The sequence below is a fragment of the Fusibacter ferrireducens genome (assembly GCF_015352425.1).
Taxonomy (GTDB): domain Bacteria; phylum Bacillota; class Clostridia; order Peptostreptococcales; family Acidaminobacteraceae; genus Fusibacter_A; species Fusibacter_A ferrireducens.
The window spans coordinates 1-115,343 of the sequence record NZ_JADKNH010000006.1; the positions used below are offsets into that span (position 1 = coordinate 1).

General features: G+C 37.5%; 101 protein-coding genes, 1 riboswitch and 1 other annotated feature (1 of these 103 running past the window's edge). Of the genes, 26 read left to right on the plus strand and 75 right to left on the minus strand.

Annotated elements, in window-relative coordinates:
- The first annotated feature begins 270 nt into the window (after window positions 1-270).
- The 4 genes from ISU02_RS10380 to ISU02_RS10395 all read left to right on the plus strand — a co-directional run bounded on the left by ISU02_RS10380 (window position 271) and on the right by ISU02_RS10395 (window position 3,826).
- Window positions 271-999: a response regulator transcription factor gene (locus tag ISU02_RS10380; protein WP_194701775.1), complete on the plus strand. Its 729-nt coding sequence runs from the start codon at window positions 271-273 to the stop codon at window positions 997-999.
- On the plus strand, window positions 996-1,931 hold the full coding sequence (locus ISU02_RS10385) for a sensor histidine kinase (RefSeq protein WP_194701776.1): 936 nt from the start codon (window positions 996-998) through the stop codon (window positions 1,929-1,931). The genes ISU02_RS10380 and ISU02_RS10385 overlap by 4 nt, the downstream gene beginning before the upstream one ends.
- A gap of 289 nt (window positions 1,932-2,220) precedes the next feature.
- Window positions 2,221-3,144: an ABC transporter ATP-binding protein gene (locus ISU02_RS10390; RefSeq protein ID WP_194701777.1), complete on the plus strand. Its 924-nt coding sequence runs from the start codon at window positions 2,221-2,223 to the stop codon at window positions 3,142-3,144.
- Window positions 3,137-3,826, plus strand: a complete 690-nt coding sequence (locus tag ISU02_RS10395) for an ABC transporter permease (RefSeq protein ID WP_194701778.1) — start codon at window positions 3,137-3,139, stop codon at window positions 3,824-3,826. Before ISU02_RS10390 ends, ISU02_RS10395 begins: the two co-directional genes overlap by 8 nt.
- Before the next feature lie 116 nt (window positions 3,827-3,942).
- Here the strand turns inward: ISU02_RS10395 and ISU02_RS10400 are convergent, their stop codons facing one another.
- Window positions 3,943-4,524 (minus strand): beta-class carbonic anhydrase, encoded by a 582-nt coding sequence (locus tag ISU02_RS10400; protein ID WP_194701779.1) that lies wholly within the window; start codon window positions 4,522-4,524, stop codon window positions 3,943-3,945.
- 96 nt (window positions 4,525-4,620) lie between these two features.
- Entirely contained in the window at window positions 4,621-5,622 is a 1,002-nt protein-coding gene (locus ISU02_RS10405) for a GGDEF domain-containing protein (protein WP_194701780.1), read from the minus strand.
- Window positions 5,623-5,885: 263 nt separating this feature from the next.
- Between ISU02_RS10405 and ISU02_RS10410 the strand changes: the two genes are divergently transcribed.
- Window positions 5,886-7,067, plus strand: coding sequence for an NAD(P)/FAD-dependent oxidoreductase (locus ISU02_RS10410; protein WP_194701781.1), 1,182 nt, complete (start codon window positions 5,886-5,888; stop codon window positions 7,065-7,067).
- Window positions 7,068-7,303: 236 nt separating this feature from the next.
- On the opposite strand, the gene ISU02_RS10415 is transcribed toward ISU02_RS10410, so the two are convergent.
- From ISU02_RS10415 to ISU02_RS10450, 8 genes are all read right to left on the minus strand, one after another.
- On the minus strand, window positions 7,304-8,017 hold the full coding sequence (locus ISU02_RS10415) for a B3/B4 domain-containing protein (RefSeq protein ID WP_194701782.1): 714 nt from the start codon (window positions 8,015-8,017) through the stop codon (window positions 7,304-7,306).
- Window positions 8,018-8,156: 139 nt separating this feature from the next.
- Window positions 8,157-9,590: an aminotransferase-like domain-containing protein gene (locus ISU02_RS10420; protein WP_194701783.1), complete on the minus strand. Its 1,434-nt coding sequence runs from the start codon at window positions 9,588-9,590 to the stop codon at window positions 8,157-8,159.
- Window positions 9,591-9,592: 2 nt separating this feature from the next.
- A complete protein-coding gene (locus ISU02_RS10425) occupies window positions 9,593-11,062 on the minus strand; it encodes a methyl-accepting chemotaxis protein (RefSeq protein WP_194701784.1) in 1,470 nt (489 codons plus the stop codon).
- 225 nt (window positions 11,063-11,287) lie between these two features.
- Window positions 11,288-12,496, minus strand: a complete 1,209-nt coding sequence (locus tag ISU02_RS10430) for a molybdopterin molybdotransferase MoeA (RefSeq protein ID WP_194701785.1) — start codon at window positions 12,494-12,496, stop codon at window positions 11,288-11,290.
- 18 nt (window positions 12,497-12,514) lie between these two features.
- Window positions 12,515-13,129, minus strand: coding sequence for a nucleotidyltransferase family protein (locus tag ISU02_RS10435; protein ID WP_194701786.1), 615 nt, complete (start codon window positions 13,127-13,129; stop codon window positions 12,515-12,517).
- The gene (yqeC, locus tag ISU02_RS10440; RefSeq protein WP_194701787.1) at window positions 13,126-14,007 is read right to left on the minus strand and encodes a selenium cofactor biosynthesis protein YqeC; all 882 of its coding nucleotides are present in this window, start codon (window positions 14,005-14,007) and stop codon (window positions 13,126-13,128) included. The genes ISU02_RS10435 and yqeC overlap by 4 nt, the downstream gene beginning before the upstream one ends.
- Before the next feature lie 10 nt (window positions 14,008-14,017).
- Window positions 14,018-14,812, minus strand: coding sequence for a selenium-dependent molybdenum cofactor biosynthesis protein YqeB (gene yqeB / locus ISU02_RS10445; RefSeq protein WP_194701788.1), 795 nt, complete (start codon window positions 14,810-14,812; stop codon window positions 14,018-14,020).
- A gap of 1 nt (window position 14,813) precedes the next feature.
- A complete protein-coding gene (locus ISU02_RS10450; protein ID WP_194701789.1) occupies window positions 14,814-15,635 on the minus strand; it encodes an XdhC family protein in 822 nt (273 codons plus the stop codon).
- 297 nt (window positions 15,636-15,932) lie between these two features.
- Between ISU02_RS10450 and ISU02_RS10455 the strand changes: the two genes are divergently transcribed.
- From ISU02_RS10455 to ISU02_RS10465, 3 genes are all read left to right on the plus strand, one after another.
- The gene (locus tag ISU02_RS10455) at window positions 15,933-17,273 is read left to right on the plus strand and encodes a hypothetical protein (RefSeq protein ID WP_194701790.1); all 1,341 of its coding nucleotides are present in this window, start codon (window positions 15,933-15,935) and stop codon (window positions 17,271-17,273) included.
- A 13-nt stretch (window positions 17,274-17,286) separates the two neighbouring features.
- The gene (locus ISU02_RS10460; RefSeq protein ID WP_194701791.1) at window positions 17,287-18,204 is read left to right on the plus strand and encodes an AEC family transporter; all 918 of its coding nucleotides are present in this window, start codon (window positions 17,287-17,289) and stop codon (window positions 18,202-18,204) included.
- A 135-nt stretch (window positions 18,205-18,339) separates the two neighbouring features.
- A complete protein-coding gene (locus ISU02_RS10465) occupies window positions 18,340-19,677 on the plus strand; it encodes a hypothetical protein (protein WP_194701792.1) in 1,338 nt (445 codons plus the stop codon).
- A 171-nt stretch (window positions 19,678-19,848) separates the two neighbouring features.
- Here the strand turns inward: ISU02_RS10465 and ISU02_RS10470 are convergent, their stop codons facing one another.
- A complete protein-coding gene (locus ISU02_RS10470) occupies window positions 19,849-21,024 on the minus strand; it encodes a M20 family metallopeptidase (protein ID WP_207736259.1) in 1,176 nt (391 codons plus the stop codon).
- Between the two features lie 270 nt (window positions 21,025-21,294).
- Here ISU02_RS10470 and ISU02_RS10475 point away from each other — a divergent pair, with 270 nt between their 5' ends.
- The 3 genes from ISU02_RS10475 to ISU02_RS10485 all read left to right on the plus strand — a co-directional run bounded on the left by ISU02_RS10475 (window position 21,295) and on the right by ISU02_RS10485 (window position 25,755).
- Entirely contained in the window at window positions 21,295-22,677 is a 1,383-nt protein-coding gene (locus tag ISU02_RS10475) for a YfcC family protein (protein ID WP_194701794.1), read from the plus strand.
- 144 nt (window positions 22,678-22,821) lie between these two features.
- Entirely contained in the window at window positions 22,822-24,009 is a 1,188-nt protein-coding gene (locus tag ISU02_RS10480; protein WP_194701795.1) for a CaiB/BaiF CoA transferase family protein, read from the plus strand.
- 183 nt (window positions 24,010-24,192) lie between these two features.
- Window positions 24,193-25,755, plus strand: coding sequence for an HD domain-containing phosphohydrolase (locus ISU02_RS10485; protein WP_194701796.1), 1,563 nt, complete (start codon window positions 24,193-24,195; stop codon window positions 25,753-25,755).
- A gap of 152 nt (window positions 25,756-25,907) precedes the next feature.
- Here ISU02_RS10485 and ISU02_RS10490 read toward each other — a convergent pair whose 3' ends face one another.
- The 5 genes from ISU02_RS10490 to ybaK all read right to left on the minus strand — a co-directional run bounded on the left by ISU02_RS10490 (window position 25,908) and on the right by ybaK (window position 33,655).
- A complete protein-coding gene (locus tag ISU02_RS10490; RefSeq protein WP_194701797.1) occupies window positions 25,908-27,830 on the minus strand; it encodes a sensor histidine kinase in 1,923 nt (640 codons plus the stop codon).
- A gap of 58 nt (window positions 27,831-27,888) precedes the next feature.
- Window positions 27,889-28,974 (minus strand): alanine/ornithine racemase family PLP-dependent enzyme, encoded by a 1,086-nt coding sequence (locus ISU02_RS10495; RefSeq protein ID WP_194701798.1) that lies wholly within the window; start codon window positions 28,972-28,974, stop codon window positions 27,889-27,891.
- A 171-nt stretch (window positions 28,975-29,145) separates the two neighbouring features.
- A complete protein-coding gene (locus tag ISU02_RS10500; protein WP_194701799.1) occupies window positions 29,146-30,861 on the minus strand; it encodes a methyl-accepting chemotaxis protein in 1,716 nt (571 codons plus the stop codon).
- Window positions 30,862-30,985: 124 nt separating this feature from the next.
- On the minus strand, window positions 30,986-32,584 hold the full coding sequence (gene lysS / locus ISU02_RS10505) for a lysine--tRNA ligase (protein ID WP_194701800.1): 1,599 nt from the start codon (window positions 32,582-32,584) through the stop codon (window positions 30,986-30,988).
- A 219-nt stretch (window positions 32,585-32,803) separates the two neighbouring features.
- Window positions 32,804-33,059 (minus strand) — a binding site (T-box leader).
- A gap of 125 nt (window positions 33,060-33,184) precedes the next feature.
- The gene (gene ybaK / locus ISU02_RS10510) at window positions 33,185-33,655 is read right to left on the minus strand and encodes a Cys-tRNA(Pro) deacylase (protein WP_194701801.1); all 471 of its coding nucleotides are present in this window, start codon (window positions 33,653-33,655) and stop codon (window positions 33,185-33,187) included.
- Between the two features lie 249 nt (window positions 33,656-33,904).
- On the opposite strand from ybaK, the gene ISU02_RS10515 reads away from it, so the two are divergent.
- The gene (locus ISU02_RS10515) at window positions 33,905-35,530 is read left to right on the plus strand and encodes a M23 family metallopeptidase (protein WP_207736261.1); all 1,626 of its coding nucleotides are present in this window, start codon (window positions 33,905-33,907) and stop codon (window positions 35,528-35,530) included.
- A gap of 71 nt (window positions 35,531-35,601) precedes the next feature.
- On the opposite strand, the gene ISU02_RS10520 is transcribed toward ISU02_RS10515, so the two are convergent.
- From ISU02_RS10520 to ISU02_RS10560, 9 genes are all read right to left on the minus strand, one after another.
- Window positions 35,602-36,729 carry an HD-GYP domain-containing protein gene (locus tag ISU02_RS10520; RefSeq protein ID WP_194701802.1) on the minus strand — a complete coding sequence of 376 codons (1,128 nt, stop codon included), beginning with the start codon at window positions 36,727-36,729 and terminating at the stop codon, window positions 35,602-35,604.
- Window positions 36,730-37,037: 308 nt separating this feature from the next.
- Complete coding sequence (locus tag ISU02_RS10525) at window positions 37,038-37,874, minus strand: metallophosphoesterase (protein ID WP_194701803.1); 837 nt, start codon at window positions 37,872-37,874, stop codon at window positions 37,038-37,040.
- Window positions 37,875-38,576, minus strand: coding sequence for a deoxynucleoside kinase (locus ISU02_RS10530; protein WP_194701804.1), 702 nt, complete (start codon window positions 38,574-38,576; stop codon window positions 37,875-37,877).
- Window positions 38,577-38,590: 14 nt separating this feature from the next.
- Window positions 38,591-39,703: a DUF2225 domain-containing protein gene (locus ISU02_RS10535; protein WP_194701805.1), complete on the minus strand. Its 1,113-nt coding sequence runs from the start codon at window positions 39,701-39,703 to the stop codon at window positions 38,591-38,593.
- A gap of 1 nt (window position 39,704) precedes the next feature.
- Window positions 39,705-40,088 carry a Crp/Fnr family transcriptional regulator gene (locus ISU02_RS10540; RefSeq protein WP_194701806.1) on the minus strand — a complete coding sequence of 128 codons (384 nt, stop codon included), beginning with the start codon at window positions 40,086-40,088 and terminating at the stop codon, window positions 39,705-39,707.
- Window positions 40,081-41,301 (minus strand): MFS transporter, encoded by a 1,221-nt coding sequence (locus tag ISU02_RS10545; RefSeq protein WP_194701807.1) that lies wholly within the window; start codon window positions 41,299-41,301, stop codon window positions 40,081-40,083. The genes ISU02_RS10540 and ISU02_RS10545 overlap by 8 nt, the downstream gene beginning before the upstream one ends.
- A gap of 33 nt (window positions 41,302-41,334) precedes the next feature.
- Window positions 41,335-42,438, minus strand: coding sequence for a tRNA 2-thiouridine(34) synthase MnmA (gene mnmA, locus ISU02_RS10550; RefSeq protein WP_194701808.1), 1,104 nt, complete (start codon window positions 42,436-42,438; stop codon window positions 41,335-41,337).
- A 20-nt stretch (window positions 42,439-42,458) separates the two neighbouring features.
- Window positions 42,459-43,565, minus strand: coding sequence for a cysteine desulfurase family protein (locus tag ISU02_RS10555; protein WP_194701809.1), 1,107 nt, complete (start codon window positions 43,563-43,565; stop codon window positions 42,459-42,461).
- A gap of 312 nt (window positions 43,566-43,877) precedes the next feature.
- A complete protein-coding gene (locus tag ISU02_RS10560) occupies window positions 43,878-44,408 on the minus strand; it encodes a 2'-5' RNA ligase family protein (RefSeq protein ID WP_194701810.1) in 531 nt (176 codons plus the stop codon).
- A gap of 130 nt (window positions 44,409-44,538) precedes the next feature.
- Here ISU02_RS10560 and ISU02_RS10565 point away from each other — a divergent pair, with 130 nt between their 5' ends.
- Together ISU02_RS10565 and ISU02_RS10570 are read left to right on the plus strand one after the other, a co-directional pair.
- Window positions 44,539-44,925 (plus strand): response regulator, encoded by a 387-nt coding sequence (locus tag ISU02_RS10565; RefSeq protein WP_194701811.1) that lies wholly within the window; start codon window positions 44,539-44,541, stop codon window positions 44,923-44,925.
- A 24-nt stretch (window positions 44,926-44,949) separates the two neighbouring features.
- Window positions 44,950-47,340: a methyl-accepting chemotaxis protein gene (locus tag ISU02_RS10570; protein WP_194701812.1), complete on the plus strand. Its 2,391-nt coding sequence runs from the start codon at window positions 44,950-44,952 to the stop codon at window positions 47,338-47,340.
- A gap of 211 nt (window positions 47,341-47,551) precedes the next feature.
- On the opposite strand, the gene ISU02_RS10575 is transcribed toward ISU02_RS10570, so the two are convergent.
- A complete protein-coding gene (locus ISU02_RS10575; RefSeq protein ID WP_194701813.1) occupies window positions 47,552-48,136 on the minus strand; it encodes a DUF5052 family protein in 585 nt (194 codons plus the stop codon).
- Between the two features lie 192 nt (window positions 48,137-48,328).
- Between ISU02_RS10575 and ISU02_RS10580 the strand changes: the two genes are divergently transcribed.
- A complete protein-coding gene (locus tag ISU02_RS10580; protein WP_194701814.1) occupies window positions 48,329-49,519 on the plus strand; it encodes a hypothetical protein in 1,191 nt (396 codons plus the stop codon).
- A 48-nt stretch (window positions 49,520-49,567) separates the two neighbouring features.
- Here ISU02_RS10580 and ISU02_RS10585 read toward each other — a convergent pair whose 3' ends face one another.
- Together ISU02_RS10585 and ISU02_RS10590 are read right to left on the minus strand one after the other, a co-directional pair.
- Window positions 49,568-50,332 carry a hypothetical protein gene (locus ISU02_RS10585; RefSeq protein WP_194701815.1) on the minus strand — a complete coding sequence of 255 codons (765 nt, stop codon included), beginning with the start codon at window positions 50,330-50,332 and terminating at the stop codon, window positions 49,568-49,570.
- Window positions 50,319-51,209, minus strand: coding sequence for a mechanosensitive ion channel family protein (locus ISU02_RS10590; protein WP_194701816.1), 891 nt, complete (start codon window positions 51,207-51,209; stop codon window positions 50,319-50,321). Before ISU02_RS10590 ends, ISU02_RS10585 begins: the two co-directional genes overlap by 14 nt.
- Before the next feature lie 138 nt (window positions 51,210-51,347).
- Between ISU02_RS10590 and ISU02_RS10595 the strand changes: the two genes are divergently transcribed.
- The gene (locus ISU02_RS10595; RefSeq protein ID WP_194701817.1) at window positions 51,348-51,644 is read left to right on the plus strand and encodes a hypothetical protein; all 297 of its coding nucleotides are present in this window, start codon (window positions 51,348-51,350) and stop codon (window positions 51,642-51,644) included.
- 146 nt (window positions 51,645-51,790) lie between these two features.
- Here the strand turns inward: ISU02_RS10595 and ISU02_RS10600 are convergent, their stop codons facing one another.
- Window positions 51,791-52,339: a TetR/AcrR family transcriptional regulator gene (locus ISU02_RS10600; RefSeq protein ID WP_194701818.1), complete on the minus strand. Its 549-nt coding sequence runs from the start codon at window positions 52,337-52,339 to the stop codon at window positions 51,791-51,793.
- Between the two features lie 381 nt (window positions 52,340-52,720).
- Between ISU02_RS10600 and ISU02_RS10605 the strand changes: the two genes are divergently transcribed.
- Window positions 52,721-53,620: an LCP family protein gene (locus ISU02_RS10605; protein ID WP_194701819.1), complete on the plus strand. Its 900-nt coding sequence runs from the start codon at window positions 52,721-52,723 to the stop codon at window positions 53,618-53,620.
- Between the two features lie 58 nt (window positions 53,621-53,678).
- On the opposite strand, the gene ISU02_RS10610 is transcribed toward ISU02_RS10605, so the two are convergent.
- On the minus strand, window positions 53,679-54,563 hold the full coding sequence (locus ISU02_RS10610) for a GGDEF domain-containing protein (RefSeq protein ID WP_194701820.1): 885 nt from the start codon (window positions 54,561-54,563) through the stop codon (window positions 53,679-53,681).
- 166 nt (window positions 54,564-54,729) lie between these two features.
- The gene (locus ISU02_RS10615; protein ID WP_194701821.1) at window positions 54,730-55,188 is read right to left on the minus strand and encodes a DUF6557 family protein; all 459 of its coding nucleotides are present in this window, start codon (window positions 55,186-55,188) and stop codon (window positions 54,730-54,732) included.
- 134 nt (window positions 55,189-55,322) lie between these two features.
- Here ISU02_RS10615 and proC point away from each other — a divergent pair, with 134 nt between their 5' ends.
- Both proC and ISU02_RS10625 read left to right on the plus strand, forming a co-directional pair.
- Window positions 55,323-56,135 (plus strand): pyrroline-5-carboxylate reductase, encoded by an 813-nt coding sequence (gene proC, locus ISU02_RS10620; protein WP_194701822.1) that lies wholly within the window; start codon window positions 55,323-55,325, stop codon window positions 56,133-56,135.
- Between the two features lie 10 nt (window positions 56,136-56,145).
- Window positions 56,146-57,102, plus strand: coding sequence for a DegV family protein (locus ISU02_RS10625; RefSeq protein ID WP_194701823.1), 957 nt, complete (start codon window positions 56,146-56,148; stop codon window positions 57,100-57,102).
- A 172-nt stretch (window positions 57,103-57,274) separates the two neighbouring features.
- Here the strand turns inward: ISU02_RS10625 and ISU02_RS10630 are convergent, their stop codons facing one another.
- Window positions 57,275-57,715, minus strand: coding sequence for a MarR family winged helix-turn-helix transcriptional regulator (locus ISU02_RS10630; protein WP_194701824.1), 441 nt, complete (start codon window positions 57,713-57,715; stop codon window positions 57,275-57,277).
- 136 nt (window positions 57,716-57,851) lie between these two features.
- Here ISU02_RS10630 and ISU02_RS10635 point away from each other — a divergent pair, with 136 nt between their 5' ends.
- From ISU02_RS10635 to ISU02_RS10645, 3 genes are all read left to right on the plus strand, one after another.
- Window positions 57,852-58,841 (plus strand): YhdH/YhfP family quinone oxidoreductase, encoded by a 990-nt coding sequence (locus tag ISU02_RS10635; RefSeq protein ID WP_194701825.1) that lies wholly within the window; start codon window positions 57,852-57,854, stop codon window positions 58,839-58,841.
- A 182-nt stretch (window positions 58,842-59,023) separates the two neighbouring features.
- The gene (locus ISU02_RS10640) at window positions 59,024-59,647 is read left to right on the plus strand and encodes a hypothetical protein (RefSeq protein WP_194701826.1); all 624 of its coding nucleotides are present in this window, start codon (window positions 59,024-59,026) and stop codon (window positions 59,645-59,647) included.
- Between the two features lie 11 nt (window positions 59,648-59,658).
- Complete coding sequence (locus ISU02_RS10645) at window positions 59,659-59,865, plus strand: helix-turn-helix domain-containing protein (RefSeq protein WP_194701827.1); 207 nt, start codon at window positions 59,659-59,661, stop codon at window positions 59,863-59,865.
- A 105-nt stretch (window positions 59,866-59,970) separates the two neighbouring features.
- On the opposite strand, the gene ISU02_RS10650 is transcribed toward ISU02_RS10645, so the two are convergent.
- Together ISU02_RS10650 and ISU02_RS10655 are read right to left on the minus strand one after the other, a co-directional pair.
- Window positions 59,971-60,696 (minus strand): YkgJ family cysteine cluster protein, encoded by a 726-nt coding sequence (locus ISU02_RS10650; protein ID WP_194701828.1) that lies wholly within the window; start codon window positions 60,694-60,696, stop codon window positions 59,971-59,973.
- 16 nt (window positions 60,697-60,712) lie between these two features.
- Window positions 60,713-61,573, minus strand: a complete 861-nt coding sequence (locus tag ISU02_RS10655; RefSeq protein ID WP_194701829.1) for a phosphatase PAP2 family protein — start codon at window positions 61,571-61,573, stop codon at window positions 60,713-60,715.
- A 410-nt stretch (window positions 61,574-61,983) separates the two neighbouring features.
- Here ISU02_RS10655 and ISU02_RS10660 point away from each other — a divergent pair, with 410 nt between their 5' ends.
- Window positions 61,984-62,211: a hypothetical protein gene (locus tag ISU02_RS10660; protein WP_194701830.1), complete on the plus strand. Its 228-nt coding sequence runs from the start codon at window positions 61,984-61,986 to the stop codon at window positions 62,209-62,211.
- Window positions 62,212-62,456: 245 nt separating this feature from the next.
- Here ISU02_RS10660 and ISU02_RS10665 read toward each other — a convergent pair whose 3' ends face one another.
- Window positions 62,457-63,113 (minus strand): HAD family hydrolase, encoded by a 657-nt coding sequence (locus ISU02_RS10665; RefSeq protein ID WP_194701831.1) that lies wholly within the window; start codon window positions 63,111-63,113, stop codon window positions 62,457-62,459.
- Between the two features lie 13 nt (window positions 63,114-63,126).
- Window positions 63,127-63,819, minus strand: a complete 693-nt coding sequence (locus tag ISU02_RS10670) for a class II D-tagatose-bisphosphate aldolase non-catalytic subunit (protein WP_194701832.1) — start codon at window positions 63,817-63,819, stop codon at window positions 63,127-63,129.
- A gap of 89 nt (window positions 63,820-63,908) precedes the next feature.
- On the opposite strand from ISU02_RS10670, the gene ISU02_RS10675 reads away from it, so the two are divergent.
- Window positions 63,909-64,313 (plus strand): twitching motility protein PilT, encoded by a 405-nt coding sequence (locus tag ISU02_RS10675; RefSeq protein ID WP_194701833.1) that lies wholly within the window; start codon window positions 63,909-63,911, stop codon window positions 64,311-64,313.
- A 170-nt stretch (window positions 64,314-64,483) separates the two neighbouring features.
- Here the strand turns inward: ISU02_RS10675 and ISU02_RS10680 are convergent, their stop codons facing one another.
- The 9 genes from ISU02_RS10680 to ISU02_RS10720 form a co-directional block, all read right to left on the minus strand.
- The gene (locus ISU02_RS10680) at window positions 64,484-64,945 is read right to left on the minus strand and encodes a GNAT family N-acetyltransferase (RefSeq protein ID WP_194701834.1); all 462 of its coding nucleotides are present in this window, start codon (window positions 64,943-64,945) and stop codon (window positions 64,484-64,486) included.
- 142 nt (window positions 64,946-65,087) lie between these two features.
- Complete coding sequence (gene namA, locus ISU02_RS10685; RefSeq protein WP_194701835.1) at window positions 65,088-66,107, minus strand: NADPH dehydrogenase NamA; 1,020 nt, start codon at window positions 66,105-66,107, stop codon at window positions 65,088-65,090.
- A 73-nt stretch (window positions 66,108-66,180) separates the two neighbouring features.
- A complete protein-coding gene (locus ISU02_RS10690; protein WP_194701836.1) occupies window positions 66,181-67,185 on the minus strand; it encodes an anti-sigma factor domain-containing protein in 1,005 nt (334 codons plus the stop codon).
- Window positions 67,158-67,859 carry an RNA polymerase subunit sigma gene (locus ISU02_RS10695; RefSeq protein ID WP_194701837.1) on the minus strand — a complete coding sequence of 234 codons (702 nt, stop codon included), beginning with the start codon at window positions 67,857-67,859 and terminating at the stop codon, window positions 67,158-67,160. The genes ISU02_RS10690 and ISU02_RS10695 overlap by 28 nt, the downstream gene beginning before the upstream one ends.
- Window positions 67,860-67,937: 78 nt before the next feature.
- On the minus strand, window positions 67,938-68,648 hold the full coding sequence (locus tag ISU02_RS10700) for a hypothetical protein (protein ID WP_194701838.1): 711 nt from the start codon (window positions 68,646-68,648) through the stop codon (window positions 67,938-67,940).
- A gap of 105 nt (window positions 68,649-68,753) precedes the next feature.
- Window positions 68,754-70,337, minus strand: coding sequence for a histidine kinase N-terminal 7TM domain-containing diguanylate cyclase (locus tag ISU02_RS10705; RefSeq protein ID WP_194701839.1), 1,584 nt, complete (start codon window positions 70,335-70,337; stop codon window positions 68,754-68,756).
- Window positions 70,338-70,473: 136 nt separating this feature from the next.
- Complete coding sequence (locus tag ISU02_RS10710; protein WP_194701840.1) at window positions 70,474-71,274, minus strand: flavodoxin family protein; 801 nt, start codon at window positions 71,272-71,274, stop codon at window positions 70,474-70,476.
- 132 nt (window positions 71,275-71,406) lie between these two features.
- The gene (locus ISU02_RS10715; RefSeq protein ID WP_194701841.1) at window positions 71,407-72,009 is read right to left on the minus strand and encodes a PadR family transcriptional regulator; all 603 of its coding nucleotides are present in this window, start codon (window positions 72,007-72,009) and stop codon (window positions 71,407-71,409) included.
- Window positions 72,010-72,164: 155 nt separating this feature from the next.
- Entirely contained in the window at window positions 72,165-73,259 is a 1,095-nt protein-coding gene (locus ISU02_RS10720; RefSeq protein ID WP_194701842.1) for a hypothetical protein, read from the minus strand.
- Between the two features lie 372 nt (window positions 73,260-73,631).
- Here ISU02_RS10720 and ISU02_RS10725 point away from each other — a divergent pair, with 372 nt between their 5' ends.
- Complete coding sequence (locus ISU02_RS10725) at window positions 73,632-75,578, plus strand: 5'-nucleotidase C-terminal domain-containing protein (protein WP_194701843.1); 1,947 nt, start codon at window positions 73,632-73,634, stop codon at window positions 75,576-75,578.
- Between the two features lie 197 nt (window positions 75,579-75,775).
- Here ISU02_RS10725 and ISU02_RS10730 read toward each other — a convergent pair whose 3' ends face one another.
- From ISU02_RS10730 to ISU02_RS10760, 6 genes are all read right to left on the minus strand, one after another.
- Complete coding sequence (locus ISU02_RS10730) at window positions 75,776-77,299, minus strand: HD-GYP domain-containing protein (RefSeq protein ID WP_194701844.1); 1,524 nt, start codon at window positions 77,297-77,299, stop codon at window positions 75,776-75,778.
- A 14-nt stretch (window positions 77,300-77,313) separates the two neighbouring features.
- On the minus strand, window positions 77,314-78,168 hold the full coding sequence (locus ISU02_RS10735) for an MBL fold metallo-hydrolase (RefSeq protein WP_194701845.1): 855 nt from the start codon (window positions 78,166-78,168) through the stop codon (window positions 77,314-77,316).
- Window positions 78,143-79,957 carry a CHASE2 domain-containing protein gene (locus ISU02_RS10740; protein WP_194701846.1) on the minus strand — a complete coding sequence of 605 codons (1,815 nt, stop codon included), beginning with the start codon at window positions 79,955-79,957 and terminating at the stop codon, window positions 78,143-78,145. Before ISU02_RS10740 ends, ISU02_RS10735 begins: the two co-directional genes overlap by 26 nt.
- 553 nt (window positions 79,958-80,510) lie before the next feature.
- Window positions 80,511-83,495: an N-acetylmuramoyl-L-alanine amidase gene (locus tag ISU02_RS10750; protein ID WP_194701848.1), complete on the minus strand. Its 2,985-nt coding sequence runs from the start codon at window positions 83,493-83,495 to the stop codon at window positions 80,511-80,513.
- Window positions 83,496-83,806: 311 nt separating this feature from the next.
- Window positions 83,807-84,046 carry a TIGR03905 family TSCPD domain-containing protein gene (locus ISU02_RS10755; protein ID WP_194701849.1) on the minus strand — a complete coding sequence of 80 codons (240 nt, stop codon included), beginning with the start codon at window positions 84,044-84,046 and terminating at the stop codon, window positions 83,807-83,809.
- Window positions 84,047-84,143: 97 nt separating this feature from the next.
- Window positions 84,144-86,279 carry a sensor domain-containing diguanylate cyclase gene (locus ISU02_RS10760; protein WP_194701850.1) on the minus strand — a complete coding sequence of 712 codons (2,136 nt, stop codon included), beginning with the start codon at window positions 86,277-86,279 and terminating at the stop codon, window positions 84,144-84,146.
- A 111-nt stretch (window positions 86,280-86,390) separates the two neighbouring features.
- On the opposite strand from ISU02_RS10760, the gene ISU02_RS10765 reads away from it, so the two are divergent.
- Window positions 86,391-87,647, plus strand: coding sequence for a DUF401 family protein (locus tag ISU02_RS10765; RefSeq protein ID WP_194701851.1), 1,257 nt, complete (start codon window positions 86,391-86,393; stop codon window positions 87,645-87,647).
- 66 nt (window positions 87,648-87,713) lie between these two features.
- Here the strand turns inward: ISU02_RS10765 and ISU02_RS10770 are convergent, their stop codons facing one another.
- The 24 genes from ISU02_RS10770 to ISU02_RS10885 all read right to left on the minus strand — a co-directional run.
- Window positions 87,714-90,155, minus strand: coding sequence for a right-handed parallel beta-helix repeat-containing protein (locus tag ISU02_RS10770; RefSeq protein WP_194701852.1), 2,442 nt, complete (start codon window positions 90,153-90,155; stop codon window positions 87,714-87,716).
- Window positions 90,156-90,406: 251 nt separating this feature from the next.
- A complete protein-coding gene (locus ISU02_RS10775; protein ID WP_194701853.1) occupies window positions 90,407-91,189 on the minus strand; it encodes a hypothetical protein in 783 nt (260 codons plus the stop codon).
- Window positions 91,182-91,883 (minus strand): ABC transporter ATP-binding protein, encoded by a 702-nt coding sequence (locus ISU02_RS10780; RefSeq protein WP_194701854.1) that lies wholly within the window; start codon window positions 91,881-91,883, stop codon window positions 91,182-91,184. Before ISU02_RS10780 ends, ISU02_RS10775 begins: the two co-directional genes overlap by 8 nt.
- Window positions 91,867-92,250 (minus strand): GntR family transcriptional regulator, encoded by a 384-nt coding sequence (locus tag ISU02_RS10785; protein WP_194701855.1) that lies wholly within the window; start codon window positions 92,248-92,250, stop codon window positions 91,867-91,869. The genes ISU02_RS10780 and ISU02_RS10785 overlap by 17 nt, the downstream gene beginning before the upstream one ends.
- A gap of 186 nt (window positions 92,251-92,436) precedes the next feature.
- Window positions 92,437-92,811 (minus strand): DUF1667 domain-containing protein, encoded by a 375-nt coding sequence (locus tag ISU02_RS10790; RefSeq protein WP_194701856.1) that lies wholly within the window; start codon window positions 92,809-92,811, stop codon window positions 92,437-92,439.
- 78 nt (window positions 92,812-92,889) lie between these two features.
- Window positions 92,890-93,594 carry a radical SAM protein gene (locus ISU02_RS10795; protein ID WP_194701857.1) on the minus strand — a complete coding sequence of 235 codons (705 nt, stop codon included), beginning with the start codon at window positions 93,592-93,594 and terminating at the stop codon, window positions 92,890-92,892.
- Window positions 93,595-93,605: 11 nt separating this feature from the next.
- Entirely contained in the window at window positions 93,606-95,864 is a 2,259-nt protein-coding gene (gene pflB / locus ISU02_RS10800; protein ID WP_194701858.1) for a formate C-acetyltransferase, read from the minus strand.
- A gap of 84 nt (window positions 95,865-95,948) precedes the next feature.
- Window positions 95,949-96,036, minus strand: a riboswitch (ZMP/ZTP riboswitch).
- Between the two features lie 33 nt (window positions 96,037-96,069).
- On the minus strand, window positions 96,070-98,037 hold the full coding sequence (gene tkt / locus ISU02_RS10805) for a transketolase (RefSeq protein ID WP_194701859.1): 1,968 nt from the start codon (window positions 98,035-98,037) through the stop codon (window positions 96,070-96,072).
- A gap of 196 nt (window positions 98,038-98,233) precedes the next feature.
- On the minus strand, window positions 98,234-98,455 hold the full coding sequence (gene hfq, locus ISU02_RS10810) for an RNA chaperone Hfq (RefSeq protein ID WP_194701860.1): 222 nt from the start codon (window positions 98,453-98,455) through the stop codon (window positions 98,234-98,236).
- Between the two features lie 26 nt (window positions 98,456-98,481).
- Entirely contained in the window at window positions 98,482-99,399 is a 918-nt protein-coding gene (gene miaA, locus ISU02_RS10815; RefSeq protein ID WP_194701861.1) for a tRNA (adenosine(37)-N6)-dimethylallyltransferase MiaA, read from the minus strand.
- 132 nt (window positions 99,400-99,531) lie between these two features.
- Window positions 99,532-101,739 (minus strand): DNA mismatch repair endonuclease MutL, encoded by a 2,208-nt coding sequence (gene mutL, locus ISU02_RS10820; protein WP_194701862.1) that lies wholly within the window; start codon window positions 101,737-101,739, stop codon window positions 99,532-99,534.
- Window positions 101,740-101,743: 4 nt separating this feature from the next.
- Window positions 101,744-104,431 carry a DNA mismatch repair protein MutS gene (gene mutS, locus ISU02_RS10825; protein WP_228727792.1) on the minus strand — a complete coding sequence of 896 codons (2,688 nt, stop codon included), beginning with the start codon at window positions 104,429-104,431 and terminating at the stop codon, window positions 101,744-101,746.
- A gap of 49 nt (window positions 104,432-104,480) precedes the next feature.
- Window positions 104,481-105,926 carry a tRNA (N6-isopentenyl adenosine(37)-C2)-methylthiotransferase MiaB gene (gene miaB, locus ISU02_RS10830; protein WP_194701863.1) on the minus strand — a complete coding sequence of 482 codons (1,446 nt, stop codon included), beginning with the start codon at window positions 105,924-105,926 and terminating at the stop codon, window positions 104,481-104,483.
- Between the two features lie 288 nt (window positions 105,927-106,214).
- The gene (locus tag ISU02_RS10835) at window positions 106,215-106,937 is read right to left on the minus strand and encodes a hypothetical protein (protein ID WP_194701864.1); all 723 of its coding nucleotides are present in this window, start codon (window positions 106,935-106,937) and stop codon (window positions 106,215-106,217) included.
- An 11-nt stretch (window positions 106,938-106,948) separates the two neighbouring features.
- On the minus strand, window positions 106,949-107,866 hold the full coding sequence (locus ISU02_RS10840; protein WP_194701865.1) for a hypothetical protein: 918 nt from the start codon (window positions 107,864-107,866) through the stop codon (window positions 106,949-106,951).
- Window positions 107,867-108,483: 617 nt separating this feature from the next.
- A complete protein-coding gene (locus ISU02_RS10845; RefSeq protein WP_194701866.1) occupies window positions 108,484-109,206 on the minus strand; it encodes a hypothetical protein in 723 nt (240 codons plus the stop codon).
- Between the two features lie 143 nt (window positions 109,207-109,349).
- A complete protein-coding gene (locus ISU02_RS10850; protein ID WP_194701867.1) occupies window positions 109,350-109,664 on the minus strand; it encodes a hypothetical protein in 315 nt (104 codons plus the stop codon).
- Window position 109,665: 1 nt separating this feature from the next.
- Window positions 109,666-110,463 (minus strand): peptidoglycan recognition protein family protein, encoded by a 798-nt coding sequence (locus tag ISU02_RS10855; protein ID WP_194701868.1) that lies wholly within the window; start codon window positions 110,461-110,463, stop codon window positions 109,666-109,668.
- 15 nt (window positions 110,464-110,478) lie between these two features.
- Entirely contained in the window at window positions 110,479-110,781 is a 303-nt protein-coding gene (locus ISU02_RS10860; RefSeq protein WP_194701869.1) for a hypothetical protein, read from the minus strand.
- A 9-nt stretch (window positions 110,782-110,790) separates the two neighbouring features.
- A complete protein-coding gene (locus ISU02_RS10865; RefSeq protein ID WP_194701870.1) occupies window positions 110,791-111,141 on the minus strand; it encodes a putative ABC transporter permease in 351 nt (116 codons plus the stop codon).
- Window positions 111,125-111,682, minus strand: a complete 558-nt coding sequence (locus ISU02_RS10870; protein ID WP_194701871.1) for a DUF4376 domain-containing protein — start codon at window positions 111,680-111,682, stop codon at window positions 111,125-111,127. Before ISU02_RS10870 ends, ISU02_RS10865 begins: the two co-directional genes overlap by 17 nt.
- A gap of 3 nt (window positions 111,683-111,685) precedes the next feature.
- The gene (locus tag ISU02_RS10875) at window positions 111,686-113,836 is read right to left on the minus strand and encodes a hypothetical protein (RefSeq protein WP_194701872.1); all 2,151 of its coding nucleotides are present in this window, start codon (window positions 113,834-113,836) and stop codon (window positions 111,686-111,688) included.
- A complete protein-coding gene (locus ISU02_RS10880; protein ID WP_194701873.1) occupies window positions 113,833-114,000 on the minus strand; it encodes a hypothetical protein in 168 nt (55 codons plus the stop codon). Before ISU02_RS10880 ends, ISU02_RS10875 begins: the two co-directional genes overlap by 4 nt.
- A 686-nt stretch (window positions 114,001-114,686) precedes the next feature.
- Window positions 114,687-115,343, minus strand: the 3' portion of a protein-coding gene (locus ISU02_RS10885; protein ID WP_194701874.1) for an MBL fold metallo-hydrolase. Its footprint extends 150 nt past the window's final position; the window shows 657 of its 807 coding nt (coding positions 151-807); the start codon falls outside the window, past its right edge — the gene reads right to left on this strand; its stop codon occupies window positions 114,687-114,689.

A 115,343-nucleotide genomic window follows, 5' to 3' on the forward strand; every position in this document is an offset into this window, starting at 1 on the left:
TCATCGCCTTATCAAGTTTCTGTACGTAGGCTCAAGAACTTTGCTACACCACTTCCTTCATCCATACCATTACTGATACCAACTTGTGGTTCGCTACGCTTGGCGGTAAATACCCGCGACTGGACTTACACCAGCTAGATTAGTGCCATGCTTGGCACACCATCAAAAAAAGGAGCGTTTACGCTCCTTTTAATCATTAAATCGTGTTTTCTCTCATCAAAAATGTTAAACTTATGATGTTCCAAATTTTACTACGAGAGGTTCTTAAATATGCATCCCTATAAAATACTCCTTATTGAGGATAATCCAGATATATGCGAAATGCTCAGCCAATATCTTATCCGAGAAGGCTATACCGTTGATCTTGCCATGGATGGCGAACTCGGTCTACATAAAGCACTACATATGCATTATGATTTATTGCTTCTAGACCTGACACTTCCCAAATTATCGGGCATGGAAGTCCTCAAGCAACTGAGGATGAAAACACAAATACCTGTCCTCATCATCTCCGCGAAAGATAAAGATGTGGACAAAGCGTTAGGGTTGGGCTTTGGCGCAGATGATTACATTGCCAAACCCTTCTCCCTAATTGAAGTCTCTGCCAGAGTGAGTGCCGCAATCCGGCGCGCAACACATTACAGCACATTAAATACCGTCTCAGAACTTCAATCGAACACCTCCGAAAATGCCAAGTTGACTCAAATAGGGGCTTTAAAAATGGACTTTGAGAATTATGCCGTCTATAAAAATGATCAATTTATTAAGCTTACCAACAAGGAGTTTGGCATTTTGAGACTTTTGGCCACAAATCCAAAGCGCGTCTACTCAAAAGCTCAACTTTATGAGCAGATTTGGGAAGAAAACTATTACGGAGATGAAAATGTAATCAACGTCCAAATGCGCAGACTTCGAGAAAAAATTGAAGACAATCCCTCTGACCCCAAATACATTGTCACCATTTGGGGCATTGGCTACAAATTTGGTGACTTCTCATGATGACCGCATTGATCCTTCTATCCGTTTTAACGCTTACATTGTTCATTATTGCACTCAGACAATACAGCCTGAGAAAGTCCATAGAAGAAGACCTCATGCAAATCACTTCTGAATTAGAGAACCTTGTTGAAGGCAATGAAATCATTCGACTCTTTACAGACAACGACAAAGTCATTGCACTTCAAAAGCAAATCAATCAAACTCTGGAAGTCATACGACGCATTAGAGCCAATAGAAATCATGACGAAGCCAATATGAAGCGCATGCTCTCCAATATTTCTCATGACCTCAAAACACCTTTAACCGTTATTTCTGGGTATCTTGAAATGCTTTTAGAAGATGGGCCTCTTGAAAATGCCGAACAAAGACGCATTCTGGAACGCGTTCATTCTAAATCCAATGAAATCATTCATATTGTCAACTACTTCTTTGATTTGTCCAAAATAGAGTCAGAAGACTATCCCATTCCGCTCTCACGCGTTGACATTCATGAAATTTGCAAACAGAACATCTTGGAATTCTACACTTTACTCCAAAAAAAACAACTTGAAGTCTCCATTGACATCCCTGAGACCCCTCATTTTATCATCTCAAATAAAGATGCCTTAAATCGTATTTTAAACAATCTGATTTCCAATGCCATTCGTTACGGTTATGAAGGTGGCATTATAGGCATTGAGGTTAAAACAGAGGCCTCCTTTGTAACCATCACGATTTGGGACAAGGGAAAGGGCATTGAAGAACACGCCTTAGATCAAGTATTTGAACGCCTCTACACCCTAGAAGATTCTAGAAATAAGGACTACCAGAAAAGCGGCATTGGCCTTACCATTACAAAGCGTCTGGTGGAGCGCATAGGTGGCGAAATCACACTTACAAGTGACCCCTATCAATTGACTCGATTCAGTGTTAAACTCAAGACGTCAAATTAGGCTCGGAAGCTTATTGCGTCAGCTTAATGCCACGATTTGTTATCCATCTTAAAATTCTGTTTGATCCTAGGACATTTACCGAGTCAATGCACCGATTTAGAGTGCTTTTGAGATGTAAGAAAAAAGTAAGAACTGCGTAAGAAAAATGAATGAACTGTATTGTATCATTATCATTAATAACACTCAATCATTAATAACACTCATGACACACATCAGATCACACAAAAATGAATGCTCTATGTTTTATCACGATGAGTGCACACACAACACAAATTAAGTGAGGTTACAAATGGATACGATTCTTAAAACACACAACTTAACCAAAGCCTTTAATGGGGTTGAAGTCATTTCAAATGTGAATATGACCATTCGAAAAGGTGAAATTTATGGTTTTCTAGGCCCTAATGGCGCTGGTAAAACCACACTTATGAAATTGATCCTGAATTTGATTAAGCCCACTTCAGGGCAAATTGAACTCTTTGATGAAGCACTGACTTACAGCTCTTATGAGTTTCTCAATCGAATTGGCAGCATCATTGAAACAGCTGTTTTTTATGATCGACTTACAGGATATGAAAACTTAGAATTGCATTGTGAGTACATGGGATACCATGAGGACCAAGCCATTGAAAAAGCCCTGCAAATGGTGGATTTAGCCCATATTGGGAAGAAAAAAGTAAAAGAATACTCCTTGGGGATGAAACAAAGGCTTGCATTGGCACGTGCCATTATCACAAAACCTGAACTCCTCATATTGGATGAACCCATAAATGGTCTCGATCCTGTGGGCATTAAGGACATGCGCAATCTTTTAAAAAAATTAAACAAGGAGTACGGCGTCACCATATTGATTTCAAGCCATATTATTTCTGAAATCGAACAGATTGCAGATAAAATTGGCATTATCAAGAATGGTCACCTGATACAAGAAATTAAACTTGAAGATACGCGTATGGAGATGAAGACATGCTTTGAAATCGTCGTCAACGACAGCAAAAAAGCAGCTCTAATTTTATTGAACACATTGAATCTCGAAAACTTTAAAGTCATCGACGACACCACAATACGACTCTATGATTTTAAGCACCCGCAAACTGAAATCATGAATGCACTGATCCAAAATGGCATCCAGATCGATGCCTTCCTCAAGAAAAAGGACTCTCTTGAAGATTACTTCTTAAAAAATGTCATTGGAGGTGAAACAAGTGCATAAACTCATGAAACTCGAATCGAAAAAATACAATTTTAAACGCTATATTTTCAAAGCCATTAGCATTACCTTGATCCTCATCACCTTTCTCCTCTTGATATTTTTCGCGGACCAAGAAATAAGTGGCAAAACCTTTATGGATATCCACCAGATCTACATGCTTTCAAAAACATTGGTGAATATTTCGTTCCTTATTTTAGCCTCGGTGATGTTGGGGAGAATCGTCATAGGCGAGTACGATAAGCAGACCATATCGATTTTATTTTCTTATCCCATAAGTCGAAAGAAGTTGATATTGTCAAAACTTTTACTCATTTGTTCATTTATCTTTATCGCCATCATATGCGCCACGACTTTGTTGACATCTACCTTGTATGTGGTAAGCCATATTTACTATGACACCCCATTTGACATAACGCCTCAAGGCTACTGGTCATTATTGGTCAACCTGCTCATCAACAGCCTTGCATATACTTGCTTGAGCACCACATCACTCTATTTTGGTCTCAAAAAAAAATCAAGCACTAGAACGATCATTGCAGGTGTCATCATCGCCTTGTTTTTGGGATCAAACATCGGAGATTTTTCACTTGCAAATATCATTTTAGTGCCTATCGTTTTCGCTGTTGTTGGCATCTTCTTCACGAGTATGGTCATAAAAAATCTCGAACAAACCGACATTTAGAACAACTCATAAATTGACACCTTATTTTAGACATAAATTACACACATGCCTGTTCACGTGAGTTCATATGCCACAGGACAAAAGTCCATCTGCTAAAAGTCCGTCTGCTCTCTGGGTTATAACGTCCCTTTATCTATGAAAGAGTCCAACGCCACCACATCTAGTGCACCTGTTTCAGGGTGCATTAGCATGCCGTGGATTCTCACATCCTTGGGCATAAGCGGGTGATTGCGCAACTGATTAATACTTTCGTGAATGGCATCTTCAGGGGATTCAAACCCCTTTAGCCATTGATCAACATCGATCCCTGAATATTTGAGCATCTCAAGCGTTGAAGCTTCAAGACCGCGATCCATTGCCTTATCCAAAAGTGATTTGCCATCCAAGTGACACATGCCGCACCCGTAATGTCCTATAATCAAAACATCTTCCACGCCAAACTCATATACTGCAACAATAATACTTCTCGCAATACTTCCAAAAGGATGCATAATGGTTGCCCCTGCATTTTTGATGAGCTTCGCATCCCCATTTTTTATATTCAAGGCCCTTGGCAAGAGTTCTGTAAGACGTGTGTCCATACAAGACAAGATTACAACCTTCTTCTCAGGAATGCCAGAAGTGACCAACGCTTTATAATCCTCATTTAAGACAAACTGTTTATTGAAGGCTAGGATTTCTTCAACTCTGTTTACCATGATCTCACATCCTTTTGTATCATTATTTTATATAGATATTCTGCATAAATATTTATAAACAATTATACAAATTCACAGAAAAAAGTCAATATCTATTTAAAAATCCGATACGATGTGCACTTGATCTCTGCCCTTTTTTTTGGACTCATATAAAAGCGCATCCACTCGTGTATAAATGGTTTCAATATCTTTAGGTTTTTCCGTAATCAATGCACCGATGGAAATTTTAGAGTCAATACCTAAAAACATTTTAATCGTGTGACTGTATTTTTTTGTAAGTGTTTCGAATTTATAAAAAAGCCCTTCTATGGTGTGTACATTCACCTTGCCAGTCACCGCGAACTCATCACCACCTAATCGGTAAACTTTATCATCATCTCTAAAGGCATTCTTTAGCCATGTCCCTGCAATTTTGAGAACTTCATCCCCCTTTTGATGACCATAAGTATCGTTGAGCACTTTAAAGTTATCAATATCGATAAAAATGATAAAAAAGGGATCACCGGAACTGACAATTGATTCCAAATTGGAATTCCACGAACTTCTATTCAGTAAAGTGGTTAAGGGATCCGTTTCGATCAATTCATACATCTTTTCACGCATGAGCACAATGTTGATTAAAACATCGTTGACAATCATAAAATTCTTCACAAATTCAAGCGCTTCATCGGTTACAAATTTAGAAGGATAGACCAATATGATATTGTGGATCAAAAATTCACTGGAAATCATCTGTGAAACGGAAACAGGATATACCACCACAGTATGATTGGCAATCAAATCATAATCCACAAAGAGCGTTTCATGATTGAGCAAGCGTTCCTTATTCATTGAAATCAACTTGTATATAGGATGATCGGAATCCAAATTAGTTATGGTCCGATCTAAATAATACATAAAAGAATAGAGGCAACCTGTGCACCCCACAATGATATCGTTGAGCATCTCCAGATTAATCGTTTTATCAAAATGCACAAATTTAAGCAATTCAAAGCTCTGTCTTGACTCTGCCAATTGTCTTGTCAGTTTTCTATTTTCCTCTGATATATTATCTTTAACGGACTCCGTTGTCCGCTGATACTTATCAAACATATTCATATTGCCACTCCTCAAAGGTGATGTAAAAAAATAAATCACCATATCATTTTAGCACACTATGATACTGAATTTGTCAACATTTTATAAAAAGAAAGTAAATTTTTCACGGATGCATTGCGCTCAATGTTTGAAATTGTAAACATGGTGTTCATAGAACAGCATAATCATTCTATTACTATAGTAATTTTAACAAAATTAATCTATTATTTTTTAAAAAAAGGGTATATACTGTGTGAAACCAGACTTAACCAAGGAGGCAAATCATGAAAATAATTGTTATTGGAAATGGCGCTGCCGGTATTTCAGCAGTAGAAAGCATACTGGAAAATCAAGTTGACAACGCTTATGAAATAAAAATCATCACAAGTGAAGAGGCATCCATCTATTATAGACCTATGTTATCCGATTATATTTCACAATCCGCACTGCCGAATCGATTTTTTCTGCATCCCTATGCTTGGTATGAAGAAAATAATATTGAGCTCATCTGCGGCATGACTGTCACTGAAATTCTAAAGGCGCAAAACCAAGTAAAACTTAAAGATAACCGCCTATTATCATATGACAAACTCATTCTTGCAACAGGCAGTTATAATTTCATCCCACCATTAGAAGGCGTACACCTACCGGAAGTCAAATCGCTTAGAACCCTTAAGGATGCAGAACACATAAAAAAGATGGTTCAGCCTTCAAAACATGCGGTTGTCGTTGGCGGCGGTTTGCTTGGCCTTGAACTGGGTTGGCAAATGATTCAACTTGGTCTTAAAGTAACCGTTGTAGAGATGATGGAAAGACTCTTGCCAAAACAACTAGACCCTGAAGCTTCAGCCCTATTTTTAGAGAAAGTCAAAGAGACGGGGATGCATATTGTGACAGGTCTCGGCACCAATTCTATTTTAGGCACTGAGCATGTTGAAGGGGTCAAACTTTCAAATGACGAGATCATTCCTTGCGATTATGTCCTATTTTCCATTGGTATTCGTGCCGATGTTGCCCTAGCGCAACAGGCAGGGCTCGATATTGACAAGGGCATTATTGTCAACGATCAAATGCAAACCAGTGTGGAAAACATCTATGCGGCTGGAGATTGTGCTGAGTATCTGGGCATTAACTACGCCATATGGCCTGAAGCTGTATCACAAGGCAAGACAGCTGGCCTCAATGCGATTGGTCAGAAAGCATCATATGATGTCCTCGTGCCGTTCCACATCTATCACGGTATGAATATGCGACTCTTTTCAATTGGAGATGTGGGCCGCCTAGGTGAGACCGCATATGATATCGTTCGTTTTAAAAAGGATGACCATTTTGAAAAATTCTTCTTTAAAGAGGGCATTATCACAGGAGGTATCTTAATGGGTAACATCTCAAAATCTGCAAAACTTAAAAATGCACTTGCTCATAAACTGACTAAAGAGGCTTTCCTCGAATCCATTAAAGGGTAACCCCCCCCCCACAGAATACAAAATTTAAGCCATCTCTCGATGGCTCAAAACGATTTTCATTATTTTTAAAGGGCATTCAGTTGAATCAACTCATGCCCTTTTTTACGTGCCAATACACATTTTTATACAGACCGACGCGCACCATTGCACGTTCAAATCACATTCAAATTGACTTAAAAAGTTACTGCTCCTTCTCAATCACTGGTCCTCAATCACTAGCTCTTAATCACTAGCCCTCAATCACTGGCATCCAGTTGCAATTCTCTTTTAAACAAATCCAAAACTGCCACTTCTATTTGAGCATCCATATGATGCTTAAGCAGATCCGAAAGCCTTTCAATCGCATCGTTCAAATGAGCATGTTTATGAGATGAAATGGACTCTATGACCAATATTGCTGAATTTGTTTGCTCTGTGATTTTAGTGCGATCGGCCTCTCGCCAATTCCAATTTCTACAAATGCACCCCGCGTCATCTTTGTATATAATCTCATGTTGCACTGGATACTGCATCGTATCGCTTCCGATTTCATAAAAGGGTTCATCCCCATTTGCAAAGGTCAGTCTTATATTGCCCTTTATGCGATGCAGATCTTCACCGCCACAAGGCATGGCATATTTTAAAGAAATGGCATTATAAAAGTCCACCAGGGGGTTAATCGTTGGCAAGGGTTTGCCCTTTAAAGTTCTCGCATAGAGAGATTCAATGGAGGATCTATACTTCTTATTGGCATTAAACTTTTTATAAGCTTCACGCCATCTCTTAATCTCATCAATTTCCGCCAAGGTCTTGCCACTGTATTTGTTTTGAATAGAAGATGCCGTCTCGCTTAAAAAAGAAGTCGTCACTCTAGAATCCATTTTATTAGTCAAATGTCTTACGACAATTACACCAATTTTCGTCTCTGGAAAAAGTTTAAAAATAGCATCGTCAACAATCAATTTTTTCATGGTATCCTCCGTAAGTTGTTTTCAATACTATACCAAACCCTTAAAAGATTGTAACCAACCAAAAAGCTTTTTTATTACCCAGCCAAACTCATCCATAAAAACGCCGTCTTATCTGAGCATCAATGGCACCTTAATCATTTCAAAGTGCCTGAATTAATCGAGATATAATTTCAATCCCTTGGTCTATTTCTGACTTTGATGCATAAGCATAGGACAGCCTCAACGCGTGATTTTCCTTAAAATCATATATATGTCCCATATTCAACAGGATATTATTTTTAAGCGCCCGTTCAAAGAGAACTGAACTATTGATTTTTTTGTTGAGCACAAACCAGATATAAAATCCACCTGTTGGAACCTCCCACTTTCCATAAGGCGACATGTGACGCTTTAACGCCGCCACCATATGATTTCTTCGATCCAATAATTTAGCTCTCAAATCAGCACCGTAAAGCTCATGATAACCATGCTCAAACCATTTGAGTGCCACAAATTGCGACAGAGAACTCGTCCCATAATCCAATTGCATCTTCAAGTCCCCCAACCGCTCAATAACCGTCTGGGGCCCCGTCACCCACCCTACTCTTATGCCTGGTGCAAAGGTCTTTGAAAGCGTCCCAACATAGATGATATGTCCATTGGGATCAAGACTTTTAAGCGGATTTGCAGGTGGTGTATCCAACCAGAGTGCCCTGTATGCATCATCCTCAATCACTGGAATCTGGTATGCATTTACAAGTTCCATTAATTTTAAGCGATTTTCATCTGACATCACAATTCCAGTTGGATTGTGAAAAGTGGGCATCGTATAGAGCAAATTACCCTCTTTGCGCTTGTAAATTGATCTGAGCTGGTCCACATCCAACCCCTCATTTCCCATTGGAATCCCCTGTAACCGCATACCTGCAGATTGAAAAGTATACAGGGATTTCAAATAAGAGGGCGATTCCACATACACGTTTGAACCGAACTGCAAAAGTCCTATTGAAATCAAATGTAACGCTTGAAGCGCCCCTGAAGTGATGAGAATTTGATCAGGTGACGCTTTTATATTCAACGTTGTTAGATGCTGACTGATGGCCTCACGAAGTTTAAGTTGTCCCAAATTTTCCTCGTAACCAAGCGCCAAAACACTTTCAGAAGCTTCAATAAGCAGAGCCTTCATGATATCTTTTGGAAAAAGATCGGGGGACAGTTCGCCTGTTCCAAGCCGAATGATGCCCTCTTGGAATTCATATTTATTGATTTGTTGAATCATTTTATGATTCGGCTTATACAAACTGCTCTCAATATGGCGGTTCCAATCTGGTTGTTGCATCAAAGACCATGTATTATTGAAAACATATGTCCCTTTACTGCCATATGAAGCCATGATCCCTCGGGCTTTGAGTTCATCCAATACATGCGATATTGTGCTTCTATTGACTTCAAATTGCTCAGCGAGTTTGCGTTCCGAGGGCAATCTGGTGCCCACTGGCCAACTGCCACTCGATATTTTTGCTTTAAAATATTGTATAATTTGATCCTGTATATAGTCACTTTTTGACTTATCAGGCTTCCACTGAATCTGCATATCTATACCGTTTTGAAGTATGAAGTACTCTTGATACGTTCAGAAATTTGATGCATAATCTCAATAATTTGATGGCTTACGCCGTCTGCTTCTTCATAGAGTGCTATTGCCTTTGAGCGTTCGTTTCGCTCTATTAAATCCACAATTTTGCCTCCAGTTTCATGCAATTTATGATGTAGGGCATCTATGGTCTGCCAATCGCTTACAATTCTCGAATCATCCACAATGACAGAATGATAAAAATGACCGAACGCGCATTTTTTATCATTGATTTGAAGGGGAAGCAACGTCTTCTTTTGAACGATATCGTTTAAAGTGCTCATCCAATTTTGATGCGCTATGATCGCTTTATCCACTTCTTCGGAAACTCGAGTTAACTTGATGGCATTCTTGCCGCCATGTAGAGCGCCAAGAGAATCTTTGACCACTTTTGAGAGTTCATCATCGATCTTTGAGATATTGCGCGCTAAACTTTCACTGTTGGATGCATCTTCCAAAATAGATTTGGTCATCACACTGAGGCTTTCAGCATCTTGGCTTGAAGTTTCCATAGCTTGCGTGATTTCATCAGCAGAACTTCTGATACTCCGCACGGAGTCATGTACGATATTTACTGTATTAATTGTCGTTTCAAGCATTGAGATATTGGTGTCCATAGTCTTTGAGATCACATCAATTTGCTGACTCATGTCATTGGTGGATCTCAAAGTGTTGTTCATACTCTCAATGCCTTCATTGGCATTGACCTTAATGGCATCCACAAACCCGCGCATGCTCCCTAGACTCTCTTTTGTGGTTTCTGCAAGTTTTCGAATTTCTTCTGCAACCACTGCAAAACCTCTACCGTGTTCTCCAGCACGCGCCGCTTCAATCGAAGCATTGAGAGCCAAAAGGTTGGTTTGAGCTGCAATATTGTCCACATCTGCAACAATATTATTGATTTGATTGGTCATCTCAACCAATTGCTCAATTTGAATTTTCATCTGATTGGCATCGCTCATGACTTCTTCCTTGAGTTCAACCACATTGTTAATCTGTACAACGCCTTGCTGATTGCTTTCTTGAAGCGCTTTGGACTGTTCACTCAAGTAATCCAATTTATCTGTGACATCAGAAATGGTTTCATTGACCGTGATCATACTTGCCGTGGTTTCTTCCACAATGGCAAGGTTGGATTCACTCACATTTGAAAGCTCTGATGCAAACACTTTTAATTTTTTAGAGGAATGTGACATATTGACATCGAATCCACTGATTTCAGTTGTAATACTCAATAGTTTTTGAGCATTGTCACTAAAGGCTTTTTCGTTTTGGAATAACTTTTTAAAAGAAGTCATCAAATCTTTATGAATAGAGTATTCTATTTTAGGCTCTTCTACAGCGTTGCCCTCCATATACTGATCCACATATTCTATAATGCATACGGCTTCTTCACAAGGTTTTTTCTTAAACAATCTCAGTTTCTTTGACATACTGCCTCCTCTTTCCAACATCAATTTTATGATTTGATTTGTTACACGTTCTAAAGTTGATACAAGTATACCTTATTTAGAGTTATCCCAACAATATCTTTTGGGACTAAAACTATTTTTTTACGTCTATTTTACAAACAACCTTTAGGACACCGCTTAGTACCCCAAAACGATTTTCGCTGACGCTGTTTAGCTTGAACATGCTGAAATACGATCCATCCAAAGTCAATCCAAGTAATAGCCTTCAACAACCATCTCCTTTTTTATGACCCCAGGCGATCTGGGAATGATGACATAGCCATCTGATTGCGAAAGCAATGTGATCATGCCCGATTTTCCAGACGTTGGATGAGCCAAAATGCCTTCTGCGGTTTCTTCAAAGGACATCATTTGGTAAGTATCTCGTCCTTCAGCTGCATAGATGTCTTTTGTAAGCTTAACCATGACCTTATGGTCTTTTTTAACTTCATGACCCCAAGTCTTCATAATTTCACCAACGATGAGCTTAAAGACCACAATCGCCGAAACAGGATGCCCTGGCAATCCAATAATGGGTTTGTTCAAATGTTTTGCCACAAGAGTTGGTTTCCCAGGTTTTATCGCCATACCGCTGATGAGCACACCCTCTGATGCTGTTTCACAGAGCAAATCATACGTATAGTCCTTTTCGCCCACTGAACTCCCACCTGATATGACCACCAAATCTGCCATTTTAAGTGCCAATTCAATTTCAGCTTTAATGAGGGCATAATCATCTTTTAACACACATCTATTAACCACTTCAAGCCCCATTTCTTCTGCAATTGCAGTCAATGTGTACCCATTAATTTCCCTACTCTGTCCATAGGATAATCTTTCATCCAATGTGATCAGTTCATCTCCTGTGGATATTAAACAGATTTTAGGCTTTTTAAGGACCTGAACCCTTTGTTTTCCCAAGGAAGCCAATACGCCTATATGCTGAGGTTTAAGACGTGTGCCTTTTTTTAGAACCAACTGTCCCGGCTTCATATCATCACCAATTTCTATAATGAATGCCCTGTGATCCGCACCTTTATTGAATTGAACAACTGTAGGCGTCAACATACAGGTGTCCTCTATCATCACCATGGTATCTGCGCCTTTGGGAATGACACCTCCAGTTGGCACGTAGACACAGGTGTTCTCTTTCAACTCTATATCCAAAGCTTCGCCCATATCCACTTTTCCCACTAGAGTACACTGGCAGGGCTTTTTATTAAACTTAACCGCATAACCATCCACAGTAGATTTTGGGAACTCAGGCACAAACGCATCACTGATGAGATCATCCGCCAAAATGCGGTTTGAAGCCTCTTCCAAGCCAATACATGCCGTGCCGCAGACATTATTATCAAATGCCGTTCGTACGACAGACAAAACATGATCAATTGGGTTCAAGTCTATTTTTTTCATAAAATACATCCTCAACTACTATTTTTTTTGATCCATTTCATTTAATACACGTTGATACATCATTTCATCATCAATATCCCAAAAAAAACTTGATCTTTCAATAAAATGTGAAATCACATGAGATTTCGCTTTAAAGATGACACTGCGCCCACCTTGATCTCCCTTGACTTCCCTTAAAGCATTAAACCATGCAGCGCCAAAGAGTACAGGCGCACCTCTCCCCTCATGTCCAACAGGTGTTACAATGGTCTTTGGACTTCCACTCTGTTCAAAAGAATGGATCATTTGATCGATATGCTCTACATCAATCAAGGGTTGATCGCCCATAAAAAAGAAACAGCCTTCAGCGCCTGTTGCCATTTCCGATAGACCCTTGATCATAGAGGTGCTTTGCCCCACCAGATAGGCTTTATTTTCAATACATTTGACGGGATAAGAAGCCATTAATTCAGACAGCGCATCGTAATCTCTTCCCCCTATGACGATCACTTCCGAAAGTGTCGTTTTCAACATCGTCTTGACGATGGTTTCAATTACCGTACACCCATTCAGCGGCAATAATATTTTATTTTTTTGCATTCTTGTGGATGCGCCAGCCGCTAAGACGACGCCAGATATATGCGTTTTTTTCATCCTTGATCACCATCTGATTTGCCCAAATAAGCGGCATAAGTCCACTTTTTATCCAATGAGACCACCAAGAAATGCTTGATCTTTGAATTCATGCGAAATAGCTTTTGAGATAAATCCAAAAAGTCATATGTTTGCGTTAAACAATCTGCCTGATTGAAGAGTGCGACCACCTCACATCCCTCTGGCACCGATTTTAAGAAACTCTCTTCGCCACTGAAGAGTGTCAATAAATCTTCAAAGTGAAGAGCATCTCCAGCTTTTTTCCCCGTTAACGCCGAAAATTGATCTAATCTGTGAACGGTCTCTTCAGAAACAGGTTGATTAAGACCTCTTAGCCCCATGACGACAATGACTAAGTCAGAACACTGCGGCAACACGGGTTCATGAGTGCCATAGGCTTTTAAGGGGCGACGCCTGGAACCATCTGCTTCGATTAAGATCAAATCATATAAATTCGCCTTTGCAATTTGATCCACAAGCGTTTGATCCACCCCTTTTAATTTGATCACTTGACTGCCATCAATATCCAGACCCGCTCCAACTTCGTTTAAAAATAATCCAGTCACTTGGTTTGACGTGGTTAAAGGTGCCAATAGCATCAGCTTTTCTAAAAGAGCGCGCTCCTGAAGGCCTTGCTGATAAATCGTATGATCTAGCCCAACATCGGGTTTGAACATCATAGTGGTTGTCGTCACTAAAATTCTAAATTCCGATTTTAATTGATTCGCAAGATGGTAAATCAAACTGGTTTTACCGCCAGCGCCTACCACAGAAACAACGAGACTTTTGCCCTGCCTTATGGCAGTCTCTCGTTTGCTTTTAATCACCGCTTCGATAGATAAATTTGAAATACTATTGAGTTCATTTACAGCATACATATTGCACTTCCTATCTGGAGTTTAAACCAATTAATATAGCCTCTAATACGCCGCCAGCAAGATTTCGCCCCTTATCACTGATGGTAAAACAATGCTGTACATTGCCTCTGGGATCAATATCTCCTATTTTAAGACCTTCTGTGATTTTTACAGACTCATGAATTAAGCCTCTGATCACACCATCTAACTTGGCCATAACAGGCACCCCACCGACGGTCATCACCACTTCCCCAACACGTACGAAATCGCCTATTTTTTTTTCACATCTCATGTGCCCTGCACAGGGCGCGCGTAAAACGCGTTCATGCGTGTATCCGCCAATGTCGCCTGGCACATGCGTATTCTCTTTTGCAAAACCACTGAAGATCAATCGACCTAAATCATGACCTCTACTCGTTTCAATCACTGTATGTGCATCGACACCAGCTCTTATATTAGGCCCTAATCCAATGACGACTTTTGCATATGATTTTTTATAATGGACCTTCTTTTTAGACAAGGTCGCATCCACAAAGACATCGGGTTTAAAAAAGTCATAAATTTCAGATTCTGGAAGGGTCAACACAGGAATTTTACCCTGTTCCTGTGTTATTTCAATTTCATCTACAGAATTGATCCAAACGGCTTCAATCCCCTCTACCACATATGAACTTTCATAAATGGCATTTGAAAAAGAAACTGTCCGCCTGATCATTCTCGGGGTTTCAAGCTCAGAAACAACCACCTTATAGCCACTTCTATATAACTTTTGAATCACGGCAGATGCCAAATCGCCACCGCCTCTAATCAGTACTTTGGTGGTCATTCTATACACCTTCCCTTTTCATTTGATTCATGAAAGGCCCGGGCTTTCCAAATTGAACAGCCTGAATTTCTGCCATTATGGAAAGTGCAATTTCCGAAGGCGTTTCTCCACCAATATCGAGCCCAATCGGGGCGTGAACCGCACTGATTTTTTCTTCTGATACGCCCTCTGCCCTAAGGGTTTCAAAACAATAATTCACTTTATTTTTACTGCCAATCATGCCCACATAGTCCACTTTTTGTCTCAAAATTGCTCTTAAAATTTCTAAATCGTGCGTATGACCATGTGTTACAATCACCACACTGGTATTCGACTTAATCTCAATTTCTTCCAATAAAGTCTGAACTTCACCTGACAAGATCACATCCGCAGATTCAAAACGTTCCTTAGTGGCATACTCGCTACGCGCGTCCACAATGGTCACATGATACTCTAAAAGTTTCGCCATTTTCGAAAGCGCCATGCCTATATGCCCTGCGCCAAAAATAATCAAAGCCTTCCCAGCTGGAAACACCTTTATGAAGACATCTACTTTGCCGCCACAGGCCATGCCAAGTGCGTTTTCAGAGTCGCTAAGCGTCAGTTCATAAGAAAATGCAGAAGAGGCTTGCGTTTCAAGACATACAACGGCATCTTGCCTTGCCTTTTCTTCCACACCGCCCCCGCCTATGGTACCTGCAAGAAGCTTTCCCCCACGCCCCACAAGCATCATGCTTCCTTTATCACGTGGCCCACTGCCAACTTTATGAGTTACCATCACAAGTGCCACAGCTTCCCTGTGATCTATACCCTCTAATAATCTTTTTACAACTGTTGATTCCATTTTAGCCTCCTGTATTTATATCCAAAGTGAATGCGATCTCTATTCAAAGGGAATGCCATCGTCATTCAAATGAGCAACACTGCCTTCCATTAGTTACACTAATATGAGTCGTACTAAATTATGTAATAATCATAACCTTATAAGGCGCTATCTTCAACCAATTGTTTGCTTTTTAATGGACAAAATTTGAACCTCATAAAGGCGGATGATTGCGATTATGCCAAAGTTGATATATAATTTATAAACAAATAATATTTTTTAAAAGAAGAAATCTATGCTTATGGAAAGGAGTGGCCCATGAAAATCGGTTTTCTGGGATCAAAGATCCGAGTAAATGATATGAAAAAAATATTTAGTACACTTTTTACGAATATTACGCCTATATTTATTATAGATAATTTTGTTCATTACCAAGAACATGTTGAACAAGAAATTAAAGCAATAAAAGCCACCCTGGATGGTTTTATATTTTTAGGGGAACTCCAATATGAACATTACAGCTATATCTTGTCACCAGACATCCCCTGTGTCTATTTAAAGAAAGATTGGTCTTCACTTCAAATTGCATTTTTAAAAGTTTCCATCAGAGACATAGATTTTAGGAATGTCAGTATTGACAGCTATACCAGCTCTGAACTTCAACATCTATTCTCCGATTTAGACATTTCCGACTCAGAAAACAATACACATTTTATCACGCGCAGACGTTTCGATAAAACCTACGTCTCCAAAGTATTTGAAGAGCATCTCTTGCTTTATAAATCCAATACTGTACGTGGATGCGTTACAGCATTGCATCCAGTCTATGATTTGTTAAAAGGCGCTGACATTCCCTGTATTTATGTAAAACCTAGTGCTGAAGCCATTATAAAGACCGTTAATGCCGTCGTTGAACAAATTAATACGCGCAAAAATACCATTGGGCATACCGCTATTTTAATCATAAAGATCATCCCCAAAAAAGAGTATTCTTATGTGCGTAAAGACGAATACCTGTACATGCATGAAAAAATAAAAGTAGCTGAAGAAATTTACTATTTTGCCCGAAATACTAAAGCAGCGGTTGTGAGTGAATCCAATGATAAATTCATCATTTTGATGAATAAGTCCGATCTATTTGAATACACCCAAGGCTTCCAATGCTTCTATCTTGTACATTCCATCAATGCCAACACCAACTGCGATGTCAATATTGGCATTGGATACGGTTTTGACCCAAGTGAAGCAAAACACAACGCCAATATCGCCATAGATCGTCTGAGTGACTCAATTCCAAATCTCATCTACATCGTGCCTTATGAGAACTCGGTAATTGGTCCATTAGAATTCTTGCATGCTGAATTCTCCACTGAGAAAAGGGTCGAAGAAAAATTGATCCTTGAGATTTCCAGCAAAACGGGGATATCTCAGACACTGCTTTACGATCTCTACATCCTCATGGAAAAGCAAAAGAAAAACAGCTTCACGTCACCAGAACTCTCAAAGAATTTAGGCATTTCGCAGCGTAGCTCAAATCGACTTTTATTAAAACTTGAAGAATCCAACTATGCGGTTCATGCAGGCAAGCAATTGACAGGAAAATCTGGCCGCCCAAGTGATATATACGAAATTACGTTAACCAAGACCATTACATCATAATAAGGAGCCTGCATTGAGTTATTCAAAAATTATATCAGAAATCTTCATACTCATCATCTATGTCATCATCGGTTTTTATGCAAAAAAAAGAAAGTTCTTGACGGACTCGGGAATAGAAGATATCAGTAAGATCGTCGTCAACATCGCCATGCCCATGTTGGTGGTCTCCGCCATGAATATCGATTATGAAACGGAGTACGTTCATAATATGATCACACTTGCCATTTGTGCTTTTTTCTACTTGTCCACGGTTTCCTTGCTCAGCAGAAAACTCGCAACATCCATCACACACAGAGAAGACCATGTCAAATCCATTAGGTATGCTCTCATTTTTGGCAATACTTCTTTTCTGGGGTATCCCATCAGTTATGCGCTCTTTGGAGAACTTGGCATGCTCTACACTTCTGTCTTTGTTGCCATGCAAAATATATTCCAGTGGACAGTGGGTGTCCACATTTTTAAACAGGATAAGTTTGAATTCAAATCACTTAAAAGACTTTTGAATCCAGGTTTAATTGCCATTTTTTTTGGTATGACACTGTTCTTTTTGGGGATTAAGACACCCCCTTATTTACAGAGAGTCATTAAAAATCTCGGTGCCATCTCTGTCCCACTTGCACTGATGGTCATCGGTGCCACACTTGCCGAATACGAACTCAAAAAAATTATTAGAGATCGTGAAGCACAAGTGGTTTCCGCTATAAAATCACTTGCCTTTCCAACTCTTTTTCTCGGAGTGCTTCTGCTTCTGCCCATACCCTCTATGCTCAAAGCTATTTTGATCATACAGACAGCGGCACCTGTCCAAGCATCGGCTGCCTTATTTGCAAAAAACTTTGGTGGTGAATCGGGCATCGTTGCAAAGTGTGTTGCCATTACGACGCTTTTATGCACCATTACCATACCACTTTTTTTAATGTTTGTTCAGTAAATTTTAGAGCACCATAAAAGGTGTCTCTCATTGCTCTCCTCATCATGGCAGTTCATATATAGTCGTTTACAAAAGTGACCCAAATCATTCACTTGGTGTTTTGATAATCTTGTATGTTATCGAAAGGGGAATCTCATGAAAATTGGTTTTTTTGGAACAAAGGTGAGAATAGCAGCTATCCAAAATGTATTTCGTACATTTTTTGAAAATATTACACCTGTATATGTTGTAAATAATCTGAGCTACTATCAGGAGCAAGTGGAAGCAGAACTTAAAGCGATAAAGCCCACTCTGGATGGTTTTATATTTTTGGGTGAACTCCAATATGAACATTACAGTTATATCTTGTCGCCAGACATCCCCTGTATCTATTTGAAGAAGGATTGGTCTTCACTTCAAAGTGCATTTTTAAAAGTTTCTCTCCAAAATATAGATTTTAGAAATGTCAGCATCGACAGTTATACCAGTTCCGAACTTCAGCACCTGTTCTCCAATTTAGACATTTCAGACTCGGAAAATAATACGCATTTTATCACGCGCAGACGTTTCGATAAAACCTACGTCTCCAAAGTATATAATGAACATCTTTTACTCTATAGAACAAATGTTGTGAAGGCCTGTGTTACAGCATTGTTGCCCGTCTACGAATTATTAAAGAGTGCTGAAATCCCCTGTATTTATGTAAAGCCAAGTGCTGAATCCATCATTAATGCAGTGAATACCATTATAGACCAAATTAATACGCGTAAAAATACTATTGGACATACCGCCATTTTGATCATAAAGTTATTTCCTAAAAAAGAGTATTCATATATGCGCAAAGACGAGTACTCGTACATGCACGAAAAAATAAAAGTAGCTGAAGAAATTTACTATTTTGCCCGAAACACTAAAGCAGCGGTTGTAAGTGAATCACAGGATAAGTTTATCATCTTGATGAACAAATCAGATCTATTTGAATACACACAGGGTTTCAAAAGTTTCTATCTTGTAAATGCCATCAATGCCAATACCAACTGTGATGTCAATATTGGCATCGGATATGGTTTTGATCCCAGTGAAGCAAAATATAATGCCAATATCGCCATAGAGAAACTTGAGGATTCCGTTCCAAATCGCGTCTATATTGTCCCTTACGGAAACTCAGTCATTGGACCCTTAGAATTTTTACAGGCCGAATTCTCTCATGAAAAGAGCATAGAAGAAAAATTGATCCTTGAGATTTCCAGTAAGACAAGTATATCTCAGACGTTGCTTTATGACCTCCACACACTCATGGAAAAGCAAAAGAAAAACAGTTTCACATCGCCTGAAATCTCAAAGGCACTAGGCATTTCGCAGCGCAGTTCAAATCGACTTCTATTAAAACTTATGGCCTCCAACTATGCTGTTTATGCAGGTAAGCAAGTGACGGGAAATTCAGGTCGCCCGAGTGATATATATGAAATCACACTTCATACGGCAACCTCATGATTCAAAAATGACATTGGCAGTCTTCAACTATTTAGATCATCGACGCCTATACTGAAATTTGCTCATACTAAAGGCAGCCACTTTCCAAGCATTGGCTGCCTTATTTTTAAAGATCAGATGCCCCCACTTATGAGGTCATCTGAAAAATGATATGCTTTAATATCCTACGTTCTAATCTAAAAATGATTTCACATTTTCAGACTCTAGAATAGCATCTGTAATGAGCACTATGCGCTCGATTGCGGAATCCACAAGTGCATATTCTCTATTCGTATGATTCCATTCACCTTTGACACCCATACTACAAAGACATGGCACACCTGCTATCGTTATAAAAGCGGCATCTGATGAGCCACCAATGTGAATAGGCTCCGTTTCACCAAATCCATTTTTTACCGATATGCCATTTACAAATTCATACGCTTTTTGATTGATCTTATTAGAAAATGGAGGGAAACCACCATCTATAAATACTTCGCCAGTTGTTCCTTCAACTTTACAGGTCTCAGCGATTTGTCTGAGGTCTTCAACGATGTCCTCTTTCATGTCCACGTCATTATATCTGACATCGATTTCAATTTCAGCATAATCAGGCACTGCATTTGCCACAGTTCCCCCTTTAATCGTACCCACTGAGAAAGTGACCTCTTCATACTTCTCGTTTAAAGCTTGTATACTCAAAATCTTATGTGCCATTTCTTGGATTGCATTGATACCATCGCTAAAGTTAGCGCCTGCATGCGCTGATTTACCTCTCGTAGCAACTCTGCAAGCAATTCTGCCCTTTCTTGCAACAGTAATTGAATTGCCTACGATTCCAGTCTCCATATTGAAAGCCAGTTTGCAGCCCTTGCTCTCATCTGTCATCAATTGACCTTGATTAGAATGCTCATGACCATGCTCCTCATCGCCACTGATTATGACTTTGATTGGTTTTTTATAATCTAGAGCTTTGAGCAACTTTATGATATAAAAAATGAGATTGACGCCACCTTTCATATCTAGCACGCCAGGACCAAATACCTTGCCGTCTTCTACTCTAAAAGGATTATCTTGGATAAAGCCATCTTTAAAAACAGTGTCCATATGACCTGTTAATAAAATGCATTCATCTGGATTGCCCGTACCACATTCTCCAATGAGTAGAGGACCTGCCTTGTCATATTCATAAACCTTAGTGCTCATGCCTAATTTCTCCAACTCTTGTCTTACAAAATCACACACTGCATTGACGCCTTCACGATTATGAGTAAAGCTTTCAATTTCAACGATTTCTTTCCATGTCTTCAGGATAGCTTCTCTATTGACGTTGCATGATTTCATTGCTTCTAAAATAGTAGGATTCATTCTGACACCTCTTTCTTCATATTTTAACCACATTATATTAACAATTAGAATGACATAATAGTGACTAAAATCTGTCTGTAATATAAATACTCATTTCACGAAGTACTCAAATTTCAACTAAAAACAATTTTAGACACATTATAGCTCATTTTAAGTCTTTCATTTATCTGTTAATATTTCGTTAACAATTATCGACGATTTGTTAATATGACTTGGGGGTTTTGTTAACAGTTATGAATTGTGGATAAAAATAAAAAAAGGAGTGATATTATGACGAGTTCTACTCAAAAATCAAAAAGAAAATTTAAAATGCCTGATACGTATGTTTTATTGGTATTTTTTATTCTCGGTGCGGCTCTGTTAAGTTACATTTTGCCCGCAGGAACTTATGAAACGATCGGTGATACAAAGACAATTGATCCGAATTCATTTCACTTTATCGAACGAACACCTGTAAATCCTTTTCAGGCTATTTTATCCATTTCAAAGGGGATGGTCAAAGCAAGCTCCATCATTTTTACAGTGTTTTTAGTATCAGGGGCATTTAAGGTTATTAATGACACAGGCTCAATTGATTCTGCAATTGACTCACTATCAAATCGTTTAAAATCAAAAGTCATTATTTTAATTCCTATCATTATGATTTGTATGTCTGTACTCGGTTATCTTGGTATTATTGTCAATCAGACTATTGTTTTTATTCCTATCGGTTTGATCATTGCTAGAAAACTGAAGATGGACCCTATTGTTGGTTTATCCATGATGTACCTTGCAACTTATTCTGGTTTTATCGGATCTGGTTTGTGCCCATTCACGGTTCTCGTTGCACAAAAAATTGCTGGGCTACCACTTTTATCTGGTATTGAATTCAGAACTGTTGTCTTTTTATTCCTCTTAGTATCTGCAATCATTTATTTAATGCGATATGCCAAAAAAGTTTTGGATGATCCTTCAAAATCTATATTGGGAACGGATTACGAATGGGCAGTTGAAGCACACAAAACTGCTGAATTTAGTGCAAAACACAAAATTGTTCTCGTTGCACTCTTTATAACTTTTGGCATTTACATTTACGGTGCTCAAAAATTAAGCTGGGGTATGAACGAACTCAACACAGTTTGTATTTTACTTGCAATCTTTAGTGGTGTTATTGGTGGCATGTCTCTTGATGATATGAGTAAATCATTTGTAGCAGGTTGTAAAATGGCTGTGTTCTCAGCACTTTTAATTGGATTTGCAACAGCGATCTCAGTTGTGCTTTCACAAGGTAACATTATTCACACAATTATCTACTATGCTTCAATGCCTTTAGGACATTTGTCTTCGTACCTATCTGCACTCTTTATGTTCTTCTTCAACTGGGGCTTTAACTTCTTCGTGCCATCAGGTAGTGGACAAGCGGCTGTTGTTATGCCAATTTTAGCACCACTTAGTGATGTTATCGGCTTATCTAAACAAGTTACTGTATCTGCATACAAATACGGTGACGGTATCACAAACTTAATCATTCCAACATCAGGCACATTGATGGGCTTCATCGGTCTAGCAAAAATACCTTATGAAAAATGGTTAAAATTCATATTGCCTCTAATCGGTATTTGGACTGCAATTGCAGCAGCGTCATTACTAATCGGTGTTGCTATAGGATTCTAAGCACTACAACAAGTTGATTACAACAAATCACACACCCATATAAATTATTTAAGGATATGACTGTGCCCGTTGAGAGCACAGTCATATCTCTTTGTCAAATAAGAAAAGGCATTTAAGACACAAAAGCATTTAAGGAGGTTTTTTATGGAACAGGCACTAAAAGGCATTAAAGTATTGGATTTAACACGTGTTTTAGCGGGACCCTATTGCACCATGATTCTCGCAGATATGGGCGCAGATGTCATCAAAGTGGAAGCCCCAATCAAAGGCGATGATTCAAGACAATTCGGCCCTTACGTCAACGGTGAAAGCGCTTACTTTATGAGCATCAATCGCAATAAAAGAAGCATCACAATGAATTTGAAAAATCCAGAAGCAAAAAAAGAATTTTTCAAGCTCATTAAATCCGTAGATGTCGTCACTGAAAACTTCAAACCAGGAACCATGGAAAAATTAGGCCTTGGCTATGATGTGCTCAAAGAAATAAACCCTCAGATCATTTATGCCGCAACTTCAGGTTTTGGTCATACAGGACCCTATAGTGCACGTCCTGCCTATGATGGTGTCGTTCAAGCTATGGGAGGCATTATGAGCATCACAGGCCAAAAGGGCGGCAAACCTACACGTGTGGGCCCATCTGTTGGCGATATTATGGCTGGCATGTTTACGGCAATTGGCATCTTAGGTGCACTACACTACAGAACCGAACACGGCATAGGTCAAAAGATTGATGTGAGCATGTTGGATTGTCAAGTAGCTGTGCTTGAAAATGCCATCTCAAGATACATGGCAACGGGTGTCTCACCAAAACCTGAAGGCAATCGTCATGCTTCAATTGTACCATTTGAACCCTTTGATACTTCAGATGGTGAAATTATGATTGCAGTTGGGAACGACTCTATTTGGCAAAAATTCTGTACTCAGATTCAAAGAGAAGATTTAATTTCAGATACATTATTCGCCACAAATCCATTGCGTTCAGAGAATTACGAACATCTCCGTCCTATTCTGGGAGACATCATAAAAACCAAAACAACTTCTGAATGGCAAGCTATTTTCGATGCAAATGGCATTCCAAATGGTCCTATAAACAATATTGAAAGCGTTGTCAACGACCCACAAGTGAACCACAGAGAAATGATCGTGGAAATGGATCACCCTATTGCCAATAAAATAAAGATTCCAGGCGTCCCTATTAAAATGAGTGTGACGCAAGGCACTGTCCATAAAGCTTCTCCAATTCTCGGCGAAGATACAGCGGATATTTTAAAAACCATGAACGGGCTCACCGACTCTGAAATAGAAAACTTAAAAAAGATCGGTGCTATCTAAATGCTTCCGTAAGTTCCATTTGAAAAACTGTCTCTCCATAAGACTTATAATGTGAGAGACAGTTTTTTTATATCTATTTTATATTTGTATTTTTGAAATCATTGCTATTTTGCACTTAATTTTTTTATTTAATTATTGTAATTAGGGGTATTATTAGAGTAATATAATTCAAAGGAGATAGCCATGACACATAAATCGCCCACGATGAATCATCACAAATTTGACTTAGATTTTCTCTCTAAAGAAGACAAACCCGCTATGCCTCTTAAAAAAACATACAAAATCATCATAGCAGATGATGATGAGGACGTGCATGTTTTAACTGAACTCTTATTAAAGGATTTTGTCTTTGAGGGCGAAGGCCTCATCTTCATTCACACTTATTCCGCTGTGGACACAATAAGATGTATAGACCGAAATCCAGATGCTGCAGTTATTTTATTGGACGTGGTTATGGAAGAAATGAATTCGGGCTTAAAAGTTGTGGACTATATTAGAAAGGTTCAAAAAAATAGACTGGTCCGAATTGTTCTCAGAACTGGCCAACCCGGCTATGCGCCTGAAGAGAATTTGATCAGGGATTATGACATCAATGACTACAAATTGAAAACCGAATTGACTAAACAAAAAATGTATACAACACTTTATGCCTGCCTAAGATCCTATAGAGACCTCATTCATATTGAACGCAATAAAAGTTCACTGGAAGAACTCGTCAAGATCAGCGGCGACTTATTTAAAAAGAGTTCTCTCTTTGATTTTCTAGAATCTATTTTCATGCAAATTTCAATTTTTCAAAAGTATTCGCACCACTTGCCTCTGAGTTCAAAAGTAGAAAAAAACGGTTTGATCTTCAAGGCGGATGGCATCATTTTAGTTGGCATGGGTAAATACAAGATTTATGAAGATCATAAAATTGATGAAATAAAGCATCTCATTGGTCTAGAAGATTTGCTCACAACATTGCCAGAGACAGACGAGAACATCATTTACCTAAAACAGGGGTTGCTTTTTTATAATAAGGGCCTTTCTGCCCTGAGAGATTATGTCTATATTGAACTGAATAAAGATCTCTACGATAAAGCTTTGATTGAATTGCTCATTAACAATTATGCTTTGGCACTGGAGAACTATCAGCTCAACGAACTTCTTATCAAGAGTCATGAGGATGTCATCTTTACACTGACAGAAACCATAGAAAGACATTCAAATGAAACTTCAAATCATGTAAAGCGCGTTTCTATGTTTATGAAATTACTGGCAGAGCATTATGACACCCCAGAATCGGAATGGGACTTGCTCAGAATATCAAGTGTCCTTCACGATATTGGCAAAATAGGCATCCCCGATTCCATACTGAAAAAACCCGGCAGACTGACTTTTGAAGAATTTGAAATCATCAAAACACATACTGAAATTGGCTATAGAATTTTGGGAACCAATAATCATCCCATCTTTGAAAAAGCAGCGGATATTGCCTATTATCATCACGAAAAATTTGATGGCACCGGTTATCCACTAGGTCTGTCCGGCACTGATATCCCCCTTTATGCGAGAATGATGGCCATAATTGATGTATTTGATGCATTGGTCAGTAAAAGGTGCTACAAAGAGGCAATCCCCATTGATGAAGTCTTTAAGATCATGGCATCAGAATCCGGAAAACATTTTGATCCCATTCTGCTGGAACTCTTCCTAAATGATAGAGCTGCAATAGAAAAAGTACTTACAACATATAATGATTAAGCAAGACAAGAGCGATAGCCCAATGCGTTTTTCTCACGAGGCTATCGCTCATTTCATGCGATTCAATCCGATGTGTCACATCACGTGTATTACAGTCAGGCATGCATCCATCACAGTCAAGTAGAGCTCTCCTGACGATGCCCCTACCCTACTCATTTGACCGGCACCTCAATGATAAACCGAGTGTAACGATTGACTTCGCTTTCAAGTACAATTTTTCCTAAAAGCGTTTGTGTAATAATATTGTAGACAACATTCATCCCGAGACCACTGTTGCCATTTTTTCGATTTGTCGTAAAGAATGGCTCAAATATTTTTTTCATGTGCTCAGGGTCAATGCCCCTGCCATTGTCTTCATAGACCAGAACCAGTACATCAGACTGCAACTGACATTCAATTCGTATAATGCCATTCATTCGATCTCTAAAGCCATGTTCAATAGAATTCATAATGAGATTGGTAATGATTTGAGAATAAGCCCCTGGAAAACTATCCAATTCTATCGCAGAATCACAATTGAGTTGAATCTGATGCTGTTGCCTTTTATATTCTCCTCTTAAACTCAAAATAACATCTTCTATTGTCTCTTTTAAATTAAATTTAACACGGACTTCACTGCTTTGATTCACAGCAATCTTCTTAAAACTCTTCACGAGACCTGCTGCACGATTTAAATTATTGGTTAGGAGATGCGTGGCTTCTCCAATTCCTTCAAAGTATTCAATCAAGTCTGCCTTCGTCATTTTGCCCTGTTCGATGAGCTCTAAGTTTTTTTGATTCAATAACTCAATATGTGATGTTGTCGATATGCTCACGCCAAGAGGCGTGTTGATTTCGTGTGCAACGCCTGCAACCAAGTTTCCAAGAGAAGCCGCTTTTTCCGTTTCAATGATATATTGATATTGCAATTCTAGCTCTTTGTTTTTTTGGCTGATTTTCTCTTCCAATACCACGTTTTCATTCCTAAATGTCGTTATGATACTTTGAAACGAATTGCAAATCATGCCCATCTCGTCTGCTCTGCTCAAATGACTTTCAGGAATATTTTTGGAGTAATCTCCTGAGGCAATATCATCTGCAAATGAAACCAGCAGCTCATAAGGTTTTGTATGTCTTCTGACCATTAGGTGAATCGTGCCAACTGCCAATATAAAAGCAATCACCATAAAGAAAACAATCCAAAAATAGATGCCATATATAGACTTATTGATACTTTCTCTATCCAACAGGGTAATCACGTGCCATTTGTTATTGTCTATGCTATAACTCATCAGATAATACGGTTTTCCCTGATAGTCAATGCTGACGAGTTCTGGCTTTGGCGAAAATATCGCATGGATGTATGGCTTCAAGGGGTCTTCTGAGTCATATATTGAGGCATTCATCACTTTGTCAGAATCTTCATGGTAGATGTATTTACCATCATCCGTTACCAAAAAGGATTTGTCATATTCGGACAACGCCGTATCTTTAAAGATCTCTGGTATGGCATCCAGCATGATATCCACAACAACAAATCCATAAATCTCATTGTTTTCTCTAAGTGCGAGAATCGAGGAGATCACTGTTTTACGCGTATCCCATTCCACATAGGGCGGCGTAAACGCCACTGTGTCTGAATGAGTTGCCACCGCGTACCAAGGCCGTTTTGTAACTTCATAATCGACGTCAGGCACCGTGTTGAAATTATCCAGATAAAAGTTGGCCTGTTCGTTTGCCACCCAGGCTAAAAAATGAACGGGATTGCTTTCCTTTATTTTGACCAAATAATCATAGACATTAGGATAATAGGGACTGCTCTTTACATCCTCCCGCGTTTTAACCGTTTTCAGATAATCTAATATGTCATGATTTAATGCCATCTGCCTCGTATAGAGTTGAGCATTTTCAAATATATTGGCAACATCTTTTGAAATGGATTCAGATTGAATGTACGTTTTTTCAAGCAAATCCATTTTAACTCTTTGGGTCATAAATTTAAAACTGCTCAATCCAATCGCACTAAAGACAATCAATAAAATCCCAGCAATCAGAAAAGAAAGCGTATTGGCCAAACTTCTTCTAATCCACTTCATTTGATTCCTCCCATTTCGTTCGCCATTAGATACATACCCGTCACAGAGTGCTTCCTTTCTATTCAAATAAAATAGGCATCTCCTGATTCAAAAAAGCTTGAAGCATGGCCTGATAAAACATGTCAAAGCTCATGACATCCCCCACTTGATAAGGCTCTTTTGAATCGGTTATATCGACGATCAAATGATCACTGCTACTGCCGTAGATAAAGACCTCAGGGTCCATTGGCATCAATTTTTCATGATCTGAAATATCTTGACGCCCAAGTGCCAGTATAGCACGTTTTCTGATGCCTCGATCCTCATAAACAGGCGTATTTCCAAAGGCATCCACAGAAATAACACCATAGGGATAGGTTGGCTTTTCTTTAATCTCTATAATCTCAGCTTTAATGCGCATGGTATCCTCATAGAGTGTGTCCAGTTTCATATTGTGATATAGAGGCAGGTCTTTGTTAATCAATAGGCTTTCGCCCAATCTTAAATGGTTAATCCGTTCAGGCATCGTATCTTTAAAAATAAGCGGCAGAGAACTGGTTGCACTGCCTGAAATATACTTTAGTTTTCTACCAATTTGTCGCTCCACTTTTTCAGCAATCTCTATCAGAGCATGCATCTTCTCCACAGTTGGTCTGATGGAGCCGTAGCACCCCAAATTGGTTCCAACCCCTATAAGTTGTAAAGTGGTCCATTGAGATTCAATTTTATCCACCATTTCCTCTAATTTTACCTGATCAAAAATACCTTCTCTAAGATCTCCCATTTCGATCATCAAGACGACTTGGTGATTTTTTTTATGCATCTTACATGCAGTATGAATAGCTTCAAGTACACTTTCTTCAGAGTTCAAGCTGACATCTACATATTTGACAAGCTCGTTGACCTCTGAAATCATAGGCGTTCTAACCAACCATGTATCGCATTCAAAAGCAGCTCTCTTCAGAGCCTTCAAATGTGTAATTCTAGAACTTCCAAGGCTTTCACAACCACTCTCAAGCATGAGCTTTGCAATTTCCTCATGCCCATTACAACCTTTTATAATGCCCGTCACCTTCACGTGACTTCTTGTGCACCTTGTCAAAATTTCATGCATATTGTGCGATAAGTGCTTTTTATTTATACTGATATGTGGATATGAATTCATAGGGAATCCTCCTTCTATTTCAATCATTATAATGTATATATAATAAATTTTAAATAAATATTCTTCAAAAACTCCATAATGATCACAAATCATCAAAATAGCTACATTTCATAAGCAGCAAACTCATAAAATGTAGCTAAAATAAGTGGTTGAATCGACGTTGATTCCAATTTAGAATTTGAACTTGTTAATCATTTCATCTAGATTTTCAATCAACTTAATATTAGATCTTAAAATTTCATTTACAGACTCCGTTTTATGAGAAACCTCTTTGGAAATATTCAAGATGTTCTCAACCTCATCCGCCTCTTGCTCCGTTGCAATTTGAACCTCTTTAACATTCTCAGCAATGGTTTCCATGGAACTTGTGAGCTGTTCTGATATGGCACTGAGTTCCATCATAATGCTGTTAAATTCTGAGGCATCGTTGCTGTATTGATCGCCAATTTTATTGAGTTTATCATAATCCAACAAGACCGTTTTATCAATAAAGCTGAGCATTTCACTGGAGTCATCAATTAAAGTGCCAACTGATTTTTGTATGAAGTCAACGGTCACTTTAATATTTGAAACTAAATTTGCAGATGCTTCCGCCAATTTGCCCACTTCACCAGCAACCACTGCAAATCCCTTACCAGCATCTCCAGCTCTGGCCGCTTCAATGGAAGCGTTCAATGCCAACATATTGGTCTGAGCCGTTATCTTGAGAATACTTTCGAGCAACTCATTGATTTTATTAACTTCTTTTGCATTGATCATAGCCTCTTCTATTCGCGCCTTAACTGAAGAGTACATTTCAGAAGCATTTGTACTTGCCTTTTTAGAGTCATTTTTAATGATATTGGCACGTTTATTGATTTCATTCACACGCTCTGCACCTTCAGTCGCTTTTATAGCCACAACCTCAATGGCATCCTTTGCTTCTTCAAGCGTATCACTCACATGCTCCGTTGCCGCTGACGTTTGTCTGATCACAGCGGAAATATCCGTTGTGGATTGAAGTGCTGAACCGGAAGTCCCCTTCAGATAATTCATATTTTCCGATATGACCGCAGAGTCACCGCTGATTTCTTTCGACGTTCTGATCATGCTGCTCAGAAGGTCTTTTAATCCTTGACTGACCTTGTCAAAGGCTTCACCGATTTCACCAAATTCATCCTTTGTGTGAATATTCATTTTTTCAGAGAAATTAAGTGTTTTATATTCATCCGTTCTCAGAACGATGGTCCTTAAAGTCTTATTGATCGGAATGACAATTATGGTTACAATCAAAACTGAGAATAGAATTATGATTATGGAAATAATGACAACTTGTAGATAAATAGAGCGCTGAATGGCAACTAAATCATCCACATAAATACCCGTTCCTACAATCCATCCCCATTGAGTATACTGTTTTACAAAAGATATTTTAGGTTGAGGGACATCAACGCCTGGTTTTGGCCACTGATATCTTACAACACCTTCACCATCTGTTTTTGCAACAGCAACCATTTCTTGAAATAAATACTTGCCATCTGGATCTTGAATACCTGAAATATCTGTATGATTGAGTTCAGTTTTAATCGGATGCATGAGCATCGTATTATTCAAATCATTCACCCAGAAGTATTCCACTTCATCGTAACGCATATTTTCAATCGCTGTCAAAGCAGTTTCTTGAGCTTCTGCTTCAGTGACTTCCCCAGCTTCAAAACGCTTGTGTTGAAACTCGATCTCAGACAACGGTAAATCCACTAAATCACTTAACTTAGCGATTGTACGCTCTTCGATGATGGCATTTGTCTTAGGTAAAATATACAACAAGATCAATGCCGTAAAAATGAGAATGATAAATGCTGCCAGCGTTATAATCTTGTATTTGAGTTTCATATTTTTTAAGAACATAACATCGCCTCCCTTAATGGATAAATACCCAAAAAAGACGATTTAAACAACTAAAGCTTTTGCATATAAGAATTATTTTAATAAATTTCATATATTTCCCTCTATCCAAGCATATATCAATGCTCTACGAAACTCTCATATGGCTTGATTCAACATAGGTGATTTTCTTGGGGACCAACAGGTGACGCAATCTATGTACCCCTACCACTTCCACTAGAATCGCAATATTGGGGCCAGATTTCTGCCCTAAAACCAGCTGATAGATCACTTCAAAAAATCGCTTTTGCATTTTTTTGCGTTCATTTGCAGTATTGGCCTGAACAATTTCATAAATCTCACCAATCAATGCTTCATCAGAACCTTTAAATGAAACGATCAATTCGACAAAAGCTTTGACCCATTTCTTCTCAGGTGCATTTAAACTCGAATAAAAGGCTGCATTAAATTTTTCGTTGATCTGGATTGCCCGCTCTTGATGCCAGTTTCGAATCCAATACGTCGCCTTTGCACATTTAACTTTAAAAGTTTCCATGTCCTGATCTATGGTTCTAGAGAATAAGCGATAAAGCACATTTATATTGAAATTCACAAGCGGCAAAGTTGAAGCAATTAATGAAAACTTAGGTTCTCTATCCAGAGTGGACTGTTCTGCACTTGAAAGCATCATGATGGTCCTGAGCCGTTCATCATCTATTTTATGCTCTTTAAATCTTTTTAAATGTCTCTCGAATTCTGTGTATAGGCGAATCACATCATCGTCTAATCCAATGTCAAAGGCATCCGTATTTTTATATTTCGCAAAGAGATATAAGATGATCTCCTTTGGATATACTTTTAAAAGCTCATCAGGTGTTATTACGAGCCCTGTGCTACTGGACATCTTCGTCTTATTGCCTTTAAGGCCAATAAATTCATAAGGCATATAATGAGGAGGCTTGTAATTAAAAATTTGATTTGAGATTTTGGATGCAACGGTGAAGCTCCCATTGCGTGAAGAATGATCCCGGCCACCAGGTTCAAACACGACACACTCTTTGCGCCATCTCATCGACCAATCTATTTTCCAATTCAATTTAATTCGATTAAAAGATTCGAGTTCAGTTATTTCATGATGACCACAAGAACAGTGGTACTCCAAGGTATCATAAGTGTCATCATACACCATTCTGAGCACATCATCCTTGCCGCAGTTTCTGCAATATAGCGTAATCGGATAAGAACGCTCTCTTGAAACTTCATTCCATGTCTGTGTCTTAAATTGCATCTGAATATCGTATATTTCACGTCTTTTGATCAATGCCTCTCTGATGTCTTCCAAATATCGTCCGCGTTGGTAGGCTTCACTTTGATATATGAATTCTGGCGTTATGCCAAAAGCCTTTAAAGTGGTTTCAAATTGTGCCTCATAGTGTGCTGCATAAGATTCATGACAGCCGAATGGATCGGGAACTTCCGAATAAGGTTTCCCAATGTGTTCAGAAAAAGACTCCAGCACATCTTCCGGGACTTTTCTAAAGCGATCATAATCATCCCACGAAAAGATAAATCGTGTCTTCTTACCCAAACTTTCTAAAGATTTTATGACAAAATATGTGGTCAATATCTCCCTGAAATTGCCGATGTGTACCTGCCCAGATGGACTGATTCCAGATGCGCAAACAAAGGTTTCTAAATTTGGATTTTCTTCAATAAGTCTTTTTGCGGTTTCCATTGCCCAATGCATAAATATACCTCCTTATTGTATATTGTTGGCTTAACAGCTGATTTATATTTCACTTAATAACATACTTATTTTGAATGATTTTCAGCAACATTTGTGTCATCTCCGATGCCCCAAACCGATTTTCGCTGACGCTGCTTGAGGGTGAACATGCCTCAGCGCAACTTTCGACTCAAATCTTGTTGTTTTAAATAAAAAAACTCCCATCCTCAAGACTTAAGTCTTGAGGACGAGAGTTAAACTTCGTGGTACCACCTCAATTTATCGTATAAAAAAAACGACCTTTCAAGTACGGCAAAATTGCGTATACTCAATCTCTATAACGGGAGCAACCGTTGCATCATCCCCTGTCAACTGTCCAACAGGTTCCATACACAGCTCTGAGGCTTTATTCACCAAATTAAACATTTCTCCTTCTCAGCACACGGAGTTCTCTGTAAAACTTCAATTTGACTACTCTTCTCTTCACAGCTTTTGAATTATGAATTAAATGTATTATATACGAAACCCATGCATAACGTCAACCCCTAAATCAATTTTTGGGGAACTTATTTTCAATTATTTCATCCAAGTACGCCTATCCCATCACAAAAGTTTAATCATTCAAATCACAATATCTGCCACTTCATAGGATAACATCTCACTAAAGTCTACAATACTCATATTGAGTTGCATGCCAATTTTCCCTGCACTAAACGTAATTTCATCTAGCAAGATAATCGTCTCGTCCACAATTGTTGGATAGCTCTTTTTCATGCCTATGGGAGAACAGCCCCCTTTTACATAACCCGTCAATTTTAAAATATTTTTAACGGGAATCATCTCAACCGCCTTTTCTGAAACCGCTTTTGAGGCCTTTTTAAGGTCAAGCGTCTTGTCCACTGGAATCATAAAAACATAATGCTGTCCACTTCTCCCCACAGTCACAAGCGTCTTAAAAACACTTTCATAGGGCTTGCCAATTTTTTCCGCCACTGTGATGCCATCTAAAAAAACGCCACCTTCACCATAAGTAAAAATAGAAAACTCAATGCCCTTTGCCTCACATAATCGAACTGCATTTGTCTTTTCCACGTGATCACCTCTCTACAAACAAGTACCAGCACTTCATCCAATCTTTCTCAATCAGATCTCTTCCGCATATGACTCTATCATAGACCAATTGATCGGCTCTTTCAACATTTCAGCCGATATTTAATACGTCGTTTTATATTTATGTACGCTCTCATTATCTCCTTTTCAACTGTTAAAGATCACTTTGAAATGATATAATGATGGGGATTTACTTTTTACTCTAATCCAATACGATTCTCCGGAGGCAATATGAAAAATAAGAGAGAAAAGCAATACATTATAGGATTACTCATCATTATTCTTGCTATTTTAGGATTCCTCTATGTATCTTACACCACATTTACGGCTCGCTCCATAGTGCATATTCAAATCATAGACAACTCACAGTCTGTTCTCGATCAATTTGATTTTGATAAAACAACACCATTTACAGCCTTTGATAGGCGTGTTGAACCCCCACAAGATAAAGAGACGCCATCTGCTATAGAAAAGCCGCTTTTTTTACGTTTTGTAAATTCACTCAAGAACAAAGTCACCTACGAAATCATAGATATTGATTCAAGCGGATTTTTACTTAAAAATGTTAAAGATTCAAGTTATATACTCTTACCACATGCGAACATGATTTCAAGTTCAGAGGCTTTATCTGCATATTACGCAGAACTTATGCCAAGTCGTCTCACTTTAAATCAAACCCCTATTGGACCCACTGCATCCATTGATCAGAATAAGTGGTCTTATCTCTCACATGACAATAAATGGGTTGCCCTCACAGATGATGCATGGCACATGTCAAGCGCGAATCTCACAGACATCGTCAACGTACAGGGTGAAGCTATTCAGTTGCACCTTCAATCTGAGAAACCTTTTACCCTCGGCATGCTCTGCGTTACGGACACCAGTGACAACCAGATCATCTACGAGGGCACTCTGAACAGCGAGTACTTGTTTCTACCCGAATATGATGGCACATTCCGTTATCATCTTCAACTCATTTACACCGATAACAAAACCTATAAAGGAGATCTCACCACAGAGTTGACGATTCAAATAGATCGACCAATAAAAGTCAGCTTAGAAAAAGATCAAATTGAACAAGGCGGTTACAATACTCTTTTAGTCCAATATGCCTCAGAAACAGATGCTTTCGTCGCTGAACAACTGCCTTATGACATTCAGTTCTTCAAAGACGAAAACAACCTAAAAGCAATACTCTATGCAGACTACAGAACTCAAGTTGGCAACTATCCATTCGTGATTAAAGCCTCCTCTGACGACCGTATTTTCCCCTTAGAGTTTAAAGTTAAATCTCGCAAATTTCATATCCAGCAACTTATTATTGATGAAACCGTTGCTGCAACCACAAAAAATGACACAGCCAATGCAGAATTCTCCCAAAAATATTCGCCTTTGAGAATGCAATCTTCTGATGCAGATCTCACCGACGGCGACTATATATTGCCCACCAAAGGAAGGTTGTCCACTGAATATGGCGAAACCAGATATGTCAACGGCTCACCAACTTTCTATAGACATTCGGGTCTCGATATTGCCGCACCTAGGGGGACTCCTGTATACGCCACCAACTCTGGCAAGGTTCTTTTGGCTGCGCCACTCATATTGACAGGCAATACCATTTTGATCGATCATGGGCAAGGCTTCTTTAGCACTTATTTTCATCTTGACACACTTACGGCTAAAGAGGGCACACTGGTGTCAAAAGGCGATTTGATTGGCGAAGTAGGCACCACAGGTTTTTCCACAGGACCTCATCTTCATTTTATCATTTCGTATTATGAACATAATCTCGAACCAGGTTACTTTTTAGTTGGTGAACCCATCACCTATAAAAACTATAAAAACTTTTTAAAATAATGCTTTTACTTTTAAATAAAATTAAGCATAAAAAAATGCCTTGGATTGCTTTTGAGGATCATGTCAAAAGTTTAATCCGTGGCATTTTTACTGATTTGATGGAATAAATCTATATCCCAAGTATCTACAATAAACAGAGTGCGATTATACTCAAGATTGATTTCTTCAACATCTAAAAAACTATTTTTATCATTGAGATTAAGAACTTTAACACTTGGCCTGCTCGGACTTGCGTGTCTAAAATGTGTGACGACACCGATTCGACCATCAGACAGAACCACGCCTGAACCCGGTGGGAAAATACATATATTGTTGGTCAACGTCCGGTAGATTTTAGGATCAATTTTAAAGACAGATTCTGTCATCAAAATTTCCAAGGCTTTGTAGATCGGCATTTTAGACCGATAAATTCTATTGGTCGTCATAGCATCATACATATCACAAACGGTTACAATCTTCACATACTCTGGGATCTCAATGCCCTTTAATCCCAATGGATAACCAGATCCATCCAATTTTTCATGATGGAGTCTGATAATCTGCTTGGATAAAAAAGGAATCTGAGAAACCGTTTCCGTAATCTCATAACCAAATTGCGCATGTTTTTCCACTTCAATGCGTTCTTCTAAAGTCAGTGAGCTCGGTTTATTGATCAGCATTGGACTGACCTTCATTTTACCAATATCATGTAGTAATGCCCCAAGAGCAATATGCTTAATGTCCTCTTTTTTATAACCCAGTGCCTTTGAAGTTAAAATCGACAAAATGGCAACATTCACATTGTGCTTGTAAGTATAGCCATCAGATTGAAGCAAGTCCACCACAGTATATAAAATCTGATCTGCCTTTTCCAGAGTTTCAATCAAGAGTTCTAAAACTTCTTCCACAAGCTTCAAATTCTCTATTGGAATGACGGCCTTAATACCTTGCTTTTCTTGATACATGACATCATCAAAAACCTTTTTTATACTTGCAACAGATTTTTGCATCTCTGGCTCAGATAAGAGCGTTTCCTCTTTAATGTCCTTTTTAAGCGCGTTAAGGACATAAACAACATCGACATTATGACTCAATAATTTTGACAGGACATCATTGTTGATAATGGTCCCTTTTTTAATGAGCATTGTGCCATGTTCCGAATAGATGTGTTTGCTAATTTCATTTCCGAGTAAAGAAGCATTTACTTGGGTTGTCTGCATGATTCGCTCCAATAAGATATTTGATGATTTTACTATATCCTGTAAAAAGTGATATGTATAACAATACATGTGGTATGAATTCTATTTTTTGTTCTTTTGAGCGCCATCCCTTAATTATATCGGCACAACATAAATATTCTTTAGAGTATTCACGACTTTTTTTCAAATTTTCTATTCTTATTTTGAACTCTTTTGCTTTACAAATAAAATGCCCTCTCCTATGCAAACCGTTTGCTCTTTTAACGGTCTACACAGAAGGGCGCATATTTTCTTGTGCCATGACATCATATTCTATTGTAAAAAAGATATCACTCTATCGTAAAAACTGTTATTTTGGGAATATTTCCAAATCTGTACTTCATCTTTGTGTTGCCCAATCCTGTATTGACATACAAAAGTGATTGCCTCTCATTATCTATTTCGTAATAACCATTTGTGTAGATTTTAGACAGTGGCGGTGTAATAATTGGTCCCCAAAATGGCAATTTAATTTGCCCACCATGACTGTGCCCCGAGAGGATCAGGTCAAAGGGTTCACCCTTTGCATATTCGTAAAGGTCTGGCTCATGCAGAAGCAACACATTGTAATGCAATGCATCTATGTCATTTTCAATAAATTCAAAACTGGGGTCACCGAGCATGCCATCATCAATCCCATAAAAATCATAAACTCTGCCATTTGCCTCATAAGAGATCCTCTCATTGATTAAGACCACAAAACCTGCTTCAGACATGAAATCTTCATAAATTGCCTTTCCCCCACCTCCGAAATCATGATTTCCAAAGATGGCGATTTTTAAAGCAGATTTATTCAGTTGCTTAAGTATTTTAGATGCCTCGTCTTTGGAATCATAAGCATTGGGAACATCAAAGAGATCTCCAGTAAAGACAATGACATCTGGGTTTTCACCATTAATGCGATCCACAACTTTCTGGAATTGTTCTAAAGTATAAAAAGGGCCTAACTGCGTATCTGTAAATTGAACTATTTTCAAATCCGATGATGATAAATTTTCTGAAGCATATAAATCTCGTTTGTACTCAAGCGTCTTTCTTTCGGTAATCAGTAATTTTGCCTCAATTGAAGTCGCATATAAAAGGAGCAAACCAAAGAGTAAAAGCACTAAAATAAAGGCTTTTCTCATCTATATCCCCCTTTTCAAATAAGGCTCTAGAGCCTTTAGCAAATTTACCCGAACTTCTTCTTTGACAATGCCATCATCACCAAGAACACTTTCATTTAAATCTAGTCTTATCTTAGGGCACAAATCAAAAGCCTCAAACCATGCTTCATAATTTTTCTGCAAATCCACAAGATAATCTCTTGGTATGAGATCTCCTTCAGTAGATCGTCCTCTAAAATTGATTCTATGAAGTGCAGTATCCACACTGACATCAATATAGATGAGCACTTCTGGCACTTTAATGTGTTCAAGCATATTATGAAGCACGTTCTTATAAATCATGTACTCATCATTTGTCATTTGACCTCTATCATGAATGGTCTTTGCGAAGATCTCGTCACCATAAATAGAACGATCTAGAATTGCACGATTTCCCATTGCCTCAATACGCTTAATATCTTTGAATCGATCATTGAGAAACATCACTTGAATGATGGCACTCCACCTGGACGGCTCTTCATAAAACAAGTCGAGCATTCTCTGTGCTAAACTATCCTTGCCATCCGATTTTAATTCTTCAAAAATGGGCAAATCTAAAGATTCACTCAAAAACTTTCCCACTGTACTCTTACCCGCACCTATGATGCCATCAATTACTATTGCCATGTTTTTATTATTGCCTCCGTTTTTATATTGATCTTTGATCACAGATGTAAATTCCATTTGGACGCCTCTCTTTAACCCTTTTTGATCTCATACATCAAATCTTGTGCACGCTGTTTTAAACTCTTGTTGCTTGTTTTCACTCTGACGCCCTGAAGAATATAGTCACGGGCATTCTTTATATTGCCAAATTCATAACTCAACATTGCCAATTTTAGAGCAAGCTTAATTTCATCATCAGGATCAAGTGATGACGTTGAATTATACCATGCATCTTCTAGGTAATTCAAGAGGATTTCTCTTGCATGTTTTGCCGTTTCATAATCGTTCACGTCTTCCAGTAACCATGCATAAGATTGCCAAAGTCTAGCTTTTACAAAACTTGACTTCGTAACCCTTTCCAAGATAACGTTCATTTGATAAATGTCCGCAAAAACTTGTTGAATATTGCTTTTCACGAGCACTAACTCATGATTCATCTTATACCTTGGCAGAGATATTTTAAGTTCATTCCGCACCAAATTATTGATTTTAAAAAATTCAGAACCAAAGTTTGTATAATGACAATAAGGACAACGCCAGAGCTGATACCAAAGCTCATCAATATCCTTATAGATATGCCTGAAATCCCGAGTTTCATGATCCAATTCCAACTGAGAAAATCTAATTTGATTGACTTTGAAATTAATGCCGCAAACAGGACAAACGATATCTTTATCAAAGAGGTATTTGTGATGTTCTGCTGGTAAAACCTTACGATAGCTCCTCTCTGATTTTATTTCCACATGGTCTTCATTTTTTAAAATTTGAACGCCCTTTTTAGCATTATAAAATTGATCCTTTTGGTTTTGACTCAACAGCTTATCATTTATGGCTTCGAGTTCTTCTGTCAGTAAGGATAGCATTTCAATGGTTTGAAGCGGATGCTCTTTTACATAGACATCCAAATACCGCAGTGGGACATAGAGGATTTCTGTCTTGGTATTACATATTGCATCAAACTCAAATGGCAGTTGATTTATAATCTTCTCAAGTTCCAAATAGCCGCCATCTCGAACTTGTTTATAAATGAGAGATCCGTCTTTTGACAAACTCACTGAACCCGTCTTCACCATGAAAATCCCCTCTGCTAAAAGACCTTTGCTGTAGATCATCTCAGATTCTTTAAAATGCATGGTCTCAAACATATTAACATCCCTTCTCAGCACAGCGCGATCGCGTACATTTAATTCTACCTGCTAACGTTTTTAACATGTTAATCGCATATTTAGGTTCTAGCATTATAAATTGTCCAAAGTTTTCTTTATCAATTCTAAGCGTCAATATGGGTTCTTGGGCAATTATTGTGGCAGATCTCTTGTGATCATGTATCACTGCCATCTCTCCAAAAACAGCTCCCGTCTTCAGCTTGGCCAACACAATCATCCGACCATCAATATCACTAGTCCTACAGGCGATTACAGAACCACTCAAAAGGATATAAATCGCATCTCCGGGTTCACCTTCAAAAAAAATAATATCATCTTGATTAAATTTCATAATACTGCCTATTTTGCGCAAAGCATCATTCATAATTGGTCCTCGCATTTTTATATTTGATTATTGAAATCACTAAAAAATTGATAATAAGCATCACAAAGCCAATCCATAAGATGTTTTTAATGCCGACATAGATAGAAATATATGTACCAATTGCAGGTGATACCATCCATCCCAGACTGCCCACCAAACCCTGTAGACCAAAGAGTGAGCCGCGATATTCTGGTGCTGTTAACCCCGCAGTCATAGATGTAATTAAAGGCTCTATCCCGCCAATCAATAAAAACAATACCCCATATAATCCAATAAACGCATAAAGTGAATGGCTCAGATTTAAGATCAAAGAAACGCCTATGGCAAGTCCCAGCAATAGCGCAATCAAATTAAATTTATTATAACGATCTCCTAATCGACTGATGAAAAGTGCCGCAATGGTTGTCATTACCCCTACAAATCCATTGACCAACCCTGTCATTGCAGCAGTACCCTCTTGGGTATGCATCAGCTCTTGGATATACAATGGGATAAAAGGCGTGAACACAGACCTTATAATCCTGTGAAAAAAGAGCATTAGAAGCATTAAGGCAATACTCATTGTTAAAATTTTTCTATAGGTCAACTCACGTTTTTCACCGCTGGCAGCAGATTTGACCCTTTGACTCAGCTCTTTGAGTGACGACTTGTCTTCAACCAGCCAAAATGTAATGAAAAAGGCACCGACCAACATCAATATGGCCCCTAAAAAAAAGCTGACTCTGTATCCAAAATACTCTGCAACGAATCCACCTATAAGTGGTCCCAAAGAGTAACCGATAAAAGTTGAAGAAGACAGAAATCCAAGTGCGTAAGAGAGCTTATTATCCGGCGTATTAGCGGCAACGAATGTAGAGGAAGCAGTGACCGTTCCAGTAAAAAAGCCCTGTAAAAGTCTCAGAATTAAAAGCTGCCACACCTGACCAACCATCCCCATAAGCCCTATGATAAAGAAAGCTGTAAACATGGCCCTTTGTATCATCAGTTTTCGACCATATCGATCTGATAAAATGCCCCATACAGGGGCCATAATCGCCATCGTTACCGCTGGTGCTGCACTGAGAAGTCCCGTATATAATTTGAGTGTGGTCGGGTCAGTCACCCCAAGATCCTGTATATAAAAAGGCATAAAAGGCAGGCCAAATCCAAAGCTTGTCAAAGATATAATTTGAGAAATCCATAAGATATATAGATTTGATTTCCATTGTTCCATTTTGTCACTCCAATCAGCTGAATAAATAGTCGCTTACTTAATCGTGCCCCCACCAACAAGTTTTTTGCCTTCATAAAAGACAACCGCTTGTCCAGGCGTAATCGCTCTTTGAGGCATATCAAACACAACTTTAACTTCATTATTTGGCAGAGGATAAAGCGTGCATTTTGCTGGTTTTGCACTGTATCTGATCTTCGCTTCGCACGCATAAGGCCCCTCTAACTGGTCAAATAATATAAAGTTAACTTTATCGGCAATCAAATGATCGCTAAAAACGGCGTCCCCTTCTCCGAGCACCACTTGATTTTGATCGGCATCTATAGCCACCACGTACATGGGTTTTCCAAAGGTGACACCAAGACCTTTACGCTGCCCCACTGTAAAATTGACGATCCCTAAATGCGTTCCCAAGACATTACCTTCCGAATCAATAAAGTTGCCCTGCTTGTCCTCAATGTCGCTATTGCGCTTTAAAAAGCCCACATAATCTTGATCCGGTATGAAACAGATCTCTTGGCTGTCCGATTTCTCAGATATTTGAACATCAAACCTCGACGCGATTTGTCTGACGGCTTCTTTGGATTCAAATTCACCAAGTGGCATCAAAATATGTTTCAATTGATCTTGAGTCAAATTATAAATGGCATAGGTCTGGTCTTTTAGAATCGCATTGGATTGCTCAACCAGATAGCGATCTGTCAAATCATCGTGATAGATTTTCGCATAATGCCCTGTTGCCACATAATAGGCCCCTAACTGATGCGCTTTCTCGAGTAAAGCATCAAATTTAACATACTTGTTGCAAGCGATACATGGGTTTGGCGTCCGTCCATGCTTGTATTCGTCAATAAAATAATCCACAACCGTCTCTTTAAAAACGGTTTTAAAATCCAGTGCGTAGAAGGGAATGCCAATTTGCATGCAAACTCGCCTTGCATCCTCCACCGATGAGAGACTACAACATCCTCCATCGTTCATAAAATGCGATTCGCTTAGAAAATCATCCTGCCATAATCTCATATTGACACCGATGACCTCATAACCCATTGCCTTAAGCTGATATGCCGCCACAGTGCTATCCACACCGCCACTCATGCCAACCACAACCTTATTTTTATCCAAATTATAATGATTCATATAGTAAATCCTCTCCTATTTCAAACAAGCACTCTCAGAGCGCTTATAAATTCATCAATGTCCTCTTCTGTTGTAAAATGTCCAAGAGATATTCTAAGACAACGCTTTGCTTCTTTTTCTTTGAGACCAATTGCCATTAAGACATGCGATGCCGAAATTGCCCCAGAACTACATGCTGAGCCCGTGGATACGGCAAAACCCATCATATCGAGATTAATCATAGCACTATCGGCATCCATTTTAGGCAACATAAAATTAACTATGCCTGGATGATTATCCGAGTTCATCGCATTGATTTGGATGTCAGCATTTAAATTTTCAATAGCTTGAATCAAGTATTGTTTTAGGGTCCTTAAATGTTTTATATGAGTCTCCCGATCCTCAAATGCAAGCGCACAAGCACTCCCAAATCCAATGAGATATGGTGTATTTTCTGAAAAAACAAAGGCCTTTGAACGAGTGCTGTATGGCAAACAAGCAATCAAGTCGCGCTTTATCGACTCTGCTTTTGGTGCAACATACAATCCGCCCATACCTTTTGGCCCATAGAGTTTATGCGCAGAAAAACTCATGGCATCTATCGGTAGTTCAGAAACCTTAAAACTTTCATTATAAACTGCTTGAACGCCATCCACATGGAAAAAAATTTGGCGTGCTCTTAAATAACTGCCCATGATCTCAATGGGTTGCCGCGTACCAATCTCATTGTTGTAAAACATCGTTGAAACAAATCCAGTCTTCTCATTCACACATCTATAAAATGCATCCAAATTGATGACACCATTGGCGTCTACCTTTAAATAACTCACCTTGAATCCATCACGTTCCAATTGCTTAAAGACATTTAGCACAGAGGGATGTTCAATCTCAGAAGTTATAATGTGGTTTTTATCTTGAGGCAAACTCCTGACAATCGTTTTAATGAGCACATTATTACTCTCGGAACCACAGTTCGTAATGCATATGTCATTATCATCACACCCCATTAAGGTAGCAATCTTTGTTTTTGCCACTTGTATTTCATGCCATACCGTTTCTATATCTCTATAGGCACCTATGATCACATCAGCAACCTCAGCTCTAACAGGCGTTGTTGCCGCATAATCCAGAAAAATTCTCTTTTTCATCTTACCCTCTTAAGTCATCCTCTATTTTATACAATTAACCGCTTCACAATTAACTTCACTTATCATTATACACTAAAATACACAATGAAAAAACAGGTGCTGGCGAGACACCTGTTTTTTCTGTGAGGTATTTAAATAAAGTTTACGTTTAAGGTTCCCATTACTTGGGAGGTAAAAAAAACTGAACAGGAAAAGTATAAGTTGACTATAAGGATGTTTATGTTTGATAATGATTATCATTATCTGTAACATTATATTACCACAGCATTTCGCTTTTGTAAACCCTCTAATTGAAAATAATTCTCATTTATTTCATGGATGCAAATGGTATTGCTTCTCAACAATCCATTGTTGCTCATCTTCTGACCACCTCAGCAGAGTAAGATTATCTATGTAGCTGTTAAATAATTTTTGTTCATTTTCAAGATAATTAGAAATCATATCAAATTTTTTACTAATTCTTCTACTGACAAGTGTACAGTGGAAGACGTGAGGTGTTGTCAATTGTGCCCTACTTTCAAAATGGGTTTGTGCTTTTTCTATGTACTGTATTAAAGTTTGCTCGGCTTCCTGAGTCATTTGAATTTTCAGATAGACGACATTGTCTCTAAAAGAGCCTATCCCCCCCACAATTACGGGCATTCTCTTGTGTGTTTTGGCGTATAACTCTGTATATCTGACCAACGCCAAAATATCTTCGCACTCAAATGGTGGTATTAAAGTCATATGAGCGCCGATTTTTTGTGGCTGAACAGAAAAATGCTCCTTCAGCGCACTGACCAATTCGCTATGATGTTTTTTTACTGGATCACTAAAGAGATTAACGATTAAATATCTACTCATAAAGACCTCCGCATATTTTATTATATTATAGCATAATGTATGTAATTTGAATAAAATATGCGGACTAGGGTATAAAGTTGCAAAGAGAAATACTTTAAAAATACAATTAATACATAAAGAGGTGTACATCATGAATATTTTAATTGTTGAAGATAATAAATACCAACTGGAAAATTTAAAAAAAATGGTGATGGAAGGCTTAGGAGATCATGCTGGTAACATCTACTGCGCTTCTAACATCTCCGCAGCAAAACGTATTTTTGAAGAGGACCCTATCGATTTTTTTATGCTTGATATTTCTTTAGGCTACGAAAGCGGCTTGGACCTCGCCGATATGATTCACAACACAAAGACATATGAAGATGCTTGCATCGCCATAATCTCAGCACATAAAAAATATGAAAACCGAGCAACTGAAGACTCTAAATGTCATGTTTTCATTGAAAAGCCCTACCGAAAAGAAGAGATTTTAGAATTAGTAAACCGTGCACTAATTCACCATTTAGAAAAAATATAATTTGAATAAAGGAGGGGCATTTTATTGAAGAATTTGAAAATACGCTATAAGCTATTGCTACTTGTTTTAGGTGTTGTCTTTATTTTTTCGCTATTGATAGCAACTTACCTCATTCCGACATCCATACACACAATTGATGAACGAACGGAAGATAAACTTAAAAATTTAGTAGATGTGCCTTATAGCATTATTGAGGCCAACTATGAGCTCTACAAGGCAGGCGTTATTTCAGAGCAAGAAGCTCAAACTCAGTCCATGGAAACCATTCGAAAAATGAGTTTTTCTGTCGATGACTACTTTTGGATTAACGACTATGACGCCTACATGCTGATGCACCCTGTAAGCCCTGCTCTGGAAGGTCAAGATTTAAGCCAGCTTGAAGATACCAATGGCTTTCAGTTTGTCAGCAAGTTCGTCGATATTGTAACGAGTTCAGGAGAAGGTGCTCTGGAGTACTGGTGGAATAAACCGGGTGAAGAAAAACCTCAACCTAAGCTTGCGTATGTAAAGGGTTTTGAAAATTGGCATTGGATCGTGGGCGTCGGCATTTATGTGGATGATATACAAGCTGTAAAATCCGCTTTTCTATTTAAAGTCATTCTCATCTCTACTCTAATCATTTTATTAGCTCTAATCTTGACATTTTATTTTTCAAATCATATTGCTACCTCCATTGTCAAACTGACACAATTTGCAAAATCAGTATCTCTCGGCAAATGGGATACTGAGATCAAAAAAACAAGTAATGATGAAATTGGAGAACTCACAGACGCCTTTAACTTAATCATTGAAACCATACAAAGTTCACTTGAACAAATACATGTTGCCAATGAAAAAATACAATATGGGCATTTAGATACTCAAATTGATGCAACCTCTGTTAGCGGCAACTGGAGGCAGCTCCTAGAGAGTTTTAATGCATTGGCGAGTACTCTAGAAGGGCATATCCGAAATGTACCCGCACTTCTAATGACAATTGATCCAGATTTCAACATTTTATATATGAATCGGTCTGCACTGGCATTACTCGATACTGATCTTGAAACCGTCCGAAAGTCGCACTGCTATGATCTTTTTAAAACCGAAGATTGTAGGACTGAAAACTGTGCATGTTCTCGTGCCATTCAACTTCAGAAAAATGTAATTTCAGAAACCATTGCAAGACCTAACGGGGGCGTGCTGGACATAAGATATGAGGGCATTCCTATTTTAAATAGTCAAAATAAAGTGGTGGGAGCATTTGAAATGATCATTGATCAAACCGCTGCCAAAGCCTCTGAGAAAATGCAAAATGAGCAGATTAGAATTGAGGCAGAGCGCGCTAAAATTCAAAGTGAGCGTGCAGAGTATCAAAAAAATGAAGTCACTAAATTGATTGCTCAGTTAAAACACGTTTCTGAAGGCCATCTCCAAGTGAACACACAGATTGAATCACCTTCAGTGAACACACAGGAAATCTATGATGATTTCAATGAAATTTACGCTCACTTGACATTTACCGTGGATAGTATTAGATCTTATATCAAAGAGTTATCTACCATACTGGGGAGCATGTCTCAAAAAAACATGAACGTTGGCATTGATCGTGAATATTTAGGTGACTTTGATGAAATCAAAGCCTCCATCAATCATATTATCCAAGTATTTAATGAAGTGCTCTCAGAAATCAGCAATTCTGCCAAGGAAGTCTCTATTGGTTCAGAACAAGTGGCTCAGTCGTCACAAGAGATTTCCCAAGGGGCTTATGAACAATCTCAATCCATTGATGAAATCATGACTTTTATGAGCAAAATTGCAAAACAAACTTCAGTCTCTGCCGAAAATGCATCTCAAGCAAATACTTTTTCAGTTGCCATCCAAAAGGATGCTCTACTTGGCAATCAGCAGATGGAAGAGATGGTAATTGCCATGAAAGAGATCAACGCAGCCTCTTCAGGCATTGCAAACATTATTAAAGTCATAGATGAAATCGCTTTTCAAACCAATCTACTTGCTCTCAATGCGGCAGTTGAAGCTGCCCGAGCTGGCGAACATGGGAAAGGATTTGCCATCGTTGCCGATGAAGTCCGCAATCTTTCTGGACGTACTTCCACAGCGGCAAAAGAAACAGAAGCGCTTATTGAAAACAGTTTAGCCAAAGTAAAGGCAGGTTCCGACATTGCGAAATCTACATCCACTGCACTTGTAAATATCGTTTCTGGTATTTCCAGTGCTGCAGAAATTATTGCGAGTATTGCAACACTAACCAATGAACAAGCCACAAATATTACCCAAATCAACGCTGAACTCAGCCAAATCTCTCAGGTGACTCAACGCAACTCTGCAACAAGTGAGGAAGGTGCCGCCGCAAGTGAGGAAATGGCTTCACAGGCAGAAATTTTATTAGAAATGGTCAATCAATTTGAACTCAAGTAACCATCGTATTAAAGAGTCAATCGTTGGAGTGGGGATTTATCGAATCCCTACTCCTTATTTTGTCTTTGAGCTATTTTTCAATACCTCAAACTCGTTTTCGCTGATGTCGTTTGAGGTGGGGCGCTCCTCACCACAGCTTTCGCCCCAAATCTTGTGGTTAAAAAAGAGCAGTTGCATATCTAATGCCTTAGATGTGCACTGCCCCTCTATTTCACTGAATCATCTCCGCCTCAAAGATTTCAAAATCACATCTGTAGATGGTCATCCGCTTATTGTCTATGAGAATCTTCGTGGATGAAGGCAAACCGCTCTTTTCCACTAAAACATTATCGCCTTCATACACAGCAATGATAACACCTGATTGATTTTTGACAACAATGACACGTTTGAGACCACTAAACTCCGATTTGAAATTGTTAATGGATCTATCAAGAGATGTAAATCCGCCATTGCCCTCTTTGGAAGTATCTATGGCCTGAGAGAGTTCATAAGTTTCAACCAAGTTTTCCAGTCCATTTTCAACGGCGATCATGGATGAGCCAACATGTTGCCATGAGTAGCCATCAATCGTAATTAAAATAACATTTTCAACCTCAGAAGGTTGCATATCCGTGCTCTTGCCACTTACAGTCATGGTCTGATTGCCAAAATCATCGTAGACATTAAAAGTTCTGGCAATGCCAAAGGTCTCTGCTTTTAAATCCTTAATACTGCTCTGAAATTTAGTACAGCCACTTGTCGATAGTAAAATGATCAATAATAATAAAAATGAGATTCGCTTTTTCACTGAGTACATACAGCCTCCATACATTTAGATTAAGACATGCCATGCCGCTTCATAACAAAACAGCAATCCCACTTTGTCTTGGATTCATAAGCTTCTAATCAATTAGGATTATTTTAACAAAAGAAACTTATATGATCAATAGATTGTTTAATCTCCTATTTTCTTTTATAATAAACTAAAGATAGATTGGGAGGTGGAAAAATGGAACCAATTATAACTCAATTAAAGCAATGGCTCATTCTATCCTTTTCTGATCTTTTGAAAATCAAAAAATACATTGCACAAAAATACATAAAATCTTCCCAAAAAGAACGCGCCAGAATCCTTTCGAATACAGTGCATCAAGTGCTTGATAAACATTTAGACGGCATTGATCAAGAACACAAGACGGCGCTTAAATACAACGTTTTATCGCATACAATTACTCAAAGTGACTGTGATATTTCAAAATATGATATTTTCAAATCTATCTTTGAACTGGACTTATCCCCTTCTGACCAAATTATGCTCGCCTCCGATTGGATTGACAAAAGTACAGATCTCAATTTGGATGCCAGTGATATTTTAGAATTTGTCGTGGCCTACTCAGAGGCGCATGATCAGCAATATACCCCTGAAAGGCTTCCAGATATTCATCGAGCATTACCACAAAGACCCTATTCTAAAGCTCCAAAACATCACCCATTTGGGGATTTTATCAATCATTACCTTCTCAATGCCGAATTTATAATCACGCTCTTTATTGTCGCGATTATTGCAACGACACTCGGATCTGCAATTGTACTTTCAAAGCCTGAACCTCAAGAAATTAAAACTGAAATTCAAATCACGCGTGCATTAACCACAATACACAATCCCTTTTTAGCACAATCCCTGTTCTTAATGAAAACCGTCCGCGTTAAAAATTTGCCACATGCATTTGAAGTTTTCATTGAATATGAAAAAACAGAAAAAAAAGTAGAGCATTATCACTATAGACCCTTTGATTTTATGGCTTTAAAGAGTTATCTTGTCAATGTCAGACACAGCCTCATAGGTGAATCGCCTTACTTAAACCAAGTGATCTATATCTCAAAGTTGAACAATATAGATCCCCTTCTGCTCATTGCGATCATTGGGCAAGAACAAAATTTCATTCCCATTGAAAATGCAAATAGAGCTCAGATTGTCAATAATCCCTATAATGTTTTTTACAGTTGGAAATCATACAATACGACACTTTCAGACAGCACGCAAATTGCTATAAATACCATTAAAAACAGTTTCGATAAAAAAGACCGTGAAGATATGGATGACATAGAATGGCTCAATCAAACGTATGCAGAAGATCTCAATTGGCATAAAGGTGTCAAGGAGATTTACAGCTTCCTTGATGATCTCTGTAGGCAATGACTTTACTCTAGTCAGTATCTTTATGGATTCCAGTTAAAGAGATTGATTTCAGTTAAAGAATGCTTTTGAGAGTAAACTTTCGTCGGTTTCTTCAAGCAGCTTCGAATTCGCGGCAATGATATAAAGCACTACGGTGTAAGTGGGCTTGACGCGTTTAAAGTACAGTCTCCCCTTTAAGTCTACCACACTAAAATTTGTGCCGCCTGAATCTGCCTTTGGAATGCCAAACTGGATATAGTGATTTAAAAATCGATCTTTTTGATGCCAAAGTCCATGTGTTTGAATGTTGATGTCCACTTTCTCCCAACCTTCAGAATCCAAGTACTTCACATCCTTTTGAGTCCCTTGGATTTCATAAGAAAATGCACCTTTGTATTCTGGATCTCCCAGATCCTTTAAAATAAGGTGCTCATAATCATAAGTTGGAACCAAAGCGAGTTCATCAAGCGTTTGAGGAAATGAGGCGTCTTCAATCACATATGCCCCATAAAAGGAAGAATAATAAGGCGAATTTCGATCAAAAATACTGGATGTGCCCTGATTAAAATCACCATAGCTATAGAGTATTGTAAGCGATAAGTCCGTGTGGTTAACGTCATTAAAGCCCTCAGAGGCATCAAACCAATTCATATTTGAAAACCACGCCATGCCCGTCGGTATGTCAAATTCGAATTTAGAATGTGCCCTTGCCTTTTCAAGGGTGGTTAACCCACCCATTATAATTCTAGCTCTCGTATAGGGCACGAGCATTAAAGTTGTCAAGAGCATTAAAATTGCCAACGTGCCAATACCGATGCTCTTATTCCATTTCATGAATTGATCCATTCTTTTTAGAATCCAATGTCATCCTCATGGTTGGATAAGCCAAAGAAATGGTTTTGGATTCATTGATGATATTTAGAATATCTTCCCAAATCGCTTCTTTGGTACTCCGTCTTTGTTGAGGGGCGCAGAGATATCGAATGGTTAACTGCACACCACTTTCTTTCACATCGGTGTACACAATTGGCGTCAAATTTTTATAGAGAATCATATACTTCTTTGAAGCCACTCTAATTTTTTTTTCAATTTCTTGACTCAAATGCAAGGTATGCTTCTCTGCGACATCTAAGAAGGTGCGCTTAGCCGTTTTCCAGTCACTTTCAAAGGTAAGTAAAATGCTGATCTCATTCCAAATATATTCAAATCCAATCGTATAATTGGCCAAATGATCCGTGAACACTTTATAGTTTGGCATGTGAATAATTCGACCTGTGCTTTGATCTTCTTGAATCCAGTTCCCAATTTCCATAACTGAAAACTGGAATAATCTTTGATCGATGACATCCCCTTTCACACCTGCAATTTCTATTCTATCCCCCACTGTAAAAGGGCGTTTTGTCATGATAAAAATCCAAGCTGCCATATTTACCACTAAGTCTTTAAGCGCCACCGCAAGGCCTGCTGAAATCAATCCAAAGTAAGTTGAAAAGCTCTGTCCAAATTTTAGCCAGATGCCGCCAATTAATAATGCTGAAATGGCGAACACGACGTAATTGATGATCCTTCTCACTCTATAAAAACTTGTACTATCTGTAATTCTTTGATGAAGGACTTTTAACAATACCTTTTTGATAAAATAGGCAACGATTATAATTGCAATTGTCATTAAAATCTCACCTGTGTACTTCCCATCCAAAGTAAAAATCATTTTATCCCTCCTCGTATTTTTATTTTACCACATCCTCACGGCCTGCATATATTGTTAATTTAAATACTTCTGATTTATCGAATAATTTCTACAATTTGGGGTATGAAACTATCATTATATTTAAGGAGTGTGATGTCAATGCCTTATAGAGGTACAAATGCTAAACGACAAGTGGTTCATGCAAAGAGTAAGAATACTCTAAGAGATGGCGCAAAGAATCATTACCATTCTGAAAAAAAAGAGCTTGAACATGAACTCTCACAAAACAAAACTGAAATACTAAAGTTGCTCAATGATGGCTACCGGTACGAAAGAACCTCAAAAGAAGGGTTTCGAACCATTGTCCACTTTATCAATAATGATCAGCACCGAATTGAAATCCAATTTGACTTCTTCGATAATTTCAAAGCCTTAGAAGATTTATATCTCAATTAGAATTTCTAGCATGACTCGCAGTACGTTCATAAGTTCCCAAAATTTCAATATGGATTTTTTATACTGAAAAAGGACATTATACGCTTTTGATCAATGTCCTTTTTTCGTGTGAAAATCACCCTCACTATGCCATTTTTTTCTTAACTTTATTTGACCACCAATAATTTTTCAAGTACTTTCTCAAAGAGTTCGTATTCATAGATCTGATAGGATGCCATTTGAACATGAGTATTGATGATAAAATTGGCAACTTCATCAGCAGATATTACCGTATCGAACACACAAGTTTCAATTAATCGATCCGAGAGCATCTTGCTCACCCTGCTGATCAGGGCATTTTTATCTGGATTCATGCACCGCTGAGTAGTCGCATGAGCGCGATTTACTGAAAACAGCTCTAAAAATTGTCCTAAATGCACTTTCAGGGTCTCATAACAATCGTTTATCTGATTTAATATAGACGCATCACTGTCCAAAATAATCTTCACATTTTCTTCGTATCCCTTCCAAAAGAAAAGCATCACTTTGTAATCAAGTGCACTTTTATCTGAAAAATAATTGTAAAAAGTGCCAATGGACACCCCACTTTTTTTAGAAATCGCTCTGATATTCATAGCAGAATAACCCTTTTCCTGAATAAGTTCTCTGGCAACTGATAAGATGAGCCGTTCTGGATCCTGTATGATTTTGGGCATAATATCATCCTTTCATAAAATCTCATTTCCATTTTACGCCTCTATGACCAAACCGTCAAACCCTCTTTTTTTCATGACAAAAGACCATCAGATGGGCTAATCATAATGGTCTTTTGTCTGAGATTTTCATGTAGGATGTTTACCACTTTAGTGGATCATCTAGAGTATACCAATGCAACATCAAATACATGCTAAATATTTGTTAAATCTATGTTTTTTGATGTTAAAACAATTTTTTTATTCACAATACATTCATATTTTTGTCATCACATTGATTTATTATATTCGTGATATAGCCGTTGACAAAGTTTATAAAAGTCTTATACTAGCTATGGATGACTCCCGCGTCATATCTTTATATAAAGACAAGAAGGCTTAATTATGAAAAAAGGCATCAAAATATTAATTCTATTAGTCATCCTGATCAGTGCCGTTTTTATTGGATTCAGTGCACTCTATCAGGACCGTATCAATGTACTTGTATTCGGCGTTGAAGGTATGAGAACGGATACCATGATTCTATTATCCATCGATACTGCAACAAACGATGTCAGTGCCGTCTCTATTCCACGTGATACCTATTGCCCAACGGAAGGGCATAACAAATTAGGTCAAAAAAAATTAAATGCCCGATATGGTTTCAAAGATGATGGTGGTGTTAAAGGCTTAACCACTGCCATTGAACAACTCATGGGAATCAAAATTGATCACTACATCAAAGTGGATTATGACGGTGTTGCCGCTGTTGTGGATTTAATTGGCGACGTTGAAGTCGATGTGCCCATTCAAATGCAGTATGATGATCCCTATGCCACACCACCGCTTCACATAGATTTCGAACCTGGACTTCAAAAAATATCTGGTGAAAATGCCTTGGGTTATCTCAGATTCAGAAAATCTAATGATGGGAAAATTAGAGAGGGTGATATTCAAAGAATTGCACGTCAACAGGCCTTTCTAAAAAGTGCTGCAAAGAAAGCACTCACCCTGAAACTGCCTTATATTGCAACCAAAGCACTGGATTATGTGGAAACCGATTTAGCGCCCAAAGAGGTCATATTATATACAGCTTCGCTAATGGGCACGTCCATAGATCATGTGCATTTCTATACATTGCCCATGAAATCCACTGGAACTGGCAAGGACGGTCTAAGTTATTTTTATCATGATCCAACGGCCACATTCGAACTCATGAAAGGCATTTACGATGGATCACTTGCTGAACAAGAGGCTCTTGATCTCAAAAACCAAGAATCTTTAAGCAAGGAAACTCAAAATTAAAAAAAAGCGTAAAATCTATCCCCAACTCATGCTTGGGCTATCGGTTTTACGCTTTTCTTTATTTGTGAACAAACTCTACGATGCATTGATTTCTACCATTATTTTTAGCTTTATACAAGTTCTCATCTGCTCTTGAAATCAAATCCTCAAAATGACACTTAGTACTCGGATGAATCCCAACACCGCCTATACTAATCGTCACATTAAATTCTTGATCTGAGAACTTCATTTTTGTGGCTTCAACTTCTTTCCGAATTCTCTCGCAAATGACTCTAAATATTTTTTCATCTTCTCCTTTAATGACGATGATGAATTCTTCACCGCCATATCGTGCAATCCAATCTCTTTCAGAACGGATACTTGCCTTGAGAATTGTACCGATTTTTGTCAATACCTTATCCCCCACTAAATGCCCGTAACTGTCATTTATATTTTTGAAATGATCAATATCCGCAATGCCAATAAAAATATTCTTATCCGAATACGAGATCATTTTTATATCATAAGGGAGATGTTCTTCAACATATCTTTTATTATACAGACCTGTGAGATCATCAGTAATTACAGCTTGATTGAGGCGTGCAATCAAATCACTATAGTCTGTTGTCTTATTCTGATCGATCGCTTCAACGAAATTTGTATGCGTAATATCTTTTATAAGCTCCAAAGCACATACTTTGCCATTGACTTCATACGGTGATGCCATCACAAGATAGAGTTTGCCGCTCTCTATTTCAAACTTAACTAAGGTTTTATTTGCTTTAATTGCACTCATGCTGATGCAATTATCACAAATTTTGTTTTGTTTCCAAAAGTCAAAACATTTGTTTTGCGTAATCACAGGAAATTCTTCTGGTCTAAAGGTATACTTAATTGCCTTATCGGAAGGATCAACCACTCTAACATAGTCAAAAAGTGTTCTCAAAAATTCAATTTTGTCCATTTTATCTTCCCCTATAATTTCTTAACCCCTATAATACTTATACCACAATGTCGATATTCAAACCAGCGTAATGTATTGTAATAAAAACAAAAAAAGTGAAAAGGCATTTGCCATCTCCACTCTTCATCTTTACCCGATATCGGAAATACATCTTTTAAGCGTTAATTCAATGAAACATATCGCTTGACAGACCATTCTCAAGATCTCTAAGCTCGTTTTCAATGGATGCTTCATCAAAACCATAAAAAGTCATTTCATAAAGACAAATGGCTATGATGCTCTCGTCTGTAATCTGAAGTGTCTGGTCTACATCTAGAGTTGCATTTACCCACTCTTCCCACTTCGCAAATCCAAGTGCAAACTGTAAATTCTGTTTCTTGTCATATCCAGAAACAACCACATAGGCTTCTTCATCGAGATCCGCCTCATGTCCCTCTGACTGACTTGGATCAACAAGTCCTATCTTTATAACAAATTCATCAAAAGGAATTATTCTTAAAGTCTCCAGCAAATCATAAACGGCACTATAAGCTTCTATCTCATTATCCGTTTCAGGATAAAGAATTAAAAGTTCATTTAAAACCGCATCCTTATTTGTATTCATCATCAATGTTTTTAAATTCATATCTGCCTTCCTTTGTATACATTAACTCACTCCCTTCATTATCATTTATTTTCCGAGGGTTTGTCAATGAAAATCATAAAAATATCATCATTCTGTGATACAATATGTTTAGTATAAAGACACCGGAGGTTACCATGAAATACAAAATTGGATTTATTGGCGCAGGCAATATGGCCAAGGCAATCATTAAGGGCCTTTTAAGCGCTTCTATTGTAAAAGAAGATGAGATTTTAGCCAGTGCTTCTTCACAAAATAGTATTGATCAAACAAAGGCATCTCTAAAAATTCAGACGACTTTGGACAACACTCAAGTCGCTAGAGAATGTGAATATGTCATTCTTGCTATAAAGCCTTACATGGTGGAGACCATCCTTCAAGAAATTAGTGATTACCTTTCGCCAGATCAGGTTGTCATCTCAATTGCAGCGGGAATAACGCTGGACCAACTGGCTGAATGGACAGACCACAAAGTACGGTTGTATCGGGCAATGCCTAACACACCTGCCCATGTAAATGCAGGGATGACTTCATTGTGCACGAAAATATCCTCAGAGGATCCCTCGTATTCATATGTGATTTCACTCTTTGAAGCCATTGGGAAATGTGAGGTGATTAAAGAATCTCTTATCCATGCGGCAATTGCCATTCATGGTTCTTCGCCAGCCTATGTCTACATGATGCTTGAAGCCATGGGAGATGCAGGTGTACTTCTGGGATTGCCAAGGGATCAAGCTTATAAAATGGCTGCTCAAAGTCTCTACGGCGCTGCGCTGATGAGTCTTGAAACTGGCCTACATCCTGGCGTTCTAAAAGATCAAGTTACTTCTCCAGGAGGAACGACCATCGAAGCTGTTGCTTCACTTGAAAAATCTGGTTTTAGATCCGATTTAATAGAGGCCATGGTATCCTGTGCTTCAAAATCTATTCAAATGTCAACAAAAAAATGAGAGGTATGATGTGATTAAACTAATAGCAGACTCAACCTGTGATCTTTCAGAGGAGATATGTGTTCAACTGGATATTGGTATTGCCCCACTTAGTATTACGATTGACGGTAAAACCTATAAAGATAGAATTGACATTGACGCCGATACTTTTTTTTCAAAAATTGCGGAGTATAAGATGCCACCTACTACGGCTATGCCTTCACCAGCAGTTTTTTTACGGCTCTTTGATGAAGCTTATGCACAAGGCAAAAAAGAAATTCTATGTATTTGTATGTCTCGAAAAACCAGTGGTTCCTATCAATCTGCGCTCATTGCGAAAGATTATTTTCTAGATGCTCATGAGGTCAAGGACTATAAAATACACATTGTGGATTCTACATCTATGAGTCACGGTAGCGGCTGGCTTGTCATAAAGTCAGCACGTTTGATCAATGCAGGTAAATCTTTTGAAGAAATCGTTGACTTTGTGGAAACTTATAAGAGGAATGTGAAACATTTTCTATCTGTGGACGATCTAGACAACCTTGTAAGAAGTGGTCGCCTGAGATCGACGAGTGCGTTTATTGGTAAAATGCTAAAAGTTAAACCCATTATGTCTATGCGAGATGGTGAGGGCGCAATTGTCGGCAAGGAAAGAGGTCGAAAAAAAGTACTTCAGCACTATATCGATGCCTTTAAAGAGCGTGTCAATTGGGAGCTAACTGACTTTGTAATCGTAGGGTATACTTCTGATAGAATCTATGCCGAAAATCTAGTACACCTCATAAAATCAGAAACCGCTTTCCAAGGAGACATTTTCTTACTGCAAATGGGCGTTGCAGTGGGGACACATGTCGGTCTTGGTGGATTGTCATTCTATTTTCTCGAAAAAGCGCATATTCACGATGGCTTATTTGTAAATAACTTTAAGCATCTTAAAGACCACGTTGAAGAGTCTACACATAAATTATTGAACAAGAAAAAATAGAAATGCGTTTTATTTTTAATACCACACTTTAAAGTCACAACTCAAAAGATTATCTAAATCTTATGAATTGTGCCTTTTTAAATTGCATATTTTTAACTGCATATTTTTAACTTATATCTTTTCAAATTTAATTTTTTCGATTTGCTCAATACTTATCGTTTACATTTATAGTTTACTCGATATGCCGTCCAAAATTATTATTCATCCTTTTTAATAATTTCAGAAACACTTCTTTTTCCCCCTCTTCAAAGCCTTCAAAGGCAACTGCATTAATCTCAGCAGAGATCTCTTTGTATACGGATTCAAAAGCACGCCCTTTTTCAGTTAAAACAATATAGACAACGCGCCGGTCTTCTTTAGAAAATTCCTTCTGAATATATTTTCTTTCAATGAGTTTATTGACCAAGACTGTGATTGTAGATTTGTCCTTATTCACTAGAGAGCTCAATTCACTCATCTTGAGCCTGCCTCCATGCTCGTAAAGTGCTGTGAAAATATTGCCATAAGAAGGTACCAAATCATCAATTTGATTTTCTTTCAATTGCATTTCAATAAATTTTTGCATTTTCTTCTTCGTTTTACTTATAAAATAGACAATGTACTTATCATTCATAGATATAGCCCTCCATACTCCATTATACGTGATCTCCTTTTAACTTTCAATTTGTTTGACATGAAACTAATTTGATGATATATTAAATTCATAATAGTTTTATATAAAACTAAATTCGATTACTTTGGAGGTTCACATGTCATACAGAGCACTCGTTATATCAGAAGCCAACAATATGTTCATAAAAGAAATCAAGCAGATAGAGTTTCAAGAACTCAAACCAGACTGCGTCAGAATCAAAGTTCTTTATTCTTCTTTGAATTATAAGGATGCTTTATCTTCATCTGGTAATAAAGGGGTAACACGTAGTTATCCACATGTTCCAGGCATTGATGCGGCTGGCATTATCGAAGAAAGTCACTCGAATTTATTCAAGAAAGGCGATGAAGTCATTGTAACAGGTTATGACCTCGGTATGGACACCGATGGCGGATTTGGTGAATTCATCGACATCCCTGCCAATTGGGTTGTCAAAAAGCCATCAAGCTTGTCTTTTAAAAATGCAATGCTCTACGGTACAGCAGGATTCACTGCAGCGCTTTCCGTTAAAAGAATGGTCGATCATGGCATAAAACCTGAAGATGGAAAAATTCTAGTCACAGGTGCCACTGGTGGTGTTGGCAGTATTGCCATGAGCATATTGAGCCATTTGGGCTATCATGTTGTTGCAGTCACTGGAAAGACCCATTTGAAGGAACAACTGCTCCTAAATGGTGCATCTGAAGTCATCGATAGAAGTGATTTGACACAACTCGGCACAAAGATGCTCGCCAAACCTGTCTGGGCTGCTGCAATTGATACCGTTGGCGGAGAATATCTTTCCTCAGCAGTAAAATCCACTGCCTATAACGGTTGTGTCACCTGTTGCGGCAATGTGGCCTCTCCTGATTTTGAACTCAATGTGTACCCATTTATTTTAAGGGGTGTAACCCTTTATGGCATTGATTCCGTCCAGTGTACAATGCCGCTGCGCACTAAAATATGGGATCTATTATCGGACGGCTGGTCCATCGTAGAAAGCTTTAAGACTATTCAGACCGTCAGTCTATCCGAAATTGAAACACAGATCGACTTGATGCTCAAAGGTAAACACTCAGGACGTACCATTTTAGAACACCATCACTAAAAAATAAAAAATCATAACCTAAATCAAAATCACATGTTTTTGGCAGAAGGCTTTATTCATCCAAAAACATGTGATTTTTAATGTTTTTCATTAAAAATATAACGTTTATCATTAATTTTATATTGACTTTTAGATTTTTTATTTATATACTTATCCATAGAAATTCAACTGGAGGTGTATTTATGAAATCTAAACCAACTTACGACAACATCAAGAATCTACATAGTGTACTTAAGTTTTTCTATTATGGAACGCTCCTTATTGCTTTTATCAATCTCATAATCACCCTTGCGATTCCATCACTACCCGATTCAGCCATTACATTTGAAAGAGGGATTCGAGAATGGGCTTATTCTGTAGACTTCCCTCTTGGCATTGGCAGTATGTCATTTACGCTCTTTCATACCATTCCAACAACGATACTCCAATTTCTACCGGTTAAATACATCAATGTTCAAGCAGCTATTATGATTGATTCCATTATAAGCTTATTTTGCCTTATAATACTTATCAATTTAGGCCTCAAAAAACTGGTTAACTTGACACAAGATATCTTGAATAATGAAAGTCCATTTCAACTCAAACATATCAAGTCTTTTCGAATATTTGCTTTTATAGTCATGCTCTATTCAACATTAGGCAATACGGTCTTATGCATTTTATTCAGCATATTCGTGACGGGGTTCATGAGTGTAACTTTTGATTTTATGTGGTCAGGCGTGTTTTTTGGAATTCTAGGCTATATATTTTCTGATATTGCTGAATACGGCTTATTCCTACAAGATGAATATGATACAACACTCTAAGGAGGTTACTCATGGCAATAATCATGCGCTTAGACAAGGTTTTAGCTGAAAATAAGATGAAATTAAATGAGCTGGCTGACTTGATTGGTATTTCCCCAGTAAATCTTTCAAACATCAAAACGGGCAAAATAAAAGCCATACGATTTACAACTTTAGATGCAATCTGTAAGCATTTAAATTGTCAACCTGGCGATATTATAGAGTATACAAGAGATTAACCGATTTCTGTAATTAAATTATTGAGCATTATCATCGGCCATCCAACCGCTTAGAGCAGGTCAAATACACCTGCTTCCAGCTGGACGAAAACTAATGCTCTTCACTTAGGCGGGTTCATTAGAATGGTTCATGGGAAGACTTCTTACAAGATCTAATCTGATCTCTTGCAAGAACTCACTTGTAACGACTTCATAGGCTTTATCCAGCAATACATATTCTATAAAAAAACCTACTAAATGCTGATTCATCATCATTTCGCCCATGAAACCACTAAAGAAGAGTTTACCATCTAAATTGATGAGCAAGTCATAAAGTTCATTGACCTCAACTTCATCGAGCACGCGTGCTCTTTGATAATTTTCACAATACTCAATGGTTCGATTGACAACGCTTTGGGGCAATTTAAGCTGTAACTCTGTAAAAAGTGTTTTTGCCACACGTTTGTTTTGCCTTTGAATGCGTTTCAAGTTTTGATCAAAAGCGTCACGAAATCGATTGCCAAATATGCGGCAAGGCAAAGGCCTTGCTTCATAAATACTACAAAGATGCGCCTCATTCAGAAACGGACACTTTCTGGGCATAACCCATTCACTAAAATAGTATTTTAGCAAGTTCTTTTCTATAGGATCAGGGATCTCAATTTGACCATTTTCCATTTCATAATATCGATGCACTATATGGAGCGCTTCAACCATGGATATGTTAACAGACTCATGGCAACAATTTGTACAGCCCTGACATGTGCCAGAGGGTACCGCATTATAGATTTCATTTAGTTGATCCCATAGTTTATGGTCTGTACAGTACTTAATGCCTTCATTTATCTTCATCTCTTTTTCTCTCTTCTTAAAAAATTCTGTGCTTAGACAGTCGCAACACTACAAATAGAGCAGGCGCTCCGGCTGTGGCCCATAATAATGTCATAAAGTATCTCATAAAAATCATACTTGGTGTATCAGGCAGTACGATTTTTAGGCCTATAAATGTCAGCAATAAACCCGTCATACCGATGATATATTTTATAATTTGCCGATCTAAGGCACCTCTGGCGTCAAAATTTACAAAATTCTCCTCTATCCAATAACCTACAATATAGCCCAATAAAATGGCAACACCTTTATAGTAACTCTCTGTTTTGAAAATAAAAAGGGTGACCACAGCAATTGCCAATATTATAAAGTAAGATAAAAAATCACTATAGCGATAAGCGCGATCGTGCATCCACTCAGCAACTTTCACGATAACCAAAGCAATAAGGATTGCTGCAATGACATCTTTCGGCCAATGTACACCTAAATACAATCTAGAAGTTGCAACTGCTATAATCAAAAAAAATCCCAACACATTAATGATCTTGTTCTTACAAATTATTATTATCGAAAAAATAAATGTCGCTATGGTCTGTGTATGCCCACTTGGAAACGATGCGCCTGTGGCGGTTTGTGTACGCAAACTTCTTATACCTTCAACACCAATGGGTCTCACTGCATTGAAAATTTCTTTCAATATGCCATTCAATGCAACTGAAAGTGTCATTGCCAGCAATATGCGTCTGGAATTGGTCTTGTCCACGCACCAGTACAGTAAGCTCAATAAAAAGATATATGTATAAGCTTCTCCCAATATGGTTATCACTTCGAATACACGATCCAAAAATGGTGAGCTAAAACGTTGTAACCACATTATAAAATCTATCTCAATCGGCATGTCCTTCTCCTCACTTAATCTTTAGTATAGCCATCTATAGGTTTCATCTATAGGTTTCATCTATATGGGCATTCAGATGTATTTATCAATATATTTATTGTACCAAATACGCCACAACATAACAACCAAGTACAGTGTCCATTAAAATCACCACATAATTTTAAACTTTCTTAATATATGTGATTTTGAGGACGTTTCATGGTATATTATCTTAAACCCAATGTGCTAAGTCTCTATCGATATTTTAGAAGGTGGCACATAGGCATCAAGCTCCAGCATTTGCTTGATTCTATTTCCAACTGCATTTATCGTTTCTCTAAATGTAATTAGAATAAAAGTCATATCCATACACATATAAAAGAATCTAGAGAAATCTAATTTTATTGCGAGTCCAAAGGAGGGGTAGCCCTATGAAAATGATTCGGAAATACATTGAAAGCACTTCACGTTTTAAAAAAATTTCAGATGCACTCTTCATTTTAGCCTTGTCCATAAGTTCGTACACACTTTGGAAGACTTATACGACCAAGGCTTCGAATGTATGCCCTATAAACGCTAATCAAGACATGTACTATCTTTCAATAGGCTTGTTAATTGCCGCTTTTTTTATCACTTTCTTTGAGAAAAAAACAAAATAGAACAACAACATTTAAAACAATATTTGAGCCACCGTTCGATGTCTCAAAACGATTTTCGCTGACGCTGTTTGAGGTTAAACACTCCTCATCGCAGCTTTTGGCTCAAATCTTGTTGCATAAAACAACATTTGAGCCACCGTTCGATGTCTCAAAACGATTTTCGCTGACGCTGTTTGAGGTTAAACACTCCTCATCACAGCTTTTGGCTCAAATCTTGTTGTTTTAAAAAACCTTCTATCCATAATTTATAGATAGAAGGTTTTTGTTATTTGATTAAAATTCAGTTCTGAAAATTCATGAATACTTAAATCTGCTTTTGAATGATCTTGATTGCCACTTTGAAATCCCAGACAGTGCATACCCGCATTTTTAGCAGCTGCTATGCCATTTTGAGAATCTTCAATAACCAGGCACTCAGAAGGTTCTGTATCACAAAGCGCTGCTGCCTTTAAAAAGATCTCTGGATTGGGTTTACCATGGACTACACGATCACCCGAAACGAACTGCTGAAAATAGGCCTTAAGTTTAAATCGATTGAGCACAATCTCAATGATTTCTCCTCGCGAGGACGAGGCCAATACCAGATTAAGACCTCTCTCTTTAAACTTTGACAGCCAAGTTTCAACCCCAGGCATCGTAGTCATTTGCTCTTCATGTGTTAATCTCTGAATGTATTTTTTTGTGTGAAGGTCTATCGCTGCTTCTATACTTAAATCTTTGAACTCATACCGATCTATAAAGTAAGACCAAAAGTCAAATGCTGTCCGACCAACGAATCTTTCAACTTCAGCTTCAATATAAGGCACTTTATATTCACTGAAGATTTCTTTCTCAACCGCCATAAACAATCTCTCAGAATCTATAATCACACCATCCATATCAAATATAACCGTTTTAATCATTTTGAATCCTTTCTCAATCCAGACTTGGATAAGTCGCAAAGTAATAATGATCTAACTCAGTTATGATGCCATCTATTAAGATCTCATAAGCATCATTTTTGAGAGTACCCTTTCTAATCTTTTGATATTGAACGGGTACATATTGACTGAGTAATGTCAAAGGCATGGATACATTCGAAAGATTCGAAAGCAACGTTTCTATGGATTTTTCAACTGTTTCAGTCGCAAAATAGTACCGAACGCGATCCGAAAAGCTGTAATGCTTTGCAAGATTAACTTCCTCATCACTTCCATGATAGTGATGCATCCAATTTTCTGGATGTTCGCTCATGGCCTTTTCAAGACTATCTCTAAACCCTGACACCTCTTTACCATATATCGGCATGACTTCCGATTCTATTAGCGCCAAAGCAAAAAGCATCTCTCTGAGTGCAAAAATCATGGCAGGGCCCACTTTTAAAATGGCGATCCCATCTTCCACCATTGCCTTCAAGCATTTCACTGTCTGATAGTCTGTAGAATGGCCTTCAAAAACTAAATTTGGAAAATCAACCATAGCACTTGTCAATGGTAATGCCTCAGATCGATTGTATTCATGAATTTGTGCATCTTCAAATTCAACACCCGGTTGAACAACAACGGCTATGACTTGATCCCATTCCGATTGGAGACCCTTTTTTATAAAAGCTTGTTCAAAACAGCTCACGGTCTTTCTGAAAATTAATGATGTGATTATTGTAAAATCATGTTAAAATTAAGTATGAACCTAAAATACAGAACTTACAGGGGGCTTATATGATTAAATTGATTATTGGACAACCAGGTATGGGCAAGACAAAAGAGATGATTGATCATGCGAATGCAGCTGTTAAGACTTCAAAGGGCAGTATTGTTTTTATCGGCGAATCAGATGAATGTATTCTAGAAATTCATCACAATATCAGGCATATTAATGTTTCAGAGTTCCCTATTAACTCATCTGATGAGTTCATTGCATTTTTACACGGTTTGATGAGTACGAATTATGATATTGAAAGCATTTATTTAGACGGTATTTTAAATATTTTCATTTTGACGCCAGAGGAAATATGTGGGTGGCTTGAAAAAGTTAAAATGATTGCAGACCGCTTCAATATTCACTTTGAGATCAGTTTAAGTATGAATGGAAGTATTCCAGATTGCTTTTCACCTTACATGTAGGGCTGAATGTTTTCAGCTTATAACTGTGTCTATATTCAAAAAAATAAAAGGCTGTTGCAAAAACTAAGAATTAGTTGAGCAACAGCTCTTTTTTTTCGAAAATAATAGTTCATCTTGTACAACAGTCTGTTATATATCGCTGTCCTTTATGAAACTCGATTGTGAAGCACTCAACGCTGCAAATCAAATGCGTATATTCTTGAATGTTCACCCCAAGGATGGTAGCCCTCTGCAAGATAGTAAAATCCGAATTTTTCATAATAGCCTCTATGATCTGTACATAAATACAAATTGGAAAAACCAGCTTCACTTGCATCTTCTTTTGCCTTATCCAGCAAAAGTTTACCATAGGCATTGCCCCTATGTTCTTTTTCAATATATAAAGCACAGACCCACGGGTACAAATCCATTCTACTGATAAAATCATTCGTGATAAGTCCAGCACCACCTACAATTTCCTCTCGATCATTCAACAGTAAATACCATTGAGGTAACGGTCTTTGTGCGAAAATACTATTAGAGATACAATCCTCATAAATTTTCATAGTGGCTTCATTGGCCCATCTCTTTTGAAAATATTGAATTGCAATATCTTTGTATGATGGCTTTTCCCTTATAGATATGATTTTCATATGACATTTTCCTCCTAGATTAGACTTCACTACCAGATTAGAGTTCGCTACTCTTTATTATATCACTTAAAAGAGATCCACCCACTATCTTTAGTAAAAATCCATCTATCTAAAAAACTGTCTATAAAAGTGCTTTTTCGGTTTACCTACTTCTCTGATATGGCTTAGGCCAGTCTATATCTGCTTGAAGTTCATTTGATGCCTGTAATGCCCAATAGGGATTTCTCAATAATTCGCGTCCTAAAAAAAACAGATCCACTCTATTGTTTTGAAGCATTTCTTCAGCCATCAGCGCACTCGTCAGCAAACCACCGCCAATAACGGGTAAATTCGTATTTGCCTTAATCGTCTCAGCAAATTTGATTTGATAGCCGGGATATGCATTTATTGGAGCCTGAACCACACCGCCGGAACTGACATTAATGATATCAATACCTTCATGCTTAACCCTATTGATGAGTTCTGCAACCTCTTCAGGGTGGTTGCCACCTTCAGCGTATTCCTCAGCAGAAACTCTCAAAATCATCCCCTTTTCCTTGGGCCATACCGTTCTAATGGCCCTGACCACTTCTTTTAAAAATCGAGATCGATTCTCTAAATTGCCCCCGTATTGATCCGTTCTTTTATTGGTTAATGGGGACATAAATGTGTTGATCAGATACCCATGTGCACCATGCAACTCGAGAAAATCAAAACCAGCTTTTAATGCCCTTTCAGCGGCTTTTTTATAGGCCTCTATGACCGTTGCAATATCATCTAGATTCATTTCATTTGGCGTCTGATACGCATGGCTAAATGCAATTGAACTGGGTGCAATGATATTTTCTGCTGTCACTTCACATTTTCGGCCTGCATGTCCCAGTTGAATGCCCATTTGAGTACCATGCGGCTTGCAAGCATCCACAATTTTTTTAAGCCCTGCAACATGATTATCATCCCATATGCCCAAATCCTTAGATGAAATTCTGCCACGCTTTTCAACAGCGGTAGCCTCCATTATGATCAGTCCCACGCCACCAATTGCACGTGTGGCATAATGAATATAATGCCATGAAGTTGGATTGCCTTCTTCATCCGCACTATACATACACATGGGAGGCATTACAATTCTATTTTTAATGACTTTATCCTTGATTTTATACTGTGAAAAAATTTTTGACATACACAACTCCTTTGCTTGTAATGTAAACAATCCATCGATTATCTTTGATACCCCTAAATATCATTCTGAACCACTATTCATCATGATCAGAATATCTGTGTTCATCTCTGTGCTCGTCCTTGTGCTCGTCTCTGTATTCATTCACAGTATTATCTTTTGTGTTCGTCTGTTCCTTCACATCTATTTCTTTTCCCATATCTTGCTCAATGTAATCATTGGGGGATTCAAATTCATGATCTTTTACTTCAGACCCATGTTCATCTTTTTCAGATTCGTGTTCATCACTCTCGTGTTCATCACTCTCGTGTTCGTCACGCTCATGCTCTATGCGCTCAAACAAGTCGTGAATTTCTAGATGTTTAATATCGTCCTCATCATAATCTGGATGTTCCTCTGAAATGAGATGACGGCCTAACGAAATCCCTTCAGATTTGGTCTTTTCATAACTTTGATAATCTCCAATGAGCACTTCTGCGTTAAGGCGTTCAATATAAACTGACATACTTTTTTCGATGTCTTTAACCAGCTGTTCTAAATTGCTCTGTGTGGGAGCAACTGCTATAAGAACACTTTTTTGATCAATATTGTAACCCGATAAAACCGCCTGATCTAAAATTTGGATCACCGCAGTTTCATAAGACTGCCCTTTCAGTTGTAATATGGATACCAGTTGTTTAGCCTCTTCGTTCAAAGGCCTCACCTTGATCACTTCACCTGCCTTATTGAGTTCAAGTTCAAGGCTTGGATTGATATCCACACTCATTACGGCATAGGTTACATTCAAAAATTGACTGTTGATCAAAAAGACGATCATCAAAATGGCTGCTATTGTGCTTAGATATCTGATCACTCTTAGTTTGCTTATTTTATTGTCAGAGTCCCTATCCATGCGAATATCAATGCGATCTTCATCTAAAAAGTATATTTGTTCTCCCACGCTATGATTTGCTTTATAATTTATCTTCACATGCTCACAGCGGTCGCTTAGAACATGTAAGTACTCCGCATTGATTTCTAGAATAATACCTCTATGCAATTTTTCAGAAGTTTCTACTTGTGGCCATCTCTCATGATCCATCTTTTAATCGCCCCTAACTCTTTCACAAAAATAATGATAACTGACGTGATAAACATTCGATTTTTTTCCAGTACTTTGACACTCGCTTTCAGTTCAACGTGTATCCTTTGAATCGGTAAGCGGTATTTGTCAAACATCACTGAAACGATTGGTTTATGTGCGCTCACTTGTTTTGCTATTTTTATCGTACGCTCTCTTGAATCTTTATGTTTGGGGGTTTTTTCAAGCAAGTCCTTGAAAGTAATTCTAAATTTCAGCAATTCATCTTTCCAAACAGCAATTTCATCTTCAAGTACATTCTCTTGTTGAAATTTATTAAGTATATCATCAGATTGTAAATGGTCCAAATCTTGAATCTCCATGGGTGAGGCATCAGTGTTCTGCTTTGCCATTTGTGTTTTGAGCCTGCTTGTGATCACTAATTTTGCATACGGCAAAAAGAGACCCTTTTGAATATCGTATCGGTCAATGGCTTCATTAAAAGCCATTAAACCAACACTGAGTTCATCTGAGTCGCCAATGCTTACATATCTGCCAGTGAAATCACTTACACACTTCACGATAAAGGGCATATACCTTTGAATCATAGCATTTCTTGCCCCTTGATCAGATTTTGCATCTGAAAGTTCAGTGATAATGGCTTCAGTTGTGCCCTTTTTCTTATCATAACCCATTGCTACCATCCTGAAAGTCAAAACGTATATCTTAAAATTTTAGTTTTTTATTACATCTCGATAAGGATACAATTTTAATTATTTGTGGTGAATCTCATTTTCATGGTGATTGCGATCATAGATATGTTCAAAATCATAGTCGTGATCATAGTCATAATCATGGTTGTAGTCGTGGTCATAATCATGGTCATAATCGTGGTCGTAGTCGTAGTCATGGTCATAGTCATGGTCGTAATCGTGGTCGTAGTCATAGCTGTGATCATAATCCTGGTCATAGTTGTGATCCGTATACATATGATAATGACCCAATAAATTTGTAAATGCCTTGCCTTGGATAACAAATTGATAAGGTTCATCGATTATGGCTTGAGTTTGAAACGCTGATAAAAATTGATCTAACGTTTCACCTACATATGGCTTAAAGGCTTGATTTGAAGTGCCATCCATATTTTCAACCCCAAGCAATACCAGTTGTTCATCAAAATTGAGCCTATAATCCACTTTAGAATCGATCAAAATTGTAAATACTGTAGGATTCACCGCTACATTAACGGGGATTACAGATGTCGTTGTGGGTGGCGCAACTACAGCGGATTTAGGTGCTGATGCTTTTGGTGTTGATGCTTTTGGAATTGGCGCGCTCACTGTACTAGTTTTGTCCTGAATCGTTGCAGAAGTCACCGCGTCCACTGATGCACCTTGTGCAACAGAAAAGGTACCAATACTCAATGTCACTAACATGAAACTCAATCCTAAAATCACTCGTTTTTTAATATGACTATTTTTCATTTCATAATCCTCCTTATGTTTATCTGCTATAGAATACAAATTCGAATTGCATTTTAGGGGGGATTTTAAAAATAATCTATTCTTTTTCTATTTTTTCCTTAACCGTCAAATTTCACAAAATGCATCGTATCTTTGCAAGGTATATTGATTTCTACCGTTTTGCTTTGAACGATAAAGCAGTTGATCTGCCAACGGATAAACTTGATCAAATTTCACTGTATCTAAAGTTATCTGAGTTATACCACCTAAGCTTACAGTTACTTTTATATTCTTTTTCATTTGTTCATAGGGAATCGCTTGAATTCTTTCCACAATCTCTTCTGCAATGTTCTCACAGACCTCATGTTCCGTCAAAGTCAACATAATTCCAAATTCATCTCCGCCTAATCGCCCTAAGATCGCTTTATCGCCAACCGCACGCTTAATTATGTCAACAATATGCTTCAAAACTTCATCCCCTGTGGGATGTCCAAATTGATCATTGATGTGTTTAAAATGATCAATATCTACAATGTAGAGCGCCCCTACCGCCGCAAGCGATTGATTGAAGCGATTTATAAAGCCTCTACTGTTATAAATGTCCATTTGCATATCCATTTCAGCTTTTATAATAAGTTCATTCTTTTCCATTTCTCTAGAACTGACATTTCTAATTACCATGACTGCACCGATTTTATTATTTTGACCGTCCTTTAAATAATGCATTTGAAATTCGTAATACTTCATTTCATTATTGACCAGCCATTTTTTTTGAAAAGTACTGTCTTTTTCCTCGTAAATAGAGTGATTTGCTGCTAATACCTGACTGTAAATCATACTGAAAAGATCAAATGGATTATTACACTCCAATGAAACGCGTTCCTTTAAAGGTATTGCTGACAATCTCTCCAAAAAGAATGATTGAGCTGACGGATTGACTTCAACAATTTTTCCGGATTTTGAAAAAACAACAATACCTTCGTCCAAAGAATTGATGATCCATTCTTTTGCAAGTGGCGTGATCTTTAAAAACTGAAATTTGAAAATACTAATTGCAATAAAAGTGTAGAGCATAATAAAGCTTAAAGACATTGGCAACAAATCCGTGTTGCACGATAACCAATAGTGCTTGATCACTAAGAAAAGAACCGTGACGAGCATTCCCATCCCCAGTGTGATCACTTGAGTCTTCATCTGCTCGAAAATTTTAATTTGAAATCTAAACAGAAAAAATATGACCATAAAAATTAAAAGGAATCTAAAAGTAACATGACCGTTACCTAAAAAAGTAGGCTCTATAATTAAATTGTAATAGCCATTTTCAATGACATAGTTGACAGATTTCCTGATCAAATGATGCTGTCCATCCGTAAAAGTTAGGGGTAATATAATACAATTTGAGATAAACGAAAAGATAACAACCCCCTTAAGTATTTTGCCCTTATAGCTTATATATTCCATCACAAAAATCAAACTAAAGACAGGCATAAACGCCATTCCAATCTGCGTCATATTTCTCCAAAATAAAGCGTGCTCCATTGATGTCGAGATGAGTTCAAATGAAGTTGATGATGCCCAGATCAACAGGCAAGCTAAGGCGATAAAAAAAGATCTAGCACCTTTTTCTTTTCGATTTCTGTAAATAAGAGCCATTAAAAAAAGAAGTATTAAAATAGACACTGAATTTAAAATGAAATATATAAAATTCATATTATACACCTGACCAATCCTCTTCAAATTGTAATGCTGAAACTTATTCTATTTTAACATAGATTTGCATACAAAATTAGAAATTCTTAGGCCAGATCTATACTCAATTTTATAAGGTTCATATGCCTGACACAATTCACTCTAAATATGATTTCCCAAGTCTGTGAATGAGTGATTTCATAAGATGTCCAAAATTTTTTTTGAGTGGATTTAACTTGACTTCATAAAAGTAATCCGAATTCATCCAACCCTTTTTCAGCCAAAAATTATAGTCTAATTTGGAAGTGTACGTTTTGCTTCTAAGACAATTGAACATGAAAATCTCATAGAATGACGGGATTTTCCCTTCATTTTGATTTAATTTTTTTTGGAATAGACTTGTGACTCTACGCAGTGCTCTCATTTTTTTTTCAAAATAGACAGCATTATATCCATATGCATGCGTCTTTACACGATCGTCAAAATACATTGGCGAACAAATTTGAAGATTGCCTATGAGATTCAATCCCCAACCCGAAACCGTCATTTTGAGATATTTGTAAACTTGTTTACTACCGCCACCATCTGTAGTGATTACGATTAATGTTGGTTTGCCCACCATTTCTTGTCGATGAAACAGATATGAGAGTCTATCGATAACCCGCTTGAGTTGTGCAGTGATCTGATACGCATAGACTGGGCTCGCAATAATAACGCCATCTGCCAAAATAAGTTTATTCTTTATTGTACTGAGATCATCTCCTCCGCAAGGACATTTTTCTTCTCCACTTTGAAAACAAAGTGCACATCCCCTGCAATCTTGAACTTCATAGTTCTTTAAAAAAATATACTCAAAGACGACTTGTTCATCCAAAGCACAGAACTCTGCTTCAATTGCCTTACAAATATTATAACTGTCTCCTATTCTAGGACTCCCCATCAAAACTGCTATTTTCATTTTACCTCCTCATAGTATCCAACGTTGGATACAAGCCTATTTTTTAATGTCATTCTCATCAGACAATGACATTTAATCTCAATTACATGCTATGTGTCATAATTCTAAATAAGTATCTCATTTCATCTCAAATCAAATATGTTCAAAATAGTCATCTGAAATGGAAAAATCCACTTTTTTTATAAGCCTTGAAATCTCTAAAGACTTTAAGCACGTTTCATCAATATGCTCTGATAATACACGATGCCATTCTATTTGGTTCTCCACAGTGCTTTCCATAAGCTTAAAAGTGGCTTTTTCAACCTCTCCTGCCTTGTCTTGCTTTTGCTCAGACCACATCCTAATATCCGCCAATGATTTTTGAAGCATAGAGATATGTGCCTCAATAGCTGAAACAATAATTGGCTTGCTGAGATTTGCCACAATCGGATAAATTAAAAACTTTTCTGCTGTAATAGCCCCTAATGGTTTTTCAAGTTCTTGTAAAGCCATTTGTGCTAAATGACTACGTCCTTTATCCGTGATTTCGTAAATTTTTCTTGATTTTTCATGATGTCCTACCTTTTCAACAAGGTCAATCATGCCCTCTTTTTGAAGCTTACTCATTGCATAATAAATCGAACCTGAGTGTATGTTATTCCATTCCTCCATGTGATTTAATTGAATAAATTTTTGAATTTCATAGCCATGCGTTGTCTTTAGACTTAAATAGTATAAGATTAATAGTTGAACCATTCTCATCCTCCAAATGCTTTCGATCTACTTCCCTATTATATATCCAACGTTGGATAATGTAAAGCAAAAACAATGGTGTCCTCCTTAAAAAGACACCATTGCCTATTATATGCCCACAATAAGCCCTCTAGTTTGAGCCTCTAATACATCATTTTCTAATACATCATTTCTATTTTTTGATTTAAATCATCTACGATTGCTTGTGATAGTGGAAACAACAATTCAATCTTCTCCTCTGAGCCAAATACATCTTCTCTTTTTTCTTCAATAACTTTCAAAATTCTAGAAACAGCCTCTGTTGTAATTGGGTACTGATCTTCCTTTACGATAGACTGATAAAAATCCACAAGTTCCTGAGTTGGATAGTAATCCATTCCCAATAAGCCATTAAATAAACTTGGATTGACAACATGCCAGATGCTCACAGAAAATTGACTTCGTATAGTCTCAAACATTGCAGGTTGAGCACTTTTAATTTGCTTGCCAAAATTCTGCAAATAAGTTTCATAAGCATACATTTTCGTCTTTAGAGTGTCCAGATCAACTGCCAAGTATTCACCCATCATCAAAGGTTGCTTGAGCTCATCAGACATAATAACTAAAAATTGAGTATATGGATCTGATAATTTGTCTTCATACATAGATAATAATTCTAAATAATCCAGTTGAGGATAATAGCTCCCTTCACCAAAAGAAAGTGCATAGCCAGATTCCAACGTTTTTTGAACTAAAGCTTTATAGGATTCCGTTTGCATTTTATCAACTAATTGCAATTTATCATTGCCATAGACATTATAATGTGCTTGATCAGAAAGTGCATTTGTAATTTCCACATACATTCCTGACATATCATCCTTATAGTATAAATCTATTTCTGCTGCTAAGTGTTCCTCTAAATAGGTATAGTGGGTTAAAAAGAGTGAATCTATTTCACTTTGGTCAAAATCATTAATATAATTTGGCAGAACCATTTTATATTCCGCCATTCTCCCCTCTTGCAATAGAGCTACAAGTGCTTCTTTTTCACGTGCCAAGTCAATGGTACTTGCCTCAACATTTTCAGTGTTTTCCATGTTATCAGCATTGTTCGTATTTTCAATAGTCTTCCCAACGGATTCTTGATCTATTTCAGAAATCACCCCTTGCGCCTCTGCGGGTTCAATGTTGTGCTCTTCATTATTTGCCTTTGGTTGACAACCTGTCATTAAAAGTGTAAAAACAGTAACGCCGATAATCCATTTTCTCTTCATTCACTTATATCAGGCCATTTATTGACCTATCCTCCTTTTTTATCATAATACTCAACCAGTATAAAACTAAAATATGTCTAAGTTGTGTCCGTATACTTCTAATTTCATTAAAATGCGTTAAAAATTACTTTACAATTGATCTATTTTGTAGTTTATCTACAAAGTATTTCTCCATTTAAAGATAATGATTCGTCTCCAAAACGGATTCAAGATCACTCTAAACATTATGTAAACCTATAATTCAAATGTCTTGTAAAATTCTAATAAAATAGTGATTAAATTTACTAAATAAACCTATAAATTTGATATAATAAAATTCATCCTTAGTATGGATTTTTTAGGGCTATTATTAAAAATTATGGGAGGCGTAACATGAAAAAAAAATTGTCGATTTTATTGACACTGATCTTAATGCTGAGTACATTGCCATTTTCAGCTTTTGCCGCAAATGATGATGTCATCAACATTACGATTTTGGGCACTAGTGATTTGCATGGTCGTATTTATCCTTACGAGTATGCAACGGATTCAGCTGACTCAGATGCAGGTCTTGCTAAAGTTGCAACTGTTGTCAAAACACTTAAAGCGGAAAACCCAAATTCTATTCTGTTTGACTGTGGCGATACGGTGCAAGATAACAGTGCAGAATTATTCAACGATCTACCTGTACACCCAATGATCCAAGCGATGAATATGATCGGCTATGATGCTTGGGTACTTGGTAATCATGAATTCAATTTTAGTATGGATTTCTTAAACAAAAATATAGCAGGCTTTAACGGCAAAGTCTTAGCCGCTAATATTTATAAAAAGGACACTCAAGAACGATTTGTTGCACCTTATGAAATTTTCGATATTCAAGGTGTTAAAGTGGCTGTCGTCGGTATGATGCCACCTAACGTACCTATTTGGGAAGCAAGTGCACCAGAACATTTTGCAGGACTAGAGTTTACAGATGTTTTGGATGAAACAGGCAAAGCTCTCAAAGAACTCGAAGGTAAATATGATGTTCTCGTTGGCGCATACCATATTGGTCCAGAAGGCGAACATGGCTATGACGGCATTGAAGTTGTCGCAGAAAAATACCCTCAATTTGACGTCATTTTTGGTGGACATGCCCATAGTCAATATACAAATGAAATCAATGGCGTACAATTAATTGAACCGGGCAAATATGGCTGGTCCGTAGGTAAATCTGATATCAGTCTTGCTAAAGAAAATGGCAAATGGGTTGTAAAAACTGTGGCTGTTGAAAACGTAAACACTGCTAAAGCAGAGGCAGATCCAGAGATTTTAAATGCTTTTAAATTTGTAGACGATCGTTCATTAGAAGAAGCAAATAAAGTCGTAGGTCAAATATCAGCAGATTTTATCCAAAGTCCTGACTATTATACTGGCGAGAGCGACGTGACAACACTCCCAACTGCTCAAATTATGGATACATCTGTCATTGATTTGATCAACGAAGTTCAATTGTATTATTCAAAGGCAGATATCAGTAGTGCTGCACTCTTCAATTTTGGTTCTAATCTCAAACAAGGCGTGTTCAAGAAAAAAGATGTTGCCTTTATCTACAAGTATGATAACACTCTAATGGGTGTCAATATCACAGGTAAAAATTTACTCAAATATATGGAATGGTCAGCTGATTATTTCAACACATATAAAGATGGCGATTTAACCATCAGCTTCAACCCTAAAGTCAGAGGTTACAATTACGATATGTTCAGTGGCATTTCGTACGATATCGACATTTCTAAACCGTCAGGTTCAAGAATCGTCAATGCAAAGATTAATGGCGCACCTATCGATTTAAATAAAGTCTACAAGCTTGCTGTCAACAACTACCGCTTTGGTACATTGATCAGTCTAGACCTTGTCAAAATGGAAGATAAATACTATGACTCTTACGAGGCTATGCAAGACAAAGGCCGTGTTAGAGATCTTATCATCGCTTACACACAAAATGTAAAAAATGGCCAATTAGTCCCAACTACAGATAACAACTGGAAAATCATTGGTACCAATATAGATCAATCCCCTTACCTCGGTATGGTCAAAGAGTTACTTAAAAACGGAACGCTTACCTTACCAGCTTCTGAAGATGGCAGAACACTCAATGTCAAAGCCATCACAGTACAAGACTTGATGAATAAGGGCTTGATCAAGGGCAATGTTTATAAAGTGCAATCTGGTGATGTTCTTTGGAAAATCGCTCAAAAATACCATACTACATGGCAAGCACTTCAAGAACTCAATCAACTTAAAAATCCTAACTTGATTATGCCAGGTCAAATGTTGAACGTGCCTGCAAATTAAGGAAGTCATTCTAATGCGTTAATATGTCACTATTTAGAATTTTTTAAGCGCACGATTTATATAAAAAGCTGAGATTGCAATTGCAATCTCAGCCTTTTTTAAAATAACAAGATTTGAGTCAAAAGCTGTGATGAGGAGTGTTTAACCTCAAGCAGCGTCAGCGAAAATCGTTTTGAGACATCGGTATAAGAGATAAATTAATTCTTAAAATGCCAAGCCTCACTGTGTTCAAAAATAGACAGTAAATCGCCATCAAGTTTGCCCTCTTCCACCATTTTCCCGAGTATGAAGAACGCCTTTTCTGCAGGCATGCCCTTTTTATAAGGCCTATCTGTAGCGGTTAAGGCATCATAAATATCAATAATCGTCAAAATCCTAATCTCTATAGAAATTTCATCCTGTTTCAATCCCCTTGGATAACCAGAACCGTCCAACATTTCATGATGATTGACGGCCCAATAGGGTACATCTTTAAGATCTTTAGGAAATTTGATTTTTGAAAGCATCTTCTCAGTGGTCACCACGTGATTTTCCATAACTTCACGTTCTTTATCCGTTAGTGTTCCCTTTTGAACCATCAAAAATTCAAACTCCTTCTGATTCAATATGCTCTCTTCAATCCCTTCAAATTTATATTCATAAATTTCAACAATTTTACTTTGCATCTTTTCATCCATAAAAGTATTGGGTTCATTAGCCTTTAATATGGTTGCAGTCGCCGCTTCAATAAATTGACTTTCAGATATCCAGAGCACTTCATTGGCGTGTTTCTCCGTATCTGTAAGATCACAATTTGCCAAAGTTTTATAATACCTTTGATCCACCAAGGCCTTGATCAACTTTAACCTGTTCTCCACAAACTCAATATCTGTCGATAGACGCGTCGGCTTATTCATCACACTTTCAGGTACAGTTACTTTACCTATGTCGTGAAGCCATGCCGCCATAACCAGTGTACGTATGTGCTCTTCTTCGAAGGTAAAATCACCATAGGGTCCTTCTTTTTGTGCATTGATCGCCCTTGCAAATCGCTCTGTGAAAATAGCAACATTTCTAGAGTGATTGGCATTATAAGGTGTCCTTTCATCAATTGCAGTTACCAAAACCGCAACGAAAGAGTCAAAGAGGGCTCTGATCTCATCCACATACTGCATATTTTCAAGCGCAATACTCGCTTGAGAAGAAAGTGTCATGACAATTTCTTCGACATCTTGGCTAAAGGGTATCAGTTCCCCATGGTCCATTGCATTTATGAGCTGAACAACACCGATGACATCATCATCGCGATTGATCAAGGGCACCACTAACATGGACTTTGTGATGTATCCAACAGCTTTGTCAAATTCCTTAGGACCTTTAAAATCAAATAATTCCGTATGATAAACATCTGGAATATTGACAGGTCTTTTATGAATGGCAGTATAAGGTGCAATATGAGTCTCCACAAGTTCAAGCGGCTTGAAGTTAATGGGCTCACCTTTTCCCCCTAAAAATATTTTCAGAGTGTGATTCTGCATGATTTTATGATGAAGTTTCCCATCGTCTATTATATAGAGTGTGCCACCATCTGCCTTTGCAATTTTGCGCATTTCATTTAAAATGAGCTCGAGCAGTTTGTTATAATCTTTCTCTGCAGTGAGCGCTTTGCCAACTTTGAGCAATTTCTCATAGTTTTCTTTAAGTATAATCTCCTTTGGCTTAATATCTGTCGCTAAATTCATCTCATCTTGCTCCTTTAGAGGCTTTTTAATAACAAGGATTCATCTTCTCTTGCCAAAAATACCGTGGGATACTTTTCTCTGATTTCTTTTTCAAGAGCATCATTTTGCTGATCCTCTCGATAAGGTAAATAATGTGTTATATAGGTCTTCTTTACCCCTGCATCTTCGGATAAGTGAATACATTCTTCCATAGTGCTATGTCCCCAACCAATTTTATTGCTCCCCACTGCACCATAGTACTCTTCATTGGTAAGTGCCGCATCCATAACCAGTATGTCTGCGCCTTGAACAAACTTTAAGAGCTTTTCTCTTTCCAATTTATATGAAGAAAATTCTTTGCTCAGTTCTATGTCCGTTAAAAGCACGATAGACATGCCTTCATAACTTATTTTGTAGCCAAGTGCACCTCCTGGGTGCATGAGCAATATCGTGTCCACTCTGATGTTCTTAATATAAAAAGTACTCTGTTCAGGAATTTCTTCTATATGCAACTTGTCCTGAACTTTTGACCACATAATCGGACAAAAAGGTGGGTTGAACAACAGAGCCAGTACTTCTTTTAAGGAATAGTATTCCGGTTTCATGCCTTTTACATGTACCTTGTCTTTCTTGGTATAAAGCGTTGAGAAAAAGGGCAACCCTAAAACATGATCCCAATGATAATGCGTAAACAGAATATGAATATCAAAATCATTAAAGGGCTTTTCAACTTTGGTGATACCGCTTCCAGCATCCAAAAAAATAATCTGATCCTCAATGACAATCTGAATACAACTCGTGTTGCCGCCATATTTAACGCTCTGAGTATTAGAGAGATTATAGGACCCTCTAACCCCTAGAAATTTAACTTCCATTTGTTTTTCTATCATCGCCTACAATCCCCTCCACTTGATATATTTGAATCAAAGTTTCTTTGCCTTTAACTTTAATGCCGCCCAGTGCAGTTGCCACAATCTGATCTTTTACATGCTCATAGGTGCTTTCGCTGATCAAAATCTGACCCGCTTTAGCATTGGCCTCTAATCGTGCCGAAGTATTCACAGTATCTCCAATAGCAGTATAATCCATACGTTTTTTGGAACCAATATTACCCACAACTGCATAACCCGTATTCACGCCAATACCAAAGTCAACGATCTTGCCATATCTATCGAATAACTCCTGTTTCAATTTTTGTGCACCCAACTTCATATCCCAAGCCGTTTTAACGGCGCGAAGTGCATGATCTTCAAGTTCAAGAGGCGCATTGTAAATCGCCATTGTAGCATCTCCAATAAACTTATCTAAAGTACCGTCATTTTTAAAGATCGATTGTTCACAAAGTTCTAAATAACTGTTTAAAATCTCCACAATCTGCTCAGGCTCAGCTTTTTCCGAAAGAGGCGTAAATCCTCTAATATCCACAAAGAGCACAGAAATATAACGTCTTTCGCCGCCCAGATTGATGTTATCTGAATCCTCGAGTATCTTGTCAACCACTTGTGGCGCTACGTATCGTCCAAAAATATTTCTGATTTTCTTCTTTTCATAAAGTTGTTCTAGATAATGATAAGCAAGCGCCGAAACATACATGATCATCATTGCCAGAATCGGATAGAATACTTTTAAGATGAACCCCTTTCGATAGGCTTGGTAACACAATATCAAATAGCCAATGACCACAAGTACGTTTAAAATAAGGCCTTTAGCAGGTGTTAACTTATTGGAGAGAAAATAAGCTAAAATGCCCATGAAGATGATCATCAAGACGTTGACAATACTTAGAACAGGTCTTTTAAAGCTATCTTCCATTAGATTTTGAAGAATATTGGCATGTATTTCAATTCCGAACATGGGTTGCTCTTTTACGACAGGGGTTACATATTCATCCTGAAGACCATTGGCATAAGGTCCTATTAAGACAATTTTGTCTTCAAAGTAACTTGCAGGAAAACCCTCGCTGTAAATTAAAAAGTATGGAATGCTATCGTATTTTCTAGGAATCCCCTTGTAATCGATATAGAGATCTTCTGTATCATGGTTGTATTTTTGGAGGACACGGTCTATATTTTGCTGCGTCACATCATCCAAATCTGCATTTTGACCATATAGTTTTAAGAGTTCGTATGCAAAATTGGGTTCTTCTTCGTAGGATTCCGTTTCGAGAACAAATCGTTTTGCGAACATGTTAATTTTACGCACAACGCGATCCTCATCTAAAAAAGTATTGATGTGCCCTTGATTGGATACCCCAAGAAATTCATCGATTGGACTGATGACGGTATCACTGCCCTGCTTGTAGCCATTGATTTTAGGTGTATATTTAATCTCTTTTGCCAACACGACATTTCCAGCATCCTCTATTGCACGTGCAAGTTCGTGATCAGATGCCTCATTGGAATAGGAATCAAACATGAGGTCCACACCTATTGCCGCTGGATTGCCCTGAGATATAAAATCAATGAGTTCTGCATGAATTGAACGATCAAAAGGCCATTGACCCAAAGCGTTTATTGTGGCATCATCTATCGCTATGATGACAATATTGTCGTTGGTTTCTTGTGGTTTTTGATAAAAAGTGTCGTAGATGCTATTTTCGTAATTATCAAAAAATTGAAACCCATAACTCAATAGAACTACTGCAATTATACTAGCGATTAATATAATTTTCCGCTTCATAGTGCCTCCAAACTTTTTATTAAATTACCGTTATATTTATTATAGCACCTATACCCAAAATTGTGAGCAGTTCTTCATAAAACAGCTGCGTGCAAATAGAAAGAATTTTCGCTGACACTGCTTGAGGTTGGACACTCCTCAGCGCAGCTTTCGACTCAAATCTTGTTGCATAGAACAACTTTTGTGTCATCGCTCGATGACTCAAATCGATTTTCGCTGACACTGCTTGAGGTTGGACACCCCTCAGCGCAGCTTTCGGCTCAAATCTTGTTGCATAGAACAACTTTTGTGTCATCGCTCGATGACTCAAATCGATTTTCGCTGACACTGCTTGAGGTTGGACACCCCTCAGCGCAGCTTTTGGCTCAAATCTTGTTGCATAGAACAACTTTTGTGTCATCGCTCGATGACTCAAATCGATTTTCGCTGACACTGCTTGAGGTTGGACACTCCTCAGCGCAGCTTTCGGCTCAAATCTTGTTGTTTAAATAAAAGAGTTCTGCCATGTTGTTTTAGACATGAGCAGAACTCTTAATGCTTCTACTTGATTATTCTATTGTGCAGTTCGGTCAAAGTAATTGACAATGCCACGTGCTAAGCTCTCCACCAGTAGGGATTGTGATTTGGAATCCATTAACCACTCATATTCCATAGGATTGCAGACAAAACCTGTTTCAATTAAAGCAGAGGGAGCCCAAGTTCCACGCGTTACATAGAAATTTTTCACATTAACGCCACGGTCTTTTCGACCCAAGTCAAATAGAATTTGGTTTAATAAGCTATCTGCCAGTGGTTTGGCCACAGGATCTTTATAAAAAACTGAGAAGCCAAATACATCTGTAAGATCTCTTGTATCCTCTACGCTATCCGCATGTATGGATAGAAAGAGGTCAGGTTTTACCTTTAAGGAAAACGCCAAACGTTCTTTAAGAGACATATCCGTATCCGATTCTCTAGTCATCTTGACTACAGCACCTAAGGATTCTAACTTGGCTTTGAGCAAGATAGCTGTATTCAAGTTGAGGCTCTTTTCTGTAAAATCGTCACCAAGAAGACCACGAGCGCCAGCATCACTGCCACCATGACCTGGATCAAGCAATATCGTATAGCCAGAAAGTGGTGTATTTGCCGTTGCAGACTCATTTTTCGCTCTGTATTTGAGCAAAATCAAATTAAACCCTCTGTTGGTTTTTTCCAAATAGTATCCTTTGAGGTGAGGCGCTTTAATTTGAATACTCGTCTTACCATCCACTACGCTTGTTTGAACAAGACTATTATTAAATGTAAGTACATTTTCATTTAGGATTGAGCTCAACTTTAACGATACCACTTCACCATCGTAAGAGGCTATGCCAGCACCACCGCCACTCGTTTCAATAACAAGGCGATCATAAAATTCTGTTGGCTGATAATCTATTTTGGTCAAGTTGACCCTTTGCGGTTCTGTGAATTTAGAAATTGTCACAGCACTTTTGCTGGCCCATAGGCCTGAAGATAATCTGACATATTTGCCGGTCATGCCAGTGACTTGCTCTGTCATTTCCTTTACCAAATTGGCCGCAACACCATTTCCAGATGCAGGTGACTTAAAGAGATCAATATAAGCCTCAGGCACTTCACAAGTATAAATAGAGTTCTCAGAAATTAAAATCAGATTTTCAGGTGCATAGGCTTCATCATAATACTTTCCGAATTTCATTGTGTAGACCGGTACGCCTAAATCCTGTTCATGCTGTCCTGAACCGAGCTCCGGAAAAGTGTACTCATAGTTATAGCTTGTTGCATATACTTTACCATCAGGACTTTGAGCCACTTTGGGAACCATCGGATAACTTTGTCCATTAAACGAAACAGTTACTTCTGCCCCAATGGGTGCTTTGCAAGTTAAAGTGACTTTCTCACCTGCAACTCGCATCTCTTTCTCTCTTGGAAAAGTTGTACTGTCAGAAATCTGGTATGTACTCATGGGCGATATACTGCCACTGGCACTTATTTTAGTTATGGTTCTTGTATAGCTCTTATTACCTTGTTCCAAAACAAATGTATTGACACCGTCTTTTAGCGGTACATAAACGCCAAAGTAACCATTGAAACTTCTATTTTTGATTTCACTGTCGTTTAAGAATAAGGGCAATGCAGCATTTGAAGCTCCAGACAGATAATAGTTTGAAGCGGTTGTTTTCACATCTTCACTTGGTCTGGATAAAATGAGTGTGTTCGTCACAGGTGCCACTGGGGTAATGGTTATTGGCGTCATATTCAGAGCGTTGGATTGAGTATTGGACTGAGTATTTGTCGAACCCTTGGTCGAACTGTGATCCGTCGCATAATAATCTTTTAAAAGTACTCCAAGTCTAGGCTGATTCACAAAAGCCGTATTGTTGTAAAAGATACTGCCCTTTACCTGATCCAAAGTTTGATTTAAATCAAGTTGTCTTCTGATTTCATCTACACCATACCAAGCACTTTTAGGATCGCTGTTACCCGTTCTGTAAGCGCCGTGACCTATATAGAGTTTTACTGAAGATCCCCTGCACACTTCATTCCACCATTTTGAAAGAATTTCATAATCTGCAATGTCGTATCCAATATGCCAATAGATTTGGGGTGCAATGTAGTCTATCATTGCCTTTTCAACCCATCCTTTGGTGTCCGCATAATGCGCATAATAGGATTGAAGGCCTCTTGTGTCACTGCCAAGTGCATTGTCCTTTTTATTCGCCCATATGCCAAAGGGGCTGATACCAAAATCAACTTCCGGTTTTAGAAGTTTAATCATTCGGTGAACGCTCTCCACTAAGAGATCGACATTGTGACGTCTAAAATCTCCTATATTGCTAAATTCAGTGCCGTATTTCTCAAAAGTCTTTGTATCATCAAAGTCCGTACCTGGATAAAAATAGTCATCAAAATGAATGCCATCCACATCATAATTTGTTATAATTTCAGCTACGCCATCTACGATGAGCTCTCTAGCTGCAGGAATACCAGGATCATAATATATATTGCCATCATTGTATTTCACCGTCCATTCAGGATGTAATCTCGCTGGGTTAGTAGACGACAAACCGTTGTAATCATGACTTGGTTCATTCTTAGTCTTTTTAGTCACTCTAAACGGATTAACCCATGCATGCAGTTCTAAGTTACGTTTGTGTGCTTCCTCTATCCAAAATGCCAGAGGATCAAAATTGTTTTCAGGAGCAGTCCCCTGTGTTCCAGTCAAATATTTTGACCACGGAAATAATGTTGATTTGTAAAAAGCATCTCCAGTTGGTCGCACTTGCAAAATCACTGCATTTAAGCCATTTGCCTTTGCACGATCTAAGATCTCAATGGCCTCTGACTTCAATGCATCAACATCCGTTGTCCCTGCCTTGGGATAATCAATATTGAGCACTGTTGCTACCCAAACCCCTTTAAAGGCCTCTTCAAGGTCATCTGAGGAGGTCTCATCCGCATAGTTCTGCATCGGTTGCCCTAAAATCGTTATCGTCAACAAAAGGACTGATACCATTAATTTCATCGTCTTCTTCATATATTGTCCTCATTCCTATAGATGTAATATTCAACTTAATTCTACACTATTGTACTTCATAAATCTGCATCGTTATCACCTTTTAACGAGATTGTAATTCTGCAGTAATAAAAACAATTTCTGCTTAATTGCAATAAACAACATTTGAGCCATCTCCCGATGCCTCAAAACGATTTTCGCTGACGCTGTTTGAGGTTGAACATCCCTCAGCACAGCTTATGGCTCAAATCTTGTTGCATTAAAAAGAAGCCCTCTGATTTCTCATTATTGGACTCCCTATTTTACACATGCTTTAATTTTTAACGGCTAGTTTACAGGTGCTTTTCCAGTGCTAATGCAAGCTGAGAGGGACATGAAGTATTTTTACTGCCACACTTTACATCTTTAAGCCTGCTGATCACATCTGTCACAGGCATTCCCTTTATCATATTACTCAAACCTATTGCATTTCCTGGACATCCGCCTACAAATTCAACATGTCCCACAATACCTTCTTCAATATTAAAAATAATTTCTCTAGCGCAAACGCCAGATGTTGCAACTCTATACATTTTCTATGCCTCCTATTAATGATTCTCTACTATTATAGCGCATTGATAGAGAATATCAATTAAAGACTTAAAATATAACCTTATTTTAATGAAATTTTTAAACGATCACACGTCTATAGGTATTTTTTCCCTCACTTTTTGCAATATAGAGTGCATTGTCTGCATAATTTATAAAAGAGCGTATGGATATGCCCCCAGAATCCCCATTTTCAATAAAAATGGCACCAATTGAGGCACTTACGGTTAAATGCGGGTCTAGAGTATATAATTTTGAAGATTTTTGGCAAATCTCTTCCAGAATACTGTCCACAACTTCTAAATCTATCCCAGTAAAAACCAAGCTGAATTCATCACCACCATATCGGTATGAATATCCTAAATCGCCCACAATATCTTTCAAAAGCTCTCCAAATTGCTGTAGACAGGCATCTCCCTCTTGATGACCAAAAGCATCATTTAACGCTTTAAAATTATCCAGATCAATCATTGCAAACACCAAATTCTGTTTTTGATCAATCGCCTCATTGTAGAGTGCTGGAATAAACTCATTAAAGGCCTGTCGATTATAAATACCCGTCAGCGAATCTATAAAAGAGAGTTCATTCAGCTTTTCAATCATGCGATTGAGTTCGCTTCTCTGTTTATTATTGATAAGTGCTATGGCGAGATGTGATGAGAGCATTTCGATCAATTCAAGATCATAAGTACTGTAAGCATTTTCTTTCAGAGATTGAATGTTGATCAATCCAATCATTTCATGCTCTATCATCAAAGGCCAGATGACAATCGATTTTGAGTAATTTCCCTTTTTTAAATAATCTTCTCTACTCAATTTAATCGCTGCATAATGCGTTTTAATATATTCGAAATCATCCGCATTGTGTATAATCACTGGCATGCGGTTGTTTTTAACCCACACGCTAAAGGATTTATCGTTTTCATAATCAATGTGGCTCATCCCTAAATAAACGTCATTCTCATATTTTGCAATATAAGTAATTTCCTTTTTTTCATCTTCCAGAAGACCGATTGTAAAGGTATCCATATCAAAGATATTTTTGAGTTCGACGTACAAATCTCTCACCAAATCATTTAAATTGTGAACAGAGTTGATCCGCTTAAGGATGTTGTTGACCACTTTCATGTTGTCAATGGATTGTATGAGTACATTATTTTTAATTTCTAATCTCATCAAAGACTCTTGAGCATTGAGTAAGTTAATTTGGTATTGATTCAAGCGCTCTTTGTTTTTGTTTTCGTGATCAAAATACAGATTGATGGCATTAAACGCGCGTTCCCATTCAGACATGGCCCTATAACACTTGGACAGATAACTATAATATTCCGAATAAACAAACTCCCAGCGATTCTTTTTGCTGAGCTCCAATGACTGTTCAATAAAAGAAATGCATGTTTTATGTTGATTCTGATTCACTAGAAAAGCCATGTATTCTGATGAAATCTTTGGATAATAAAATAACTGTTCATCTTTAATCAGGGCGTTAACCGCTTTTTTAAAAAAAAGATCCGCATCTTTATATTCGTGAATCAAATCAAAATATTTAGCTTTAAGATAATCCACATACGCTAAAAAGTTAAAGGACTCTCTATCGTAAAGAATTTCCTCACACCACAAGATATAATTAAATGCCTTTTCAGGTGATTTAAGCTGAATATAAGCTTCTGCATAATTTGCCAGTATAACATAAGCTTTATCGTAATCTAAAAGCGAGATGCTTTCATTGACTTTATCCAAATACTCCAATGCTTTTTCAGGCTGGTGTATGCCCAAATAGGCATCCGCAATATTACTATGAATAACGGGCAGCAAATCACTTCTGACTTCATAGCGCTCCACTATGGTCTTAGCGTTTGATAGATGCTCTATAGCCGCCACATAATTGCCAATGATATTTTGCGCGACACCCAGATTGTTCAGAACTGGAGGGCGTAAAGCCTCTAACCCCTCATAAAAAGTATAGCTCAAAGCCATGATGTACTGACTGATACCATCGTTGATATTGCCCTTTTCCACATTGATGACGCCAAGATACATGTGTGCTTTGGATATGCCTAAGTAATCATTTGCTTCAGTGGAAAGGTTCATCAATTTATCAATCAACAACAAAGTCTCAGAATCAATCGTATGCAGATTCAAGCTGATCTGATTTGCCATTGCCTCTATTTGTTGCCTGATTTCATTCATACATTTGCCCACTTTCTTAGATCTCATTAATTTACTCATACCCCAAAACAAATCATTTTAGACGTTTAAAATTAATTTAGAATAGCGAAATAACAAAAGATGTGTTACGATACTCATATAAATTAAAAGGAGTCAAAAATGTTTATTTTAAAACTCATATTTACTATGATTATTATACTCATACTCGTCTCGAAAAAAATAAACATTGGCCTATCGTTGCTTTTGGGGTCACTGTCATTTATTTTATTCAATAAGGCCTCTATTTTCGCATTCATAGGTGTTATTTTCCAAACGCTCACTGATTTAGAAGCTCTAAATTTAGCCCTTGCAGTGGGTTTTATAACCATCTTAGGATATTTGATGGATCGATATCATCTGATGAGTCGCATGATTCAATCGCTTGAAAATCTTCTTGGGAGTGTCAAAGCAACACTGGTTCTCGCACCTGCGCTTATTGGCACATTGCTCGTTTCTGGAGGTGCTTTAATGTCATGTCCTGTCGTGAATTCTTTAGGTGAGCGCATTGAAATGTCAAATGTACATCGTGCTGCAAGCAACCTTGTTTTCAGACATGCACTCTATTTTATCTTCCCACTTTCAACCACCATGATCATTGCTGCCCAAATAGGTAATTACGATCTATTTGAATTCATAAAGCTTCAATTTCCACTGGCAATTGTTTTCAGCCTAATGGGGTACTTTCTCTATGTTAAACCCTATTCTTCTAAAACGCTTTCAAGGGAACTGGGAAATTCCGTTGAAATGTGTTTTAAATCATCAAAAGTCATTTTTCAATTATTGAACTTTATCCTGTATGCGTCACCAATAATCGTGAGTTTACTTGCAACGCTTATTTTTAAATTACCCTTTTCAATAGCTTGTGTTTTAGGCATTGTCACTTCTTTATTGGTACATTTATCCGATCAACACCGAATTCGCGATGATGAAACTTTTTTTATGTCCCTTAAAAAGGGCCTTAAACCACTTATGGTACTCTCAGTTTTTGGCATCATGGTTTTTAAAAATACATTGGGGCTCTTCCCAGACTTGTATGATCAAATGGCTGCCATTGTCTCCATGGGCATTCCAATTGAACTTATCATTGTGATTTGTACAGCCTTATTATCCTTTACTTTAGCCTCTATTCAACCAAGTGTTGCCATCTTATATCCCCTTATCTTACCCATGGCAATAGATGAGCAAACTAAACTGAGACTGGCGATGTTTATCTACACCACTGGATTTGTATTTTACTATATTTCACCACTCCATCTTTGTCAGGTATTAACAGTCGAATACTTTAATATTGATACAAAAGCACTCTACAAGCAATATCGCCTGATATTACCCTTCCTATTTGCAACTATGATTGGGATCTACTATATCTCTGCTTAAGTCATGCTCATTTAAAAGAGCTCAAAACCATTCCCTCTGAAAACTAGAATTGTTTTGAGCTCTTTTTTAATTTTCTTGTGTGAGAATGCCCTTGCCTTCCACAAGTTTTTTAACAAAAGTCGTATCTAATTTTGAACTTTCCACTAGAACATCAGACCGTTCATCAAGAAGCATAAGCGCTTCTACGTCTTCATAGGCCTCTTTATCATTATCCTCTGCGACAACTTGTGTCAAAGTCACATGAGTTGCATTTTTAAAATCAAACACTTGTCGCCCGTTTCTATAGAATTGTGTGTTTTCAACCGTGATTTTATCAGCATCTTCGAAGACAAGGCCACAGGCCTGACAATCTGAAATCAACGAATTTGAAAGACTCACTCCTACAACTTGATCTAAATTGAGTCCATTATAGCCACAGCCAAATAAAATAACGCGATTGATCTCCACATTTTTTGAAGCCTTAATGGCAAGTACATCTCCCACACAATATTCTCTCAGGTGACCTAATCTTATACCATCCAGTTGGATATTCTCACAACCATCCACTATGAGCACTTCAAGATAGCTGTCTGCAATGACGTCAACTATGCCTGACTCAGATAAAACCGTCATATTCTTGACATTTTTAATTCTAAGAGTGCCCTCCTCAATTTCAACATATTCATTGTCAATCTCTAAGTCATATGGCAACGTATAAAGTCCTGGTTTCAAATAGATCGTTTTATCAGGGCCTATTGCGGCCAAAAACTCAGCAGTATTTGAAACTTTAACCGACTCTGATGCTTCCGGATTTAACAAAATCCTCTTTTTCCCATCCGTAATCTTTGAAAACGCTTCCATCTGTTTAAATCTTTGTGAGAAATTCAGATCATCTGGTGTATATCCCAGTTCAATCAAGTAATTGTTCAATGCTTTACTATAAACATGGTTATTTTCATTTAAAAGCTTTTCTATATTGATCAAAATTGGTGTATACGAAGACTTTGGATTCTCTTTAATATAAGTTTTATAACTGCTTAAATATTCATCGGCTATATAGCCTCCAGCATAATTATAACCTTCTATAAAATAATCGTTGGGCAATATATAGAGCTCGAATAGATAATCTGCCAGATATTTGGCTTCTTTAAAATCTTCAAGATCTCTGTGTGCTTGATAGTCCGCATCAAATGCCTTTATTGCATTTGCCAGTTCATCTGCGGACACCATTAAATAGCCATCAGATTGTATTGGAAAGAAATTATATTGAAGCTCTTTCAAAGATAAATAGTCTTGCACAAGGGGATCATCAACGCTTACTGCTCGATCTATAAACTCGGCACTCGGTGAAAAGTATGGAAAGCCTTCTTCATATTCAATACTCAGACCATTTTCAACTAAATACGCACCAAGTGCGTGTAACTCTCCTTTTACATGCGAATTGACAACAAGCTTTCCTGCGGATTCACTATAAATAAAGAGCTCATCAAATTGATCTAGGTCATACAATTTTAATTGGTCAATCCAATCACGGCCGTTATCATAACAACTGAGCTCATAAAATTCAACAAATTGTCTAACCAATCTAAGCGGCTTTTCCGTATAAATCATGCAGGTTTGCAACATCTCTTTGCCTCTGCTGATGCGTTTCATATCTGATGCTTGTAAATGATCTAGATAATTTTCATAGTTTTCGTACAGATCATTGTCCTCAAATTGACTCGTTCTAATCTTTTGCTTAAACACCGCATCAGAGATCAGATCTTGAAAGTAAGTATCCGAGTAAATTTTAGAAATCAATTCCGAGGGCTTGCTGTATCTAGAGACAAATGTATTGGGCGGCGCTGATGACTTTTGCGTCAAATTAAGTTCTAAATTAGAATCTTTATACACTTGCCTTTCTTTAACAATGCCCTGACCGGATTTAAAGACATACTCCAAAGTGTACTGCAAATCCTCAGGAATGTTCTGCTGATCAGCAAACTCATACATCACTGTGATCTCATCTTTTTCAATGCTTTTTACAGTGGCTTGTACCTCTAGCATACCTAATTTGGGGTCAATCATTGACGTCTGCCATGTATCCCCTTCTGAAATATCATTTTTTAGAAGAATCATCTCGTTTTGATCATCATAATATATCGTAAAATCTTTATCAGTCACCTTATAGGCTTTATAAAAGGCATAATCGCCAGTGATATCGTCTGTTGACACGCCAGAGTCCCCTTCAAAATAATATAATTTACCTGTATTTGGCGATATAATCTCGTCAATTCTCACACAGGACTCATATCGATTCAAATCTGGCACACCGTTATAGTACAAGGTTTCATCTAGATTAAAATGGAAAAACTCTTTTAAATTCAGTTCACTCGCCTGAATAACATCCCCTTTATTAGGAATTACATCCCCTTTATCGGTTAAATTATCTTTTGAATTGTCTTTTGAACATCCCGAAACGATGAAACTCATACAAACAATGCATAGGATTGCAATTATAAAATTTTTCTGTAGCCTTGCTGATACCATAATTTCCCCCTAAACTGATTTTCTTTATAAATCTTAGTATAAAATAGGTGCTTCACCCATACAATATCTAGATTCTATGTAACGACACAAAAAGAGCGCAACGCTCTCTTAGTGTCAGTGATATATTATAATTTCATTTTACAAGATGATCCCATATGGATAACAGATCCTATATAAGAGTCTTATGTGAGTCTTATGTGATTCCTGTGTGAGTCTTACGATTTTTACTTTTTAGAATTGATTTTTGCCTTTTATAAGTTGATTCGATTTTCTAATAAATAACCGGTCACTGCAAAGAGCAGTGCACTCATCACTAAACTGTAAACAATGCCAATATTTAAAGATAAATGCAAATTGGAATTGAACACGATGTCATTTGTCGTCGCATAGAACATAGCCGAACCATTTCCAGTCAAACTTGAGACCAAATCCGAAATTTTAATTTTAAAATAATTAATGACAATAAAGATACCGAATGTAATGGGCCCTTTAAATCGAACATCTGTAAAAATACTCTTAAAGAGTGCAAAAGAAAGAAAAATGGTAAGTGCAAAATCGATAACTGAGAATATACCTAAAACCAATATTTTAATGATGATCCAAATCTCATTGGCATCTAGTCCACCTAGATCAAATATAAACTCGAAGTCAGTAAGATTCATTATTTTAGCATTTCCAAATATAAACAAAAGATAGATCAAGCCTATAAAGAAACCTTCCAGAAGAGCAAAGAGAACTTTGGCACCCAAAATTTGATAGCCGTTGAATGGTGTCATAAAGAGCATATAGCCTTCTTGCTTAAACATATCCTGTCTGAGCAACGTAATGATATCAATAAGATATAATATCATAAATAGAAATGCCAGAAAACCTCCAAATAGGGCAAAAATATTACCATTTTCAAAATATCGAACCGATTCATCTATTTGAAAATATCTAAAAACTGCGAATGCCTCACCCAAAAGGATCATAATGCAAGCCACTAAAAACACTGTTTTTTTACGAAGAAATTCAAATTTAAGTAATTTAAGCATGTGCAAAAACCTCCCTGTATATATCTTCAACAGATTTGCCTCTCTCAAATCTCAGATCTTCCGCTCTCCCTTGTAAAACAATGCGCCCCTTTCCAAGAAAGACAACTTCATCGAGAATTTGTTCAATTTCAGTCACCAAATGCGTCGAGAGAATCATGACGCTATTTTCATCAAATTGTTCTATGATACACTCTTTAATTTTAGTTCTGGAAATTGGATCTAAACCATTTAAAGGTTCATCCAGCATGACCACTTCGGCACGTCTACTAATGGTCAAAGAGATCTTAAGGCGCGCCCTCTGACCCGTTGACAAACTCGATACCTTTTGATTGAGATCAAGTTCCATAAAGTTCATCAGATCAAGCGCTTTTTCCATATCAAAATCGGCATACATATCCTTATAAAAGGCAATACTATCCTTGACCTTCATCCATCCATAGATGAAATTTTCCGTTGGCATATAAGCCACTTTGGATCTGGTTTCATGAGAAGGTTTATTGCCACATACGGTTATCTCTCCCGATGATTGCTTGTGCAAATCCGCAATAATCTTCATCAACGTGGTTTTGCCACTTCCATTGGGTCCAAGGATGCCATATATTTTACCCGCTTCAAACTTAAGTGTAAATTCTTCAAGAGCCACTTTGCTCATATATTTTTTATTTAAATTGATGCAATTAATTAATATTGACATCTTGTTGGTCCCCCTTCTCAAATTGACAATTTATTTTATCAATAATGTTTTCTCTGCTGTAATTGAGCTTAGTCATACCTTCTATAAAAGTTTTTACCATGTCGTCAACAAGTGTTTCCTTCATCATTAAAATCACCTCATCATCTTCTGTTACAAAAGTACCCAACCCTCTTTTGCTCTGGCAGACTGCTTCTGTCTCTAACTCTTTATAAACACGTTGTATGGTGTTGGGGTTCACTTTCAATTTAATCGCCAAATCACGTGTTGACAATAATTTTTGCCCGCTAGGAATTTTCCCAGAGACAATATCATACTTAATCATGTTCATGATTTGCTGATAAATGGGTAGATCGTTGTTAAATTCCATATCGCATCCTCCTCATTGGATTTCAAAACGTTTCGTCTGTATTAATGCGATAGTACACCAACTCATTCGTAAATTCAAGACCTTTAATGTAATTCTAATGCAACACTTATCATTCTACAAAAAAGAAATGTCCTTTGTGTGACCAAAAGACATTTCTTAAAAATAAATTAGAGCATAGATTATAAATTAGAACATGGATTTTGTTGCAACTATATTTACACCTGTGTTGAGTATATTTTCAACAATTATTTCTCCTGACTTTACAGGCAATTCGATTTCAAGCGTTTTTATAACATTCATAGCATCGGCCACGATTGTCTTTGGAATCGGGCCATCTGAGTTAACTGGGAGCCTTTCCACTTGAACACCTCTTAGTCGAACACTTGTGGGTAACATACATTGTTGATCAAACTTATAGTTTTTTATGTATTCATACCCACGGCTACATCTGCTGCCGTATACGTTCTTAATCTGATCACCCCACTTGGAGTATTCAATAGACATATTACAGTGAACTGGGCACAAATTACAAACCAACTCTTTCACGTTAGAATCATTCATAGCTAATCTCCTTATGATATTTGTCTTGGAATCAGCCAAAACATTGACTATGAATATAATATCCACTTTCTAACAGTTTTAAACATTTTTTTTGATACTATCTTGCAATTTTACAAGTGTTTTTTGATTCAAGGAAACGACATCCATAAAGGGCGAGTTTGCCTTCCATTTGCCCATGCCGCTGCTTTGAAACGCAAGGAGTTCAATTTTATCTCTATAGGGTGATTTCGTGATGCTATCAAGCGCCAACACTTGCCTTTCTTGATCGTTATAGTTGGGCACAATAACTTGCCTAATCCAATGCGGCTTTTGGATTGCCTGAATATATTCTAGAAATTCGAGCGTTTGAGCAAGATTGCCACCAGTCAAATCAGCATACGCCTTTGGCTCAGTATGTTTGACATCTAAAATAACCAAATCTACAATTTCTAGCAGGGCCTTTATAGTTGGACTGAGCATACAGCCAGATGTATCCAGTGCTATGTGAATACCTTCAGCTTTCAGTCTTTTGCATAAAGGTATTAAACTTTCGGATTGTACAAGAGGTTCTCCCCCTGAAAAGGTCACACCTCCTCCATTTTTAAAATAAGGTTTCATCTTCATAATCAAACTGAATAGGACATCATGATCCATCCAGTTTTCAGTTTGATCCTGCCAGGATTCAGGATTGTGGCAGTAATGACATCTCAGGGGGCACCCCTTTAAAAAAATGACGGTCCTTATGCCAGGACCGTCTAAAGTGCCCATGCTTTCTATGTGAAAAACATTAAGCGCATATTTCATTTTTCTACTCCTTATAATGCTGTGTGGAAAGTTCTGTTGATGACTTCTAGCTGTTGTTCTCGACTCAATCTGTGAAAATGAACCGCATATCCTGAAACTCGAATGGTCAAGTTCGGATACTTATTGGGAGACGCCATCGCCTCTATCAATTTGTTGCGATCCAACACGTTAACATTGAGATGATGCGCCTTTTGATAAAAGTAGCCGTCCAGTACTGTTACCAAATTTGATTTTTGAACTTCCATATCTGCACCTAAAGAAGAAGGTGTTATGGAAAAAGTACATGATATACCATCTCTACAGGCGTCATAAGGAATCTTAGCAACTGAGTTTAATGAAGCCAGTGCCCCATTGAGATCTCTATTGTGCATTGGATTCGCTCCCGGTGCAAAGGGTTCCCCGCTTTTTCTGCCATCTGGTGTACTGCCTGTCTTTTTTCCATAGACCACATTCGAGGTTATGGTCAAAACAGACAAACTGTGTGTGGCATTTCTGTAAGTAGGATGCTTTCTCAATTTTTCTATAAAGTTTTCAGTAAGTTTCACTGCAATGGCGTCCACGCGATCATCATCATTACCATAGCAGGGAAATGACCCCTCTGTAATAAAGTCTTCAATAAAACCACGTGCATTTAAAACAGGTTTCACTTTGGCATATTTTATAGCTGAAAGTGAGTCTGCTGCCACAGAGAGCCCTGCGATACCAAAGGCCATAAAGCGATGTACCTCTGTATCATGAAGTGCCATTTGCGTCTTTTCGTAAGCATATTTGTCGTGCATGAAATGGATAATATTAAGGGTATTTACATACTTTTCACAGATCCAATCCAAATAACGATCATATCTTTCCCACACTTTATCAAAATCTAAAACCTCATCATCCATAACGGTGTCTTGAGGCCCTATAAGTTCGAAATTCTTTTCATCATGACCCCCATTAAGTGCCATGAGTAGCGTTTTAGCCAAGTTACATCTGGCGCCAAAAAATTGCATCTCTTTTCCAAGCTTCATAGCAGATACACAACAGGCAATACCATAGTCATCACCATAAACAGGTTTCATGATATCATCGTTCTCATATTGAATGGCATCTGTTAAAATACTGATTTTTGCACAATACTTTTTAAAGGCTTCTGGTAATTTTTCAGACCACAAAACAGTCATATTGGGTTCAGGTGCTGGCCCTAAGTTCGTAAGTGTGTGTAAAAATCTAAAAGAGTTTTTAGTCACAAGCGGCTTTCCCTCTACACTGATGCCACCAATCGCCTCTGTGATCCAAAGCGGATCTCCAGCAAAAAGCTGATTGTAGTCAGGAGTTCTAAGCTGTCTTGCCAATCTCAATTTGATGACAAAATCATCCATGATCTCTTGAATCTGAATTTCTGAATAGATGCCCTCTTTTAAATCTCTTTCAGCATAAATATCTATGAAGGAACTCACCCTGCCAAGTGACATTGCAGCACCATTTTGCTCTTTTATTGAAGCAAGATAGCCATAATAGATCCACTGAACAGCTTCTCTTGTATTTTTTGCAGGCTTTCTGATATCATCTCCATATGCTTTTGCCATTTCGATCATTTTGTTTAGAAAATCGATTTGTTTATAGAGTTCTTCCACTTGTCTAATATTTTCTTCCAGCATTGGCTTTTGAGCATAACACGCTTTATCCGCTTTTTTCTGCTCTATTAAGTAGTCCATCCCATAAAGTGCAATTCTTCTATAGTCCCCAATAATGCGCCCACGTCCATAGGCGTCAGGAAGACCAGTAATCACACCGCTTCTTCTGAGTGTTTTCATTTCATCAGTATAAACTCGAAAGACACCTTCATTATGTGTGGTCTTGTAGTCAAATTGTGCCAAGACTTCTTCTGAAAGACGCTTACCATAGGCTTCACAGGCTTGAGTTGCCATGCGAATACCACCAAATGGATTGACGCCTCTTTTTAGGGGTTCATCTGTTTGAAGTCCTACTATGATCTCATCTTCCTTTTGAATATAACCAGGTTCATAGCTTAAAAGAGAGGAAACGTGATCCACGTCTATATCTAAAACCCCATCACGGCTCGCTTCTAATTCTAGAAGCGCCTCAACTTTCTCAAATAAATTTTGCGTACGTGGGGTACACCCTTCTAAAAAGCTTTCATCCCCAGTATATGGCGTGATGTTGCTTAGAATAAAATTTCTGACATCTACCTCACATGTCCAATTGCCATCTGTAAATCCTCTGTGCTCATCTCTAAACTTGCCTTGATCTGTTTTAGTACTTATCATGGATTAGCGCTCCTTTTTATTATAAACTTACCAAGGCCACGTCTTTGACATTTTTTGTATATAAAAAAGCCGACGTGCCTAGGCTGTAAGCGCCCAGGCGGTCGGCTAATGATTTTAGATACTCTCAATCCCTCGTGGTTTTCCACTGACTCCGCCAGTCTTGAGATACTCAAATTATAATAGATTTAAAAAGATCTGTAAAGGTCTATTTAGAAATTAATGCTTTTGCACGGTTAGCTACATTTTCAGCGGTAAATCCAAATGCTTCAAACAAAATGTTGCCAGGTGCAGATAAGCCGAAATCATCTCTTCCGATGACGTCGCAAGCATATTTATGCCATCCAAATGTGGTTGCCGCTTCAACAGCAAGCTTTGGAACACCTTTAACAAGTACTTCTTTTTTATATGCGTCAGATTGAGCATCAAATACTTCTTGGCATGGCATGGAAACAACTCTTGCATCGATGCCTTCTGCTTTGAGTAATGCTTGCGCTTCAACACATAAAGACACTTCAGAACCAGTAGCGATTAGGATTACAGCTGGTTTCTCAGCTTCTTTAGAAACCACATAAGCACCTTTAAGCGCCTCTTTAGAAGACCCCTCAAGTGCAGGTAAGTTTTGTCTAGATAAGACTAGAGCTGTTGGTGTTTTTGTGCTCTTCATCGCCATGTACCAAGCTGCACTAACTTCTCTTGCATCAGCAGGTCTGATGACATTTAAGTTAGGAATAGATCTGAGCATAGCAAGTTGCTCGATTGGTTGATGTGTCGGACCGTCTTCACCAACACCAATACTATCATGTGTCAGAATATAAGTTACAGGAAGGCCCATTAAAGCTGCCAAACGAATTGCAGGCTTCATGTAATCTGAGAATACAAAGAAAGTCGCCGCATATGATTTTAAGCCGCCATGTGCCTGGATACCATTACAAATAGCAGTCATCACATGCTCTCTAACGCCAAAGTGTAAGTTTGACCCTGCATAATTTGTTGCAAAGAAGCTTTCTCTCTTTTTCATATCTGAATTATTGGATGGTGATAAATCTGCAGAGCCACCAAATAAGTTAGGAATTCTGTCCGCTAAGTTGTTAAGCACTTTACCAGATGAACTTCTTGATGCAACCGTTTCATTATATGACCAGAACTCTTCTGATTCTAAGTAAGCATCTGGCGTCGCGCCGCTCATCCACAATTCGTATTCGCTTGCTAGCTCTGGAAACTCTTTTTTATAGTTTTCAAAAAGTGTATTCCATGAAGCTTCAGATTTAGAGAGTTCTTTTGTAAGTGCGTCCATATGAGCAGTTACCTCTGCAGGCACTTCAAATGGGTTTTCACATGGCCAGTTGAGGAATGATTTCATTTCCGAAACCCCATCGTTACCAAGTGGTGAACCATGTACCTTATGAGAGCCTTGCTTAGAAGGACAACCGTAACCAATAATTGTTTTCACGATAATAATAGATGGTTTTTCAGTCTCTGCTTTAGCATCTTTAATTGCTTTTTCGATAGCCGCTGTATCGTTGCCATCTTCCACAGTAAGTACTTGCCAATGCATTGCTTCAAAACGCTTTGCAACGTCTTCTGTAAAGGCGATATCCGTACTACCTTCGATTGAAATTTTATTAGAGTCATACATGAGTACGAGTTTACCAAGCTTTAATGTACCCGCAAGTGATGCCGCTTCGTAAGAAATCCCTTCCATTAAACACCCATCACCTGAAATTGCAAAGGTGTGATGGTCCACGACATTGTAACCAGGCTTGTTGAATTTTGCAGCAAGATGTGCTTCTGCCATTGCAAATCCAACTGCATTTGCGATCCCTTGCCCCAAAGGACCTGTTGAAATTTCAACGCCAGTTGTGTGGCCAAACTCTGGGTGACCTGGTGTCAAGCTATTGAACTGTCTGAAATTTTTAAGTTCATCCATAGAAAGTCCATAGTTGAATAAATGTAATAAAGAATACATGAGCATGGACCCATGACCAGCAGATAAAACAAATCTGTCCCTGTTATGCCAATGCGGATTGCTAGGGCTGTGTTTTAATGCCTTTGCCCATAAAGTGTATGCCATCGGTGCCGCGCCAAGAGGTAGTCCTGGGTGACCAGAATTTGCCGCTTGAATTGCCTCAGCTGACAAAACTCTTATTGCATTAATCGTCATATTTTCTACCATAATTAAACCAACCTTTCTTATGTTCTTATCATAAACATTATATAGTGTAACCCCTTTAATAACAATAAAAGAGTTTTAAAATTGTCATTTGTTTATAAAACTTTTATTTGCGATAATAAGGACGGTTTTAAATCAACAAGCGCTTTCACGCCTATTTATTTAGAACCGTCCCTTTTACGCTTTATTTCATGAGACTTTACGCTTGAAAATTAACTGCTTTTGCTGGAATTATAGTCGAAATGGCGTGTTTGTAGATCATCTGCTGTTTGCCTTCACTGTCTAAGACAATCGTGTAACTGTCAAAGCCTCTGACTAATCCCCGTATCTGATAACCACTGATTAAAAAGATAGTAATGTGAGTCTGGTCTTTTCTACATTGATTCAAAAAGACATCTTGCAAGTTAATGGCACTTTTCATAAATCCCCCTCCTTCTATTCTATAATTTATATGGTTGATAGAATCGTCTTTACAACCGCCTCTTTTGATGAGAATGTCTCTAGATCTATCCATTGAATTTCCTCATAACGCTTAAACCACGTCATTTGCCTCTTGGCATATCTTCGGGAATTTTGTTTCAATAGAGAGATCATGGCATCTAAGTCGTAAAGACCATTTAAATATGCGAGAACTTCTTTGTATCCTATACCCTGCATTGATTGAAAACTATCATCTAATCCAGATTTTTTTAACTTTTCTACTTCCTCTATTAAACCGGCCTCAAGCATAAGATCAACACGTCTATTGATTCGATCATATAGCTTGGATCGCTCTCTTGTCAACCCAATTAGAACCACTTCATACGCCTTGGTCCTGACGGGGTCCAAAGTAAAGTCGCCCACGTTCTTTCCAGTTACTTTGTTGATTTCTAACGCTCTGATGACACGCCTGATATTATTAGGATGTATTTTTTCAGAGGCTTGAAGATCAACTTGTTTTAATAAATCGTGTACTGCGTTGTTGCCTTCAAGCTCGGCTTTGCTTTCAAGTGATTGACGATACGTTTCATCCGATGCATTTTCACCAAAGTGCATTTCATAGAGCAACGCATTCACATAGAGTCCAGTTCCGCCTGTAATCACAGGTATTTTGCCCTGGGCATGCAGTTTGGAAATAACAGCCTGAGCATCTTGTCTGTACTCACTGACAGAGTAATTCTGATCGGGTTCAACAAAATCGATTAGATGATGTTTAACCCCTTGCATTTCATCTATTGTGGGCTTAGCTGAACCGATATCCAACCGCTTATAAATTTGTACCGAATCACATGAAATAATTTCAGTATCAAGTGCTTTCGCCACATCAATTGAGATATCCGTTTTGCCAACGGCTGTTGGTCCCACTATCACCAATATTTTTTTCATGGTTTCTCCTTGATTTTATATGAGATAAAGCATATGATAGCCCATTTACGTGAAACTGACTTCTGACGCTCTAACCCATACTTATATCATATATTTTTAATGTAAAAACTTCAACCTTGTGTCTGTTACTTTTTAAAGAATGCGTTTAAATTTTTTTTCGATCTCCGATTTACTAAAGCTGATGATGATCGGTCTGCCATGTGGACAGGTATAAGGTTCATTGAGGGTTTTTAATTGCTCGAGTAAAGAGTCAATTTCTATACTTGAAAGTTTGTCATATGCTTTTACTGCGCTTTTGCAAGCTTTACTCATGAGCTTTTCAAGTACCAAGTCGTCCATCTTATGAGACAAACCGTCCATGATTTCCAATAATATCGCCTTGGCGGTTTCAATGTTAAATAAGTTTGGTATTGCCCTGATGATCACACTCTTATCTCCAAATAGTGAAACTTCATATCCCAATCGATTGAAATAAGCTTGATGCTCATTGAACTCATGTATGCCCAAATGATCCAATTCTAGGATTTCAGGCAACAACAATCCCTGAGAGAACATATCCCCCTTTTTATATGCCGCCACAAAACGCTCATAAAGAATTTTTTCATGCGCCGCATGTTGATCAATTAAATAGAGTTGATTCTCCTTCTCATAGAGCAAGTAGGCGTTGATAAACGTGCCAATGTAGTTAAGGCCATCATAAATGGAATCCGCCTCTATGGGTTTATCAAAAAAACTGATTTCGTCCGAAAATTCAATGAGCGGTTCTAGAGAAACCTTTGAAAAATCCACTTTTGGGGGTGCTTTATAGACATGCTCGTGCGTCGCCTCTTTTGAAATAAAGTTTTTGGGCAGATTGCTGTCTTGTCCTTTTTCAAAAGATGCTTTTTCATAATGAGCGCCTTTTCGGTATGGATACTGCTCATCAGCCAGAACAGTGGCATGGTCATGCCTTCGAACGCTGGACTGATCAGGTTCTTGATCCGTAGAATATTTTAAATTACTCGGAAGATCTTTTCCAGATTGAACCGCTGACTGATCTTGCACTCTTGTTTCAGCTTGAATCACTCCCTCATCTTGAACTTTTATTTCAGTTTGAGCACCCACTTGATCTTGGATCGCCGCTTTGTCTTGGATCATTGATTGATCTTGGATTATCGTTTGATCTTGAATTATCGTTTGATCTTGAATCGCCACTTGATCTTGGATTGCTATTTTATTTTGAGTCTCTACTCGATCTTGAGGCTTTGCGTCCTGTTGAACAAGGGGCTTTTCAATGGCATTCTGTACGCCATGAACCTGCGGCTTCAAACTCACTTCTGGTATTTGATTTTGAAGATTGAAGGCCTTTTTAAGTGCCGTATAGATAAATTGCTTTAAAACGCCATCATCATGGAACTTAATTTCCGTCTTAGCAGGATGTATGTTGACGTCAATCTTATCTGGATCAATTTCAAGAAACAAGAAACAGACAGGATATCTGTTGTGCATCAAGTACGGCTTATACGCTAAATTTATAGCGTCTTTGATCACATCACTCTTGACATATCGCCCGTTTACAAAGATAATCTGTTGCTGCTTCGTACCCTTAGTATAATCAAAAGTAGAGATATACCCCCTGAGCTTTAAGAAATCAAACGCATCTTTGATTTCAAACAAATGCTTGATCAGTGTACGGTCATAAATTGAAAAAATGGTGTTTTCAAGTTTTTCGTCTCCCGGTGTCCTAAACACCATTTGATCATCTGTAGAGTATTTAAAGGCAATCTCTGGATGAGACAGGGCCAAATGCCCCATGATCTCAGAAATATGTTTGGTTTCGACAGAATCGCTTTTTAAGAATTTTAACCGTGCTGGCGTATTGTAAAATAAATCTCTCACCACAATACTCGTACCACGTTTGGCACCCATTTCGCTCTTGTTTTTAATGGCACCGCCAGAGGCTTCTATTTTAACACCATAGTCATCATTTTCTTGCATGGTGATCACTTCAACATTTGCTACTGCACAGATACTTGCAAGTGCCTCGCCTCTAAACCCAAGTGATATTGTTTTATAGAGGTCGTCTATTTTTCGAATTTTACTCGTGGCATGACGTTCAAACATCAAATCCACATCATCACGGTGTATGCCACAGCCATTGTCTACAACTCTTATGAGTTTTTTACCGCCTTTTTTGACGTCCACTATGATTTCCGTGGCGCCAGCATCCACTGCATTCTCAACCAATTCCTTGACCACCATTGCAGGTTTCTCGACAACTTCTCCTGCTGCAATTTTGCTGGATGTGATTTCATCCAGTCTCAATATTCGATTTCTATGCATTGAAAACGCTTCATTCATCTAATCACTTCCCATTTTTAAACTGACTGACGATTTGATACAGTGTATTCATGGACTCTATAGGCGTCAGTTGTTCAACATCTATATTTTCAAGGTATTTAAATAAGCTCTCATCGATTGTATAAGCACTTCTCGCGGCATTTAATGCCTCCATCTGTTGCCCTCTTGCGTCATCACTTGGAGCATCACCTAGCGTCTCATTTGGAACATTTTTAGAATCCGTTGTTTTGTCTTCGGCATTTAAATTGTGAATGTTGTTGTTGATGTCGTTAACTTCTAATTTTGCCAAAATCTCTTTTGCGCGCTCAATCACAGGATTGGGCACACCGGCAAGTTTTGCCACTTGTATCCCATAACTCTGATTGGCGCCACCGCGTTCAATTTTTCTGAGGAATAAAATGTCATCTTTGGATTCTTTAACGGATATTCTGAAGTTGCAAACTCCATGTAACTTACCCTCTAACTCCGTGAGTTCATGATAGTGCGTGGCAAAGAGCGCCTTCGTCTTAAGCTTTGAAATATACTCCACCACACTCCACGCAATGCTAAGGCCGTCATAGGTACTGGTCCCTCTGCCAATCTCATCGAGTATGATCAATGCCCTAGGCGATGCATTATTGAGTATATTGGCAAGCTCATTCATCTCCACCATGAAAGTACTCTGACCTTGTGAGAGATCATCCGACGCACCTACTCTTGTGAAAATACGATCCACAATGCCAATCTCTGCTCTATCAGCTGGTACAAAACAACCGATTTGAGCCATCAATGTGATCAGTGCAACCTGCCTTAAATAAGTGGATTTACCAGCCATATTTGGACCTGTAATAATGTAAAACTGATGCGCATCTTGATCGAGCAACGTATCATTTGGAATGAACAACTCGTCATTAAAAATGCGCTCTATCACAGGATGACGCCCATTTTTAATGTTAATTACTTGCTTTTTAGACATCTTAGGCATCACATAGCCATAACGATAGCTGACCTCTGCAAAGGATACAAGGGCATCTAAAGATGCCACTGCATATGCCGTCTTCTGAATGCGTTCGATCTCAACCATAATTTCCTGCTTAAGTGCACTGAAAAGCTCACTTTCAAGTCTCCCAATCTTCTCCTCAGCATGTAAAACGGTTTCTTCGATTTTTTTGAGTTCAGGTGTAATATATCGTTCAGCATTTGCAAGGGTTTGTTTTCTAATGTAATGTTCTGGCGCAAGCTTTGCACTGCCCTTTGAAATTTCAATATAGTAGCCAAAGACCTTGTTAAATCCAATTTTCAAGGTCTTGATGCCCGTCTTTTCTTTTTCCTTATTTTCAATATCCAGAATCCATTGTTTCCCATTGAGTACTGCATCTCTGAGGTTTTCAAGTTCTGTATTATACGTCGTTTTAATGACACCACCATCTTTTAGGGTATAAGGCGGTTCTTCCACAATGGCATCCTCAATCAACTGATATACGTCTTCAAGACTATCGATATCATCATAAATCGTCTTGAGAAGGCCTTCTTCCATCATTTCCAGTCTGGTTTTTATCTCTGGTATGACAAAAAGTGAATTTTTAAGCGCCACGAGGTCTCTAGGATTAATATTGCCATAGACGAGTTTACTGGTTAAGCGCTCAAGATCATAAATTTGTTTCATATATTCTCGCAAATCACTTCTGAGCAACAAATCTTCCACCAAAACCGCAACGGTTTGATGCCTCTTTTTAATGGCTTCAATCTGAATTAAGGGCTCTTCAATCCACGCCTTTAACTTTCTTGCACCCATAGCGGTTGCCGTCTTGTCTAAAACCCAGAGCAAAGAGCCTTTTTTCTCTTTACTGCGCATGGTTTCCACCAGTTCAAGATTACGACGCGTGTATTTATCTAAAATCATAAAATTAGAATCGTGATAGATTTCAATTTTATGAAGATGACTTAAAGGTGTTTTTGCCGTTTCTTCGATGTAAGAGAGCAATGCCCCTGTGGCAGATAACGCAACAGGAAAATCATTCAGCCCAATACTCTCCACTGAAAAAACTTTAAAGATTCTTGAAATAACCTTATGTGCATTTTCATCTCCAAATGCATGTGCATAGTAAGGTGATAAAATCATGTCCTGATCGATCAATGACTGCTCAAGTGCTTTATCAATACCTGTCTGTGAATTAGTAATAATTTCGCTGGGGTCAATTTTTATAATTTCATCAATAAGGCGTTCTACTTCTAAAATCTCTGTGGTCTTAAACGTCCCTGTGGTGATATCACAGTAGGCAAGTCCAAACTTTTGCTCGTTCATTGAAATGGCAGCAATATAATTGTTTTCTGTGGCATCCAGCATGTCCGGATCAATGACAGTTCCAGGGGTTATCACCCTTATGACTTCTCTCTTGACAATGCCCTTGGCAAGTGCAGGATCTTCCACTTGTTCACAGATGGCAACTTTAAAACCCTTTTCAATCAGCTTTTTGAGATAGCCCTCCATAGCATGATATGGAATGCCACAGAGTGGCGCGCGTTCTTCAAGGCCACAATTTCTACCCGTTAAAGTAATTTCAAGTGCTTTAGATGCAACCACTGCATCATCAAAGAACATTTCATAAAAATCGCCTAATCGATAGAATAAAATGTAGTCTTCGTACTGTTCTTTTATTTCAAAGTATTGACGCATCATTGGCGTCAATTTGTCCTTATTGATTTTGCTCATATGTTGCGGCCCCCTAATTATGTTCTTGCTTCTCTATCTAATTGATTTATCATCTGACGACTTCAACAAGCTCGCCAAATATCGAAAATTTCTTTGGTTGAGTGGCTTTAACTTTTACAAGTTTACCTGTAAGTGATAAATCGCCTTCAAAATTAACTGTAACATGCTGACGCGTTCTACCCATTAAAATTTGATCAGACGATTTAGAAGCCCCTTCCACCAAGACTTCCAGTATTTCATCCTGATGGCTTTGAATCTTTTCGTTGACCATTGGATTAAACATTGCCAGAAGCTCTGTCATGCGTTGATGTTTTTCTGCTTCATCAATTTGTGGCTCTATCAATGCCGCAGGTGTCCCTGTACGCTTTGAATAAATATAGGTAAATGCCGAATCGAACTGGACCTCTTTCATTAATGAGAGCGTCTCTTCAAAATCAGCTCGCGTTTCCCCAGGAAAACCAATGATCAAGTCAGTTGAAATGGACACATCAGGCATCAGTTTTCTGGCTTTATCCACAATTTCAAGATATTGTTCCCGCGTATATTTTCGATTCATGGCTTTCAATATGCGATTGCTCCCCGCCTGAATTGGCAGATGTAAATATTCGCAAACATGCTCGCATTCAGCCATGGTTTCAAGCAGTTTATCCGAAATATCCTTGGGATGTGAAGTCATAAATCGAATCCGCTCAATGCCTTTTATATCGTTTACTTTTCTCATCAAGTCAGCAAAATCCATAGGACTTTCAAGTGTTTTACCATACGAGTTGACATTTTGGCCCAATAAAGTAATCTCTTTTACGCCATTATTCACAAGATCTTGTATTTCTTCAAGGATATCCTCTGGCTGTCTAGAGCGCTCTCTGCCTCTAGTGTAGGGCACAATACAATAAGCACAGAAATTATCACAGCCATACATCACGTTCACATAGGCTTTAATGTCTTTTTTTCGGTTTATGGCAAGGCCTTCCACCACATCACCTTCACTTTCCCACACTTCAACCACTTGCTTGTGAGATGAAAGTGTCTCTTCAAGAAGCGATGGAAAGTTATGCAAATTATGCGTTCCAAAGACAAGGTCCACATATTTATATTGTTTTTTTATCGCCTCAACAACATGCGGTTGCTGCATCATACAGCCACAAACTGCTAAAACCAAGTCTTTTTTGGTTTCCTTCAAATGTTTGATACGTCCTAAATTACCATACACCTTGAGTTCTGCATTCTCACGGACGCAACATGTATTAAAAATAACCAAATCCGCTTGGTCAAGTTTCTTGACCATGACATAACCCATATCTTGAATCATGGCATCCAGTTTTTCTGAGTCATGTTCGTTCATCTGACAACCGTATGTGACTATAATGGCTTTTTTCTGTTTGCCTTCTTCTCTATAAATTTGATCGTTGATCTCTCTAATATTGCGAATGATTTCATCATTTTTATTCAACAGTTCCTCTACAGAAACCATATTAAGTATTTCTCTGTTTGACATTTCAATCCTCCTAAAAATCGTTCTCTATCATTATAACAGATTTCAATTCTCAATTAAACTTTGTGGATTTTTGTTTACAAATCGCATATATTGCAAATCTCTATAAATAATACAAAGGAGGCTTCGAATAGAAACCTCCTTTGTGTAATAATAATATAAGTCCGAAGAGAGTTAGATTCGAATCCACTGACACTTCCATGTCGGGTAGATATTAACTAAATGCATCAAACCACACTGCCCTTATCGCTTTCCTCTTTAAGGAACCTATTGCATTTTAATAAAATTGCTCTATTTATAATTGTTATCTGAATAATAGTCTCTAATTTGATTAATGATTGCCTCGTCACCACTAAGTTTTGCAAACTCAACTATTTCGTTAATCATATCTTCCACTTGAATTACCTCATTATCAATTAAAATCTTTTTTAACAAATAGTCAATTTTAACTTCATTACATTTTATTCTAGTATTTGTTTCTATGTGTAATATTTCATCATACATAGTTAAATTTTTAAACATTGATACTAAATTAAAGATCAATGCAATTAAATAGAATATGATAAATGACATCACATAAAATAAAAAACAAAAAACAAAATAGAAAATAATTTCATTAACAATTGACAAATTACTACTTCCAAAAAAATAAATAATGATTAGAAGTATCATCTGTAAACCTATAACTAATGCTAAAAACTCATAGCTTGCAAAAAAACTGTCAACTGTTCTAGGACCATTAACTTCATTTATCTTATGGTATTTCTCTGAACTAAAAAGGCTTGTAATTATTGCAATACTAGTTAACGAAAAGCTAAGTAAACCAAAAAGACCACCAATCGTATATAAAATTAAATCTTGAAACACTGATAATGATGAATCATACAACTCGTAACCATCACATATTAGAATGGAAATAAATAGTACAACAACAATCGCAATACTCATTTTAACTTCCCATTCTTTTATGTTATAAATATCTTTATATTTTTTAAACTCAATTATTCTATTCATCAAGTCATCCTTTAAATTAAACTCATTAGTTCGTATAAAGTCTCAATAAAATCCGTTTTTATCATTTGTTCATCATCGATGATATTTTTCATTGGATGATTTTCTTTTGTGTTATAAACTGCACGACTGCCTATCGCAGTAACATTTACATACCCATTTTGAAAAGCTTTTTCAGCATCAATATCTTCATGAATATTATTAATTTCATCAAGTTCATCCTTTATTACTTGAGAATCGACATTTATTCCCTTAGGTGCATTTGATCTTAAAAGCAGAGATTTTGAGGTGATATTCGCTTTTTTATAACCCTCTAACATCTTACCTGCATTTTGATTTATTTTCTCTAAAAGTAGTGTGTCAGGGTTTGGTGCCTTAATGTCCACTTTTATTTCACTAATCTTTCCAATCTTCTTCAATTCATTTGTTAAATCTTCTAAATTGATTTTGTTTTTCATTAAGGATAAAGTAAAAATAACCGCTTTGTCTCTTAAAGCGTTATTAATGATCCCTTCAAATGCTCTGTTAAACTCCTGATATCCAAATCTATATGCTGTATTAAAAGCAACTCGCTCATTTTTTAAATCAAAATAGAAAGTGATTGATTCAATATTATCCACTGGCTTTGAAACAAGCGTGTTATCTTCTCTTTTTTCCTTTATAAAAATCGGAGCTTCTTTAAATATACGTCCAAAATATGCTCCGTTATATTTCTTCCCTAAATATTCAAACTCATCTAACGTAAAGACAGTTTGGCTATTATGTATTTCTCCATCCGTACCAATATAATCATTACTTTCGATATATTTCATACCTTGCTTTAAATGCTTACTTATAAGTCCTAAATACTTTTCTAATTCTTCTGGATTCTCATATACATCTAAAATATGAGAACTTAAATTTAGTTTTGAGTAATAAATGGTTACAGACATAATCCCTCCGATTTTTTTAATACTGCCCTCACTATAATGAGGTACATTTGTAATTATATCATTTTACTCTTAATGAATACAATCTTCTTCTAAATAAATGTATCAGATACACAATTTGTTTCATAACCAGCATTTAACTATAACATTGCTTGTGAATAACTTGAATCATCTGACAACCGTATGTGACAGTAAGTGTGCAAAGTTATTTCCCAGTAGTTTCATATATTTCTTGATTTTTTTGTAACATCTCATCTACATTTATAATATTGAATTCTTCCCTTTTTGACATTTCAATCCTCCTAAAAATTGTTTTTTACCATTATAACAAATTTCAATTCTCAATTAATCTTTGTGGATTTCTGTTTACAAATCTCATGAAATTTGATTATTAAAAAACTCTTAACTTTACCTTATAATTTATGATATTTTTGAGTATTCTTTTCTATCTTAAAACGTTTTAAAACCAACACTTTAATGTGTTGGTTTTGTTTTTTTGTATCCTATCTTATTTTATGAATTATACCAATATCTTTTTCAATGTAGGCAATATTATTAATAACAAATTAATATTCTATCTTAAAATTTTAAAATCTCAAATCTGTTATACACAACCCTTTCTATTTCGTATTTATCATCAAATAAAATGTTATTGATGCGGTATTTCCAGAATATTTACCTCCATTTTCAGTAACTAAAATATTTGTTGAATATGTTCTCATAATACCTGTTGAAATATCACTGTATGGCACAATTATTTGTCCACTTCCAAAATCAGATTTTGCATCATCATGCTCATACACTACAACATCAAATACAATATCCTCGCCTGTTACTGAAATTGATTTTGTACTATGTGAATAGTAGTATTCTCCATTTATAGATACCCATGCTCCCCATTCATTCCCAACTGAGGGATTATAGTCTATAGTATAGTTAAAATCGAAATTCATTTCTCCATTATTAAAAACAGTTGAAACAGCAGGCGGGTTCAAATTTTCTACGGGGCTATAATTTTGCATCGATTCAGAATACGTAGTTGTATCAGTTTCAGGAACTGTAATAAAATTTGATTCTGTAGCATCACTTTTCTGCTTAGCTTCATTCGAATTTGATAATTCAGATCTTAGTTCTGAATCCGATTTGCTCACGTTTAATTGATTTGCCAATTGACTATATGGTACATACACTTTTCCATCTATTACTTTCATATCTAGTAAAATTTTCTTTCCCTCAATCTCAGTTCTGATATTGTCATAATCTTCAACTATAGGATAAGTTGCAGAATACGACATATTGAATAGTGTTATTACCATAAATAGTGCTAAAATTTTATTTTTCATTAATTGTTCCCCCCATTTTTATTAATGGGTTCTTTATACCCAGTTACGTTTATCTATATCAAATTTAAAGTTAATAATTTGAATCACCTTCTATAATAAAAATAAAGATCGTAGTCAATTAAAATTGACTACGATCTTTATTTTTATACGCTACTATTAACTTTACCATCGTCTAGATAGTCTTTTGCCACATGATAAAGATATTTTATAATCTTTCTCATAACCTCTTTTGGTATTAGAATCCTGATCCTAATTGGCAAATACAGATAGGCTTTTTCAAGCACCCATTCTTCTTGGGCTTCCCCTGAATTGAGTACTAAATCCTTTGCCATTGACTTTGCTTTTAACATGAGCTGATAGAGGATCACTTTAAACTGCTGCCACTCTAAAAGGGCAAATAAAAAAACAGCTGCGATCACTGCAACTACAAAACGGTATTCAAATAATAATGCTTTCATACTACACCTCTTTCTTTATAATGAGTTCATTAATGATTTTCATAACACGATCTTCTGATTCTTTGATCTCTTGTCTTACTTTGATCAATGTTTTTTGAATCATGATGAAGATTGCCCATGGATCAAGCTCACCATTAATGTTAGCCAGCCAATACTTATAATCTGTGATGATCTCTTCTTCGCTGACAAATTCAAGACCTTTCAACTTCCACTCTTCTACAACATTTTTTAGTGTTTCTTTCTGTGCATCCTCAACATATGCCATAATATCTGCTTTGAAATCATCCCAAGAGTTTCGGCCGAGGATCACTCTTGGACAATACTTCCCTGACCAATCCTGATGCTTATAAATTTTAAAATGTGGATACGTTAGGATCAATGCAGCGTTGAGCATTTTGGCGTTCTCTTCTGCTTTTAAGATGTTGCCATTTTCACAGATTTCAATGGCAATAGTTTTCATATTTCCGTTTCCTTTGCCATCTCCTGCATGATATGCGACCTCGTTGATTGGTAGCACTTGCATGATTGAATCTTCATCCACAAAGAAGTGAGCTCCCACATAGGTTTCGTCTGCATTTTCTACATTCTGCATCCATTTGGCGTGCATTTCATCACTTGCTGTTGGTGCGTTGTTTCCTGTGTTGTGATTGGTGATGCCTAAGGCCGTTTTGAGATCGAGCAAAATTTGAGTTCTGACGTTATGCTTTCCGCTGGGTTTAACAATATCAGCTTTGAAATTAATCTCACCTATTTTTTGATCTTGGACGATCCCATTTACAATGGTTAGTTTCTTGATCAATTTTACACTTCCTTTCTATTTTTTAGTGCGTTCACTCACTTTAATGAGCTCGTTTTCTATGCGCTCAGCTCTTGTATCGTGTTTATCAAGCATAGTTGCTGTTCTTGTTTGGAGATCATAACTATTTTCAATACTTGATTTTAGAATCGCAAGTGATTGTGCGACGTTGTCATTTGATCTAGACATTTCATGCATGGCTTTAGTGTTGTTTTCAATGATGCCATTAAACATTTTTAGGAAGATCCAAAATAAGATTGCCAGTGCCACTACGCCTGCACCTGCGGTAATAATTTGTGTTGTTATATCTTGAATGCCCATTCAACCTCCTCATATAATTTTATCTGCCCATAATATCAATGGTGCAATTGGAAAGATCCACAATAAATAAAAGAACATACAAATATGTCCTTTATAATTAAATGGCATCTTTCGATAATCCCATATTTTATAGTCTTTGTTCCAAAGTAGTCCTGCAATAAGTTCTATTACTACCACCGTCGTTCCAATAAGCATCCATAATGCTAGAATGGGTAAATTAAACCATTCGTCATATTTTCCACATATAATAAAAGCTAATCCTCCCACTAGCCCCATTTTTCTATCTGTTGTTCCGTCCCACACTACTTCAATACCAAGATAGATTAATGCACCAAAAATGAATTTAAACAGTATATACATCGAGTATCACCTTCCTCTCTTCATTGAATTGGTCGATATTGGTTTGAATATGATTTTTCATATCGGTGCCAAGTTGAATCATTTGCGCATATTCAAACGGATAGCATTCAAGTTCTCCACTCGCCTTCCAATAGCACGCTTCTGTCGTGTGTCCTTGAATCCCAAGCATCGCTGTGATAACAAGACCTTGTATGGTGGATTGATCTGTATATTCGCAATCAAAGTGTTTAGACTCTCCCAAGCATGTTGACTCAAAGCCTGCAAGAATACGCGCATTACAGGCTTGTCTTGCTTTTTGAATAGCAGCTTCTTTTTGTGCATTAATTTCTACTTCAGTAAAAATTGTTTTCCCTTCAACGTAAGTCTGTCCATTCCATCTAGGGTGATGAAACCCACCTTCTGTGCAACGTCTTTGATACTTTGGATCAGGTATGGATACTAATGCTCCATCTTGTTCAATTTGTATTTTGGGAATTTCATCGAACTCAACGTCTCTTACGAACATTCCCAAATCATCTATTTCTGCTAAATAATATTTCATAATTTACACCTCCGCTCTGAATGAGATATTGTCCATAGAAAAATCCGCTGTTTGTCCTTTAATAATGCCTACATTACCACTTGAATAGATTCGTATAATGGCTTCTACAGAATTACTTATCGTAACGATATCTTTGTTTAAATTGGTTCTGTATCCAGTTGGTAAAGTAAATAAAGTGGTTCCAGGCGTTGTAATGCCATTCTTTATCAAACCTTTTAAATGAACTACACCAAAATCATCTTTATAATATCCTGCTGTTTCATAAGTCAATCCATAATTTACCCAGCCATTTAATAATGTTGGCGCAATCCAATCCTCTTGAATTTTGCTTGCTTTGCCATCTACCTGTAATTCTAGACTTTTAACAGCCAAAGCATTATTCGTTACTGCTTGATTGATATTTCGTGGGTATTCTATTTCTATGCTAGATGGTAAAATATCATAATCATGCGCTATGAATTCTCTTGTGCCATCTAAAAGTGCTGTTAAATTGCCCTCTACTGTTACGCCGATTTGAGGTAATTCTGATTCTGTATATGTTAATGGTTGTTGTAACCAATAATATATCTTTTTACCGACAAAATAATTATCGCATTCAGTTTGATTTGTGAATAAGCTTTCTGGAAATATTAAATAAATACTTGAACTAAAACTCAAAGAATCAAAAAAAGTATATTCGTATATAGGATCATCCCAACTAGAAATCGTATCATTAGGTCTAAAATTAGAAATTAATATGCGCAATTGAGTTACACCGCTAGGTTGTATATAAATGCCGGACAGTAAACTTCTTAAAATATACCCTCTGTCTACAGTTGTTCCTGTATCTTCCCAAACAACATCTCCTGCCTTTAAAGTATAAGACTCTATGTGTTTATTAGTTAAAAATTCTCCATTTAAAATTTCGGAGCTATTATTTTTGATTCCCACTTGAGACCATTCAAATTTTTCCGGATCTGTTGCGGTTAAAGTTAGTGTTGATCCGTCAAATTGTTCGTAGGGTAATGCCGTTGAACCTTCGTTGAGCATTACTTGTTGTGTTAAAGATACCCCTCCCATTATATAAAAATTAAAAAAACCATTTTGCGATACCGTTACAGTTCCACTTGTGTTAGCTCCTATATAGAAAAAATTTAAAAAACTTAAATTTGAATCATATAAAACACCCCATTTATCACCTGTAGCCGGTAGATTAGATATTTTATAAATTCCTACATTAATTGGAATTGGATTTTTATTTCTAATATTTACAGAAGATGTCACAGGAAGTCCATTCGTCGATGAATAACTTCCAAATTCCATTATATTGTCAAATTTATTTATACCTCTACATAAAACACTACATCTTTGAGTAGAGTGCAAACCCTCAAAGTATTCCTCGACAACCGAATTCATTTGATCTGCTGTGTAAGATTCGTATGGTGTTCCTGTGATAGGGATTGTGAAAACACCTGCGTTTCCGTCGACTTCCATAACTTTACCATTAGCAGTTGCGGCATCTGCGTAGCTGTGATAAACACGTAATTGTTCGCCTCCACTAACAATAATTTCATATGAGTAGAATCCAAATAAGGTGTACCATGTATTCTCAACAGGATTTGATACCGATGCTATAGTTCCACTATCACCCATTCTAAATAAAAGTAGAGTGCAATTTGAATTGGTAACTCTGACTCTTATTCTAAAAAATTTATTGTCCGAATTTTTTAGTTCGTCACCAAACAAATACCTAGCTTGTCCTTCTGCTACAGTGCCATTACAGGTCACAGACAATATGTTATTTGATGCAGATAAAACTGCGCTTGGGCTAGTCCACCCAGCCGTCCCATCACCAAAATCACCATTCTTCACTGCATTATACAGCGTCCCCCCACCAAACTTAGCAAGTTGTGATACACCTTTAAAACTGTCTTCTGCTGTAACAGATATTGCATCTTGATTTATCGTCGCAACACCAAAATCTGGCGTATCAATCTTATTCTCAATCACAGCAGTCCTATCCTCTACACTGGTTAATTCAGTGTCTAAAGTTTTAACCGCTTCATCTACTTTATCCCAGTTGTCATTTAATGCCGTTTCTATATTAAAGGTCTGCTGATTATCTGTTGTGCGTTCATATTTAAATAAATTTAAAAACTGTGTTAATTTACTCATCTTCTCACCTCTCTAAATGTGGCATTATCAATAATCTGTGCTTGTACTGTTTCAGCAATCATTGAATCGTTATCTCTTGCCATGCAAGATCTATAGAAGCATCGTTTTGGCAAGTGTGCTGGCTTGGCCCTTTCTAAAGCCCTCTTCAAATTTAATTTTTTCATCTGTTAAGTCCTCCAATCGCTTTTTTAAGCATAAAATAAACCACCCTTTTTATTTACAACAGGTGGTTCAACTTCGCTGTGGATATTTGTTCATATTTGCTTTTATTAAAATGTGATTCTTTAACGCTCACTTCAGGCGTTTCTAAAGGTCAATTATTCGTCCTCTTTCTAATTCACGTCTTCAGATAGAAATTCTAGGCCTATATTTGTAACTTCATCATTTAAGACATTTTAAGTTCAAGACATTTTAAATTCAAAACATTCAAATCAAATGACGGCTCATAATCCCCCTCCTTTCCAACATATTTTTGCATCCTTTTGAAACATCATCTTAACTTTTAAGTTTGCATAAAAAAAGCAAGACTCTAAATGGATTCTCGATAGATCCACTTAAGTCGTGCTTCATATATTGCTATGCTATTAGAATACTACATAAAAAGTGCAATTTGGTGCAGACATAACCTTTTTCACATAAATCTAATTTTTCATTAAAAATAAGCCCATATTTCAGGACATAATATTTCCTTGTAATAACCGAAATCATTGGATTTTAGGCTTCCAACAGTTTAGTCCATTCAGTTTAATTCTTTTTGTTTAATTCTTTTTGTCTAATTCACTTTATTTAATCCATTTTGTTTAATCCGCTCCGCTTAGTTCATTCTGTTTAGTCATTCCACTTAATCCATTCACCAGTTAAGTTCTAACCCTACGCCCACTTCTTGCACAGGGATAGCCTTGTGAATTTCGGCTTTTACAATGAACGACGTACAGTGACAGGGATATAAAAGCTTAACGTCATTTTGTACTAAATAGTGGATCGTCTTCTTCACTTGCTCATCAGCTTCAAATAAATGAAACCCACCGAGCACACCAAGCACTCTATTATCACCTGTTACCTGTTTAGCATATTCTATAATATTGCAAATGCCGCTATGTGAGCATCCAGTAATGATGTAGATCCCCGCCTCACTTTTATAAACTAGTGCTGTGTCATCAAGCACATAGTCATCCATTGCCTTTCCTTGTATAATTTGCTTGCCTATGGCTTTTCTGTTTTCAAAATCATTCAGTTGTGGAATTTCACCTAGAAAAGTGATATTTGGACTCACTTTAACAGGCGTTTTAGATAAGACGAGCTGACATTTCATATTCAGTTCTTGCTCTGACATTGGCGAACCAATTGCCAACGCTTCAAAATATTTCTCGTTAAAAGCTTCTGGATGTGCAAAAACAGTCACTTTTCTCATAGCCTCGTGTTCAAAAAAAGGACTTAACCCCCTCGTATGATCATTATGACCATGCGAAATGACAATAGCATTGATATCGCCCAAGTTGAGCCCTAG

Excerpts from the sequence above, each read along its gene's own strand:
- ISU02_RS10380 (WP_194701775.1), top strand. The coding sequence starts at position 271 with ATGCATCCCTATAAAATACTCCTTATTGAGGATAATCCAGATATATGC.
- ISU02_RS10385 (WP_194701776.1), top strand. The coding sequence starts at position 996 with ATGATGACCGCATTGATCCTTCTATCCGTTTTAACGCTTACATTGTTC.
- ISU02_RS10390 (WP_194701777.1), top strand. The coding sequence starts at position 2,221 with ATGGATACGATTCTTAAAACACACAACTTAACCAAAGCCTTTAATGGG.
- ISU02_RS10400 (WP_194701779.1), bottom strand. The coding sequence starts at position 4,524 with ATGGTAAACAGAGTTGAAGAAATCCTAGCCTTCAATAAACAGTTTGTC.
- ISU02_RS10405 (WP_194701780.1), bottom strand. The coding sequence starts at position 5,622 with ATGAATATGTTTGATAAGTATCAGCGGACAACGGAGTCCGTTAAAGAT.
- ISU02_RS10410 (WP_194701781.1), top strand. The coding sequence starts at position 5,886 with ATGAAAATAATTGTTATTGGAAATGGCGCTGCCGGTATTTCAGCAGTA.
- ISU02_RS10415 (WP_194701782.1), bottom strand. The coding sequence starts at position 8,017 with ATGAAAAAATTGATTGTTGACGATGCTATTTTTAAACTTTTTCCAGAG.
- ISU02_RS10420 (WP_194701783.1), bottom strand. The coding sequence starts at position 9,590 with ATGCAGATTCAGTGGAAGCCTGATAAGTCAAAAAGTGACTATATACAG.
- ISU02_RS10425 (WP_194701784.1), bottom strand. The coding sequence starts at position 11,062 with ATGTCAAAGAAACTGAGATTGTTTAAGAAAAAACCTTGTGAAGAAGCC.
- ISU02_RS10430 (WP_194701785.1), bottom strand. The coding sequence starts at position 12,496 with ATGAAAAAAATAGACTTGAACCCAATTGATCATGTTTTGTCTGTCGTA.
- ISU02_RS10435 (WP_194701786.1), bottom strand. The coding sequence starts at position 13,129 with ATGAAAAAAACGCATATATCTGGCGTCGTCTTAGCGGCTGGCGCATCC.
- yqeC (WP_194701787.1), bottom strand. The coding sequence starts at position 14,007 with ATGTATGCTGTAAATGAACTCAATAGTATTTCAAATTTATCTATCGAA.
- yqeB (WP_194701788.1), bottom strand. The coding sequence starts at position 14,812 with ATGACCACCAAAGTACTGATTAGAGGCGGTGGCGATTTGGCATCTGCC.
- ISU02_RS10450 (WP_194701789.1), bottom strand. The coding sequence starts at position 15,635 with ATGGAATCAACAGTTGTAAAAAGATTATTAGAGGGTATAGATCACAGG.
- ISU02_RS10455 (WP_194701790.1), top strand. The coding sequence starts at position 15,933 with ATGAAAATCGGTTTTCTGGGATCAAAGATCCGAGTAAATGATATGAAA.
- ISU02_RS10465 (WP_194701792.1), top strand. The coding sequence starts at position 18,340 with ATGAAAATTGGTTTTTTTGGAACAAAGGTGAGAATAGCAGCTATCCAA.
- ISU02_RS10470 (WP_207736259.1), bottom strand. The coding sequence starts at position 21,024 with ATGAATCCTACTATTTTAGAAGCAATGAAATCATGCAACGTCAATAGA.
- ISU02_RS10475 (WP_194701794.1), top strand. The coding sequence starts at position 21,295 with ATGACGAGTTCTACTCAAAAATCAAAAAGAAAATTTAAAATGCCTGAT.
- ISU02_RS10480 (WP_194701795.1), top strand. The coding sequence starts at position 22,822 with ATGGAACAGGCACTAAAAGGCATTAAAGTATTGGATTTAACACGTGTT.
- ISU02_RS10485 (WP_194701796.1), top strand. The coding sequence starts at position 24,193 with ATGACACATAAATCGCCCACGATGAATCATCACAAATTTGACTTAGAT.
- ISU02_RS10490 (WP_194701797.1), bottom strand. The coding sequence starts at position 27,830 with ATGAAGTGGATTAGAAGAAGTTTGGCCAATACGCTTTCTTTTCTGATT.
- ISU02_RS10495 (WP_194701798.1), bottom strand. The coding sequence starts at position 28,974 with ATGAATTCATATCCACATATCAGTATAAATAAAAAGCACTTATCGCAC.
- ISU02_RS10500 (WP_194701799.1), bottom strand. The coding sequence starts at position 30,861 with ATGTTCTTAAAAAATATGAAACTCAAATACAAGATTATAACGCTGGCA.
- lysS (WP_194701800.1), bottom strand. The coding sequence starts at position 32,584 with ATGCATTGGGCAATGGAAACCGCAAAAAGACTTATTGAAGAAAATCCA.
- ISU02_RS10515 (WP_207736261.1), top strand. The coding sequence starts at position 33,905 with ATGAAAAATAAGAGAGAAAAGCAATACATTATAGGATTACTCATCATT.
- ISU02_RS10520 (WP_194701802.1), bottom strand. The coding sequence starts at position 36,729 with ATGCAGACAACCCAAGTAAATGCTTCTTTACTCGGAAATGAAATTAGC.
- ISU02_RS10525 (WP_194701803.1), bottom strand. The coding sequence starts at position 37,874 with ATGAGAAAAGCCTTTATTTTAGTGCTTTTACTCTTTGGTTTGCTCCTT.
- ISU02_RS10530 (WP_194701804.1), bottom strand. The coding sequence starts at position 38,576 with ATGGAATTTACATCTGTGATCAAAGATCAATATAAAAACGGAGGCAAT.
- ISU02_RS10535 (WP_194701805.1), bottom strand. The coding sequence starts at position 39,703 with ATGTTTGAGACCATGCATTTTAAAGAATCTGAGATGATCTACAGCAAA.
- ISU02_RS10540 (WP_194701806.1), bottom strand. The coding sequence starts at position 40,088 with ATGAATGATGCTTTGCGCAAAATAGGCAGTATTATGAAATTTAATCAA.
- ISU02_RS10545 (WP_194701807.1), bottom strand. The coding sequence starts at position 41,301 with ATGGAACAATGGAAATCAAATCTATATATCTTATGGATTTCTCAAATT.
- mnmA (WP_194701808.1), bottom strand. The coding sequence starts at position 42,438 with ATGAATCATTATAATTTGGATAAAAATAAGGTTGTGGTTGGCATGAGT.
- ISU02_RS10555 (WP_194701809.1), bottom strand. The coding sequence starts at position 43,565 with ATGAAAAAGAGAATTTTTCTGGATTATGCGGCAACAACGCCTGTTAGA.
- ISU02_RS10560 (WP_194701810.1), bottom strand. The coding sequence starts at position 44,408 with ATGAGTAGATATTTAATCGTTAATCTCTTTAGTGATCCAGTAAAAAAA.
- ISU02_RS10565 (WP_194701811.1), top strand. The coding sequence starts at position 44,539 with ATGAATATTTTAATTGTTGAAGATAATAAATACCAACTGGAAAATTTA.
- ISU02_RS10575 (WP_194701813.1), bottom strand. The coding sequence starts at position 48,136 with ATGTACTCAGTGAAAAAGCGAATCTCATTTTTATTATTATTGATCATT.
- ISU02_RS10580 (WP_194701814.1), top strand. The coding sequence starts at position 48,329 with ATGGAACCAATTATAACTCAATTAAAGCAATGGCTCATTCTATCCTTT.
- ISU02_RS10585 (WP_194701815.1), bottom strand. The coding sequence starts at position 50,332 with ATGAAATGGAATAAGAGCATCGGTATTGGCACGTTGGCAATTTTAATG.
- ISU02_RS10590 (WP_194701816.1), bottom strand. The coding sequence starts at position 51,209 with ATGATTTTTACTTTGGATGGGAAGTACACAGGTGAGATTTTAATGACA.
- ISU02_RS10595 (WP_194701817.1), top strand. The coding sequence starts at position 51,348 with ATGCCTTATAGAGGTACAAATGCTAAACGACAAGTGGTTCATGCAAAG.
- ISU02_RS10600 (WP_194701818.1), bottom strand. The coding sequence starts at position 52,339 with ATGCCCAAAATCATACAGGATCCAGAACGGCTCATCTTATCAGTTGCC.
- ISU02_RS10605 (WP_194701819.1), top strand. The coding sequence starts at position 52,721 with ATGAAAAAAGGCATCAAAATATTAATTCTATTAGTCATCCTGATCAGT.
- ISU02_RS10610 (WP_194701820.1), bottom strand. The coding sequence starts at position 54,563 with ATGGACAAAATTGAATTTTTGAGAACACTTTTTGACTATGTTAGAGTG.
- ISU02_RS10615 (WP_194701821.1), bottom strand. The coding sequence starts at position 55,188 with ATGAATTTAAAAACATTGATGATGAATACAAATAAGGATGCGGTTTTA.
- proC (WP_194701822.1), top strand. The coding sequence starts at position 55,323 with ATGAAATACAAAATTGGATTTATTGGCGCAGGCAATATGGCCAAGGCA.
- ISU02_RS10630 (WP_194701824.1), bottom strand. The coding sequence starts at position 57,715 with ATGAATGATAAGTACATTGTCTATTTTATAAGTAAAACGAAGAAGAAA.
- ISU02_RS10635 (WP_194701825.1), top strand. The coding sequence starts at position 57,852 with ATGTCATACAGAGCACTCGTTATATCAGAAGCCAACAATATGTTCATA.
- ISU02_RS10640 (WP_194701826.1), top strand. The coding sequence starts at position 59,024 with ATGAAATCTAAACCAACTTACGACAACATCAAGAATCTACATAGTGTA.
- ISU02_RS10645 (WP_194701827.1), top strand. The coding sequence starts at position 59,659 with ATGGCAATAATCATGCGCTTAGACAAGGTTTTAGCTGAAAATAAGATG.
- ISU02_RS10650 (WP_194701828.1), bottom strand. The coding sequence starts at position 60,696 with ATGAAGATAAATGAAGGCATTAAGTACTGTACAGACCATAAACTATGG.
- ISU02_RS10655 (WP_194701829.1), bottom strand. The coding sequence starts at position 61,573 with ATGCCGATTGAGATAGATTTTATAATGTGGTTACAACGTTTTAGCTCA.
- ISU02_RS10660 (WP_194701830.1), top strand. The coding sequence starts at position 61,984 with ATGAAAATGATTCGGAAATACATTGAAAGCACTTCACGTTTTAAAAAA.
- ISU02_RS10665 (WP_194701831.1), bottom strand. The coding sequence starts at position 63,113 with ATGATTAAAACGGTTATATTTGATATGGATGGTGTGATTATAGATTCT.
- ISU02_RS10675 (WP_194701833.1), top strand. The coding sequence starts at position 63,909 with ATGATTAAATTGATTATTGGACAACCAGGTATGGGCAAGACAAAAGAG.
- ISU02_RS10680 (WP_194701834.1), bottom strand. The coding sequence starts at position 64,945 with ATGAAAATCATATCTATAAGGGAAAAGCCATCATACAAAGATATTGCA.
- namA (WP_194701835.1), bottom strand. The coding sequence starts at position 66,107 with ATGTCAAAAATTTTTTCACAGTATAAAATCAAGGATAAAGTCATTAAA.
- ISU02_RS10690 (WP_194701836.1), bottom strand. The coding sequence starts at position 67,185 with ATGGATCATGAGAGATGGCCACAAGTAGAAACTTCTGAAAAATTGCAT.
- ISU02_RS10695 (WP_194701837.1), bottom strand. The coding sequence starts at position 67,859 with ATGGGTTATGATAAGAAAAAGGGCACAACTGAAGCCATTATCACTGAA.
- ISU02_RS10700 (WP_194701838.1), bottom strand. The coding sequence starts at position 68,648 with ATGAAAAATAGTCATATTAAAAAACGAGTGATTTTAGGATTGAGTTTC.
- ISU02_RS10705 (WP_194701839.1), bottom strand. The coding sequence starts at position 70,337 with ATGAATTTTATATATTTCATTTTAAATTCAGTGTCTATTTTAATACTT.
- ISU02_RS10710 (WP_194701840.1), bottom strand. The coding sequence starts at position 71,274 with ATGAAAATAGCAGTTTTGATGGGGAGTCCTAGAATAGGAGACAGTTAT.
- ISU02_RS10715 (WP_194701841.1), bottom strand. The coding sequence starts at position 72,009 with ATGGTTCAACTATTAATCTTATACTATTTAAGTCTAAAGACAACGCAT.
- ISU02_RS10720 (WP_194701842.1), bottom strand. The coding sequence starts at position 73,259 with ATGAAGAGAAAATGGATTATCGGCGTTACTGTTTTTACACTTTTAATG.
- ISU02_RS10725 (WP_194701843.1), top strand. The coding sequence starts at position 73,632 with ATGAAAAAAAAATTGTCGATTTTATTGACACTGATCTTAATGCTGAGT.
- ISU02_RS10730 (WP_194701844.1), bottom strand. The coding sequence starts at position 77,299 with ATGAATTTAGCGACAGATATTAAGCCAAAGGAGATTATACTTAAAGAA.
- ISU02_RS10735 (WP_194701845.1), bottom strand. The coding sequence starts at position 78,168 with ATGATAGAAAAACAAATGGAAGTTAAATTTCTAGGGGTTAGAGGGTCC.
- ISU02_RS10740 (WP_194701846.1), bottom strand. The coding sequence starts at position 79,957 with ATGAAGCGGAAAATTATATTAATCGCTAGTATAATTGCAGTAGTTCTA.
- ISU02_RS10750 (WP_194701848.1), bottom strand. The coding sequence starts at position 83,495 with ATGAAGAAGACGATGAAATTAATGGTATCAGTCCTTTTGTTGACGATA.
- ISU02_RS10755 (WP_194701849.1), bottom strand. The coding sequence starts at position 84,046 with ATGTATAGAGTTGCAACATCTGGCGTTTGCGCTAGAGAAATTATTTTT.
- ISU02_RS10760 (WP_194701850.1), bottom strand. The coding sequence starts at position 86,279 with ATGAGATCTAAGAAAGTGGGCAAATGTATGAATGAAATCAGGCAACAA.
- ISU02_RS10765 (WP_194701851.1), top strand. The coding sequence starts at position 86,391 with ATGTTTATTTTAAAACTCATATTTACTATGATTATTATACTCATACTC.
- ISU02_RS10770 (WP_194701852.1), bottom strand. The coding sequence starts at position 90,155 with ATGGTATCAGCAAGGCTACAGAAAAATTTTATAATTGCAATCCTATGC.
- ISU02_RS10775 (WP_194701853.1), bottom strand. The coding sequence starts at position 91,189 with ATGCTTAAATTACTTAAATTTGAATTTCTTCGTAAAAAAACAGTGTTT.
- ISU02_RS10780 (WP_194701854.1), bottom strand. The coding sequence starts at position 91,883 with ATGTCAATATTAATTAATTGCATCAATTTAAATAAAAAATATATGAGC.
- ISU02_RS10785 (WP_194701855.1), bottom strand. The coding sequence starts at position 92,250 with ATGGAATTTAACAACGATCTACCCATTTATCAGCAAATCATGAACATG.
- ISU02_RS10790 (WP_194701856.1), bottom strand. The coding sequence starts at position 92,811 with ATGAATGATTCTAACGTGAAAGAGTTGGTTTGTAATTTGTGCCCAGTT.
- ISU02_RS10795 (WP_194701857.1), bottom strand. The coding sequence starts at position 93,594 with ATGAAATATGCGCTTAATGTTTTTCACATAGAAAGCATGGGCACTTTA.
- pflB (WP_194701858.1), bottom strand. The coding sequence starts at position 95,864 with ATGATAAGTACTAAAACAGATCAAGGCAAGTTTAGAGATGAGCACAGA.
- tkt (WP_194701859.1), bottom strand. The coding sequence starts at position 98,037 with ATGGTAGAAAATATGACGATTAATGCAATAAGAGTTTTGTCAGCTGAG.
- hfq (WP_194701860.1), bottom strand. The coding sequence starts at position 98,455 with ATGAAAAGTGCCATTAACTTGCAAGATGTCTTTTTGAATCAATGTAGA.
- miaA (WP_194701861.1), bottom strand. The coding sequence starts at position 99,399 with ATGAAAAAAATATTGGTGATAGTGGGACCAACAGCCGTTGGCAAAACG.
- mutL (WP_194701862.1), bottom strand. The coding sequence starts at position 101,739 with ATGAATGAAGCGTTTTCAATGCATAGAAATCGAATATTGAGACTGGAT.
- mutS (WP_228727792.1), bottom strand. The coding sequence starts at position 104,431 with ATGAGCAAAATCAATAAGGACAAATTGACGCCAATGATGCGTCAATAC.
- miaB (WP_194701863.1), bottom strand. The coding sequence starts at position 105,926 with ATGTCAAACAGAGAAATACTTAATATGGTTTCTGTAGAGGAACTGTTG.
- ISU02_RS10835 (WP_194701864.1), bottom strand. The coding sequence starts at position 106,937 with ATGAATAGAATAATTGAGTTTAAAAAATATAAAGATATTTATAACATA.
- ISU02_RS10840 (WP_194701865.1), bottom strand. The coding sequence starts at position 107,866 with ATGTCTGTAACCATTTATTACTCAAAACTAAATTTAAGTTCTCATATT.
- ISU02_RS10845 (WP_194701866.1), bottom strand. The coding sequence starts at position 109,206 with ATGAAAAATAAAATTTTAGCACTATTTATGGTAATAACACTATTCAAT.
- ISU02_RS10850 (WP_194701867.1), bottom strand. The coding sequence starts at position 109,664 with ATGAAAGCATTATTATTTGAATACCGTTTTGTAGTTGCAGTGATCGCA.
- ISU02_RS10860 (WP_194701869.1), bottom strand. The coding sequence starts at position 110,781 with ATGGGCATTCAAGATATAACAACACAAATTATTACCGCAGGTGCAGGC.
- ISU02_RS10865 (WP_194701870.1), bottom strand. The coding sequence starts at position 111,141 with ATGTATATACTGTTTAAATTCATTTTTGGTGCATTAATCTATCTTGGT.
- ISU02_RS10870 (WP_194701871.1), bottom strand. The coding sequence starts at position 111,682 with ATGAAATATTATTTAGCAGAAATAGATGATTTGGGAATGTTCGTAAGA.
- ISU02_RS10875 (WP_194701872.1), bottom strand. The coding sequence starts at position 113,836 with ATGAGTAAATTAACACAGTTTTTAAATTTATTTAAATATGAACGCACA.
- ISU02_RS10880 (WP_194701873.1), bottom strand. The coding sequence starts at position 114,000 with ATGAAAAAATTAAATTTGAAGAGGGCTTTAGAAAGGGCCAAGCCAGCA.